Origin of the sequence: Polymorphospora sp. NPDC050346, assembly GCF_040655695.1 — a bacterium.
Classification (GTDB): Bacteria; Actinomycetota; Actinomycetes; order Mycobacteriales; family Micromonosporaceae; genus Polymorphospora; species Polymorphospora lycopeni.
Genome location: NZ_JBFAKM010000005.1, coordinates 114999 through 230341 on the forward strand (window position 1 = coordinate 114999; position 115343 = coordinate 230341).

Sequence of the window (115343 nt, forward strand, 5' to 3'; positions counted from 1 at the left end):
GCGTCGCCGGCGAGTCCGAAGGATTTCGCCACCCTGCCGATCGAGATCCTGCGGGTGGGTTCGCTGGCCACCATCCACCTGCTCGAACGGGCCGTCACCGACGGTGCCAGGTTCATCATGGCGTCGACGTCCGAGGCATACGGCGACCCGCTGGTCCATCCGCAGCCGGAGTCGTACTGGGGCAACGTCAACCCGGTCGGCATCCGCAGCGTCTACGACGAGGCCAAGCGGTTCGCCGAGGCCACGACGATGGCCTACCACCGCTACCGGGGCGCCGACGTCGGCATCGTACGGATCTTCAACACGTACGGTCCCCGGATGCGGCCCGACGACGGCCGGGCCATCCCGACGTTCATCACCCAGGCGCTGCGCGGCGAGCCGATCACGGTGCACGGCACCGGCACCCAGACCCGGTCCATCTGCTACGTCGACGACCTGGTCAAGGGCATCCTGCTGCTGCTCGACTCGTCCGAGACCGGTCCGGTCAACTGCGGCACCGAGCACGAGGTGACGATGCGCGACCTGGCGGAGCTGATCGTGTCACTGACCGGCAGCACGTCGACCGTCACCTACCTCACCCGGACCGCCGACGACCCGGAGATGCGTCGCCCCGACCTGACCCTGGCCCGGGAGCGGCTCGGCTATACCCCGTCGGTGCCGCCCGAGGATGGCCTGCGCCGCACGATCGCCCACTTCAGCGCTCACCTGAACTGATCGGGGGAGGGGCGGTCCCGACTTCGTGCCGCCATCGTCGTGCCTGAACTGCGCTTTTCGCATCTGTCCGTACTCTGAAAAGCATGGCAGCCAGGACGTCTCCCCACGATGGCTCATACCGCCGGTCTTCGATCCCTCAGGCCGGCTCCGGCGGTTCGGGCCGGATTTCCGGCCGTGCCCGGGTCGGCGGTCAAGCCGGCGCACGGCAGCCGGGCCACCCCGCGCCGGGCGGTGGGTCCGGCGGCGGGCCTCGCCCGCCCTACGGCCGGTCCGGCGGAACGGTCCGGTCGGGCCGGCGCGGGCCACGTCCCAGGTGGGGCCGGATCGCCCTGGTGGCCGGGCTCGCGGTGCTGGTGCTCAGCCTGCTGGGCGCTGGCGGCATGTGGGTGTACGCGAGCAGTCTGGAAAGCGACCTGGACCGCACCGACGCGTTCTCGGACATCACCGGTGGACGACCCGAGTCGGTCACCGGGGCGCTCAACATCCTCCTGGTCGGCACCGACTCCCGTGATCCTGATGCTCCGCTGGACCAGCCCGGGGAGTGGCGCGCCGACACGGTGATCATCATGCACATCCCGGCCTCGCACGACGAGGCGTACCTGGTCTCCATCCCGCGCGACCTCTACGTGCCGATTCCGGAGAACGCGGGCGCGCCCTGCGGTTCGGGACAGCGGTCGAAGATCAACGCGGCGTTCGCGTGGGGCGGCCTGCCACTCGCCGTACACACGGTGGAGTGCTTCACCGACATCCGGATGGACCATGTCATGGCCGTCGACTTCGGTGGGTTCAAGGAGGTCACCGACGCTCTCGGCGGGGTGGAACTGCACGTCGAGCAGGACACCACCTCGATCCACAAGCCGTACCGCAAGTTCAGCAAGGGTACGAACCACATGAACGGCACCGAGGCGCTCGACTGGATCCGCCAGCGCAAGCAGTTCCCGGACGGTGACTTCGCCCGGATGCGCCACCAGCAGGAGTTCCTGCGGGCGCTGATGGACAAGGCGGTGAGCACCGGCACGCTGACCAACCCGAAGAAGATGAACGACTTCCTCAAGGCCACGACCGCCGCGGTCACCGTCGACGAGGGGTTCTCGCTGGTCGACATGGCGGTCAAGTTCCGCAACCTGCGGGGCGACAACCTGCGCTTCATGACCAGCCCACACAACGGCAGCGAGACCATCAACGGCGAGTCGGTGGTCGTCTCGGACCGGGAGAAGGCGCTCGCGATGTACAAGGCGATGGCGGCCGACAAGATGGCCGACTGGGTGCGGGCGAACGCCGAACCGTCGCCGTCGACCGACAACGGCGGCTGATCGCCTGGTCAAGCCGGGTACGGCGGGGCGGACCGGGCGGGTGTCCGGCCGCCCCGGCGGCGTCCCGGGGGCTACCGACCAGTATTGGTCACAAAATCGAAACAGGATGAGGGCTCGCAAGAACGGATCGGTGTCCGTACAGTGACGTCGGCCCATCGTCCCGCCCCTGGAGTACCAATGCCCGTCGAGACCCCCAGACGGACCCGATCGGCCCGTTCGGCACCCCCGCCCAGCCGTTCGGCCACCGCACGGAGCCATTCGAAGCCGACGAAACGCACCAAACGCAAGGATCCGCTCTGGTCGCGGCTACTGGTGATCGCGGGCGCGTTCCTGATGATGGTCAGCGGAGGGGCCATCGTCGGCACCAAGGTCCTCATCGACCAGGCGACCAGCAACATCGCGCAGGACGACCTGCTGGGCATCGCCGGCATGAACGACCAGGGCGGCAACGACCTCGACGGGCCGATCAACATGCTGCTGCTCGGTGTCGACCTGAGGAAGGGCTGGGACAAGAACGACACCCGGGCCGACACCATCATCATCCTGCACATCCCGGCCACCCACGACCAGGCATACCTGATCTCCATCCCCCGGGACACGGAGGTGACCGCCCCGGCGTTCCCGAAGAGCGGCTTCCAGGGCGGGGTCGGGAAGATCACCGACATGTTCCACGCGGGCGCCCAGAACGGTGGCGAGTGGTCCGGTGGGGCCCAGTTGGTCGCGCAGACCATCAAGAACTTCAGCGGCATCACCTTCAACGGCGCCGCGATCATCGACTTCAGCGGCTTCAAGGGCATCATCGACGCGCTCGGCAGTGTGCGGATGTGCGTCGACCAGGAGGTCGAGTCGATCCACATGCTGACCCGGGCGCGGGACGGCTACCCGGTCTACATCTCCGACAAGGATCGGCACTCGGGCGAGAAGCTGAACCCGGTGGTCTACAAGAAGGGCTGCCGGGAGATGAAGGGCTGGGAGGCGCTGGACTACTCCCGGCAGCGCTACGGCCTGGACAACGGCGACTACGACCGCCAGAAGAACCAGCAGCAACTGGTCAAGGCGATCGCCAAGAAGGCCGTCGACAGCGGGGCCATGACCAACCCGATGAAGATCAACGAGTTGATGAAGGCGGCCGGTGAGGCGTTCGTCCTGGACACCGCCGGCACGCCGGTCGCCGACTTCGTCTTCACTCTGCGGGGCGTCGCGGCCAACGACATGGTGATGCTGCGCACCAACGGCGGCACCTTCAACGGCAACAACTCCGGCCGCGAGGCGCTCCAGCCGATCAGTCTCGAGATGTTCGAGGCGGTCAAGAACGACCGGCTCGCCGAGTTCGTCATGAACAACCCGACCGTGATGGCGAACAACAAGTCGTAGCACCACCCCGAGGTCGGCAAAACACCATCAACTCAGGCAAGTCCTCCCTACGCTGACGTGAGAAGGGTTCACGTCATGCGTAGGGAGGCGTCACGTCCAGATCCGAACGGGCGGACCCCGACCGGAACCGCCCGACCGGCACCGAGCGGGGCGCCACGCTGGCCGTACGGCCCCGGGACGACGCGGAAGCGCCCCGGCCGCCCGCCCCGCGCTGGACCCGCGCCCTGATCACCCTGGGCCTGGTGCTGCTGGTCGTCGCCGCGGCGGGACTGACCGGGCTGCGCAGCCTCACCGACCGGTACGGCGGCTCGGTGACGACCGACCAACTCCTCGCCCCCGACGCCCGGGGCGACCGGAACGGCGGCGTCACCGGCCCGCTCAACTACCTGCTCATCGGCTCCGACCTGCGCGCCTCCAACCCGGATGCCGGCCAGCGCGCCGACTCGATCCTCATCGTCCACGTCCCGGCCGGGCTGGACCGGGCCTACCTCGTCTCGGTCCCCCGCGACCTGCTCGTCCAGATCCCGGCCGACCCGGCCGCCGGCTACTCCGGCGGCACCGACCGGATCAACGCGGCCTTCCAGTTCGGCAACGCCGGCGCCAGCGGGGCCAAACTGCTCTCGGCCACGGTCACCCTGTTCACCGGCGTCCGGTTCGACGGTGCCGCCATCCTCGACTTCTCCGGGTTCCGCCGGGTCATCGACCTGATCGGCGGGGTCGAGATGTGCGTCGACAGCGAGGTGCGGTCGATCCACACCGGCCACCTGTTCACCACCGGCTGCCAGCAGATGGACGGCGCGCGGTCCCTCGACTACGTACGCCAGCGCTACGACCTGCCGAACGGGGACTACGACCGGCAGCGCCACCAGCAGCAACTGCTGAAGGCGATACTGCAGAAGGTCGACCTGGGCGGCCTGGTCACCCAGCCCGTCAAGCTCGACCAGCTCATCCGGGCGGTCGGCGCCTCGTTCACGGTCGACACCGGCGGGGTACCGGTCGAGGACCTGGCGTTCGCGCTGCGCGGCCTGCGCCCGGAGACGCTGCTCGGGGTGCAGATGCCGGCGCACGCGCAGGACGTGGCCGGATCGTCGTACTCGATGCTCGACCCGGCCGCCGACTCCCTCTTCGGCGCCCTGCGACAGGCCGGGATGCGGGACTGGACGACCCGCAATCCGAACTGGGTGAATCGACTGTAGGACCGGCCGGCGGCACGTCGAAGGGGTACGCCCTAAGCTTGGTAGCCGTGTTCGGACGCCAGATCCCCTCCGTGAGCGTGCCCCAGATCGCCGACGACGCCTACGTGCTCGACGTGCGCGAGCCCGACGAGTGGTCGGCCGGGCACGCGCCCGGGGCCCACCACATCCCGATGATGGAGATCCCGGCCCGGCTCTCCGAGGTGCCCACCGAAGGCGACGTGGTCGTGATCTGCCGTTCCGGCGGGCGATCGGGCCAGGTCGTCGGCTATCTGATGAGCAACGGGTGGGACAACGTACGCAACGTCGCGGGCGGCATGCACGACTGGGCCGCCGCCGGCCGCCCGGTCGTCAGCACGGACGGGCAGCCGGCCCGCGTGCTGTGAACGGACCGCTGGTCTTCGCCCACCGGGGCTCCTCGGCGGTGCTGCCGGAGCACACCCTCGCGGCCTACCTGCGCGCGATCGAAGAGGGGGCCGACGGGGTCGAGTGCGACGTACGGCTCACCCGCGACGGGCACCTCGTCTGCGTGCACGACCGGCGGCTGGACCGCACCAGCAACGGCACCGGCCGGGTCAGTGCCCGTACGCTCGCCGAACTCGACGAGCTGGACTTCGGCTCCTGGCACACCGCCGCGCTCTCCGACGACCGGGTCACGGACATACCCGCCGATCCGTCCCGGACCCGGCTGCTCACCCTCGACCGGCTGCTCGACGCGTTGCGCGACGCCGGACGCCCGGTGCGGCTGCTGATCGAGACGAAACACCCGTCCCGGCGGGGCGCGACCGTCGAACGCACCCTGGTGGCGACGCTGCGGGCCCGGGGACTGCTCGGCCCCGGCCCGAACCATCCGGTCCAGGTCACCGTGATGTCGTTCTCGCCGCTGGCCGTCCGGCGGATGCGCGAACTCGCGCCGGGACTGCCGACGGCGCTGCTGCTGGAGATGCTGCCCCCCGGGTTGCGGGTCGGCCGGCTGCCGTTCGGCGCCCGGATCGCCGGGCCGGGCATCGGCCTGGTCCGGGCCCGGCCACAGCTCGTACCGAAGCTGCGGGCCGCCGGCAACCGGGTCTTCGTGTGGACGGTGAACGAGCCGGACGACCTCGACCTGGTAATCGACCACGGGGTGGACGGGATCATCACCGATCGGCCGGCTCTGGTCCTCCAGCGGCTCGGACGTTGAGTGCCGGGACTGCCCAAAACACGCGGGAGTTGGCAGACTCGGGGCATGCCGGAGCGCCCCGACTACGCCGCTCTGATCGCCGGCCAGACCGTCGTCATCGAGATGACCAACTCCGGCGAGGCAGGGATTCCCGTCCTCACCCACCTGCTCCGGGTCGCCGAGCGGGCCCTCGGTGCGGGCGGCATGGCGTTCGTGGAATACCGGCCGGACAGCGGACGGATCATCGCGGCCACCGGCGGGGTCGGTTGGGCGCTCGGCCGGCCGGTCGACCGCACCGGTCCGGCGGCGGCGCGGCTGATGCGTGGCCCGCGCACCGACGAGGCCCTGATCGGCGAACTCCCCGGTGATTTGGCGCACCAGCTCGCCGGGCACGGGCTGCACCGGGTGATCTCGGCCCGGGCCGAGGTCGGCGGACTGGTGGTCGGCAGCCTCCACGCCTACTACGCCGACCCGCCCGCCGGCCGCACCCGGCACGCGTACGGCGATCCGGCCGACTCCACCGAGCACCACGCCCTGCTCACCTACCTCGCCGCCTGCGCCGCCCACATGTACGGCGACCAGGCCGGCCTGCCGATCCACGGTGACGGCCCGGTGGTGGCGGCGCTCGCCGACGGCCTGGCGATCGTCGACCGGGACGGCTACGTCCGGCTGTGGAACCCGGCGGCCGAGCAGGTGACCGGGCATCCGGCGGCGCAGATCCTCAACCGCCCGGCACCGTTCCCGCTGCCGCCGGCAGGGCAGGTGGTCGACCACAAGCTGCCGGACGGCCGGTGGTTGACGATCACCTCCGGCGACCTGCCCGGCGCGATCTCGTCGCGGGTGGTGACGTTCCGCGACATCACCGACCAGCACCGGCGCGACCACGACCTGTTCGTCGCGGTCACCAGCCACGAGCTGCGAACTCCGGTCACCGTCATCAAGGGGTACGCCGACACGCTGTGCAACCACTGGGACTCGCTGACCGACCCCGACCGCAGGCAGGCGGCCCGGGTCATCGGGCAGCGTGCCGACGAGTTGGCCCGCCTGCTCGACCGGCTCCTGTCGGCGGCCGACGACATCGGCCCGGTCGGCGACGCCCCGCCCGTACCGTTCGACCTGGTCGAGGCGCTGCGGGCGGCGGCCCTGGACCTGCCGGCGGACCTGCGCCGACGGCTGGTCGTCGACCTGCCCGGTGACCTGCCCAAGGCGTTCGGCGACCGGGCCAGCCTGGCCACGGTGCTCACCGAACTGGCGACCAACGCCGACAAGTACTCGCCACCCGACACCCTGATCGAGCTGACCGCCATGGCCGACCGACGGACCGTCGTGTTCCGGGTTAGCGACCGCGGCATCGGGGTACGTCCCGATCACGTGGAGCGCGCGTTCGACCGCTTCTGGCAGGGCGAATCGGGCGACCGGCGGCGTTACCCCGGCGCCGGTCTCGGACTCTTCCTGGTACGGCGGATCGTCGAGCGACAGAACGGCTGGGTCTCCCTGCGTCCGCGCGACGGGGGCGGTACGGTCGCAGAGGTGCGGCTGCCCCGCGGATGAGACGGCGCGGCCCGCCGCCGGAATGTCCGAGGAGGCACGATCGTGTCCATGGCGTTGGCCGAACGATCCTGGTGCGTGGTCGTCCCTCACCACACCGGGGGAGCCCGCATCGCCCGGCACCGGCTCGCGGCGGAACTCTCCGACGTCGTACCGCCGGAGCTGCTCTCCGATGCCGTCGCCGTGGTCGCCGAGCTGGTCGGAAACGCCGTACGGCACGCCGACCCGCTGCCGGGCGGGGTCGTCCGGGTGTCGTGGCGGCTGCGGCCCGGGGTCGACGCCGACATCGTCGAGGTGCGGGTCACCGACGGCGGCGCGCAGGCACCGCCGACACTGCGTACGGTCGGCCCGGAGTCGCTCGACGGCCGTGGCCTGTGCATCGTGGCGGCGCTGTCCGGCCGCTGGGGTGTGGAGCGCGACGGGCTGGGGCAGAGCGTGTGGGCGGAGCTGTCGTAGCGGCGGCCATTTACCCGGTACGCGTCCCACGGGACGCCGCCGGGGCCTAGGCTGTTTCGCCGTGAGTAAGCGTCGAAAGAACCCCCGGTCCGCCGACCAAGCGCCGAAGCGCGAAAAGGTACGTGACATCTTCGTCCCCCGACCGTTCGAGGGCCTCGCCGACGAGGCCGAGTGGATCGCCCTGCGGGAGCTGGTGCCCGCGGCGTCGGCTCCGCTGACGCTCGCCCCCGACCTGGTGGAGCGCTTCGGTGACCGCCCGGTCACGCTGGCCACGGTGCTGCCGATGGCCTGGCCCGCGATGACCAAGCCCGACGGCCGGATCTTCATCGGCCTCCAGCGCCACGTGCAGTCCGGCGACGTCTCCCGGGACCTGGCCGTGGCGATCCTGTGCGCGCTGCAGACCGCTCCCGGTGGCACCGTGTCGGTGCCCGCCCTGCCCGGTGAGGGTCCACGGTTGCAGGACGTCCTCGTCGACGGTCCGCTCGACGTGACGATGCACGACGGTTTCGAGTTCTGGCTCGACGAAGACGCGGCCGACGACTCGAACGTCAAGGCGTCCCTGGAGCGGGCGAACGCCTCGATCTATCCGACCGTACGGCTCGCGGCCGCACCGGCCGCGTACTGGTGCCGGGTGCCGGACAAGGGACATGTCCGTTGGGTGCTGCCGGACCAGGAGGATGCCGCGTTGGCGGCGTTGTCGCGGCTCGCCGCGGCGGGTGAGCTGCTACTCGGCGACGGGACGAAGTTCGCCGGGATGTTCCGGGCACACGGCCTGCTCGTGCCGGTGTGGGACATCCCCGGTGCGCCCGAGGCCGCCGAGTGGGAGGCGCCGCTGGCCGAGTTCGCGAAGCGCTACGCGGAGGCGCTCGCCGACACCGAACCGCTGGACGCGGCGGCGCGACGGGCCCGGCAGGGGCTGCTCGGTCGCCAGCTCACCCTGCGCTGAGCCCGGCCGCCCAGCCGGCGCGAGCCCGGCCGCCCAGCCGGCACGAGCCCGGCCGCTCACCCGGCGGCGACGGCCGGCAGGGCGAGCGGTGAGCGGACGATCGGGCAGGACATGCATCGCGGACCACCCCGGCCGGAGCCCAGCTCCGAGCCGGGGATCCGGATGACCTCGATGCCGGCCCGTTCGAGCTGCGCGTTGGTTTCGATGTTGCGCTCGTACGCCACGCACAGCCGGGCGGCGATCGCCAGGGTGTTGTTGCCGTCGTCCCACTGCTCGCGTTCGGCGGTGACCGGGTCGAGCCCGGTGTCGATCACGCGCAGGGTGTCGATGTCCATGGCGTCGGCGGCGGCCCGTAGGAAGGGTGCCGGGCCGTCGACCTGTGGCTCGCCGTCCGGCCCGGAGATCACCGTGTAGGCGAGCAGGGTGTCGGCGATGTTGGGATACATCAGGACGGCGTCGACGTCGACCATCGTGCAGACCGTGTCGAGGTGCATCGTGGCCCGCTCCTGCGCGATCGGCACGACCAGGATGGTGTGCGCCAGGCCGGCGCCGAAGACCCGGCGGGCCAGCCGTTCGGCGCCGGCGGGCGTGGTCCGCTCGCCGGCGCCGATGGCGATCACGCCGGGACCGAGGAGCAGCAGGTCGCCGCCTTCGAGCGGTTCGAGGTCCGGACCGTACGCGAACCGGGTCCCGCCGAATCGCGGGTGGTGCCGGTAGATGGCGTCGAGCAGGGTGGTCTCCCGGCGCCGGGCCGGCATGGCCAGGCTGGTCACCGCGGCGTGGTCGCGGATCCAGACCGACGAGTCGCGGGTGAACAGCAGGTTGGGGAGCGGGTCGATCACGAAGTCGTGTTCGTCCATCAGGGTGTGGACGAGGCCGCCCGGTCGGTCCCAACTGGTCCGCAGCTCGTGCCGGGCGAGTCCGGCGATGAGGATGTCGGCCAGTCCGGCGGGATCGAGGTATGCGAGATGGTCGGAAACTCTTCGACTCAGGGTATCGCCTAGTCGGCGGTCGGCGAGTACCATGTCGGTCAGCTCAGATCGGGCCGCCGGCACGGCCAGTGTCTCAGCAAGCAAATCTGCGACATAGAGCACTTCCACGCCACGGTCGCGCAGGGCCGCCGCGAAGATGTCGTGCTCCTCTTGGGCGCGACCGACCCACGGGATGGCATCAAACAGCAGGTCATCGTTGTTTCGTGGGGTCAGCCGGGCGAGTTCTCGGCCGGGCCGGTGCAACAGGACGGTGCTCAGCCGTCCGACCTCACTGTCGACGTAATGGGTCACAATGGCAGCGTAGGACCTTGCGTTGGCACCATCTGGCAAAAGAGGCGTGGAGTGAATGAGGCATTCATCCTTACTCACTCCGGTTTTGCACCTTGCCCGACAGGCGGTGTCACCACGTAGGGTAGTGGTATCACAACTCAGAGGACCTTTTGCCGGAGGTCGAGAAGCGATGACTGTCTTTCCTGCGCGTTCGGGTGCACCAGTCCAGCGAGCCGTTCCTCGCCAGCGGGCTCTGCCCACCAATAGCGAGAAGTCGCCACCCTCGTCGCCGGGAGGGCTGGCCGCCGTCCGCCCCACCGCACTCGAATGGGCCCGCCGCCGCCGTGCCGAGCGGGATGCCCGTCGCGTCGAAGCCGCCGGCGCCCGCGCGCTGAACCGGCTGGACCACCTCGGGCCGTCGTGGCACGTGGTGGACTGGCCGCGGACCGACTCCCCCGAGACCCAGATCTTCGACACCGGCCGCGCCGGCGACGACCGGGCGGGCTTCCTCGCGATCGGCCCGAGTGGGCTGTTCGCGGTCACCATCGCCGATCACGGCCGCTCCCGGGTGATGGTCGCGGGCGACGTGGTGCAGATCAACGGCAAGCGACCGACCTACGTCGGTCAGGCCCGCCGGGACGCGAAGCGGGCCAGCAAGGCCTTGTCCGCCGCGACCGGGCACACCATCCCGGTCACCCCGGTGCTGACCTTCGTCGGCTCCGGCGTCATCAGCGTCTACGGCCTGCCGAAGGACTGCCTGGTGGCCACCCACCGCGAACTCGACCGCCTGCTGGTCGCCGGCGGCAGCCGGATCAGCGCGGCGACGGCCGAGAAGCTCTCCGCGGTCGCCCGACACCCATCGACCTGGTTGAACGCGCCCTACCGTTCCGCCGCCGACTACCGGTGGTACGAGGGCGGCCGAACGGCCGCTGACAAGAGCGCGGCGCGCCGGTAACGTCTGCTCCCAACACCACCCGCGCCTATCGACCACCCTCGAAGCGCTGGCCTGCCCGCGGCATCAAGGTGCCCTCCCCCGCCGCGGTCGCTCCGGGCAGGCACGGGTCGGCGGGAGTGTGGCGATCGACTAACGTTGCGGGTCGGTTGACTCCGCGGATCCGCCCGACGGCGGATCCGGCGAGGTGATCCGGCAAGGTGCATGGGAGGCGCGGTGGCACACGTCGAGCTTGAGCTGACCGAGGCGTTGGCGCCATCCAGTCGCACACCGGCGGAACCGGCGGTCGGCGACAGCCTGCAACTCTGGTTGGCGACGGTGTCACACGCGGCGGAGCCCTGCCTGGTCATCGACCGGCAGACCACCATCACCGCCGTCTCCAGTTCGTGCTGTGACCTGCTCGGGCTGGGCACGCCCGCCGAGACGGTCGGGCTCGCGCTGCTCGACGGCAAGCTGCGGCTGGTCGACTTCACCGCGGCCCGGGGCGAACTGACCGAGACCGAGATCGACAAGATTCCCCCGCTGCTCGCGCTGACGTCCGGCCGGCTGGCCCGCGGCCTGCTGCGGGTGCAGTCCGACAGCTCCGCCGAAAACGTCGCCACCGTCGACGCCATCGCCACCCCGTTGTCGGTCGACGGGGCGGTCGCCGGCTCGCTCACCTTCTTCTCGCCGGTCTGACCGGTGCCCACCCCGTGGGTACCGGGCCCGGTGAGTGTGGCGATCAACGCATCGCCACACGGTTGGGAGCGGGCCCGGTGAACCGTAGTGTTCCCATCATGCTGGACCTCGACCTGCTGCCGGACGAATACGCGGTGTGTCGACTGCCGGCCGGCTCCCCGCTGCCCGCCAATCTGGTCGGCGGCCCGGACGGCGGCGTCGTCTCGGTGACCTGGACCGCCGACGAGGTCTCCATCATCTGCCGGGCCGACCTGGTGCCGGCCGAGGCGACCGCCGAGACCCCGTGGCGCTGCTTCCGGGTCGTCGGCCCGCTCGACCTCGCGCTGACCGGCATCCTCGCCTCCCTGGTCACCCCGCTGGCCGACGCCCGGGTCAACATCCTCGCCTTCTCGACGTACGACACCGACTACCTGCTGGTGCCGTCCGTACGGCTCACCGAGGCGCTGGCCACGCTCACCCACACCGGCCACCGGATCACAACCTGATCTTCCCGGCGCGGGCACGCACCGCCTACCATGGGGCTCCACCCTGCCCCCACCACCACATACAATGACGTTCGCCTATGCCAAGAAACCGGTCCGTGCCCCGCGTGCCGCGCCTCGCCGCCGCTTCAGCCTGCGTGCTGGCCGGCGCCGTGCTGCTGGCTGGCTGCGGCACACCGCCGGAGCTGCGGCCCCGGCCGGGCGTACCGGTGCCGTCCGCGAGCGGTTCCAACGGTCCGAGCGGCCGGCCCGGTGCCGACGCAGGCCGACCACCGACCGAGTCGACCACCCGCCCCACTCCCGGCATCACCCCCGTGCCCGGCGGCACCCCGTCGCCGACCTACGGCGGATACGTGGCGGTGAGCTGTGCCGGCAACCCGTCCGGCGCCCAGGTGACCGACCTGCTGCGCCGGTCCCCCGGACTGCTGCGCTCCGACGCCACCGTACGGGTGGTGCGTGAACCCGTGTGCGCCGACACCTGGCAGTACACGGTGGTGGAGGTGAACGTCCCGGGCCGGGGCAGCTCGGCGATGCAGGTCGTCTCCACCGGGCGGGCGGCCAGCCTGATCCTGGTCACGGCCGGCAGCAACGTCTGCAACGCCCGGATCCGGGCGACCGCGCCGGCCGGGATCCGCACCCTGGCCTGCGACGCGTGACTGTCGCCACCGAGGGGTGCGTAGGCTGAGCCCATGCCGGGAACACCACCGACCCGTTTCGTCTACCTGGGCCCGCAGGGCACCTTCGCCGAGCAGGCCCTCCGCACCATCCCGGCCGCCGAGCGCGGTGACCGTACGCCGGCGCGCAGCGTGCCGGAGGCGCTCGACGCCGTACGCGCCGGGGACGCCGACGCGGCGCTCGTGCCGCTGGAGAACTCCATCGGCGGCGCCGTCGGCGTGACGTTCGACGAACTCGCCGGCGGCAGCCCGTTGATGATCACCCGCGAGGTGGTGCTGCCGGTCGAGTTCGTCCTGGCCGCACGGACGGGGGTGCACCTCGACGGGGTACGCACCGTCGCCGCGCACCCGCAGGCGTCGACGCAGTGCCGGGGCTGGCTGCACGACCACCTGCCCGACGCGCAGGTCATCGACGTGCTGTCGAACGGGGCCGCCGCCGCGGGTGCCGCCGACGGCTCCTACGACGCGGCGATCTGCGCGCCGATCGGCGCCGCCGGGCACCGGCTGGCCGTGCTCGCCGACAAGATCGCCGACCACAGCGACGCGGTGACCCGATTCGTGCTCGTCTCCCGGCCCGGCCCGCCACCGCCGCCGACCGGCGACGACGTGACCTCGCTGGCCGTCTACATCGCCCACGACCGGGTGGGCGCGCTGCTCGCGGTGCTGATGGAACTGGCCGTACGCGGGGTCAACCTGACCCGGATCGAATCCCGGCCGACCGGTGAGGCCCTCGGCCGTTACGCGTTCTTCCTCGACTGCACCGGACACGTCGCCGAGGACCGGTTCGGCGAGGCGTTGCAGGGACTGCGCCGGATCTGCGCCGAGGTGCGCTTCCTCGGGTCGTACCCCCGGCACCGCTTCCCGACGACGACGGACGAGCGGCCGGTCCCGGCGCCGGCCGGTCAGTCCGACACCGACTATGCCGACGCCGCGGCCTGGCTCGCCCGACTGCGGTCGGGCGAGCTGACCTGAACCACGGCGGCGGGAGGGGCGCCCGTCAGCCGAAGATGCCGCTGCCGGACTGCTGGCCGGCCCCCCGGACCGGCGCCTCCTCCGACGGCTGCACGATCACGAAGCCCTGACCGGCGAAGCTCATCGTGAACGCCTCACCGGTGGTGCGGCCGATCAGGTTGCCGCCGAGGCCGGTCTGGTCGGCCCGGTGGAAGCCGGTCTGGAGGCTCGCCGACCAGCAGACCGCCGCCTGCGGGTCGACGAACGTGGGCTGGTTGGGGGCGACGTTGAGCACCAGCGGGGTGCCCTTGGTGGTCACCGCGATCCGGCCGTGTCCGGTGAAGACGCAGTTGAACAGCCCGGCGGAGGAGAGCATCCCCATGCCGCTGACCATCTTGATGTCGTACGACAGGGTCGAGTCGAAGGCGAGCACGCTGGAACCGTTGATCGACAAGGCGTCGCCGGGCTCGAGGTCGATCAGGTGGATGTCCGACGCCAGGTCGGCGAGGTAGACCTCGCCACGCCCGGTCAGCTTCATCAGCGGCACACCCTCGCCGGTGAGCTTCTGCTTGAAGAACTTGGCGACGCCACCGGATCCGAGGGCCTTGAACTCGACCTGGCCCTGGTAGGCGACCATCGCGCCGGTGCGGGCCATCACCTCGCCGTTCAGCGACACCTTGAGCATCTTGTGGTTCTGCAGGCTCATGCCGGGCTGGCCCGACGCCTTTTCCAGGTTTTCCGCGGAGAACAGCGCGCTGCGCATGATGGTTCCTCCTGGTCAGGGATTTCTGCGCCGAGCCTAGGCAGCGCTGGCAAGCACCGGCTCGGCGGGGGCGGCTCAGCCCCAGCCGAGTTCGTGCAGCCGATCGTCGTCGATGCCGAAATGGTGGGCGATCTCGTGTACGACGGTCACCGCGACCTCTTCGACGACGTCGTCGTCGTTGTCGCAGATCCGCAGGATGGGGTTGCGGTAGATGGTGATCCGGTCCGGCAGTACGCCGCCGTAGTCCCAGCCGCGGGTGGTCAGCGCGTGGCCCTCGTACAGCCCCAGCAGCTCGGGCTCACCCGGCGGCGTGTCGTCCTCGACGAGGATGACGACGTTGCTCATCAGACCGAGCAGTTCCTCGGGCACTTCGTCGAGGGCTTCGGCAACCAGCTCCTCGAAACGCTCGCGGTTCATCTCGACCGGCACGAACCCATTCTGCCCGGCCGGCCACGACCGTGTGCTCCCGGTGATCAGGTAGCCGCCCCGACCACCGGGAGAGCCGGTCAGGAAAGACGCGCGGACAGGGTGATCTCGGCGCCCGGCGAGAGCAGGCGGGAGATCGGGCAGTTGGCCTTCGCCGCCTCGGCCAGCTTGGCGAACTCGGCCTCGTCGATTCCCGGCACGTCGCCGACCGTCTCCAGGTCGATGCGGGTGACGGTCATCCCGGCCTCGGTCTTGTCGAAGTGGACCTTCGCGGTGGTCTCCACCGAGGTCGGGGTGTGCCCGGCGTCGGCCAGCCCCTTGGAGAAGGCCATCGAGAAGCAGCCGGCGTGCGCGGCGCCGATCAGCTCCTCGGGGTTGGTGCCCTCTCCCTCCTCGAAGCGGGATTTGAAAGAATAGTTCCCTTCGTAGCCGCCCTTACCAGTGCGGATGGTTCCGGAACCCTCGGTGAGATTCCCCTGCCAGCGGGCGGCTGCGGTGCGAATAGGCATGAACACGACGCTAGCCCAAACGACCCGGTGATGCGACGATGCGGACGAAGCACCGCGCCGACGCGGGAAGGCGAACGCATGTCCCAGGATCCTCCGACGCCGCCCGCCGACGTTCACCCCGCAGTCGCGCAGTGGGGAGACGACGAACCGGCCGGCGGTAGCCGGGCCGGCCGACTGCTCGCCGCCGTCGGGCGGGACCGCCGGCTCGCCCCCGTCGTCGGCGGGTTGAGCCTGCTGGCCGTCTTCGCCTCGTTCGCCGGCGAATGGGTGATCGCCACCCTGGACATCGGCGGGATCGGCAGCGAACCCCTGGTCCTCACCGCCGGACTGGTCCGGATGGACGCGATCGGAGCCGGATACCTGCTGGGTGTCTTCGTGGTCGTCGGCTGCACCGCGCTGGCTCTCTTCGGCGACGCCACGGTACGCCACAACGCCCGGGTCGTCGGCCTCGCCGCCGGCGGCACCACCATCGCCGTCCTGGTCGCCGCCACGACAGTGGGCGAGCAGGCCGTGGACCGCTCCTACTTCGCACCGCAGGGCTCCATCGACGTCGACCAGGGGCGCGGGCTGGTGATGGCGTTCGTCGGCACCATCGGGCTGCTGCTCACCCTCTACCTGATCGGGCGGCTGGCACCCGCCGCCGCGCGCTTCGCCCCGGCCGGGCAGGGCCCCGGCACCGGTCGGGCCGCGACCGACCCCACCGATCTGGGCGATCCCGGTCCGGCAGGACCCGGCCCGGCAGAACCTGGCCCGGCAGGACCCGGTCCGGCCAACCCCGGCCCGGCCGGCGACTGGCCCTGGCGCCGGCCGCGGCGGTCGCCCGAGCCGGCCGATCCCGACGGACCCATGATCGACGTAACGGTCACCCCGGCCACGCCGTTCATCCGCCCGGACCGGGGCGACCCCCGCTGACCGGCACCGCCGGCGTCGACCGGCGCGGGCGTACCGGTGCGCGGGCGCCGACGTCCACCCGCGCCACGGACATATCCCCGTGAGTGCGTCGGCGGACACCGGTAGGCTCAGCACCCGTGATTGATCTGCGCCTGCTTCGCGACGACCCCGATGCCGTACGAGCCAGCCAGCGGATTCGCGGCGAGTCCGAGTCGGCGGTCGACGAACTGCTGCGCGCCGACGAGGAGCGTCGGGCCGCCGTGCAGCGGTTCGAGGCGCTACGCGCCGAGCAGAAGCAGCTCGGCAAGCAGATGCCGAAGGCCAGCGGTGACGAGAAGACCGCGCTGTTGGCGCGTACCAAGGAGCTTTCGGCCGAGGTGAAGGCGGCCGAGGCCGCCGCCGGCCAGGCCGAGCAGGAGCTGCGCCGGGCACACCTGGCCATCCCCAACGTCGTGCAGGAGGGTGCGCCGGCGGGCGGCGAGGACGACTTCGTCGTACTGCGTGAGGTCGGCGACCGGCCGCGGTTGGAGAATCCACGCGACCATCTCGAACTGGGCGAGGCGCTGCGCGCCATCGACGTCGAACGCGGCGCCAAGGTGTCGGGCAGCCGGTTCTACTACCTGACCGGGGTCGGTGCGCTGCTCCAGCTCGGCCTGCTCCAGCTCGCGATCGCCCAGTCGGTCGAATACGGCTTCACCCCGGCGATCCCGCCGGTGCTGGTCAAGCCGGAGTCGATGGAGGGGACCGGGTTCCTCGGCGCCCACGCCAGCGAGGTCTACCGGCTGGAGGCCGACGACCTCTTCCTGGTCGGCACCAGCGAGGTGCCGCTGGCCGCCTACCACTCGGGCGAGATCCTGTCGCTCGACGAGCCGGCGCGCTACGCCGGCTGGTCGTCGTGCTTCCGCCGCGAGGCCGGGTCGTACGGCAAGGACGTGCGCGGCATCCTGCGGGTGCACCAGTTCGACAAGGTCGAGATGTTCTCCTACTGCCGGCCGGAGGAGGCCGCCGCCGAACACCTGCGCCTGCTGGCGTGGGAGGAGGAGATGCTGGCCAAGGTCGAGGTGCCCTACCGGGTCATCGACGTCGCGGCGGGCGACCTGGGCAGCAGCGCGGCCCGCAAATACGACTGCGAGGCGTGGGTGCCGTCGCAGGGCCGCTACCGCGAGGTCACCTCGACCTCGAACTGCACCACCTTCCAGGCCCGGCGGCTCAACATCCGCTACCGCGACGAGGACGGCCGCCCACAGATGGCGGCGACGCTCAACGGCACCCTGGCCACCACCCGCTGGCTCATCCCGATCCTGGAGAACCACCAGCAGCCGGACGGCTCGGTGCGGGTCCCCAAGGCGCTCCAGCCGTACCTGGGCGGAAAGGACGTACTGGAACCTCGGTGACGTGCGCAGTTGATCCGTACTTCGCCAGGAAGTCATGGCTGCGTCGCGGAGCGCGAGGTACGGTTGCTGCCCCGCCGTCGCAGGACGGATCCGCCCCGGAGCCACGCCTGCGAAGGGCCGGTCCAGGCCCCCCGGCGGTGAAGGAGGAGCCATGCCGCGACCCGGGCTGCCGAAGCTGATCGCCACCGACCTCGACGGAACGCTCGTCCGCAGCGACGAGACGGTGTCCGCCTACACCCACGAGGTCCTCGACCGGGTACGCGCCGCCGGCATCCCGATCGTCGGGGCGACCGGACGCGGCCCGCGGCTGACCGAACTGACCCGCAACGACATCCGTGCCGCCGACTACCTGGTGATGGCCGGCGGCGGCCGGGTCGTCGACCAGGTCGACCCGACCAGCCCGGTCGTGCTCCGCGACGAGCGGCTGAGCGCCGCCGTGCTCACCGAACTGCTGAACGCCCTGGAAGACGCGGTCGGCCCGCTGACCGTGATGGTCGAGGCGCTCGACGGGCACGAAGAGCCGCTGTGGGGCGACTTCGACCCGTCGTGGCCCTACCCGGAGCGGTTCCAGGCCCGCAGCCGGGCGGAGTGCCTGTCCGTCGACGTGATCAAGGCGTTCGCGCGTACCGCCGACCACGACGTCGACGCCCTGCTCGACGCCGCCCGGCGGATCATCCCGGTGACCCATGCCACGGTGACCCAGGCCGGGCTGGGCTTCATCGAGATCCTGCCGCCCGGGGTCGACAAGGCCAGCGGCCTGTCGGTGGTCGCCGGGGCGCTCGGCGTCGACCCGGCCGAGGTGCTGGTCTTCGGCGACATGCCCAACGACCTGCCGATGTTCGAGTGGGCCGGCTGGGGACGGGTCGCGGTCTCCAACGCCCACCCGACCGTACGGCGGGCCGCCGACGAGATCGCGCTGCGCAACGACGACGACGGGGTGGCGGTCTACCTCGATCGACTACTGTCCCGTTGATGGGAACACTGCCCCGACTGATCGCAACCGACCTCGACGGCACGCTACTGCGCGCGGACCGCACGGTCAGCGCCCGTACCGCCGAGACGCTGGAGCGGATGTCGGCGGCAGGCACCCACGTCGTCGCGGTCACCGGCCGCCCGGTCCGCTGGCTGGCCGGAGTCTTCGAGCAGCTCAAGGCGCCGCTGCCAGCCGTCTGCGCGAACGGCGCGGTGGTCTACGACCCCGTCGGCGACGAGATCCTGCGCGCCGACCCGCTCGCCCCCGACCTGCTGGCCGAGGTGGCCCGGCGGCTGCGGGCCGAGATTCCCGACGTGATGTTCGCGGTCGAGATCGAAGACGGCCGGCGGATGCTCCACGAGGCGGCCTGGCCGACGCTCTGGGAGGACGGCGACCCCTCGATCCGCCTCGTCGACCTGCCCGACGACCTGCTGACCGCGCCCGCGGTCAAGCTGCTCGCCCGGGCCACCGCCCACCAGGACCCGGACGCCTTCGTCAGGCTCGTCGCGGGCGCGCTCGCCGGGGTGGCCGAGGCCACCCACTCGTCGCGGTCGGGGCTGGTCGAGATCTCGGCGGCCGGGGTGACGAAGGCGGCCGGGCTGGCCTGGCTGTGCACCCGGTACGGGGTGACCGCCGACGAGGTGGTCGCCTTCGGCGACATGCCCAACGACGTACCGATGCTCACCTGGGCCGGCACGGCGGTCGCGGTGGCCAACGCCCACCCGGCCGTACGCGAGATCGCCGACCGGGTGACGCTGTCGCACGAAGAGGACGGCGTGGCCGCGTACCTGGAAAAGTTGCTCGCCGACGCGGACCGTAACTGACCGCCGCCGGCGCGGGCCGGCGGCGGTCGAAACGTGCTACAGGTACTGGCCGGTGCTGTGGCCGTTGTCGGCCCCCGGGGCACCGGGCATCCCCGGCATCATCTGCGCTCCGCCCGGGCCGACCGGCAGCGCCGCCCGCCCGCCCTGGCGCATCTGCTCCAGCTGAAGGCGGGCCGCCATCTGCTGGGCCACCAGCGTCGCCTGGATGCCGTGGAAGAGCCCTTCCAACCAGCCGACGAGCTGGGCCTGGGCCACCCGCAACTCACCCTCGCTCGGGGTGGCACCCTGCTCGAACGGCAACGACAGCCGGTCCAGTTCCTCGCGCAGCTCAGGGGCCAGGCCGTCCTTGAGTTCGGCGATCGACCGCTGGTGGATCTCGCGCAGCCGGTGCCGGCTGGCCTCGTCCAGCGGCGCGGCGCGGACCTCCTCCAGCAGCTGCTTGATCATGCTGCCGACCCGCATCACCTTGGCCGGCTGCTCGATCAGACGACCCGGGTCTTCCTCGCCGTCTCCGTCGCCGTCGGCCTCGACTGTGCCGACCGGCCGTCCGTCCGGTCCGACCACGACAACCGTGGAGGGCCGACCGGCGCCCGGCCGGGCCGCCTCGTCGTTTTCCTCAGGGGTACGGGGCTCCTCGGTCATCTGGTTCCCTCGCTTCGCTCGGTCATGCGACACCTCACTTCGCTCGGCGATCGCACGACTGCTGACTGCGCCGGCTGATTTCCTCGCTCCGCTCGGTCATCACCCCATCTTCGCGCAGCGGCGACGGGGGGCGGGGCGCGGGTCGGACTGGTGCATGATCCCGGTGATCAGGGGCTGGCAGACCCGACGCGCCGCCGACACGCGCGACGTAGTCCCTGATCACGGGGACCATGGGGGGATGAGCAGTGATCCACGTTCCGTACTCAGCCGCCCCGCGCCGCCGCCGGACGCGACCGTCCGCTACGGCGGGCACCCGGACCAGATCGCCGACGTACGACTGCCGGGCGGGACGGGTCCGGTCCGGCCGCTCATCGTGGTCGTGCACGGCGGGTTCTGGCGGGCCGAGTACGACCGTACCCACACCGGTCCCCTCGCCGCCGACCTGGCCGGCCGGGGCTATCCGGTCGCGCAGCTGGAGTACCGGCGTACCGGACAGCCCGACGGTGGCTGGCCCACCACCCTCGACGACGTCGCGGCCGGCATCGACGCCCTGCCCCGGCTGGTCGCCGAACTCGGGGTCGCCGACGGCGGGCCACCGATCCTGCTCGGTCACTCGGCCGGCGGGCACCTGGCCCTGTGGTACGCCGCCCGGACCGCCACCGAGCTGCGCGGGGTGGTGGCTCTCGCCCCGGTCGCGGACCTGGCCGAGGCGTACCGGCTCGACCTGGACGGCGGCGCGGTGGCCGACCTGCTCGGCGGCGGGCCGGACGAGGTGCCCGACCGGTATGCGCTGGCGGACCCGTCCGCCCCGGCGCTACCCGTACCCGGATCACCGTGCGTGATCATCCATGGTCTGGCGGACGTGCAGGTGCCGGTCGGGATCAGCCGCCGGTACGTCGACTCGCTGGCCGGGCGCGGCGCCGAGATCACGCTCGTCGAGCTGCCCGATGTAGAACATTTCGGGCTCATTGATCCGGCCTCCGCGGCCTGGCCCGAGGTCACAGCCGGGTTGCTGACCCTGCACTGACGATCAACTTGCATTGACGCAGCGTCGTGAGAGGGGTAGAACGCCGGAGGGGCCGTGAGCAGGCCCACGACCAACGGGAGGCAGTCGCGTGTCGCACCTCGATCGCCGGCAGGCACTCAAACTCCTCACAGCGCTCGGCGCGGGTGGGTTTGTCGCCGCTTGCGGCGCCGACGGCGACCCGGAGACGGGCGATCCGGTGAGCGACGTACCGGTCAAAATCGGTCTGGTGGCCCCGCAGACCGGTGGCTACAAGCCGATCGGCGACGAGATCGTCAACGGCTTCCAGCTCTTCCTCGACCTCAACGGGCGGCGGCTCGGCGGCCACCCGGCCGAACTCCTGATCGTCGACGAGGGGGAGACCCCGGAGGCTGGGCGGACCGCGGTCGAAGGGCTGCTCCAGCAGGACGTGCTCGCCCTGACCGGGGTGGCCAACTCGTCGGTGATGCTCGGCATCAGGGACGTCGTCGAGCAGGCCCGGGTGCCCCTGATCGGCTCCGACGCCTCCCCGTCGACCATGCAGGGCGTCGTCTACATCTGGCGCACCTCGTACGTCAACGACGAACCCGGCCGCGCCCTCGGGCCGTACGTGGCCGACCAGGTGTCCAGCGCCGGCCGGGTGGCGATGATCGCGCCGGACTATCCGGCCGGCCGGGACGCGGTCACCGGATTCCGGGAGGGTTTCGGGGCGTCCGACCCGCGCATCTCGTCCCCGGTCATCTGGACCACGTTCACCACCAGCCCGGGCCGGGACTTCTTCGCGTCCGACATCGCCCAGCTCCGGGCGCTGAACCCGGAGGCGGTCTTCTGCTTCTACGCCGGCAACGCGGCCGTCGAGTTCATCAAGCAGCTTCGGGCCGCGGGCTATCGCAAGGTCGTCTACGCGCCCGGTTTCCTGACCGAGGGCACCGTGCTGGACGAGCTGGGTAGGGACGCGGAGAACATCTTCACCGCGCTGAACTACTCCGCCGACATCAACAACGCCGCCAACCGGCGGTTCGCGTCGAGCTACCGCAAGAGCCACGGGTCGTCGCCGACCACCTACGCCATGGCGTCGTACGACGCGGCGCAGGTGCTCGACAAGGCGATCCGGCTGGTCGGCGACGACCTGAACCCGCAGCAGGTCAACCTGGCGCTGGGCCGGGTCGGCCAGATCGACAGCCCGCGCGGCCCGTGGCAGTTCAACCAGCCGCGCACCCCGCAGCAGATGTGGTATCTGCGCGAGGTGCGCCGCGACGGTCAGGTGCTGTCGAACGTGCTGATCACCGAGCTGGCGACGCTGGGCTGAGCCACCGGACGGGGTGGCGCCGGGAGGTCAGGGACGCAGCTCGGCGACGCAGCACTTGATGCTGCCGCCGCCTTTCTTCAGCTCGGCGAGTTCGACCGGCACCGGCCGGTAGCCGGCGGCGGCCAGCTGTTCGGCCAGACCGGTCGCCTCAGCCGGCAGCACCACGTTGCGCCCGTCGCTGACCAGGTTGAGGCCGAAGGCCAGCGCGTCCGCGTCCGCGGCGACGACCGCGTCCGGGAAGAGCTGACGCAGCACCGCCTGCGAGGCCGACGAGAACGCCGTCGGGAAGTAGGCGATGTTGCTGTCGTCGATCGAGGCCAGCGCCGTGTCGAGGTGGTAGAAGCGCGGGTCGGTCAGATGCAGCGACACCACCGGGCGGGCGAGCACCTCCTGTGCCTCGGCGTGCGCGGCCGGGTCGGTCCGGTAGCCGTAGCCGGCCAGGACGAGTCCGCCGTACGCCTCGGGCAGGTAGGCGAAGTCGCCCTCGCCCTCGTTGGTCTCGCTCGGCGCGACGTATCGCCAGCCGAGCCGATCGTAGAACTCCCGGTGCAGGGCGGCCTCGGCCGTACGCTGCGGATGCTTGAAGCGGGCGCCGTAGACGGTGCCGTCGACGCTGAACGCCCCGTTGGCGGCGAACACCATGTCGCGCAGGCCCGGCTCGGGCGGCAGGACGTGCACCTCGTGCCCGAGGGAGAGCAGCGTCTCGCGCAGGCCGGTCCACTGTTTCAGGGCCAGCTCGGTGTCGACCGGCGTGGCCGTGTCCATCCACGGGTTGATGGCGTATTCCACCGCGAAGTGCTCAGGCGGGCAGATGAGGTATGTCCGCTTCCGAGGCATCCGATGCTGGGTCACGGAAACCAAGGGTAGGTAGGCTGTTACGCCGATAACAGCCGCGATTATTGCTTCCAAGGGGCGAAACATTGCAGATGGACAGCGTCGATCAGCGGATCGTTGCGTCACTTGTGGCTGACGCGCGAGCCTCGTACGCGGAGATCGGTGCCCGCGTCTCCCTCTCCGCACCGGCGGTGAAACGACGGGTCGACCGGCTCCGATCGGCCGGCGTGATCAAGGGATTCACCGCGGTCGTCGACCCGGCAGCGGTCGGGTGGACCACCGAGGCGTTCGTCGAACTCTTCTGCACCGGCCGGACCACCCCCGCCCAGCTCACCGTCGCGACCCGGCGGCACCCCGAGGTGGTCGGCGCGTACACGGTCTCCGGTGAGGCCGACGCGCTCGTTCACCTGCGGGCGGCCGACATCGCCCACCTGGAGCAGGCCCTCGAACGGCTGCGCGCCGAACCGTTCGTCACCTCGACCCGGAGCATGATCGTGCTGTCCCGGCTGGTCGACTCGCCCGCCGTGGTGCCCGGCACATCGGTCTGAAAGTCGCCCCGGATTGGAGGGAACGGCCGGGCCACGGGTTACGTCGTACCCCGCATGAGACCAGAAGGCCGGGTCCGACGGCGGTCCCGGAGCGCCGCCACCGGCGTGCTCGTCGGACTCACCCTCCTGGCCGGATGCACGTCGGCGTCACCGCGACCGGCGCCCGTCGACCCGGGCGTGCCCGGCGGCGGATTCCGGCTCGTCGCGTTCGACTCGTGCGCCGAGGCGCTGGCCGGGCTGCGGACGGCCGCCCGGGCGTACGTCGGCCCCTGGGGTTTCGGCGGCTCGGTCCGGGCCGACATGGCCGGCGGCGGGCGGGAAGCGGTGACCGCCGAGCGGGCCGCTCCCGGTGCCGCGGCGCCGGACCCGCCCGCCTTCTCCGGCACGAACACCCACGAGGCCGGTGTCGACGAGCCCGATCTGGTCAAGACCGACGGCCGGCGCATCGTCACGGTCGGCGGCGGGGTGCTGCACGTCGTCGATCCGGCGACCCGCCGGGTCACCGGCCGGCTCGACCTCGGCACGTCCACCGACGACCCGGCCCGGTGGGCCGACGCCAGCCTGCTGCTGCACGGCGACCGGGCGCTCGTCCTGGTGCCCGAACCGTGGGCCGCCCGCCCGGTCGGCATCGTCCCGGGTCGCCCGGGTCCGACGACCCCGTTGCCGGAGGGTACGCCGACCGGCCCGCGCCTGGTCCTCGTTGACCTCGCCGGACAGCCGAGGGTGGTCAGCGACTTCCGCGTCGACGGCGGACTGGTCGACGCGCGCCAGGTCGGCGCCACCGCCCGGGTCGTGGTGCGCTCGGCACCCCGGCTCGACTTCCCGTCGGTCGACCAGGGTTCCAACGACGAACGGCTCGCCGCCAACCAGGCGGTGATCGACCGGGCGCCGATCGAGGACTGGTTGCCCCGCTGGGCGGTCACCGACGATGGCCGGACCAGCACCGGAAGCGTCGACTGTGGACAGGTGACCCGGCCGGCGACGTACTCCGGCACCTCGATGGTGACCCTGTTCAGCTTCGATCTCGCGGCCACCACGCTCGGCGCCGGGTCGCCGGTCACCGTCGTCGCCGACGGCGACACCGTCTACTCCAACGGCGCCAACCTCTACATCGCCAGCGACCAGCGCTGGCGCCTCCTGCCGACACTCCAGGAACGGGACCGCGACCCGAAGCCCGAGGATCAGCGGACCGAGATCTACCAGTTCGACACCACCGGGCCGGACCGGCCGCGCTACGTCACCGCCACCTCGGTGCCCGGCTGGCTGATCAACCAGTACGCCATGTCGGAGTGGAACGGCCATCTGCGGGTCGCCACCACAAGTGGCCGGGACTGGGGGGCGCGGCCGAAGTCCACCTCCTCGGTGTACGTGCTCCGCGCCGACGGCGGCACCCTGCGGGAGACCGGTCGGGTCACCGGGCTCGGCCCCGGCGAGCGCATCTACGCCGTACGTTTCGTGGCCGGCACCGGATACGTGGTGACGTTCCGGGAGACCGACCCGCTCTACACGGTCGACCTGCGCGACCCCGACCGGCCGAAGGTCCTCGGTGAGCTGAAGATCCCCGGCTACTCCGCCTATCTGCACCCGGTCTCGGACAGCCGGCTGCTCGGGATCGGCCAGGACGCCACCGAGGAGGGCCGGCGGCAGGGCACCCAGGTCTCGTTGTTCGACGTCGGCGACCTGGCCCGGCCGACCCGCCTCGCCCAGCACCACGTACGCAACGGCAACTCGGAGGCCGAGTTCGACCCGCACGCGTTCCTCTACTGGCCCGCGGCACGGCTGGTGGTGGTGCCGTTGACGACGTACGACCCGGGCCGGCGGGGCGCACCGGACGCCGGGGCGCTGGCGCTGCGGGTGTCCGACGACGGATTCAGCCCGGTCGGCACGGTGCGGCATTCGGCGTCCACACCGGACATCCACGGGACCGGCGTGATCCGGCGTTCGCTGGTGGTCGGTGACGTGCTGTGGACCGTCTCCGACAGTGGCCTGCAGGCCAACAATCTATCCACACTGGACACCCTGGGCTGGGTGCCGACGACCTGATTCCCCCTCCCCCGGACGGTGGGGCCCGGTCTCGGGGTTTCCGGGCCCCACCGTCCGTCAAGCGGAGGTCAGAGATACATCCCGGTGCGGTGGCCGCCGGTGTCACGCTGGGCCGGCTTGTCGGCGTCGCCGAAGAACCGCTTGCCGCCGAACTCGCCGTGCAACCGGTCGTCGAGTTCGTCGGCCAGCCCCATCATCACCTGCACCGCGAGCATCAGGTGGGTGGCCTGGAAGTTGCGGCCGAAGACCGGGATCGACGCCCAGACCGTGTCGTTGACGCAGTAGAGGCGACCGATCGGCATCCGGTTGGTCAGCTCGGACAGCTTGACGTAGAGCTGCTCGGTCGGCTCGACCTCGGTCAGCACCGGCGAGAAGACGTCGACGAGCGGCGGATTGTCGCGTACGCGTACGAAGACCATCGCCGAACCGGCGCGGATGCCGATGTCGCCGTCCGCGTCGACCTGCAGCTCCTCCGGCGGGGTCTTGAGCAGGGTGGCGACGACGGTACGGACCCGCTCGGCGAGGTCGAGCTGCTCCTCGCTGGCCGGAACCGTGCTGGGTGCGCCGGCGAGCGCGTTGTCGAGATCGAAGCCGTGGTCCTCGGGGCGCAGCTCGTGCCGGGCGGTGCCCAGCGGGTCGGCCGGGATCGGCTCGTCGTCGGCGTCGTGCACCAGGTAGACGAGGAAGGCGGGATGCGGGGCGTGGTAGACGTCGCGCAGGGTGCGGGAGACGGTGACGGCCAGGCCGCCGGCCTCGGCGCGGGTGGCCTGGATGCCGAACGAGTCGCCGGATCCCTCGACCACTCCGGGCGGCGACCAGCCGAGCGCGACCAGGTCGGCGACGGCCGTCCGGTCCATCCGGTAGCCGGCGGGCAGAGCGGCGTTGCCGACCGCGAGCGCACCGAGCCGGTCCTGCTCGTCGATGCGGATGCTGACCGAGTAGACGGCGTCGCCGGTGCCGGACGCGGTCGGGTCGAGGGTGAGGTCGACCTGCGCACCGGCCGGCAGGGTACGCAACGAGTCGGCGAGCGCCTGCGCGAAGTCCTGCCACGCCTGCGTCACCTTCGCCCGTAGGTCGGAAGTGCTCGGATCGTCGAGCAGGATGTGCTCCGTCATGACATCTCACTCCGCTCGCCCATGATCGCCTCCGGCCGTCGTGCATACCCTACCCAGCGCGAGCGGCCGTCGACATGCCCCGCTTCGGCCGGTGGATCGGCCCTGACGAAGGCTCAGCGGCGGTGCCGGACGAAGAAGTCCCAGATCACCTCGTTGGCGTCGACGGCGACCGGCGGGTAGGCGGGTGATCCGGGCCAGGCGTGCCCCATGTCGGTGACGACGTAGTCGACGATCTCACTGCCGTCGGCGCACTTCGCGGTGGTCCGCCCGATGCCGCGGCCGGGGTCGACGAAGGCCGGGCGGCCCGGCCGGCAGGCGAGGTTGTCCCGCCACCGGCCGATGCCCTCGATCATGCTGGCGTGGGACCGGTCCGACGTGCCGACGAAGGTGATCACGGAAACCGGCCGGGGTGGTTTGTAGCCGCTGTCGTCGTACGCCCGACCGCCGGTGAAGCCGCCGCTGACCGGTGCCACGGCGGCGAAGACGTCGCTGCCCTCCACCGCCAGCTTCCAGGCCATGTTGGCCCCGGCGGAGAAGCCGGTGGCGTAGACCCGGGCCGGGTCGACGCCCCAGGTGGCGACGAGTTCGCCGACCAGGTGGCGGAGGAATCCGACGTCGTCGGCGTCGGTGCAGCAGCCGATGCCGTTCCACGCCCGCTGCGGTGCGTTGGGATAGGCGACCAGGAACCCGTGACGGTCGGCGGTGGCGTCCAGCCGGCTCGTCTCCCGTACGGCGGTGGCGTTGCTGGGCCGGCCGTGCAGCACCACGACGAGCGGCGTTGGGGTGCCGGGCCGGTAGCCGGGTGGGGCGTGCAGGAGGGTGTCCCGGGTCCGGCCCTCCCAGGGCAGGTGCAGGGTGTGGTCGCCGGGAGCCGGTGACGGCGGTGGAGCGGTGGGCGTATCCGATCGGGTCGCCGGCGCGGTGGTGGCCGGCGCGGCGGCCCCCGTTGGGGCGGCGGGTCCGGGGTCCGGACCGCCGCAGCCGGCCGCGCCGGCCGCGAGCACCAACACGTACGCGATGAGCCGCGTGATCCGTCGCATGGCGCCCCTCCTCCTCTATGTCACTTCTGACATGGCACTATGTCAACCCAGACATAGTTACGTCGTCGCCGGGAGGTAACGGTTTGGCCACCGTCAGCACGCTCGGCTACGCGCTGCTGTGCGTGCTCCACCGCGGGCCACTCACCGGCTACGACATCGTGCGGCGGATGCGGCGACCGATCGGCTACTACTGGACCGCACAGCAGAGCCAGATCTATCCCGAACTGGCCCGCCTGTCGGCCGCCGGCCTCATCGAGCACGAGGCGGACAGCGGACCCGGACCACGGCAGCGCAAGACCCACCGGCTCACCACCGCCGGCCGGGAAGCACTCGCCGAGTGGCTGGTGCGACCCGCGGTCGTACGCCCGCCACGCGACGAGACCGTGCTCCGGACGTACGCGCTGGCCATGGCCGACCCGACCGCGATGCGGGAGATGTACCTCGCCGAGGCGGAAACGTACGAACGCCAACTGGCCGACTTCACCGGGCAGCACGCCGAACTCGCCGCCCGCGGCGCCGGCGATCCCACCCATCCGGAATTCGGCGCGTACGCCACCCTGGAGTTCGCCCTGCTGCGGTACCCGTCCCGCATCCAGTGGTGCCGATGGATCGCCGACCGGCTCGCCGAGCTGGCCAGCCGAAACGCCAAGCCGTAGGCCGATCGGCCATCGACCCCGACCGGCAGGCTGTGAGATGGTTCAGGCATGGCGAAGAAGCCGCCGCGCGACGACGCCGGCGACCGTGACCTGCGGATCAGCCCACCGAAGCGGTCGGCCGCCGGGCTCCCCGGCGTCACCCACGCGCTCGCCGACGGGCTCGCCCAGATGGGCGTACGGCGCACCGCGCTGACCCTGCTCAAGATCAACCAGGCCGACGGGTTCGACTGCCCCGGCTGCGCCTGGCCCGAGCCGGCACCCGCCAAGCGGTCCCATGCCGAGTTCTGCGAGAACGGCGCCAAGGCCGTCGCCGAGGAGGCGACGCTGCGCCGGATCGGCCCCGACTTCTTCGCCGCCCACCCGATTTCCGAACTCGCCGGGAAGTCCGACCACTGGCTCGGCCAGCAGGGCCGGCTCACCACACCGATGGTCCGCCGCCCCGGCACCGACCACTACACGCCGATCGCCTGGGACGAGGCGTTCGAACTCACCGCCTCCCACCTGCGGGCCGCCGCGCCGGACGAGGCGCTGTTCTACACCTCCGGCCGTACGTCGAACGAGGCCGCCTTCCTCTACCAGTTGCTCGCCCGCGCCCACGGCACCAACAACATGCCGGACTGCTCCAACATGTGCCACGAGTCGTCCGGCGTGGCCCTGACCGGCACCATCGGCATCGGCAAGGGGTCGGTCACCCTCGACGACATCCACCGGGCCAAACTGATCGTCGTCGTCGGGCAGAACCCCGGCACCAACCACCCCCGGATGCTCTCCGCCCTCGAACACGCCAAGCGGACCAACGGCACGAAGATCATCGCCGTCAACCCGCTGCCCGAGGCCGGCCTCCGCCGCTTCCGCAACCCGCAGCGGCCGGACGGCATCGTCGGGCCGGGCACCGCGCTCGCCGACGAGTTCCTGCAGATCCGGGTCGGCGGCGACCTCGCCCTCTTCCAGGCGATCGGGGCCCTGCTGGTCGAGTGGGACGCCGTCGACCCGGCCTTCGTCGCGGCCCACACCACCGGCCACGACGACTACGTCGACGCGCTGCGCAAACTCGACTGGGACGACGTGATCGCCTCGACCGGCCTGACCCGGGCCGAGATCGAGACCGCGGCCCGGATGTTCGCCGACTCCGAAGCCACGATCGTCTGCTGGGCGATGGGCCTCACCCAGCGCCGCGACTCGGTCGGCGCCATCCGCGAGATCGTCAACGTGCAACTCCTGCGCGGCATGCTCGGCAAGCCCGGCGCCGGCCTCTGCCCGGTCCGCGGCCACTCCAACGTCCAGGGCGACCGGACCATGGGCATCTGGCACGAGACGCCGTCGTGGGCCGGCCGGCTCGGCGAGTTGCTGTCGGTCGACATACCGACCCGGCACGGGTACGACACCGTCGAGGCGATCCGGGCGATGCGCGACGGCCGGGCAAAGGTCTTCGTCGCCCTGGGCGGCAACTTCGCCGCCGCCACCCCGGACACCGACGTGACGCTGGCCGCCCTGCGGTCCACCCCGCTGACCGTCCACGTGTCGACGAAGCTCAACCGCTCGCACGTCGTACCCGGAGAGACGTCGCTGATCCTGCCCTGCCTCGGCCGGACCGAACGGGACGTGCAGGCGTCCGGCGAGCAGTTCGTCACCGTCGAGGACTCGATGTCGGCGGTGCACTCGTCCCGGGGCCGGCTCGCCCCGGCCTCCGAATCGCTGCTGTCGGAGATCTCGATCGTGGCCCGGCTGGCCCGGGCACTCATGCCGGACTCGACCATCCCGTGGGAGACGTACGAGGCCGACTACCGGGCGATCCGCGAGGTCATCGCCGCCGTCGTACCCGGCTTCGAGAACTTCGAGGCCCGGGTGTCGCGACCCGGCGGCTTCACGCTGCCGCACCCGCCCCGCGACCGGCTGGCCTTCGACACTCCGTCCGGCCGGGCCCACTTCACCGTCAACGAACTGTCGGTGATCCGGGTGCCGGAAGGGCGACTGCTGCTCCAGACGATGCGCAGCCACGACCAGTACAACACCACCATCTACGGAATGGACGACCGCTACCGGGGCGTCAAGGCCGGCCGGCGGGTGGTGTTCGTCAACCCCGACGACCTGGCCGCACTGGGGTTCACCGACGGCCAACTCGTCGACATCGTGTCGGAATGGTCCGACGGGGTCGAACGGCGGGCACCGGCGTTCCGGGTGGTCTCCTACCCGTCGGCGCGCGGCTGTGCCGCGACCTACTTCCCCGAGGCGAACGTGCTGGTGCCGCTCGATTCGACCGCGGTCGGCTCGAACACACCGACCTCGAAGCAGATCATCGTTCGGCTGGAGCCTGCTCCAGCGCCAGCGTGCTGAGGCGGGCCGCCGCCCAGGCCGGGTCGGCACCGCGACCGACGGCCAGACCCAGCAGGTAGGCGGTCACCGGGGCGCCCGGCCGGATCACGTGGTGCGCGACGTCGCGGGCCAGGTCCAACACCACCGGTACGTCGACCTCGGCCGGATCGAGTCCCAGTTCGGCGCAGGCGGTCGTGACCCAGTCGTCCAGTGTCGTCATCGCGTCCACTCCTCCGCCCGCCGTACGTCGTCGACAGTGTCGCAGTCGAACCATGGCGGCGGGGCGTTCCCGGGCCCGGTCGGGCTGTTCTCCTCCCGACCGGTCGGGTCGTTCCTCTCCGGACCGGTCGGGTCGGGCCGGCCCGGGCTGCCGGAGCCGGTCCCCCACGTCACCTCGGTGACGTCGAGCCCGTCGAGCAGTGCGCGCATCGACGCGCCGACCAGCGTCCCGCCCCGGGCCTCGGCGAGCCGGGCCGTCGCGGCCAGCAGCGAGTCGATCCGCCACACACCGCACAGCAGTTGCCGGCGGCCGTTCCCGTCGACGAAGAGCGCCCCGTCGCGGGTGCAGTGCCGACGCAGCGACGCCACCGCCTCCGCGGTGAGGAACGGCAGGTCGGCGGCGAGCACCGCGACCAGTTCCGGCCGGGGCGCGGTGTGGGTGAGGTGTGGCGCGGAGGGGGCGACGACCGCCTCGGGCCGGGCAACGGCCACGGCCGGGTGGGCGATCGGCGCGACCGGCCACGGGTGCGAGCCGGGCAGGGCGGTCGGGGTCGGGGTCGGGGTCGGGGTGACCGTGACAGACGGGTCGGCCGTGGACAGGTCGGCGGTGTCTCCGGTGGAAAGGTCGGAGATGTCTGTGCCGGGCCGGGCGGGCGCCGCCATGGCCAGTCGGGCGAGGCCGGCGGCCAGCGCGGCGACCGGTCCGGAGCCCGGTGGGTCCTCCCGGGCGGTCAGCACCCCGGCCGGCAGGCCGTCCGGGGGACCGACGACGATCCGTGGATGTGCGTCGGCGACGGCGGCGAGGACGCGGTCCCGCATCGGTCGGCCACCGACCGGTACGGCCGGCTTGTCGACCCCGGCCATCCGGCGGGCAGCCCCACCGGCGAGCAGCACCGCCGCGTACTGGTCCACCGCCCCACGGTAGCCGCCCCGCACCTCGTCCCGATCGGGGTACGCGGCGGTGTTTCCGGGCTGCATGATCGTCTGCGGGTGAGGCGTTCCGGGTCCGGCGTGTCGACGGTCTGAGCCGCAGACGATCGAGACGCCACGGCCGGGGCAGGGCCGGCACGCCGTCCGGCGAGGCAAGATGGCGGGATGGGACGGGCGACGGATCGGCGTACGGTGCTGCGGATCGACACTGCGGCGCAACCCGCCGCCCGGCGCCGGCCGGACGCGCTCAGCGCCGAGGAACCGCTGGAGATCCGGGTCGGCCGGGCCGGTCCCGACCGGCGGCGCCCGCTCGCCGTGACGATGCGTACGCCGGGCGACGACCTCGACCTGGCGATGGGTTTCCTGCTGACCGAGGGCCTGATCGGGGCCACCGACGACGTGGTGACCGCCCAACTGTGCGCCGGCACCGACACCCCGAACACCTACAACGTCGTCGACGTGGTGCTTGCCGACGGGCTGCCGGAGCCGCAGACCGACCCGTCCCGCAACTTCTACACGACCAGTTCGTGCGGGGTGTGTGGCAAGGCGAGCATCGACGCGATCCGTACCCGATCGCGGTTCGCCGTCGACACCGATCCGCTGACGGTGCCGGCGGACCTGCTGACCGTGCTGCCCGACCGGTTGCGGGCGGCGCAGCGGGCGTTCGACCGCACCGGTGGACTGCACGCCGCCGGCCTGTTCACCGGGGACGGGGACCTCGTCGTGCTGCGCGAGGACGTCGGCCGCCACAACGCGGTCGACAAGGTGGTGGGCTGGGCACTCCGGGAACAGCGCCTGCCGCTGCGGGACCATCTGCTGCTGGTTTCCGGGCGGGCCAGTTTCGAGCTGACCCAGAAGGCGTGGATGGCCGGGATTCCGCTGCTGGCGGCGGTGTCCGCGCCGAGCACGCTCGCCGTCGACCTGGCCGCCGAGGCCGGCATGACACTGGTCGGCTTCCTGCGCGGCACCACGATGAACGTCTACACCCGGCCGGACCGGATCACCACGTAGGGACGGTCAGGTGCCGATCCGGCGGCGGCGGGTCCGGCGGCGTGCGGGTCCGGCGGAACGCCGAGGGGGCATGCGGCCACCGGCCTGTGGCCACTCGGCGAGCATCGAGGGCGGGGTTCCCAGTTGCAGCGCCTCGTCGATCAACAGCGCCATGGAGTAGCCGGGTTCGGCGTGCAACGCCCGGTCGATCGCGACGCTCGCCAGCGCGCCGTTGCCGGCCCGCCAGGCGGCGAACGCGAGCAGGCTCGCGGGGGCGGCGGCGAGTCCGGGCTCCACCCGTCGCACCACGTCCGTCCACATCGTCACCTGCCAGTCGTCGTCGCCGATGCGTTCCCAGGCGTGGTCCCGGACCGGCAGGTGCGGCAGGAGCACGGTCAGCCAGGCCAGCTCGTCGTCGGTGAGCCGCCCCTGCTCCCGGTGCCGGGTCATCGCGGCCCGTACGGCGGCCTCGCCCGCGGTGCGCACCACCCGGTCGGCCGTCGTCGGCGGAGCCGCCCCGTCGACCAGTTCGCGGAGCCGGTTGTCGGCGCGGCGGGTGGCCTGCCGCATCGACTCGCGGGCCGGCCCGACGACCGGGGCGACCTGGTTGGCCAGCGCCGCCCGATCGGGGAGCGCGACCTGGCCGGCGAAGGTGGCGGCGGCCGCCACCTCGGTTGCCGCCGGGTCGTAGGCGGTGCCCTCGGCGGGACAGCAGTCGACGGCGTCGCACAGGTACGACCAGTAGCGGCCCTCGGTCACCCGCAGCGCCTCCAGCACGCGCAGCCGGGCTTCACGCAGCGCCGTCCCGACCAGTTCGACGGTCGAAGTGACCCGGGTCGCGGCACCGTAGCCGACGATCATGGCGCTGTCGGCCTGCTGCCTGGCGACGACCAGGGCGAGATGCCGGGCGGTGGCGTCCCGGGCCGGGGCGGACGCGCCGGGCGCGGGCAGGTCGCCCCGAGCCGCGAAGACGATCTTCGAGCCGCGAAGTGCCACCACCACGACGCTGTCGGCCGGGTGGAACCCGATCAGGTAGGGCACGGCGGCGAGGAGGTCGGCGGGCGAGCGCACGGAGAGCTTCGGCGCCGGCGGCGGCCCGGACCGGGCGTCGGGGCCGGGGCCGGGGCCGGTGGACGGCGGCTGGTCGGGCGGGGACGGGGGATCGGTCAGGGTCATGCCGAGCAGCCTGGCCCGGCCGCCCGTTGATCGGAATGCGCTGCCCCGCACCTGTGGACGACACGCCGGTCATCCACAGTCACGCAGAGTATTGTCGCTGCTCAGGACCGAAACCGCACCCCGTGAAGTGCGACGTCGTCGCGGTCGCCACCGCCACCACCCGGATGCAGGTCGAGGGTCAGCTCGACGGCGGACAGCACGTCGTAGCCGGCCGCGTGCAGGCAGCGCAGCGCCTGCTCGTTGCGGGCCTGCGGGCGTACCGTCAGCTTGTCCAGACCCCGGCGGCGGGCCTCGTCGGCGACCCGGCGGAGCAGCGCGCGACCGACTCCCCGGCTGCGATGGGTCCGGGCCACCACCACCGGTTCGACCTGTCCCGACGACCCGTCCATGATCAGACCGACCAGGCCGACCACGCCGTCGACCGGGTGTTCGGCGACCCACACGCCGGACAGGTCGAGCCTGGTCAGGTATTCCTCGAACGCCGCACCCGGGTCGGCGCCGCCGTGCCCCGGATCGGCGTAGAGCACGCCGTGGTGGGTGGCCAGTTCGGCGCAGAGACTCCGGCCGGCTCCATGGTCGGCGGGCCGGTACGGGCGGATCGCGATCTCGTTCATAACGCCTGCTCACTTCGCTCGCGGTCGCCATGATTCGATCTGAGCTTGCCGATTCCTTCACTACGCTCGCTCATACCTCTTCTCTACCCCCGAATCGGCCGCCGCGATACCACCTGGGGAGCACAGATTTGGCTGGGCAACGGTTAGGTTGCCCGGATGGACCTGGCCTACCTCCGGGCGCACCCGCAGCACCTGCCGACCTTCCTCACCCACCAGCGGATTCGCGAGACGCCGGTGGGTGGCGGGGACATCTGCGCGGCGTCCCGCCTCACCCTCGACGACGGCAGCTCGCTGTTCACCAAGACCTGGCCGCCGGGGTCGACCACGCCCGTACCGGAGGGGTTCTTCGCCGCCGAGGCGGCCGGGCTGACCTGGCTGCGGGCGGCGGACGCGGTGCCCGTACCGGAGGTGGTCGTGGCCCTGCCGGACCTGCTGGCGCTCGAGTGGGTCGAGCCCGGACCGGCCACCGCCCGCGCCGCCGCCCGGTTCGGCCGGGAACTGGCGATGCTGCACCGGGCCGGGGCGCCCGCCTTCGGCGCCGAGTGGCCGGGCTTCATCGGCGCGCTGCCGCAGGACAACACCCCGTCGGCCGGGCCGTGGCCGGCCTGGTTCGCCGAGCGTCGGCTGCTGCCCTACCTGCGGCGGTCGGTCGACAACGGCGCGCTCTCCGCGACCGAGGTCGCCCTGGTGGAGCGGCTGGTCGCCGGGATCGACGGGTACGGCGGCACGGAGCCGCCCGCCCGCCTGCACGGCGACCTGTGGCCGGGCAACGTGCTGTGGGCCGCCGACGGGCGGGCCTGGCTGGTCGACCCGGCGGCGCACGGCGGGCACCGCGAAACCGACCTGGCCCAGCTCGCGCTCTTCGGTGGCGCACCGCACCTCGCGGAGATCATCGACGGGTACGGCGAGGTGTGGTCGCTGGCCGACGGCTGGCGGGAGCGGGTGCCCGTACACCAGTTGCATCTGTTGCTGGTGCACACCGCGCTGTTCGGCGCCGCCTACGCCGGCGCGGTCCGGGCCGCCGCCGAGGCGGCCCTGCGTGCCTGAACACCGGCTACGGCGGGCACCGGCGACGCGCTACCGTCGGACGATGACGACCGTCGGGCAGCCCGAGCGGGCCGGGCTCGCCGACCGCTTCGGTCGGACGGCGACCGACCTGCGGGTCTCGCTGACCGACCGGTGCAACCTGCGCTGCACCTACTGCATGCCGGCCGAGGGGCTGGCCTGGCTGCCACGCGACGAGATGCTCGGCGACGCCGAGGTGATCCGGCTGGTCCGGGTCGCGGTGGAGCGGCTGGGCGTCACCGAGGTCCGGTTCACCGGCGGCGAACCGCTGATCCGTCCCAACCTGGTCGGCATCGTGGCGGCCGTGGCCGGGCTCAGCCCCCGTCCGAGGCTGTCGCTGACCACCAACGGAATCGGGTTGGACCGGCTCGCCGGACCGCTGCGGGACGCCGGACTCGACCGGGTGAACGTGTCGCTGGACACCCTCGACCGGGCCCGCTTCGCCGAACTGACCCGCCGGGACCGGCTGCCCGACGTACTCGCCGGACTGGCCGCCGCGGCGGCCGCCGGCCTGACACCGGTGAAGGTCAACGCCGTGCTGATGCGGGGGATCAACGACGGCGAGGCCGTCGACCTGCTGCGGTTCGCCCTCGCCAACGGTTACGAACTGCGGTTCATCGAGCAGATGCCGCTCGACGCGCAGCACGGCTGGAACCGCGCCGAGATGGTGACCGCCGAGGAGATCCTGGCCGATCTGCGGACCGGGTTCACCCTGCGCCCCGACCCGACCGAACGGGGCGGTGCGCCGGCCGAGACCTGGCTGGTCGACGGCCACTCCGCCCGCGTCGGCGTGATCGGCACGGTGACCCGGCCGTTCTGCGGCGACTGCGACCGCACCCGGCTGACCGCCGACGGGCAGGTACGCGCCTGCCTCTTCGCCGCCGAGGAGACGGACCTGCGCGCGGCGCTGCGTGCCGGTGCCGGCGACGCCGAACTCGCCGACCGGTGGCGGGCCGCGATGTGGGGCAAGAAGGCCGGCCACGGCATCGACGACCCGACGTTCCTGCAACCGGCCCGCCCGATGTCGGCGATCGGCGGCTGAGGGTGGCGGAATCGCAGCTCACCGTGCGTTACTTCGCTGCCGCACGGGCTGCGGCGGGCACCGCCGAGGAGACCCTCGCGGCGGTACGGTCGCTGGACGAACTCGTCGACGTACTCGCGGCCGTGCACGGGGAACGGCTGGCCCACGTACTGGGGATCGCGAGTTTTCTGGTCGACGGAACCGCCTGGCATGATCGTCTAGCACCACTTCCGGCGGGCGTGACCGTCGACGTCCTGCCGCCGTTCGCCGGCGGCTGAGGAGGGCTTGGATTCCATGGCCGTCATCGGCTTCGCGGGGACGATCGCGGTCGTCACCGGCCTGATCCACCTTTATCTGTGGAAACGGCTGGTCCGCGACACCACCCGCCGGGGACGGTGGCGGCAGGTCGGCAGCGTGGCCGCGCTCGCCCTGGCCGTGCTCGTACCGGTCACCCTGGTCACGTCGCGGTCCGGCGTGACGTGGCTGGTCTGGCTGGTCTGGCCGGGCTACCTGTGGCTCGCCGTCATGTTCTATCTGCTCGTCGTGATGTTGGTGCTCGAGATTCCGATGCTCGTCGCCCGGCTGACGCTGCGCCGCCGACCGGCTGCCGCGCCGACCGGACCGGCCGACACCGAACCGGCCACCGAGTCCCTGGTCACCGAACCGGCCCTGGTGGGCGGCGGCCCGGCCGAACCGCCGGCCCCCGCCGCACCGCCCGCTCCGCCCGCGGCCGAGCCGGGCCACGATCCCGCCCGCCGGCTGCTCCTCGCCCGCGGCGCCGCGATCTTCGCCGGCCTCACCGCCACCGGCCTCACCGGGTACGGCGTGTCGACCGCGCTCGGCCCGCCACGTATCGACCGGGTGAGCATCCCGCTCGCCCGGCTCCCCCGGGCCCTGGACGGGTTACGGATCGCCACCGTCTCCGACATCCACATCGGGCCGCTGCTCGGCCGGGCGCACACCCAGCGGATCGTGGATCTGATCAACGGGCTCGACGCCGACCTGGTGGCCGTGGTCGGCGACCTGGTCGACGGGCCGGTCGCGGAGCTCGGGCCGGCGGCGGCCCCGCTGGCGGATCTGCGGGCCCGCCACGGCAGTTTCTTCGTGACCGGCAACCACGAGTACTACGCCGGTGCGGAGGAGTGGGTCACCGAGGTCGACCGGTTGGGTCTGCAGGTGCTGGAGAACGAGCGCCGGGAGATCGTCACGCCGCGCGGGGTGCTCGACGTGGCCGGCGTCAACGACCCGGCGGGCGAGGGTACGGGCGCCACCGGCGGCCCCGACTTCGACCGGGCGCTCGGCGACCGGGATCCGGACCGTCCCGTCGTGCTGCTGGCCCACCAGCCGGTGCTGGCGCAGGAGGCGGCGAAGTACGGGGTCGACCTGCAACTGTCCGGGCACACCCACGGCGGCCAGATCGTGCCGTTCAACCTGCTGGTCGGGCTGGAGCAGCCGGTGGTCTCCGGCCGGGGCAACGTCGACGGCACCGAGGTCTACGTCACCAACGGTGCGGGCTTCTGGGGACCGCCGGTACGGGTCGGCGCCCCGCCCCAGATCAGCCTGATCGAGCTACGCAGTCCTTGATCCCCGAACGGGCGCCGCGCCGCGCCGCGCGGCGCGGCGCGGCGCGGCGCGGCGATCAAGGAGACATCGTGCCCCCTATGCCTCTTTTGTCGGGTGATTTGTCCTTGATCTACCGCACTGACGGGTAACCTGACGGGATAGTGCATGTCACGGTCGCGCGTGGCGCCCACCGCTGCCCGACGCGCGCGTGATTTGATGCGGCGTGCTTCCGTTCAGCGCTGCACCCCCCGGCGGCTCCCCCACGGCCACCGGGCCGTTCGTGGCGGACCTGCACATCCACTCCAAATACTCGCGGGCCTGCAGCCGCGACCTCAACATGTCGAACCTGGCCTGGTGGGCCCGGCGCAAGGGTGTCAGCCTGCTCGGCACCGGCGACTTCACCCACCCCGCCTGGTACGAACACCTCCGGGAAAGCCTCCAGCCGGCCGAGCCCGGGCTCTACCGGCTCAGCCGCGACGCCGAGCGCGAGATCGCCCGTAAGCTCCCGGCCCGGCTGGCCAGCGTCGCCGAAGCCAACCCGGTGCGCTACATGCTCAGCGTCGAGATCTCCACGATCTACAAGCGCGACGACCGCACCCGCAAGGTGCACCACCTCATCTACCTGCCCGATCTCGACGCCGTGGCCCGGTTCAACACCGCGCTCGCCCGGATCGGCAACATCGCCTCCGACGGGCGGCCCATCCTCGGCCTCGACTCGCGCGACCTGTTGGAGATCACGCTCGAGGCCAGCCCGGACGGTTTTCTCGTCCCCGCCCACATCTGGACCCCGTGGTTCTCGGCGCTGGGCTCCAAGTCCGGCTTCGACGCGATCGCCGACTGCTACGCCGACCTGGCCGACCACATCTTCGCCGTCGAGACCGGTCTGTCGTCCGACCCGGCGATGAACTGGCGGGTGTCCAGCCTGGACCGGTACCAGCTGGTGTCCAACTCCGACGCCCACTCGCCGCCGGCGCTGGCCCGCGAGGCGACGGTGTTCGCGACCGACCTCGACTACTACGCCGTACGTGAGGCGATGCGCACCGGCGACGGGCTGCACGGCACGATCGAGTTCTTTCCCGAAGAGGGCAAATACCACGCCGACGGGCACCGCAACTGCGGTGTCAACTGGCAACCCGAGCAGACCCGGGCGGCCGAGGGCCGCTGCCCGCAGTGTGGCAAGCCGCTGACCGTCGGCGTACTCAGCCGGGTCGAGGAGCTGGCCGACCGGCCGGACGGGCACGTGCCCGCCCACGCCCGCCAGGTCACCCACCTGGTCGCGCTGCCCGAGATCGTCGGCGAGATCAACGGGGTCGGCCCGAAGTCGAAGACCGTCGAGGGCCAGCTCAACACCCTCGTCGCCGCGCTCGGCTCCGAACTCGACATCCTGACCACCGTCCCCGTCGACGACATCGGGCAGACCGGCGGTGAACTGCTCGCCGAGGCGATCGGCCGGCTGCGGCGCGGCGAGGTACGCCGTACCCCCGGCTTCGACGGCGAGTACGGCGTCATCCGGCTCTTCGAGCCCGGTGAGCTGGACCGGGCCGGTCAGGCGCAGACGCTGTTCGACGTACCGGTGCCGCAGCAGCGGCCACCGGCGGAGGCGGCGGCCCGGCGGCGGGCGGCGACCGCCCAGGCGAACGCCGCGAAGGCCCCGAACGCCGCCAAGACCGCGAAGACCGCCAAGGCCAAGCCCGAGCCGGCCGCCGCGCCGCCGCTCCCGCCACCGCCGTCACCGCACGAGCCGTTCGAGCCGATGCTGGCCGGCATGGAGGAGGTCGGCACCGGGCTGCTCGACCGGCTCGACGCGATGCAGCGGGTGGCCGCGTCGGCACCGGGCGGGCCGCTGCTCATCGTCGCCGGTCCCGGAACCGGCAAGACGCGTACGCTGACCCACCGCATCGCCTACCTCTGCGCCGAGCTGAACGTCTACCCGGAGCACTGCCTGGCGATCACCTTCACCCGGCGGGCCGCCGAGGAACTCCGGGCCCGCCTCGACGGGCTGCTCGGCCCGGTCGCCGAGGACGTCACCGTCGCCACGTTCCACTCGCTGGGCCTGGCGCTGCTGCGGGAGAACGCCAAGGCCGCGGGGCTGCCGCCCGACTTCCGGATCGCCGACGACACCGACCGGGCCCAGGCCAGGGCCGAGGCCGGCGACGACGAGGCCGCCTACACCGACCTGTTGCGGGCCCAGGATCTGGTCGACCTCGACGAGCTGGTCACCCTGCCGCTGGCCCTGCTGCGCGACGACGCCGAACTGGTCGAGCGTTACCGCGACCGGTGGCGGTGGATCTTCGTGGACGAGTACCAGGACGTCGACGCCGACCAGTACGAGCTGTTGCGCCTGCTCAGCCCACCGGACGGCAACCTGTGCGCGATCGGCGACCCCGACCAGGCGATCTACTCGTTCCGGGGTGCGGACGTCGGCTACTTCCTGCGCTTCTCGGAGGACTTCCGGGAGGCCCGGCTGGTCCGTCTCAACCGCAACTACCGCTCGTCGGCGCCGATCCTGGCCGCGGCGGTCCAGGCCATCGCCCCGTCGTCGCTGGTCCGCGGCCGGCGCCTCGATCCGGCCCGCCTCGATCCGGAGGCGCCGCTGGTCGGCCGCTACGCGGCGGCCGGTGTGGTCGACGAGGCCAACTTCGTCGTACGCACCGTCGACGAGCTGGTCGGCGGGGTGTCCCACCGGTCGCTGGACTCCGGCCGGATCGACGGCCGGGTGTCCAACGTGTCGTTCTCCGACATCGCGGTGCTCTACCGCACCGACGCGCAGGCCGCCCCCGTCGTCGACGCGCTCTCCCGGGCCGGCATACCGGTGCAGAAGCGGTCCCACGACCGGCTCCGCGACCGGGCCGGCGTCGCCGCGATCATCCGCGAGCTGCGGCACGAGAACGGGCTCGGCGGATCGCTGGCCGCCCGGGTACGGCTGGCCGGCCAGGTGCTCGCACAACGGTTCACCGCGCCGACGCTCGACGGATCCGGTACGGCCAGTCCCGAGGACGTCTGGTCGGCGGTCGAGTTGCTGACCCCGCTCGCCCAGCGCTGCGGCGACGACCTGCCGGAGTTCCTGGCCCAGGTCACGACCGGTGCCGAGGTCGACGCCCTCGACCCGAGGGCCGAGGCGGTCACCCTGCTCACCCTGCACGCGGCGAAGGGACTGGAGTTCCCGGTCGTGTTCATGGTCGGCTGCGAGGACGGGTTGCTGCCGATGCGCTGGCCGGGCACCACGCCGTCGGACGACGAGGTGGCCGAGGAACGCCGGCTCTTCTTCGTCGGTCTGACCCGCGCGCAGAACCGCCTCTACGTCAGCCACACCGCTCGGCGGATGCGGCACGGCGGGGAGCGGGAGTGCCGGCCGACGCCGTTCCTCGACGCGATCGACTCGGGCCTCTTCGAACGGCTCGGCGACACCGAGCCGCGCCGGCCGAAGGACCGCCAGCTCCGGTTGCTCTGACGTCGGCCCGGGTGGCTCACGCCGTCAGGGCGACGGCCAGGAGGGCGCCGGTGAGCAGGGCCGGCCCGAACGGCAGCGGGGTGTCCCGGGCGATCCGGCCGGTGAGCAGCAGCGCCAGGGCGACCGGCCCGCCGAGCAGGTACGGCAGGACCACACCGGACAGGACGGTGTCCCAGCCGAGCCAGCCCAGTGGCAGGCCGAGCACGCCACCGAGCTTGACGTCGCCGAAGCCGAGCCGGGAGCCCGGCAGCAGGGCGAGTACGACGTAGCCGGCGAGGCAGGCGGCGCCGGCCCCGGCGGCGCGTACGAGCCCGGCACCGGTGCCGGTCAGGAAGGCCGCGCCGGCCAGGCCGCCGATGGCTACCCCCAGCATGGTGAGCACCAGGGGGTCCGGCAGCCGCAGGCAGGCCAGGTCGACGAAGGCGAGGACCACGCCGACGGCGGCGATGCCGAGGAGCGCCGGCAGGACGGGATCGGCACCGAGGCTCGCGGCGAGCAGTCCGAACGCGACCGCCGTGACGCCCGCGGTCACCGACCGTGCCGGCGGCGGTGCGGTTGAGTAGCGGCGGATCAGGGACGGGAGGCGGGCGCCGAGCGCGGCGCCGGATCCGGTGACCACGAGGGTGAGCAGCACCGCCGGAGGCTAGACCGGGGCACCGCTCGCCCGGGGGTGTGACGTACGCGATCAAGGGCCGTCAGGTTGCCGACAACCCGGGTCGAGCGGCCACGGCACTTCGGGCGAACCGGGCGGACACCGCGGCTTTGGCGCACTTAGGGGAGGTGGGGGTATCGAGGGGTCACGCTACGGTGGCGTCGTACACCGCCGTCCCGTACGGGTGGCCCGTCTCGACCTCTCGTGCCAGGAGGAACGTTCATGTCCAACTACGGACCGCCCGGCGGGCCCAACCCCGGTCAGCCACCGCAGTGGCCGGCCGGCCAGCCCGACGAGCCGCGGTACGGGCAGCCGTCCGACCCGTGGGGTGGGCCGGACGCGCAGGTGTCCACCCCGCCCGTCGCGACCGGTTCTCCGGCCGGCGATCCCGGCTATCACGACTACCGCGAACCGACCCAGCCGGTCGGCGGTACCCAGCGTTTCGACCAGCAGCCCTACCCGCCACCGCCGCAGTTCGGTCCGCAGGGGCAGCCGCAGCCGGTCTGGACGCAGGCCGCTCCCGTCCCGCCGGCCCGCAAGAGCAAGGGCCCGCTGATCGCCCTGGTCGCGGTGCTCGCGGTCCTGGTCCTCGGGGGCGGCGGGGTAGCCGCGTGGACGCTCCTCGGAGGTGACGAGAAGGAGCCCGACGTCGTCGGGACCGGCGCCACGACCCAGCCGGAGGGCGGTTCGGGCGCGGATCCGACCGGCGCCCAGACGAGCCCAAGCCCGAGCGCGGAGCCGGAGCCGGCGCCGTCGAGCGCCGCGCCCGGCTCGGACAACCCGCTGGACCAGGTCCAGAACGGTCAGTGCGTCAAGAACGAGGGCACGAACGAGAAGCCGACTCTGGTCATCGTCGAGTGTGGCCAGGGCACCTACACCGTGCTGAGCCGCATCAACGGCAAGACGAACGGGTCGGCGGACGCGAAGGCCAAGTGCGGCCGTGAGGTCGGGGTCGGCAAGTACTCGGACTGGTACTACTTCGACAGTGAGCTGGACGAGCTCGACTTCGTGTTGTGCCTCCAGAAGCGCTGACTATCCGTGATTGAGCGGTCGGAGGCCGGCAGAGCCTCCGACCCGCCAGCCACCAGTCGTGACGCCCGATTGATCCGTATTGTTGGGACGTCGGGCTTGCACCAATGGCGTAGAAACGAATTCATGCACCGGGCGACCCACCATGGACTGATCACCACGGGTGGGTAGCCGGGGGCGCGCAGGCTACGGTGCGTAGGCAACCCGGGGAATCGCCGGTTGCGGAGCGCCCTTCGATCTTGGGGAGATCATGTCGAGCTACGGTCCACCCGGCCCGGGCCAGCCAGATGACCCGTACAACCAGCAGCCGCCGTACGGGAGCTACCCGCCGCCACCGCCCACCAGCGGTCCGGGTGGGTACCCTCCGCCGCCCTCGTCCTACCCTCCGCCGCCGGGTGACCCGTACGGCCAGCCCGCGGACCCGTACGGCCAGCCGGTGAGCGGCGGGTATCCGCCCCCGCCACCGACCGCCCAGTGGGGGCAGCCCGGCCCGGTCGGATACCAGCCGACGCCGCCCCCGCCGAGGCGGGGCGGTGGCGGCAAGATCGCCCTGATCATCGGCCTGGTGGTGCTCCTGCTGCTCGCGCTGTGCGGTGTCGGCGTCTGGTGGCTGCTGAGCTCGGACGAAGACCCGGACCCGAGCGCAGGGCCGACGCCGACCGTGTCCGCACCGGTCGACCCGACCGGCGAGCCGTCGTCGAGTGCCTCGCCGTCGCCCTCGGCGTCGCCGTCGAGCGACAGCGGCACCTTCGCCAAGGGCGACTGCGTGGTGAACGACGGGAGCGCCGAGGACGCCGAACTGCGCAAGGTGCCGTGCGGCCCGAACACGTACGAGGTGCTGTCCCGGATCCCGTTCACGACCGACGGCGAGAAGTGCCAGACCGACCCGATCTTCGGCGACCCCGACTCGGACGCCAACTACACCCACGACAACCCGATCGACGCGGCCGACTACGTGCTCTGCCTCAAGAAGCGCTGAATTACCAAAGATAGGGCCGTCTAGCGTTGACGCTAGACGGCCCTATCTTTTGCTCGACACGCCGATACCCCGATCTACGCACATCTAGGGTTCGCGCTAGACATGCCGATACCGTGCGATGCATGGACCCGGTCCGAAACCCGTACGCGCCGGGCGCCGGCCAGCGCCCACCCGAACTCGCCGGCCGCGGCCGTGAACTCGAAGTGTTCGACGTGGTGCTCGAACGCGTCGCCCGGAGCCGCCCCGAACGCAGCCTCGTCCTGACCGGCCTGCGCGGCGTCGGCAAGACCGTACTGCTCAACACCCTGCGGTCGCAGGCGATCGGCCGGCTCTGGGGCACCGGCAAGATCGAGGCCCGGCCGGACCAGTCGCTGCGCCGGCCGGTCGCCGCCGCCCTGCACATGGCGATCCGCGAACTCGCCCCGCACCACCGCGCCCCGGACCGGATCGACGAGTTCCTCGGCGTACTGAAGGCGTTCGCGCTCCGGGCCAACCCACCGGCCGGTGGCCGGAGCAGCGCACCCCGGCTACGGGACCGCTGGCAACCCGGGATCGACGTGCCGGCCGCGACCGGGCGGGCCGACTCCGGCGACATCGAGATCGACCTGGTCGAGCTCTTCACCGACGCGGCCAGCGTCGCCACCGACGTCGGCACCGGCGTCGCGCTGTTCATCGACGAGATGCAGGACCTCGGCGCCGCCGACGTGTCGGCGCTCTGCGCCGCCTGCCACGAACTGTCCCAACTCGGCGCGCCACTGATCGTGGTGGGGGCCGGCCTGCCACATCTGCCGGCGGTGCTGTCAGCCGCGAAGTCGTACTCCGAACGCCTCTTCCGCTACCAGCGGATCGACCGGCTGGACCGGATCGCCGCCGACCGGGCGCTGTGCGCGCCGGCCGAGCGGGAAGACGTCGCGTACGAGCCGAAGGCACTGGACCTGCTCTACGAGAAGTCCGGCGGATACCCGTACTTCGTGCAGGCGTACGGGAAGGCGACCTGGGACCATGCGCCCCGATCGCCGATCACGGCCGCCGACGTACGGGTGGCGGCGCCCGAGGCAGAGGCGGAACTGGCCGTCGGCTTCTTCGGCTCCCGGTTCGAACGGGCCACCCCGGCCGAACGCGACTACATGCGGGCGATGGCCGGGCTGGCGCGGGTGGAGGATGCCCAGAGCGACGACCTGGACGCCGCCGTGCCGACCGCCGACGTGGCCCGCTCGCTGGGCCGCAAGCCGGCCAGCCTTTCCCCGGCCCGGGACGCCCTGATCAAGAAGGGGCTGATCTACTCCGGGGAACGGGGCACGGTCGCGTTCACCGTCCCGCACTTCGGCCGCTACCTGCGTACGCAGCCGGGCTAGCGCGGAGACATGCGGCCGCCGGCCCCGCGGGTTGCGGAGTCGGCGGCCAGGTCCGAACAGGACGCTCAGCCGGGCGGCTGGAGCCGTTCGATGACGCTGCGCAGGTCACGCCGTTCGATCGCCGCGGCCATCAGCTCCGGGAACGCGTCCGGTGTGCAGGCGAACGCCGGCACCCCCATCGCGGCCAGCGCGGCGGCGTTCTGGTGGTCGTACGCCGGTGCCCCCTCGTCCGACAGCGCCAGCAGCACGATCACCTGCACCCCGGCGGCCGTCATCGCCGCCACCCGGCGCAGCATCTCGTCGCGTACGCCGCCCTCGTAGAGGTCGCTGATCAGCACGAAGATGCTGTCCTTCGGCCGGCTGATCAGGCCCTGGGAGTAGGCGATCGCCCGGTTGATGTCGGTTCCGCCACCGAGTTGGGTGCCGAAAAGTACCTCGACCGGGTCGGCGAGCTTGTCGGTCAGGTCGACGACGGCGGTGTCGAAGACGACCATCGACGTACGCAACGCGCGCATCGACGCGAGCACCGCGGCGAACACGCTCGAGTAGACCACCGACGCCGCCATCGACCCGGACTGGTCGATGCAGAGCACCACATCACGGTGCACCGCGGTCGACCGCCGGCCGTAGCCGATCAACCGCTGCGGGATGACGGTGCGGTATTCGGGCTGGTAGTGGGCGAGGTTGGCGCGGATCGTCCGGTCCCAGTCGATGTCCCGGTGCTTGGGGCGGTTGATCCGGGTGGCCCGGTTGAGCGCGCCGGTCACCGCGGCCCGGGTCTGCTGCGCGATCCGTCGTTCCAGGTCGGCGACGACCTTCGCGACCACCTGGCGGGCGGTCTCCTTGGTCGACTCCGGCATGACCCGGTTGAGCGACAGCAGCGTGCCGACCAGGTTGATGTCCGGCTCCACCGCTTCGAGCATTTCCGGCTCGAGCAGCAGGCGGGTCAGGTTGAGCCGGTCGACCGCGTCGGCCTGCATCACCTGTACGACGGTCGACGGAAAGTAGGTGCGGATGTCGCCCAGCCAACGGGCCACATTCGGCGCCGAGCCGCCGAGACCACCCTTGCGGGAACCCGAACCACCGGCGCCGGCACCGCCGTAGAGCGCGGCGAGGGCGGCGTCGATGCCCACGTCGTCACCCCTCAGCTTCTGCCCGGTCGCGTCGGAATCACCGCCGAGCACCAGCCGCCACCGGCGCATCCGCTCCTGTTGGGTTTCGGTACTCATCGGACGGTCACCTCCTGGTCGGGAACGGGCGCCCAGCCCAGCAGGGCGGACACGGTCGGCACGACCAGGGCGACCCGGGCCGGGTCGAGGTCGGCCTCGGCCTGCGGTGCGGTGACCGGCGTGCCGCTCTCCAACGCCCGGGCCCGCTCCCCGATCGACCGGCGCTCCGGCGCCTCGAACTGGCTGAACGTACGTCGCAGCAGCGGCAGGATCTCGACGAACACGTCCCCCGGGATCGCCGTCAGCCAGCCGTCGACCAGCGCCAGCAGGCGCGGGTCGTGGACGAGCAGTAGCCCGCCGCCGGCCAGGAAACCCTCGACCCAGGCCGCGGCGGTGGCCGGTGGCACGCCCACGGTCAGGTTCAGCGCCATCCGGTGGCCGACCTCGTCGGCGTCGAGCCGGCCGGCGTCGAACAGCAGCCGGGTCAGTCGACCGGTGAGCAGTCCGGGCAGGTCGTCGCGGTTGGCGGCCCGGTCGAGGGCCCCCAGCCAGCGCTCGCGCAGGTCGCCGCCGTCGGCCGCCCCGCCGGAGCGTCCGCCGTCCGATGTGGCCGGAACGGTCGAGCCGTCCGATGTGGCCGGGCCGTCCGATGTGGCCTGAACCAGGCCGTCCGATGTGGCCGACGGGCCGGGTTGGGCCGCTTCGGCGAGCAGCCCGATGGCGGTGTGCGCCAGGTCGACGTGCTTGCGCATCTCGCGGGCCGCCGCGTCGTCCAGTCCGGCGAGCGCGCCGGGCAGGTTGACGCAGGCCCGGACGACCAGGCCGCCGGTCACCGACCGCAGCGCCCCGAGGTCGGTGCCGCGCACGTCGCCGTAACGAACCGTACGGGCCAGCGGCGGAAGCGCGGCGAGCAGGTGCGCGACGTCGGTGTCGAGGGCGACCCGCGCGTCGAGCGCCACCAGCACGTCGTCCAGCGCCGCCGGCAGGTCGGCGAGCAGGCACTGCTCGACCAGCGCGGTCACCTCGCCGAGACTCGTCGACCGGGCCGCCTTCTCCCGGACCCGGGCACCGGCGGCCTCGGCCACGGTGAGCCCGTATGCGCTGGCCTCGATGAGGTCGACGGCGAAGCCGGGTTCCCAGCCGAGATGCCACGATTCCCAGAACGTGCCGCTGCCGCGCCGGGCCGGTGCCGGCCGTCCCCAGTCGACTCCCAGCAGCCGCAGCCGGTGCAGCAGCCGGCTGCGTTCCCGGTCGATGTCCTTGCGCAGGTCGAGATCGAGGTCGCGGGCCAGCGCCTCGGCCGGCAACCGCAACCGCTTCTGGGTGGCGGCCACGTCCCGCAGCAGCGGTACGGCCGGGGTTTCGTCGGGCACCGCGCCGAGCCGGTCACCGACCACCAACCGCCGGTCGACCAGTTCGACCCGCAGGTCGTCGCCGTCGCAGAGGACGGCCCGCACCGACTCGGTGATCTCGGGCAGGCCGGGCATCGGCCGGCCCCGGACGACGGCGAGCGTCTCGGCCATCCGGACGCCCTCGATCACGTGGGCGCTGGAGACCGGAAGCCCCTCGTCGCGCAGGACGGCGGCGACCTGCACGAACCACCGGGCGACGGTGTGGTCCTCGGTGGTGAAGAGGTGGTGGTACCACCCCGGTGAGGTGACGCCGGCGCCGTAGCCGCGCCAGGAGGCGAGCCGGCCGTGGGTCCACGGCACCCAGGTCAGGCTGACCTTCGCCTTGGGTATGCCGCGCAGGATCCGGGCGTCCTGCGCGGCCGGCGGCAGCGGCGCGGTCAGGGCCGGCACGTGCCACGCACCGCAGACGACGGCGACCCGCTCGAACTCGCGACAGGCGGCCCGCAGCGCGGTACGCATGTGCGCCTCGCGCCGCTCCTCCTCGGCCGCGTGCGATCCGGTCCGCGGATTCGCGGCCGCCCGTACCTCGGCCATCGCCTCGGCGATCGCCTCGAACGGTGCCAGCGCCCGGCTCAACTCGTCGTCACCGGCGAAGGACACGTCGAGGCGCTGCTCGACGACGTCCTCCCACCAGTCTTCCGGGCGCGGGTAGCCGGCGGCCTCGGCCAGTTCGACGATCGGGTTACGCCGGTCGTCGCGTTCCGCGCCGAGGTCACCGCCGACGGTCGCGAACTGCTGGGCGGCCGGCTGGTCGCAGAACCGTACCGGCACGCCGCGACCGACCGCCCAGCGCAGGGCCTGCCACTCCGGCGAGAACTCCGCGAAGGGCCAGAAGGCCGCCCGGGACGCGGGTTCGCCACCCGGCCGGGTGTCGGGGTCGGACGGGTCGGCGTCGTCGGCCGGCCCGCCCGACCCCGGTTGGCCGGAACCGTCGGGTGCGCCGGAGCCGTCCGGGGCTCCGGCGGCCGGTCCGGCCACGGTTGCCACGGCGGTGACCGGTCCGCCGGTGGTGGCGGCGGTCTTCGCCGTACGTGCGCGGGAGGTCAGCTCGGTCGGATAGGCCAGCAGCGCCACCGGTGGCCGCATCTGGTCCTGGCCGGCGAGCGCCACCAGGGCGTCCGCCTCGGGCGGACCCTCGATGAGGACGATGTCGGGCTGGTAGGCGTCCAGCGCCCGGCGCACCGCGCGCGCCGAACCCGGGCCGTGGTGCCGGACACCGAGCAGGATCGGGGAGCCGGTCACCCGGCGTCCCGGGCGGCGCGGTAGAAGTCCCGCCAGCCGTCGCGCTCGCGTACGACGGTCTCCAGGTATTCCAGCCAGATGGCCGGATCGGCGGCGGGGTCCTTGACCACCGCACCGTGGATGCCGGCGGCCACGTCGTCGGCGCGCAGTTCGCCGTCGCCGAAGTGCGTGGCGAGCACCATGCCGTTGGTGACCACGGAGATCGCCTCGGCGGTCGACAACGTGCCGCTGGGCGACTTGAGCTTGGTGCGGCCGTCCTCGGTGAGGCCGCCGCGCAGCTCGCGGAAGATCGTGACGACCCGCCGGATCTCGTCGACGGCGGCCGACATCTCGGGCAGCTCAAGCGACCGGCCGAGCGAGGCGACCCGGCGGGTGACGATCTCGACCTCCTCGTCGGCGGTGGCCGGCACGGGCAGGACGACGGTGTTGAAGCGGCGGCGCAGCGCCGAGGAAAGCTCGTTGACGCCCCGGTCGCGGTCGTTGGCGGTGGCGATGATGTTGAAGCCCTTGGTTGCCTGCACCTCGTCGCTCAACTCGGGGATCGGCAGCGTCTTCTCGGACAGGATCGTGATCAGGGTGTCCTGCACGTCCGACGGCACCCGGGTCAGTTCCTCGACCCGGGCGATCCGGCCGTCGGCCATCGCCCGCATGACCGGGCTCGGCACCAGGGCGGCCCGCGACGGTCCCTCGGCCAGCAGCCGGGCGTAGTTCCAGCCGTACCGGATCGCCTCCTCGGCGGTGCCGGCGGTGCCCTGGACGAGCAGGGTGGAGTCGCCGCTGATCGCGGCGGCGAGGTGCTCGGAGACCCAGGTCTTCGCGGTGCCGGGCACGCCGAGCAGCAGCAGCGCCCGGTCGGTGGCCAGGGTGGCGACGGCCACCTCCATCAGGCGGCGCGGTCCGACGTACTTCGGGGTGATCTCGTCGCCGTCGCCGAGCAGGTAGGTCACCACGGCCTGCGGGGAGAGCTGCCAGCCCCGGGGGCGGGGCCGGTCGTCGGACTTGGCGAGGATGGCCAACTCGTCGGCGAACTGCTGCTCCGCGTGCTGGCGCAACACGGCTGGGGGCAGGGTGGACGTGGTCACGCAAGCTCCTCGATCATTTTCTGGCGGAAGTACAGGACTTCGGCGAGCCGCTCGATGGCCCGCTCGTAGGTGTATTGGGTCTCGTCGTCACGCAGTGCCGCGGCCCGGGCGGCGACCTCGGCGGCGGCGGACGGCGACAGTTTCCTGGTGGCCAGCTGGCAGAGCGCATCCGCCCGGTAGCCCTGCCGCTGGCGGGTGATCAGCACGACGACCCGGTCGAGTACGGCCGTGCCCAGGTCGGCCGGCCACGGCGCGGGGCACATCATGAGCAACTGGTAGACCTGCTGGCTGGCGTTGTCGTCGGTGAGCAGATTGCGGGCGTGCTCACTCAGCTCGGCCGGCGGCAGCAGTTCGTAGAGGCCCTCCGCCGGGCGGACGCCGTAGCTGGGCCGGAGCAGCGCCTTCGCCGATGGCGCGGCGAGCAACTGCCGGGCCCACTCGACGTCGCGTTCGCGGGCCGCCGCCCGGGCCAGGCCGCGCATCAGGTTCTCCGCCCAGCCGTCGGCGTCCGGCCGGCTCAGGAGGAAGGTCGCCGGGTCCGGTGCGTAGTCCCGCCAGGTCGACAGCGGGGTGGCGGCGACGAGCGCTTCCAGCCACCAGGCCCGCTTGCCGTACCCGGCACCGTTCCCGGGATCGGCCGACAGACCGTCCCGGACCATCGCGGGATCGACCTCGGCCGGTGGCTCGATGATCAACCCACCCGAGTCGTCGAGGCGTACGGCGGCCCGGGCCCGCTGTGCCATCCGTTCCTGGTATGCCGAACCGGACAGCCGGGCGAGCAGTCGGACGGCCTGTTGCCGGACCGCCTTGGCCCGGTCGTCGAGGGCCTTCTCCAGGAACTCCTCGTCGCCCGGTCCGAGCCGGACGGCGAGCGTGGCGATGAACCGTTCCCGGTTCGCGGCGGGTTCCTTGGACCAGGCCGCGATCAGGTGCTCGCGGGCCGCATCCGGGTCGCCGCGCCTGGCCCGGGCGAGCAGGGCGGCCCGGGTGCCGGCGTTGCCCTCCTGCCAGCGGGTCTCGTCCCAGGCGACGGCAGCGGCGGACGGCGGGGCGGCCGTCTCCTCGTACGGATAGTCGAACTCCTCGGTGAGGTCGACCTCGTCCGGGTCGTCGGCCTCCTCCAGCAGGTAGCCCCAGCTCGGACGCTGCTCCGCGAGCCAGCGGGCCCGGTTGCCGCCGACCACGGCGACCAGCGAGCGGAGTTCGCGGCTGGCCCGCCCGGCGTCGAGCAGCGCCGGCAGCGACTGCGGCGGGGCGACCAGCCCGCGCCCGGCGGCCAGGCCGAGCCATTCGCGGATCAACTCGCCACGGATGTCGGCGTCGAACACGTTGCCGTCGAGCAGTCTCGTCAGGCGGTTTCCGGCGGCCTTGCCGACCGTCGGCCGGGCCTCGTCGGCCGCGGGTTCGGGGCGGGCGATCTCGCGCTCCGATGTCCGCCCGGCGCGGCGCGAAACCGCGAGCAGGGCGGCCACCTCGAGCAGCCCGGAAGCGGGGTCGGGGGCGGTGGGCGGGACCCAGGTGGGTGGGCCGGTCCGGTCGGTGCCGACCAGGGCGGTCGACATCACCTCGGTCCAGGCGGGGGTTGCCGTGGTCACAGCGCCACCATCTTTCCGTCCAGCCAGGCGGTCATCAGTTGCAGTCCGGTCGGCGTCCACACCGCCGCCACCCGCACCGGGCGGCCACCGGCCACGGCGACCAGCACCCACGGTTCGACCGAGGACTGGAGCGGGAGGGCGTCGCCGGCGGCGTCGATCACGTGCCAACGCCCGTCGGCGACGGCGACCACGACGTCGTCGAGCAGCACCGGCCAGCGGTCGAGCCACGGGTCGGCGGCCAGCGCGGCGGCGTGGTCGTCGAGGGCGGCCGCGACGGTCGAGCCGGACACGTCGCCGGTGCCCGACCCGGCGGTGACCCCGTGCTGCTGGGAGACGAGCGCCCGCAGCGGCGCGCCGCCGGGATAGAAGCAGATGTCGGCGTCGATGACGGTGCCGGGCACCAGGTCGGCGTTCAACGCCTGGCCGGGCGCGGCGAAGGCGAGCACCAGGGCCGGCCGGGCGCTCTGCCGGCCGCGCAGCCACACCCGGCGTACGGTCAGCTTGTCGGCCGCCTCGTCCTGCCGGCCGAGGACCAACCATTTGTCGCGGGTGGCCGGGGTGGCGAGCACCTCTTCGGTGCTGGTCGGGTAGCCGACGTGCTGGCGTACGGTCGCGGCCAGCCCGGGTGGCAGGTCGTCGAGCCGGCGGTGCCCGGCCACCAGCATGCGCAGGAGAGCCAGCTCGGTCAGCAGGGCGTCGGCGGGCTGCCCGACGGCGAACCCGGCGAGCCGCTTGACCGTCGACGCGGCGGTGGAGGCCTGGGCGTCGACGAGCCGGGCGGCCATCGAGTCCCAGTGTTTGTAGCCGTGCTGGCCGGCGCCGGCGAGGCCGGCCCGGACCTGGTCGGCGAGCCAGGTGTCCAGCTCGTCGAGACCGGCGGTGACCCGGTCGGCGCGGCGTTTGGCGGTGCGGGCGGCGGCGGCCGGGTCGGCGGGGCCGGTGTTCGCCTGGCGGGTCTTGGCGCGTTCGACGCGGGCGGCCCGGGAGTCGCGCCACTCCCGCACCCACTCCGGCGGCTCGCCCGCGGCGAGCTTGCCGTCGGCCCAGAGCAGCAGCAGGGCGAGGGCGTGCTTGCACGGGAACTTGCGGCTGGGGCAGGAGCACCGGTAGGCGGGCTCGGCCAGGTCGACGCAGGTCTGGTAGGGCTTGGACCCGCTGCCCTTGCACAGGCCCCAGACGCCCCCGGGCTGCTCACCGCCCCCGTCGTGACCGATGTCATGCCACTTCTGGAGCGTGGCCAGGCCCCGGCCGGCCTTCTGCGACGACGCGTCCGGCGCGAGCGCGAGCACCTGCTCGGTGCTCCACCGGCTGTCGGTTACCACCTCGGACATGGCTCGGGACTGTAGCGGGGTCATGCGACAGTTCGGTGGGTAGCCAACCACCCACCAGGGTATGAAGGTGTCATGACTCCCGTGCGTTCCGCGGCCCGCGCCCTGCTCAGTGGGATCTTCGTCGTGAGTGGCATCCGCAACCTGATCAAGCCCGAGCCGCTCGTCGCGAAGGCGAAGCCGGTCACCGACCGGGTCACGCCGCTGATCGAACAGGTCGATTCCCGGCTGCCCACCGATCCGCGCACCCTGGTCCGGGTCAACGCCGTGGCACAACTCGCCGGCGGGCTGCTGCTGGCCACCGGCCGGTGCACCCGGCCGGCGGCGGCGGTGCTGGCCGCGTCGCTGGTGCCGACCACGATCGCCGGGCATCCATTCTGGAGTGTCGACGATCCGGCCGACCGCCGTAACCAGCAGACCCACTTTCTCAAGAACATCGGCCTGTTCGGCGGTCTGCTGCTGGCGGCGGTCGACACGCAGGGCCGTCCCGGTGTCGGGTGGCGGGCGCGGCGGGCCGTCGACGACGGGCTGCGGTCGGTGGACCGTGGCCGCAGGTCGGTCGGCCGGGCGGTACGCAGTGCCCGGCGGGACGCCCGGATCGCGGTGCGTTCGGCGTCGATCGGCCGCCACCTGCCCGGTTGAGGCCGGTCAGCCACGTGATCAGGTCCGGCCGGGGCCGGGCGTCGGCGTGATCAGGCCGGCCAGTACCCTACTCAAACTGAGCATTAAGGACCAATCTCGCCTCGTACACCCGGCTAGAGTCTGCCAATAGTATGAACAAGCTGTGAATCACCTGAAATAGACTCCTTGCGTTAACGAGGACGAAATGTCGCGAACCAGTGTGGGATCGGACACGGTCCCATAACGCAGGAGGTAGTGCGGTGCCTCGCCGATCTAGGCTCCGTGGTGGACCTGAACGCGAAGCACGACAACGGTACGGGGGTGGCCACGCCATGCCGGCGACCGTCGAGAGACGGACCAGCCGCCCTGCACCAGCTAACCGCCTCGCACGTGGACTCGATCGTCGGACAGTAATTCGCATCGGCATCATCGCCGGCGTCGTCTATGCCGCCTGGCTCGCCGTCGAAGCCTTCGGACGGCCGTACATCTTCTTCGACATGAAGATCTACCACGGCGCTGTGGTGTGGTGGGCAGGCGGAAACGAGCTGTACGACTTCACGGCACCCGAAACCACACTCGGGTTCACGTACCCGCCGTTCGCCGGACTCGCCATGCTGCCGATGGCGGGCCTGTCCGTGGCGGCCGCCGGCTGGATCAACCTGATCGCCAGCCTCGCCGCCCTCACGCTCGTACTCGTCGCGCTGATCGTGCCGATCGCCGACCGGCACGGCTGGTCGCGCTGGTTCGCCGTCGCCCTCGCGGTGCCGCTGGCGGTCGCCATCGAGCCCGTACGGGAGACGTTCGGCTACGGGCAGGTCAACCTGCTGCTGTTCGGGCTGATCATGGCGGATCTCGTCGCGTTGCGGCGCCGCGCCCAGGCCGGGCTGCGGCCACCGGTGGCCGGTGGATTCCTGCGCCGGCTGTGGCACAGCGGCGCGTGGGCCGGTGCCGGAATCGGGCTGGCCAGCGCCATCAAGCTCACTCCGGCCCTGTTCATCGTCTACCTGCTCGTCACCCGCCAGTGGCGGGCGGCGATGACCGCGATCGGCACCGCCGTCGGGGTCACGACGGCCGGCTTCGTCCTCGCCGGCCGGGAGTCGGCCACCTACTTCACCAGCGTGCTCTGGCAGACCGACCGGATCGGCAAGTCCGACATGACGCCGAACCAGTCGCTCGCCGGCCTGCTCGCCCGGCTCTACGACTCGGTCGAGACGCCGACCCTGCTGTGGCTGGCGTTCTCCCTGGTCGTGCTCGCCATCGGACTTTCCCGGGCGTCCTCGGCGCACGCCGACGGCGACGAGCTGGCCGCCTTCGCGCTGGTCGGCCTCACCGCCAACGTGATCAGCCCGATCTCGTGGACGCACCACCTGGTCTTCGTCATCCCGGCGATCATCGTCCTCGCCGACGCCGCGCTGCGCCGCCGGGCCGCGAGCCGGGGGCCGGGACGCACCGGCAGCCCGCTGCCCAACCCGCTGTTCGCGGGCAACGCGCCCGGCCTGCGTACGCCGATCTGGTTCCCGACGCTGACCGGCCTGCGCCATGGCGGCGCCGCGGTCGCCCTCTACCTGCTGATGCTGATCGCCCCGATCTGGGCGTACGAGCACCGGTTGCCGCAGGAGTCGCACTACCAGAGCGGCCTCTTCGGCGCGCTGATGGAGAACTCGCTCGCGCTGGCGTTGATCCTGCTGGTCGCGGCCCTGCCGTGGCGGCCCGGCGCGGAACCCGCGTTCTACACCGACTCGATGCTGCGGCTGCAGCGCCGGCCCCTGGGCACCAGGCCGAACTGACCGCCGGGGCTCAGGCGCAGTTGACCCACTCGTCGGTGCCGTCGGCGAAGACCTGCCGTTTCCACACCGGCAGTCGGGCCTTGACCTCGTCGACCAGCCGGGCACAGGCGGCGAAGGCGGCCGCCCGGTGCGCCGTGCTGACCGCGGCGACGAGGGCCACGTCACCGATGGCCAGCGGTCCGATCCGGTGCGACACGGCCACCGCGTAGACGTCCGGGTCGGCGGCGATCTCCCGCGCCACCTCGGCCAGCACCGCCTCGGCGGTCGGGTGCCCCTCGTACTCCAGCAGCGTGACGGCCCGCCCGTGGTCGTGGTCGCGTACGACACCCTGGAAGGACACCACCGCACCGGCCGCCCGGTCGGACACCGCCCGCTCGTGGGCCGACACGTCGAGCACGGCGGTGGTGACCTCGACGAGCAGGGTCGGCGTGGTGGTCACGGGTGTTCCCCGGCCGGCAACGGCAGCGGCACGAACGGCACCCGGTCGCCCGGCCGACCGCGCGTGCCCGGTTCGATGACGGCGAAGCCGTCGGCCCGGGCCAGCCCGCGCAGCATGGCGGACCCGACGTGGCGGACCGGGTGCGCGGTGCCGCGACGCGGGTCCACCCGGACCAGCGCCAGGTGCGTGTAGTTCCCCCGTCCGGGCACCTCGTCACCGAGGACGACCGTTGGCAGCTCGGGTTCCGGCCGCCCGGTGAGGCCGGCGAGCAGCGGGGCGACCAGGGAGACCAGGGCGACGACGGCCGACTGCGGGTTGCCGGGCAGGCCGGCGACGAACCGGCTGCGCCCGTCCGGCCCGGCGACCCGGGCCACCAGCATCGGAAACCCCGGCCGTACGGCGACGGTGTTGACGACGTACTCGGCGCCGAGTTCGGCCAGCGCGGGGTGGAGGTGGTCGACCGGCCCGTGCATCGTGCCGCCGGTGGTGCAGACCAGGTCGACGTCGGCGAGCGCCTGCCGGATCGCGGCCACGTGGTCGGGCAGCGTGTCGGCGACCGGGGCGACGACCCGGGCCGGGTCGACGACGCAGCCGTACCGCCGCAGCCAGGCGGGCACGGAGGGGCCGAGTGCGTCACGTACCCGGCCGGCACCGGGCGGGCCGGCGGTGAGCAGTTCGTCACCGAAGACGAGCAGCGCGGCGCGCGGCGCGGGCCGTACCCGCAGCGTGTCGTGACCGCACGAGGCGGCGAGGCCGGCGACCGCCGGGGTCACCGGGGTGCCGGCCGGCAGCAACCGTTCGCCGGCCGTGGCTTCCTCGCCCGGCAGCCGCCACTCCGGCTGGACGCGCGGCGTACCGGTGACCCGGCCGTCGGCGTCGCGGGCCGACTCCTCGACGCGCAGCAGCGCGTCGGCACCGATGGGGACCATCGCCCCGGTGGCGATCTCGACGGTGGTGCCGCCGTCGGTCAACGGTGGAGGTGTGCTGCCGGCGAGCACCCGGCCGACGACCCGCCACGGCCCGTCGCCGCGTACCGCCCACCCGTCGATGCTGGAGGTCGGGAAGGCGGGCAGGTCGGTCAGTGTCGTCAGCGGCTCGGCGAGGGTGAGTCCGTCGGCGCCGGCCAGCGGCACGTCCACCGGTTCCGGCGCGGCGACGCGGCCGGCCGCGTGGACCAGCGACCTCGCCACCGGCCAACTGACCGGCGCCGCGGGTGGGCCGGGTACGGTCTGTGCGCTCACCCGGTGAGCCTATCGCCGGGCCGCTCCGCAGCCGGCCGAGGTCAGGCGGCCGGGTGGTCGCCGCCGCGCAACTGGTCGACGGTGTGGGCGAGGACCGGTCCGAGTACGGCGAGGCCGTCGCGCGCGCCGCCGGTCGAGCCGGGCAGGTTGACCACGAGGGTACGGCCGACGACGCCGGCCAGGCCACGGGAGAGGACGGCGGTCGGCACCTTCGCCCGGCTGTGGGCCCGGATCGCCTCGGCGATTCCCGGGATCTCGTAGTCGAGCAGGCGGCGGGTGACGTCGGGGGTCTGGTCGGTCGGGGTGATTCCCGTCCCGCCGCTGGTCAGCACGACGTCGACGCCGTCGGCGACCGCCCGGCGCAACTCGTCGGCCACCGGTTCGCCGTCGGGCACCACGACCGGCGCGTCCACCGCACAGCCGAGTTCACGCAGGCCCTCGACGAGCAGCGGGCCGCTGGTGTCGGTGTAGACGCCGGCCGCCGCCCGGTTGCTCGCGACGACGACGCGGGCCCGGATCACGGCCGGTCCGCCGGCCGGGTCCAGGTGCCGTTGCGGCCACCTTCTTTGCTGATGACCCGGATCGCCTCCACCGACGCCGCCGGGTCGACGGCCTTGACCATGTCGATCAGGGTCAGGCCGGCGGTGGCGACGGCGGTCAGCGCCTCCATTTCCACCCCGGTCCGGTCGGCGGTCTTCGCGGTCGCCACGATCTCGACGGTCGTCTCGTCCAGCCGCAGGTCGACGGTGACGCCGTGCAGTGCGATCGGATGACAGAGCGGGATCAGGTCGGGGGTGCGCTTGGCGCCCATGATGCCGCCGATCCGGGCGACCGCCAGGGCGTCGCCCTTGGGCAGCCCGTCGCGGCGCAACAGTTCGACGACCTGTGCGGTGGTCTGGAGGCGCCCGGCGGCGACGGCGCGCCGGACGGTCTGCTCCTTGGCGGAGACGTCGACCATCCGGGCGGCACCGGCCGGGTCGACGTGGGTGAGGTTTGCGGAGTCGGCCACGGCACGAGCCTATCGAGCGCTCTTATCGTCGGGTGCGTTGATGCCACGGCGGACGCGATCGCGGCCTCTCGTACCCAATTCATTGGACGAGGTTGATCGACAATTGTCGACACTTGCGGAGCGCCGCAGCTTTGCTGATCTTGGTGAACGCCAGACTTCGCCAAAACGGGGTACCCGCCCTGAAAGTTCACCGTTCGGTATTGCGCCCGTCACATCCGACGGCAGATTACCCGGCCCACCCAACGGCGGATGGTTGCTGGCCGGACGGCTGATGGGCCCTCCGTACGCCACGGGCGACGTCATGGGAAGCTGCGTCCGCGGCAAACTCCGCAGGACTCCGATAAGCCCCCGAGAGGCACCGAACAAACGCACTCAGTTTCCTTATGCAAACACCGAGTAACAGAAACGGCTAGGCTTGACTAATGGTGAGCATAGCGACATTTAATGGTCGATAAAACGCGATCCACGTCTTAGGCTCCTGCCCAGCAAAGCGAACGGGAATGGCACAAAAGCCAAACCGACTAAACGTTCGACAGGCATCGGGGAACCAAAGGAGACGGACATGCGTTCGCACGAGTGGGGCTGATGTCACCCTGTCGCCCGAGGGTGACTGGACGTAGTCTTGCGGGACGCACTGGGTAGCTGGTCAGGAGCAGGTGTGACTCGTACGAATCGACGTGATGCTGGGACCGATCGGCGGCTGCTGCTGCTAGTCGGTCCCGTCGTCATTCTCGCGGTCGTCGCGACCGCGGTGTCGATCTACCGCCTGGCAACCGTCGAACCGCGGGTGAGCCTCCCGATCCTGCTCACCCTGACCCTTCTCGCCGCGGTCGGCTTCACCATCAAGGTGACGGTCCGGATCCGCAGCACCAACCACCACATCGCCTGGTCCGAAACCGCCATCCTGGTCGGCCTCGCCCTCGCCCCCGCCGAATGGGTGGTGCTCTGCGTCGGCGTCGGCATCGGCGCCTCGATGATGCTGGCCCCCAACCGGCTCCCCCTGATCAAGGCCGTCTTCGGCATCGCCAAGAACATGAGCCTGGCCGGCGCGGCCGGGCTCGCCCTGCACCTGTCCGGCTGGGACCCCGGCCGGCAGCCGATCGAGATGGTCGTCCCGCTCGCGGTCGCCTACTGCACCGCCGTCGTGCTCGACGAACTGCTGACCCTGCCGGTCATCGCGCACGCCACCGGCAAGAGCGGCCGCGAACTCTTCCGCCAGCACCTCGGCCTGCGGGTGGCCAGCGCCGTCGCCCGGTTCCCGGTGATCGTCGGCACCCTGGCCATCCTCAGGATCGACAACTGGCTGCTGGTCGCCGTACCCCCACTGCTGCTGAGCCTGCACCTGGCCTACTCGGCCCGGGTCCGCAGCCAGGTCGAACGCACCGCCTGGCGACAGCTCGCCCAGGCCACCGACGCGCTCAACGTCGTCGACCTCGACGTCGTGCTCGCCACCGCGGTCCACCAGGCCAGCGAACTGTTCTCCGCCGACGAGGTCGACGTCGAACTGACCGACCGCGGCCGGACCGTACGCGGAAACACCGGAGAGATCGTCTACGACGGGTCGAGCGCCGACGCGCCCCCCGCGCAGGGGTGGGTCGTCCAGGAGAAGCTGGTCGGCCACGACGAAAGCCACGACCTCGGCATCGTCCGGCTCCGGTTCCGGGCCCCGGTGGAACTCAACGAGCGCGAAGAGTACACCCTGAGCACCTTCGCCTCCGCACTGTGCACGGCCGTACGCAACGCGTCGGCGTACCAGGAGCTGACCCGGGTCGCCGACGAGCACGCCGCGGCCGCCTCCCACGACGCCCTCACCGGCCTCGGCAACCGCCGGCAACTGCTCGACCACGGCACCGAACTGCTCGGCCAGCGCCACGCCGACGGGGTCACCGCACTGCTGCTGATCGACCTCAACCACTTCAAAGAGGTCAACGACACCCTGGGCCACGGCGCCGGCGACGAGGTCCTGATCCAGGTGGCCGACCGGCTGCGCAGCGCCGCCCAGGGCGACGACCTCGTCGTACGGCTCGGCGGCGACGAGTTCGCCGTGCTCTTCCAGGGCCTGTCCGCCCCGGCGGTCGCCACCCACCGGGCCGAACGCCTGCTCGCCGCACTGCAGGAGCCGCTCGACATCGACGGCATGCGACTGCGGGTCGAGGCCAGCGGAGGCATCGCGGTCGCCCCGCCCAGCGGCGGAATGCCTGAGTTGCTACGCCGCGCCGACGTCGCCATGTACCAGGCCAAACGCTCCGGAGGGCAGCAGCGGATCGCCACCTACGCGCCAGCCAGTGACACCGCCGACGTCGTACGGCTGTCCCTCGGCGGCGACCTGCCCCGGGCCGTCGCCGAACACGAGTTCTGCGTCGACTTCCAGCCGATCGTCGACCTCGGCACCGGAGCCGTGGTCGCCGCCGAGGCGCTGGCCCGCTGGCACCACCCCGACCGCGGCGACATCGACCCGATCCGGTTCCTGGAGACCATCGAACGATCCGGGCTGCTGGCGACGTTCGCCGACACCGTGCTCGACGAGGCGCTGACCGCCGCCGAAACCTGGCGGGCGGCCGGATTCGACCTGCCGGTGGCGGTCAACGTCGCCCCGCGGAGCCTGCTCGACCCGCAGTTCCCCGACCGGGTCGCCAACCGCCTGCGGGCCCACGACCTCCCCCCGGACCGGCTCTTCCTCGAACTCACCGAGACGCTGACGGTCAGCCAACTGGAGGTCGTCGACCAGGTCCTCGAACGCCTGCGCACCGAAGGCGTACGCCTCGCCCTCGACGACTTCGGCAGCGGCTCGTCCTCGCTGTCGGTGCTGTCCCGCATCGCCGTACACGAGCTGAAGATCGACCGGGCGTTCGTGGTGGCGATGGACACCTCCGCCGAGGCGCTGGCCGTCATCCGGTCCACCGTCGACCTCGGCCGCAGCCTCGGACTCTCGGTGGTCGCCGAAGGGGTCGAGAGCGAGCCGCAACGCCACGCGCTGTGGGAACTGGGCTGTGCCGCCGGGCAGGGGCACCTTTTCGCCCGCCCGATGCCGGCCACCCGGATGCTGGCCACCCTGCGCCGCAGCGCCGGCCAGTTCGCCCCGCCCCTGCACGACGAGGGCGCCGTCGTCCACCTGAAGTCCGGGCGGCGGCCGGGTGGGCGGGGCCGCTCCGACCGTCTGCCACACTTGCCCGCGTGATTCCCACCGAGCCAGGCCACGCCGTACGCCGCCGGTGGTCGTCGATCGACCGGGCCGCCGGCGGACTCGCCGCCGACCTCGGCCTCTACACGCTCTCCGCGATCTTCGCCGCCGTCACCGCGGCCACCTCCACCCTGCTGCCGCACCGGGCCTGGGGTGCGGTGGCGGCCGTCGGCTACGCCGCCGCGGCGCTCGTCGTCGTCGGCCAACTTGTCGCCCGGCGGACCCGGCCCGCAGCGTCGATCGCCGGCACCGCCGCCCGCGCCGCCGTCACGGCCCTGGCCTTCGCCGCGACCGCCCTGCTGCCGATGGTGCTCCAGGCCATCCAGCGGGCCGGCGGCCGGACCGACCGGGCGCAGGAAGAGGTCGTGGTCGTCGAACACGGCGGTGCCCGCCTGCTCGACCACGGCACCCCCTACCTCGGCACCGACGCCATCGCCGCACTGCCACCCGGCGAGCAGCTCCTCGGCTACCTGCCCTACCAGCCGGGGATGGCCCTGTTCGGGCTGCCCCGGGCACTGGCCGGTGACGGCTGGTGGACCGACGCGCGGATCTGGTTCGCGGTCGCGACCGTCGTCGCCCTGGCGCTGGCCGCCGGCACTGTCCGTGGCACCGGCGCCCGGCTGACCGCCGACCGGACCGCCGACCGCGACGCGGCCCTGGTCCGGGCGGTGCAGCTCGCCACCGTACTGCCGGTCTGCGCGCTGACGCTGGCCACCGGCGGCGACGACCTCCCCGTACTCGCGCTCTGCCTGCTGGCCCTCGCCCTGTGCGCGGCCGCCCGGCCCGGGGCGGCCGGCGTCGCGGTCGGACTCGCCGCCGCCCTCAAGCTCTTCGCCTGGCCGGTAGCGCTCGTACTGCTGCTGCACGCGGCGACCCACGGCCGGCGCCGGCTGGGCCGGATGGCCGCCGGCGCGGTCGGCCTGCCGGCGCTGGCCCTGCTACCCGCCGTCCTGGTCGACCCGGCCGCCTTCGTCGACAACGTCATCCGGTTCCCGCTCGGCGACGCCCTGGTGACCAGCCCCGCCCAGTCGCCGTTCCCCGGCTACCTGATCGCGTCGGCGCTGCCCGGTGGCCGCTGGATCGCGGCGGCGCTGCTGGTCGCGGCCGGCCTGGCGATCGCCGTCCACCTCGCCCGCCGCCCGCCGCGCGGCGCCGCGACCACCGCGCTGATCTGCGGATACGGCCTCCTCGCCGCCATCCTGCTGATGCCGTCCACCCGGTTCGGCTACCTGCTCTACCCGGTGGCGTTCCTGGCCTGGGCCCCCGCCCTGCGCCACGCCGAAGCCGAACCCGGCACCGCGGCCCCGGTCGGCACCGGCGACTCCCCGGCCCTGGAGACGGCGGGCTGATGCGGGCCGGCCCGCTGGTGGTGGTCGCGGCCGGCGGCGCGCTCGGGTCGGCCGCCCGCTACGGCCTGGCCGAAGCCTGGCCCGGCCCCGCCACCGGCTTCCCGTGGGCGACCCTGGTCACCAACCTGATCGGCTGCGCCCTGCTCGGCGCGCTGATGCAGGTCGTCACCACCAAGACCGACGCCCACCCGCTCGTCCGGCCGTTCCTCGGCACCGGAGTGCTCGGCGGGTTCACCACGTTCTCGACGTATGCGGTCGAAGCCCGTGACCTGGTCGCCGGCGGATACCTCGGACCGGCCGCCGGCTACGTGCTCGGCACCCTGGCCGGGGCGCTGCTCGCCGTACGCCTCGGGATCTGGGCGGCGGCCCGGTGGGGGCGGCCGTGACCCTGCTGCTCGTCCTGGCCGGCGGTGCCCTCGGCGCCGTCTGCCGGTTCCTCGTCGGACAGGCGGTGACCGGCCGGCTGCCGTGGGGCACCTTCGGGGTCAACGTGGTCGGCTCGGCGCTGCTCGGGCTCGTCGCCGGTGCCGGCAGCGCCCTGCCCGGCTGGATCGGCCCACTGGTCGGCACCGGATTCTGCGGGGCATTGACCACATACTCCGCGTTCGCGTACGAGACGGTCGACCTGGCCAGCGGCCGGCACTCCCGGCTCCGCGCGGTCGGCTACGTCGCCGGCACCCTGCTGGTCGGTCTCGCCGCCACCGCCGTCGGCTGGCTCGCCGGTGATCGGTTCCTCGGCGGCACACCAATCTGAGGCGTTTCCCGGCCGTCCGCGACCGGGCCGCGTAGACCTGAGGAATGGGAAAGGTCTACCGCGACCGGGCGGTGGCGGGTGCGGAACTCGCCGACCACCTGGCAAGTCTCGCCGATCAGCCCGATGTCACCGTCCTTGGCCTCGTACGCGGCGGAGTGCCGGTCGCCGCCGTGGTGGCCGAACGGCTGCACGCCCCGCTGGACGTACTGGTGATCCGCAAGCTGGGCGTACCGTGGGCGCCCGAGTTCGCATTTGGTGCCATCGGCCCCGGCGGCGTACGGGTCGTCGACGAACGCACCGCGAGCGGGCTCGACCCCGCCGACATCGACGAGGTGACCCGCCGGGAATCCGCCGAACTCGAACGCCGCGAGCGGCACTACCGGGGCGGCCGGCCGCCGCTCGACCTCACCGGCCGGACCGCCGTCATCGTCGACGACGGGCTCGCCACCGGCGCCAGCGCCCGCGCGGCGGCCGAGGTCGCCCGCCGGCTCGGCGCCCGGCGGATCGTGCTCGCCGTACCGGTCGGCGCGGTCGACGCGACCGACCGGGTGAAGGCTGTCGTGGACGAACTGGTCTGCCCGGTCTGCACCCCCGAGTTCGGGGCGGTGTCGATGTTCTACGCCGACTTCCACGAGGTTTCCGACGCGGAAGTGACAGCCCTGCTGAACCCGTCCGGGTGACGCCGACCGGTAACGTCGACGTATGCAGATGACCTGTCCGAAGTGCCGGGGCGACATGCGCCAGTACGAGCGCAGCGGCGTCACCATCGACCAGTGCGGCGAGTGTCGCGGCATCTTCCTCGACCGGGGTGAGTTGGAGCGGCTCTTCGAGGCCGAGGCCAACTGGAACCGGCAGCACCCGCCCACGCCGCCCGGCCAGCCGCCGGCGTACGCCCCGCCGCCGCCCGGCGCACCGCCGGGATACGCTCCGCCGCCCCCGCCCGGCGCGCCGCCCGGGTACGCACCGCCCCCGCCGCCCGGTGGTGGATACCAGCCGCCACCACCTCCCGGCTACCGGCAGGCCGCGCACGTGCCACCGCCCCCGCCGGCCGGGCACGGCTACCCGCCGCCCCACGGTGGCGGCCACTACGGCTACCACGGGCACTACCGGCAGAAGCGCCAGAAGAGCTTCCTCAACGAACTGTTCGACTGACACCGCGCCGGACACCCGGCACCGGCCCGGCTCCGCGACGTGCGGCCCGGGTCGGTGCCGGCCGGCAAGCTGACGGCCCGACCCCGGCGCCGGGTGGCCGGCCGGGGTCCGGCGGATGAAGGTTGGCCGATGGAACCGGGTCGCGGGAAGCATTCCGGCGGACCCGCGTGCCAGGCTGGTGCGATGACGGCGGCCTCTCCCCGCGACGCACCCGCGGCCCTCGACGCCGCATACGCCGGCATCACCGACGTGGTCGGCGGGATCGACGACGTCGACCTGCTGCTTCCCACCCGGTGCCGCGGCCTGCTGGTGGCCGACCTGCTGGTGCATCTGCTGGCCGACGCCCGACGGGCCCTGCTCGCGTTCGCCAATCCGGTCGACGGCCCGGCCGACACCGACGCGGTGAGCTACTGGCGCCGGTACACCACGACCAGAACCAACGAAGATCTGGTCTGGGACGTGTGGCGGCACCGGCGGGCGAGCGCCGCCTTCGAACGCCCCGACGACATCGCGGACGCGTGGGTGGAGACCTCGACCGCCGTGGTGGGGGCGGCCCGCGCCGCGCCGTACGGCGCCTTCGTCGCCTCGCAGGGCCGGGTGCTGTCCGTACCCGACTTCGTGGCGACCCTGGTCACCGAGGCTGCCGTGCACCATCTCGATCTGATCGTGGAGCTGCCGTCGGCGCCTCCGCCCGCCCCGGCCGCGTACGGGCCGGCGGTCGCCACCCTCGACGGCCTGCTCGGCGACGACGCGGTGCGGCCCGCCCGGTGGAGCCCGGCCGAATACCTGCTGAAGGCGACCGGCCGGGTCGCCCTCGACGACCGGGACCGCTCCGACCTGGGGCCGGCGGCGATCTGGTTCCCGCTGCTCGGCTGAGCGGCGGTACGTCTCAGTTGATGGCCATGTCGACGAAACGCGACAGGTGCAACTGGGCGGCGACGGTGATCGTGTCGGTGGGACCGTTACGGTGCTTGGCCACGATGAAGTCGGCCTCGCCCGCGCGCGGCGACTCCTTGTCGTAGTAGTCGTCGCGGTGCAGCAGGATGACCACGTCGGCGTCCTGCTCGATGGAGCCTGATTCACGCAGGTCGGACAGTTGTGGGCGCTTGTCGGTGCGCTGCTCCGGCCCACGGTTCAGCTGGCTGACCGCGATGACCGGGCACTCGACCTCCTTGGCGAGCAGCTTCAGACCACGGGACAGCTCGGCGACCTCCTGCTGACGGCTCTCGGTCCGCTTCGGCGAACTCATCAGCTGGAGATAGTCGACGACGATCATCTTGAGGTCGTGCCGCTGCTTGAGCCGCCGGGCCTTGGCCCGGATCTCCATCAGGTTCATGTTCGGGGTGTCGTCGACGAACAGCGGCGCCTCGCTGATCTCGCCCATCCGGCGGGCCAGCTTGCTCCAGTCGTCGTCGGAGAGCTGACCGGAGCGCAGGACGTGCAGCGGCACCCGGGCCTCGGCCGAGAGCAGCCGCATGACGATCTCGACCTTGCTCATTTCCAGGGAGAAGATGGCGCTGGCGCAGTTGTGTCTGACGGCCGCGTTTCGAGCAAAGTCCATGGATGCCGTCGACTTGCCCAGGCCGGGCCGGCCGGCGACGATGATCAACTGGCCGGGGTGCAGGCCGTTGAGCAGTCGGTCGAGGTCGCTGAACCCGGTCGGCACGCCGGTCATCACGCCGCCCTGGGCGCCGACCGCCTCGATCTCGTCGAGGGTGGGCTGGAGCATGTCGGCGAGCACCGCGAAGTCTTCGCTGACCCGCTTTTCGGTGACGTCGTAGATGGCCTGCTGGGCCAGGTCGACGATGTCGTCGACGTCGCGCCCGCCGCCACCACCGGAGCCGTATCCGAGTTGCACGATCCGGGTGCCGGCCTCGACCAGCCGGCGCAGCACCGCGCGCTCGGCGACGATGCGGGCGTAGTAGGAGGAGTTGGCGGCGGTGGGGACGCTCGCGATCAGCGTGTGCAGGTAGGGCGCGCCGCCGATCCGGCCGATGTCGCCGGAGTCGACCAGGGCGGCGGTGACCGTGACCAGGTCGGCCGGCTCGCCCCGGCCGTAGAGGTCGAGGATGGCGTCGAAGATGGTGGCGTGCACCGGGCGGTAGAAGTCGTTCGTCTTGAGGATCTCGACGACGTCGGCGACCGCGTCCTTGGAAAGCAGCATCCCGCCGAGGACGCACTGCTCGGCGGCGATGTCCTGTGGGGGCGTCTTGTCGAACTGGCCGGGTGGCGGCCCGCCCTGCCCGCCTGGTCCGCCCGGCCCGCCCTTGGGGGGTCCCGACGGTCTCGCCTCTGCCGCGCGCACGTCGTCGTCGATCGACATGTCACCCCTCCGTCCGATCGGGCGACCCACCCCAGCAAAGCGCCTGGGTAAGACAGTTTCTGCCGGCCACGTCCCGTCGTGTGACCGGGGTGGAGTCACATCCGCGAGGCAGGGCCGAACGGTCACCATACGAATCCCGGGTTGGTTGGCCAAACCGGCCGGTGGACAAGCCTTGGGACAACCTGTGGACAGAAAGCCTCCAGGCTGTGCGCTTGGCTGTGCACAACCTGTGGATAACTCACGAGTAGGTGGAGTTACCTGGCCTTGACCTGTGGTTACAGAATCCACATGCTGTGGATAACGAAAATCCGCCAGGTTGGCACATCGGTGCCGGGCGATCGCGGGCTCCGACGGTTGTGTCTGGATGGCCGATTGCGCCCCGATCTGAGAGAGGTCAGGCTCCGGCCGTGGACTACCGGGACCGGCGGCACGACGGACGGCCCGACCATGCCTGGGCCGGCCCCGACGACCAGGCGGTCGGCCACCCCGGCGACGACCGCTCCCGGCTGCCCGCGACCGGAACCGACCGCTCACCGCTGCCCGGTCCGGTGCCCCACCAGGGCGGCCGGCACCACCGCGCCGAGGAACGAAACGACACCGACGAGCGTCCGGCCGACCGGCACGACGCCGGCCCGACCTGGCGACAGACCGAGACCACGACCAGTTGGCAACGCGTCACGCAGACCCGGGACTGGCGTGAGACGACCAGCACCTACGACTGGTCGACGACCGCCGACGACGGCTACGGCGGAAACTGGCGGCACGACGAGCCGGTGTCCCGCGGCCGACGACGCCGCGAACGGGGCGACTGGTCCACGTCGACCGAGACCGGTGAGTGGAGCCGTCACGACCACACCGGGCAGTTCGACCGGGTGACCGGCGCCGGCGGCGATCCGGCCGGCCGCAGCGACCGGTGGGGTGGCGGTGGGTACCCCCGCCCGCCCACCCCCGCCCCCGACGACACGTCCGGCTGGTCGATGTCCGCCGGCCGGTCCCGCGGATCGGCGGAGGCCGGGCCGGGCGAGACGCCGTACGGCGACGAGGGCCGACGGCACGGGCCGGAACGTGACCGGCACGGGCAGCCGGCGAACGGGCGGAAACGCACCGCCGAGACCGGGCAGTGGAGCAGCTACACCGACACCGGCCAGTGGGACCGGATGACCGACACCGGCAGCTGGGCGCCGCGGTCCGACGGCGAGCCGCCGTACGGGTCGGGGGCCGGCCGGTCGGAGCCGTCCGACCGTTACGGGTCGGCGCCGGACCGGGCCGACACCGACGGCCGGAACCGCCGCGCCCGGCACCACCGCGACGACGAGTTCTGGGCCGGCACGAGACTGGCCGAAGACGACCCGCGCTGGGTCGAGACGCCGCCCACCGCGCCGCGCTCGCCGGCGGTCAGCTTCCCGGGCCCGGGGCGGTCCGACGAGATTCCGCCCGACGGGTCGCACCCGGCCGCCACCATCCCGCCCCAGCCCCGCACCCGGCGGGCCACCACCGCCGAGGCGCCGGGCCGGGCCACAGCCACCCGTACGGCGCCCACCCGCCCGGCGACCCGCGACGACGGTCTGCTCGACCCCGATCCGGGCGGTGCCGTCGCCTCGGTGCTCTACACGGCGGCGTGGTACGCCGTACCGCTGCTGTTCTTGTTCGTCTGGATGCTGACCCTCGACTCCACCGCGCCGGCCGGGTGTGTGACCGACGCGGCCGGCGGTGGCTGCGGGTCGCCGCGGGCGAACGCGGTCAATTCGATGCTCGACGGCGCTCCCCGGTTCGGGGCGGCCCTGGCGACCAGTCTGGCGGTCGCCGTCCTGTTGCGCTGGGCGAGCGGTACGTGGCGGGCGGTCAGCGTCGGTCTCGCCGCGGCCGTCGTCGGGGGTGGCCTGTCCACGGTGCTGCTGAGCGCCATCACCGGCGAGCCGCTCGGCTGAGCGTCACTGCCGCAACCACCGGCAGGTCTCGGGTTTCGTACGACCCGGTCACAGCGGGGCACGGTCAGATATCGGCTCGGACTCGACCGGAGCCGGCCCCGACATCGGATGGTCTGAATGGCATCAGAAGATCCGGCGGCGCCGGGCGGGAGACGCCGGTGCCGGCGCCCGTCCCGGGCCGGGCCGGATCTCGTCGGCCGAACCTGCCCGTAGGAGGACACCGATGGCCCGTTTCCGTCGCCCGTCGAGAGTCGCCGTGCTGGTCGTCGCGCTGTCGGCGGTGCTCGCCGGCAGCGCCTGCACCGCCGAGCGGTCCGCGTCGGACACCGCCGCCCACCGCAACGCGCCGACCCAGCCGGATCGGCGTACGGAGCCCAGCCCGATCCCGTTCACCGGCGGCGAGACCCGGACCGACGAGGATCCACAGTCGACGTTCGGGGTGGATGTCGACACCGCGTCGTACGGCTACGCCCGGCGACTGATCAACGACGGCCGGCTGCCCGACGGGGCGGATATCCGTCCCGAGGAGTTCGTCAACGCCTTCGACCAGGAGTATCCCGAACCGGCCGGCGACGGGTTCGCGATCCACGTCGACGGGGCCCGGCTGCCCGATCGACATCGGCCCGAGCCGGCCGGCGACGTACGGCTGCTCCGGGTCGGTCTGCAGACCCGGGGCGAGGATCCGGCGACCCGGCCGGACGCGGCGCTGACCTTCGTCGTCGACGTGTCCGGGTCGATGCGCGAGCCGGGCCGGCTGGACCTGGTCCAGGACGCCCTGCACACCCTGGTCGACCAGTTGCGGGACACCGACTCGGTGGCGATCGTGGCGTTCAGCCGGGAGGCGCGGACCATCCGGAAGATGACCCGTGCCGGCGACGCGGACGCGCTGCACGACGCGATCGACTCGCTGAAGACCCAGAACAGCACCAACCTGGAGGCCGGGCTGGAGCTGGGCTACCGGGTGGCCCGGGACGGCTTCCGCGAGGACGCCAGCAACCGGGTGATCCTGCTTTCCGACGGGCTGGCCAACGTCGGCAACGACACCGCGGAACCGATCCTGGCCCGGGTACGCGAGGAGGCCGCCAAGCAGATCGCGCTGCTCGGGGTCGGGGTGGGCAGCGACTACGGGGACAGCCTGATGGAGCAGCTCGCCGACCGGGGCGACGGTTTCGTGGTGTACGTCAGCGAGCCGGAGCAGGCACGAGAGGTCTTCGTCCGGCGGCTGCCGGCCACCCTGGCGGTACGCGCGCTCGACGCCAAGGTGCAGGTGACGTTCGACCCGGCGACGGTCCGGGCGTACCGGCTGATCGGCTACGCCAACCGGGCGATCGCCGACGAGGACTTCCGGGACGATCGGGTCGACGGTGGCGAGGTGGGTCCGGGGCACAGCGTGACCGCGCTGTACGCGGTACGGGTGAACGACCGGGTGCCGGCCGGTGCCCGGGTAGCCACGGTCGACGTACGGTGGCTCAATCCGCAGGACCGGTCGGCGTCGGAGACGTCGTCGGGGGTGACCGCGGGTGCGCTGACCGGCGGGTTCGAGGCGGCGCCCGCGCGACTGCGGGTCTGCTACGCCGCCGGGTACTTCGCGGAGACGCTGCGCGGTGGGTCGGAGGCGACATACGCCGACCTCGCCACGGTGGCCGATCGGGCGGCGGGGGAGACCGAGGATCGGCAGGTGGACGACCTGGCCAAGGTCATCCGGCGCGCGGGCACCCTGGACTGAGCCGCCGCGCCGGTCACGACAGCAAAGAAATGGGGGTCCACCGGCGCCGGTGGACCCCCATTTTCGTGTTGCCTTACTTGGCCCGCACCACGTTCAGGCTGAACTTGGCGGTGACCTCCGGGTGCAGCTTGACGCCGACCGGGTAGGCGCCGACCGACTTGATGCTGCCGGGCAGTTCCAGCCGGCGACGGTCGAGGGTCGGGCCGCCGGCGGCCTTGACCGCGTTGACGATCTCAGCCGCGGTGACCGAGCCGAAGAGGCGGCCGCCGTCGCCCGCGCGGGCGGTGAGGCTGACCTTGAGGCCCTCGAGCTGGCCCTTGACCTCGTTGGCGTGGCCGAGGTCGCGGATCTCACGGGCCGAACGGGCCCGCTGGATCACGGTGACCTGCTTCTCCGCGCCCTTGCTCCACGGGATCGCGAAGCCCTGCGGGAGCAGGTAGTTGCGGCCGTAGCCGCCCTTGACCTCGACGATGTCGCCGGGGGTGCCGAGACCGGACACCTCCTGAGTCAGGATGATCTTCATTTCGGTGCCCCCTCTCAGCGCGCCGTGGTGGTGTACGGCAGGAGCGCCATCTCACGGGCGTTCTTCACCGCACGGGCGATCTGGCGCTGCTGCTGGGAGGTGACCCCGGTGACCCGCCGAGCGCGGATCTTGCCGCGGTCGGAGATGAACTTGCGCAGCAGCGCGGTGTCCTTGTAGTCGATGTAGGTGATCCCGTCCTTGTCGAGCGGGTTCACCTTCTTCTTCGGCTTGCGCAGTGCCGCAGCCTTCGCCATTGCTCTTGCTCCTGGTTTGCGGTCCCGGCCGCTGGGGGCCGGCATCAGAACGGGGGCTCGTCGTCGAAGTTTCCGCCACCGCCCGAACCGGAACCGGAGGAGGCGGGCGCGGCCGTGGCCCACGGGTCGTCGAAGTTGCCTCCGCCGCCACCCTGGCCACCACCGCCGGAGGCACCGAAGCCGCCGCCGCCCCCGCCGGAGCGGGACATCTTCTGCACCTTCGCCGTGGCGTAGCGCAGCGACGGGCCGATCTCGTCGACCTCGAGCTCGATGACGGTGCGCTTCTCACCCTCGCGGGTCTCGTAGGACCGCTGACGCAGCCGTCCCGAGACGATCACGCGGGCGCCCCGCTGCAGCGACTCGGCGACGTGCTCCGCCGCCTGGCGCCACACCGTGCAGGCGAGGAACAACGCCTCGCCGTCCTTCCACTCGCCGGAAGCCTTGTCCATGAACCGGGGCGTCGAAGCGACCCGGAACTTTGCGACCGCCGCACCCGACGGGGTGAAACGCAACTCGGGGTCATCGGTCAGGTTGCCGATGACCGTGATCGTGGTGTCTCCTGCCATGACCATCTCCTCGCGCACTCATCTTCGTCCGCGCACAGGCTCGCAGAGCCGTACGACAGTGATGAGGCTGATCCGGGCGGGCCGGGGTACGCGTCAGCGCGTCTCCGGCCGAATGACCTTGGTGCGCAGCACCGACTCGTTGAGTCGGAGCTGACGGTCCAGCTCGGCAACGGCCGCAGGCGTGGCCTGCAGGTCGATGACGGCGTAGATGCCCTCGGCCTTCTTGTTGATCTCGAACGAGAGGCGCCGGCGGCCCCAGACGTCGAGCTTCTCCACCGAGCCACCCGCAGTGCGGATCACGTTGAGATACGTGTCGAGCGACGGGGCGACGGTGCGCTCCTCGAGACTCGAGTCGAGGATCACCATGATTTCGTAATGACGCAAGACTTACTCACCTCCTATGGGCTGGCGGTCACGGTCCTTCCGTGACAGGAGGTCGTGCGTCGTCGCCGGCCGGACGGTGGGGGAACCCACGAGCGGACGGACAACCCCACGAGAGTACCGGGTGCACCGCGTCGGGACATGGCCACCCCCGGTGACCCGCCGGTACGGCGGGGCCGTTCGGTCGCGGGTACGGCGAGGGCTCCTCCGTTCACCGGAGGAGCCCTCGTCGTTCTCGTGGCCGCGGGGCGCGCTATCCGCATTCTTTGGGTGGGACCTGGGGAGGAACGACCACACCGACGAGGTTGGATAGGAGGCGCCCCGCGGAGCCTTTATGTCGCGCCGTGTCAGGAGCTGCCGGCGCCAGATATGTAGCACTAAGCCGGAGCAGTCCGGCTTGTTCGTTGAGCAATAATAGCCCGAATTGCACCTGCAGATACGCCAACGACGCAAACCGTCGCGACAAGTGCCAGAAGGCCGATCGGACCGGTGTCCCGAATCGGTTCGACCGACGCCATCGGCTCGGCCGCGGCGTCGTCACCGGGATCCGCCGGCGGCAGATCGAGCCCTGCGGCCGGCACCGGGCCGCCGCTGGCCGGCCCCTCCGAGCCCGGCGTGGACGTCGGAGCCGTCGACGGGGTGACCGAGACGCCCGCCGACGGCGTGGCAGCCGCCCGCGGGGCCACGGTCGACCGCGGCGTCTCCTCCACCGGCCGGGTGGGCGACGGACGCCCAGGTGTCGGCGTGGTCGGCTGCGCCGTCGGCCGGCCGGGCGCGGACTGCGGCGGTGGGACCGCCGCCGCGACGTCGACGCGTACGGCCGACTCCTCCGACAGCACGCAGACGGGCTTGAGGGCCAACTTGACCGGACCGCGCCGGAAAAGCACGTCGGCGGTCGCACCGGCCGCGACCTCGCCCTGTGCCGAGCCGTCGAGCAGCAGCCGGGCGCGGCGCCCGGTGTTGTTGACCACCCGCAGGGTGCTCTCCGCCGGCACCGTCACCGAACCGACGTCCGGCTTGGCGCCGCAGGCGACACCGAGGAGCCCGTCACCGCTGAACACCACCGTCTGGCCGCTCTCCTGCACCGGTGCGCCGGGCGTCGGGCCCGGTTCGGCGTACGCCGGACCACCGAACAGCAGCGGCGCGCCGAGAAGCAGGGCGCCGACCGCGACGGCGGCACGACCATGTCGGGACAACAGCGACATCCACCATCTCCCAATGTCGATCTTCGGGTCGGGGTTGGGATCGGCGGCCCCGGCCCGTTGGTCATTGCAGGTAACGACGGGCCGGCACGGCGGGTGACGCGCACGACGCGGGCGATTCCCGAGCCGGCGGCCCACCCCGGCCGGCCCGGCCCGGCGGCAGGTACCCGTCGCACCGGCGACGTAGGCTCGCCTCCATGCGTATCGGAGCCCATGTCGACCCAGGCGACCCGCTCGCCGAAGCGGCCGCCCGCAAGGCCGAGGTCGTGCAGTTCTTCCTCGCCGACCCCAAGGGCTGGAAAGCACCGGAGGCCCGCGCCGACGCCGACGCGTTACGCACCGCGCAGGTCGAGATCTACGTCCACGCCCCGTACGTCGTCAACGTCGCCACGACCAACAACCGGATCCGGATCCCCAGCCGCAAGCTGCTGCTCAGCCATGCCACGGCGGCGGCCACCGTCGGCGCCAAAGGACTGATCGTCCACGGCGGTCATGTCGGCAAGGGCGACGACGTCGCGGTCGGCTTCGACAACTGGCGCAAGACCTTCGCGTTCGCCGCCGAGTCCGGTGGCTTCGCCACCCCGATCCTGATCGAGAACACCGCCGGGGGCGACAACGCGTGTGCCCGCCGGTTCGACGCGCTCGCCCGGCTGTGGGACGTCATCGGGTCGTACGACGTCGGGTTCTGCCTCGACACCTGCCACGCGCACGCGGGCGGCGAGGCGCTGCTCGACGTCGTCGACCGGGTCAAGGCCATCACCGGCCGGATCGACCTGGTGCACGCCAACAACTCCCGGGACGCCTTCGACTCCGGCGCGGATCGACACGACAACCTGGCACAGGGGATGATCGACCCCGAGTTGCTGGTCGCGGTGGTCCGCGCCGCCGGCGCACCGGTCGTCGTCGAGACCCCGGGCGGGGTCGACGGACAGGGCAAGGACATCGCATTCCTGCGCGACCGCGTCACCGCCTAGGGGAATCCGTATGAGCACCGAGCAGCCGAAGGTCTCCGACCGGGGCACGGACACCGGCCCGGCCGGGGCGACGAAAACCGGCGAACCGGCCGCCGAGCCGCCGCCCGTCGCTCCGGAGGCCGCCGCGTCGGAGCCCGCGAAGCCCACGACCGAACCGGCCGTGGACCGGCCGGCGAAGCCCGACACGGCGGCCGGCGCGTCCGGGTCGGCGACCCACGCCCCGGCGAAGGCCGACGACGCGGCTGCCAAGGCCGACAGCGGGACCGCGGCCCCCAAGGACGACCCGGCAAAGGGCGACGGGGACGCGGCGAAGGCAACGGCCAAGGACAACGTGGCCAAGGACAACCCGGCCAAGGACCGTGCGAAGCCCGTCCCCGTGGCCGCGCCCGGCGACCCGTTCAAGCCCAGCGAACGGGCCCGGCTCGCGGCGGAGGCCAAGGAGGCGGCACGGGCGAGGCGCGCCGCGAAGGCGAAGGCGAAGGCCGACGCCAAGGCGGCTGCCAAGGACAAGGTGGGCACGCAGACCAAGCCCGACGCCAAGGGCCAAGCGGGTGCGGAGATCAAACCCGACGCCAACGGCGAAGCGGGTGCGGAGGTCAAGCCCGACGGCAAGGATCCGGCGGCCGCCAAGACGGACCCGAAGGCGGCGGCCCCGGCGGCCACGATGACCGTCGTGAAGAAGGTCAGCCTGGTCAAGCCCGGTGACCGCTGGTCGGCGTTCGCACCGGCACCGCTCACCGTGCCCGGCCGCATCCGGCGGGTCGTCCACGCCATCGGACGCGGGCTGATCCACGAGTGGACGCTCGCCGCCGTCGGCGCGGTCGTGCTGGCCGTGCTGATGACCTGGCCGACGCTGCGCTACCCGCAGCACACGATCCCCCAGGACATCTGGGACCCGACCCTCCAGGCGTGGCAGATGGCCTGGTCCGGGCACATCCTGTTGACCGACCCCAGCCAACTCTGGCACTCCAACTCGTTCTTCCCGGAACGCTGGTCCTTCGCCTTCTCCGACACCCTGCTCGGCTACGCGCCGGCCGGCATGATCGGCGACGGCCCGGTCGCCGCTCTCGTCCGCTACAACATCATCTTCGTGCTGGTCCACGCACTGGCGTTCTTCGGCGCGTACGTGCTGGCCCGGCAGCTCGGAGCCGGCAAGACCGGGTCCGCGGTCGCCGGTGCCGCGTACGCGTACGCGCCGTGGCTGCTCTCCCAGGCCGGCCACCTGCACGTGCTGTCCAACGGTGGCATCCCGCTCGCGCTCGCGATGCTGGCCCGTGGCCACGGCTGGTCGATGAAGCACGGCTACCGCCCGGAGCGGCGGCACGCCGGCTGGGCGCTCGCCGGGTGGTTCGTGGCCGCCTGGCAGATCAGCCTCGGGTTCGGCATCGGCCTGCCGTTCGTGTACGTGCTGGCGCTCATCGTCGTCGTGACAGCCGTGATCTGGCTGGTCCAGCGGTTCCGGTCCACCGGCCCGAAGCGGCCGTTCGGCATCAAGCTGCTGCTCGCGGACCTGTTCGGCGGTGCGGCATTCGCCGCGACCGGGCTGGCACTGTCCATCGCCTACTTCAAGGTCGCCGAACTCCACCCGTCCGCCCGGCGGTCGGTCGGTGACCTGGAGCTCTTCTCGCCGCCGGTCGGCGGCTTCTTCACCGCGCCGCCCGAGTCGCGGATCTGGGGCGAGCTGCACGCCGGTGCCCGCGAGGCGCTGCCGTGGAACGCCGAGATGACGCTGCTGTCCGGCTTCGTGCTCTACGCGCTGGCCGCCGCCGGGCTGGTCTTCTCCATCTGGACGGTGCGTCAGCGGCTATTCCTGCTCGCCGCGGTGCTGGTCAGCGCCATCCTCTCGATGGGCACCCAGTTCTTCGGCGGGACGTTCACCTACGTTGCGTTGTTCGAGACGTTGCCCGGCTGGGACGGTCTGCGGACACCCGGCCGGCTGGCGATCTGGACCACGCTGTTGCTCGCCATCCTGGCCGCCGGATCGGTCAGCGCCCTCGTGGTCCGGGCGAAGGAAACCGCGGCCGAGCGGGTGCCGGCCCGCCCGGGGCCGTGGCTTCGGCTGGCGACCCTGCTGCCTCTGGTACTGGTCCTGGTCGAGGGGCTGAATGTCACCCCGCATCCGATCGTGCCGGCCCAGCCGGCGGCGTTCCGCCAGGTCGACGGGCCGATGCTGGTGCTGCCCAGCAACCAGGGCGTCGACCAGCACGTGATGCTCTGGTCGACCAGCCGGTTCCAGCCGGTCGTCAACGGCGGCAGCGGCTTCACCCCGCGCCGGCTCACCGAGATCCGCGAGGCGACCGCCAGCTTCCCCGACCAGGCGAGCGTCACCTACCTGCGTGACATCGGGGTGCGCACGGTGGTGCTGCTGCGCGACCGGGTGGCCGGTACGCCGTGGCAGACCACCATCGACCTGCCGGTCGACTCGCTCGGCATCCAGCGCGAAGACGTCGGCGAGGTTGTCGTCTTCCGGCTCTGACCAAGCGTGGCGGTCGCCGTCGACCGGCGACCGCCACGGGTGGAACGCGCTACGGGGTGCCGGCCCCCGACGCCGGTACGGGCAGCGGGGCCGGATCACCTCGTCGGCGACGTAGCCACTCGGCGTCGGGTGCGCCGTCGAACACCCCGCCGTCGGGATCGTCGTCGTACGTCCGCCGGACCCGGTCGTCCTCGGGCTTGAGGATCTCGCGGATCACGAGTACGCACAGGACGACGACGGTGATCAGGCGCAGGGACGCGGCGAGGACGAACACGCCCTCCGGAAAGACCTGCTTGCCCCCGGCGCCGAGCAGTTCGCCGTAGAAGGCGACGAAGTAGCCGACCTCCGCGAGCTGCCAGGCGAGGAACGCGCCCCACTTCGGCCGGGCGAGCACGATCAGCGGAAGCAGCCACAGGTTGAACTGCTGCGACCAGACCTTGCTGGTGATCAGGAAGGCGGCGACGACCAGGAAGGCCAGCGCGGCCAGCCGGGGCCGCCGGGGCGCGAGCAGCCCGAGCGCCCCGATCCCCAGGCACGCCAGGAAGAACAGGGCGTACGACACGTTGTTGAGCGTCGGGATGTTGTCGCTCAGCCACTGGAAGGGTCCCTGGTCGCCGGGTGACCCGCTGTTCCACTTCCCGTCGAGGTAACGCCCGATGTACCACAGCGTGCCCCAGTCGATCGGGCGCTCGGTGTTCAGCTCGAAGAACCGGTTCCAGCTCTCCCGGTAGGAAAGCGCCACCGGCAGGTTGAGCAACACGATCGTCACCAGGGTCGATCCGGCGGTGACGAGCACCTGTCTGAACCGGCCGGTACGCAACGCGAGCACGAGTAGCGGGCCGAGGACGAACAGCGGCCACATCTTCGCCGCCGCCGCGACGCCGAGCAGGATTCCGGCGGCCAGGGGTCGCTGTTTCGCCCAGGCGTAAAGGCCGAAGGCGGCGAACCCGATGACCAGGAAGTCCCAGTTGACGGTCGCGGTGACCAGCAGCGCGGGGGACAGGGCGAACAACGCCGCGTCCCAGGGTCTGCGGCGACGCAACGACAGGATCACCGCGACGGTGGCGACGGCGAGGACGCAGAGCACCAGGGCGTTGAGGTTGTAGAACCACATCGCCTGGTTGATCTCGGGACGGTCGCTGCCGAGTTCGTGCACCGGCAGCCCGAGGATCCCCATGAAGTAGCCGGTGACCACCGGGTATTCGACCGGGTGGTCCCGGTAGGGAACCTTGCCCTCGTTGAGGCCCTCGGCGTAGTAGAGCGCGAGCACGTCGGTGTAGCAGAACCGGGTGTACTGGACGTTGTTCTGCCAGGCACCGTCCTGGCAGGGCGACTTCTGCACCCAGTGCAGCGCCAGCGTCAGGCAGACCAGGGCGAGCACGATCCGGCTCGCGGTCCAGAACCCGCCGGACCACCGGCCACCCGGCGCGTCCTGGCGGACGGCGTGCTCGCCGAGCGGACCGCCGATCGCCTGGGACAGCCCCTTGACGAAGCCGTCCGACCTGGACGGATGATCGATCTTCTCCGCCCCGTCGTCCGGTTCGTCGGTACGCGACTCCGACTGCACGGTCATGACGCCGGCCGATTGATTCGCTCGCTCATGACTGGGAATCCTGCCCCACCGGGGGCCTGTTCGTCCCGCCTGTCCCGGGGAAAGTTCCCCGAAAACGGCGCCGGCGGCCGGGCAGAGGCCCGGCCGCCGGCGCGTCGTCCACCGCGGACTGTCGTTACCGCCACCTGGTCGGCGTCGGGGTCGGCCTGATCAGCCCGTCGAACGGGTTGTCGTCACCGCCGCCACCACCGCCCGGGTTGCCGCCGCCACCGGGGTTACCACCACCGCCGGGGTTGCCGCCGCCACCGGGGTTACCGCCGCCACCGGGGTTGCCACCACCGCCGGGGTTGCCGCCACCGGGGTTACCACCGCCCGGGTTGTCACCGCCCGGGGTCGGGCAGGTGATCCGCAGCGGGTCGGTGCATTCGGGGGTCGTTGGCACGACGGGCGGCGGCGACACACCGTTGGCCGCTGGGTGGTTCGGGTCGCCGGTGCTCTTCTTCTCCTTGAACGATTCGTTCTTGAGCTTGAGCGCGGCGTGCGCGTCCTCCATGAACTTGTCCCAGATTGCCGCCGGAGTGCCGGCACCACCCATCGGGTTACCGTTCGCCTCCTTCACCGCCTCACGCTTGCCCTTGGTGCCGACCCACACCGCGGAGGCGATCTGCGGCGTGGCGCCGACCATCCAGGCGTCGCCGTTGTCCCTCGTGTTCTGCCGGAGTTCCCAGGTGCCGGTCTTGCCGGTCGCCGGCCGGCCGCCCTTGAGCCCCTTGCCGATGTTGCCCGGGATCTTCTGCAGTACGGCGTTGAGCGAGTCCATCTGCTCGGGCTGGAAGACCTCCTTGGGCTTCAACTGCTCGCCGCCGACCTGGACCCACTCGCCGGCCGAGTTGCGTTCCTCGACCAGTTCGATGAAGTGGGCCTTGTGGTAGGTGCCCCGGTTGGCCAGGGTCGCCACCCCGTTGGCGTGGTCGAGCACGGTGATGCCGTACTGGCCGTAGCCGATCTGCTTGTCGAACTGCGACGGCGCGACGTCCGCGGGCTTGCTCTCCTGCAGGTTGATCGCCTTGGCGTCGTTGTTCCACATGGTGCGGATGCCGGCGTCGCGGGCCGCCTCCACGATCTTGTCCGGTCCGAGTTCCTTGGCGATCCAGTAGAACGGCGCGTTGTACGACTGGATCGTCATTTCCTCCAGCGAACACCACTTGGCACAGGAGTGCGTACGGCCGGCGTTGGAGATCTCGAAGTCGCCGTCCTTGATCTTCGTCGAGTCCCAGTGCGTGTCCATGGAGATGTTGGCCTTGAGAGCCGCCGCCAACGTATAGACCTTGAAGGTCGAGCCGGGGGCGTGACCACCGGTGGTGCCACCGTCGTTGGCGCCCGCGTAGTCGTAGTCCGTGCCGCTCTCACCGCCGTAGTAGGCGAGCACCCGACCGTTGTTCGGATCCACCGCGACCAGGGCGGCCATGTAGTTCTCGGGCAGCTTCGACATCGGCGACGCCTTGGACGCCCGACGGGACGCCTCCTGCGCCGCCTTCTGCACCCTGGGGTCGATGGTGGTCTTGATCCGGTAGCGACCCTTGCGCCAGTCCGTGATACCCATCGCCTCGAGCTCGTCGCGGACGTAGTTGATCACGTTTCCGGACGGGGTGTTGACGCCACAGTCGGTGGCGCAAGACTTCTTCGGGTCGTACTTCTTGAGGGTCTCCTCGGGGAAGACGGCGGCTGCCCGCTCCTCAGCGGTGATCCACTTCTTGTCCAGCATGTTGTTGAGCGTGTAGTTCCAGCGCTCCTCGGTGGCCGGCCGGTTGACCTGCGGGTCGTAACCCATGTGGCCGGTGACCCGGTCCGGCTCCGGCTGCTTGATCACCGATGCGAGGACGGCCGCCTCCGAGGGGGTGAGCGCCCCCTTCTCGCCGGGCGGGATCAGGACCGACTTCCCGAAGTAGGTCTGGGCGGCGGCCTCGATGCCGTAGCTGCCCCGGCCGAAGTAGATCGCGTTGAGGTAGTAGCCGAGGATCTGCTGCTTGTCGAGTTCCTGTTCGAGCTTCGAGGCGAGCAGCGCCTCGCGGAGCTTACGGCTGTAGCTGATGTCCGTCAGTTCGGCCACGTGCCGGGCGTACTGCTGGGTGATCGTCGAGGCACCCTGGGTCGCACCACCGGTGAAGTTGTTCCACGCGGCGCGGGCGATGCCCTTCATGTCGATGCCGGTGTGGTCGAGGAAGTTCTTGTCCTCGGCCGCCATCACGGCGTTTCCGACGACCGGCGAGATCTTGTCGGCCGGAACGATGGTGCGGTTCTGCTCACCGAGTTTCGCCAGCTGGCTGCCGTCGGCGTACATGATCGTGGTGGTCTCCGGCTCACCGAAGTCGGTCGGCGACTTGACGGTGGTGGAGAACCAGGCCAGGCCGACGACACCCGCCCCGGCCAACATGATCATTACGGCGAACGAGGCGATCAGCAGGTTGATCCGCTTACGCCGCTTGGCCTTCTTGCTCGGCGGGCCGCTGCGCCGGTTCCGGCGTCCACCGGATCCGGAGTCGTCGGGTCCGTCCGGGCCGAAACCACCCGGTCCCTTCGGACCGCGCGGGCCGCCCGGGCCGGAACCGCCCGGTCCGGCCGCCGCGGGTGTCACCGGACGGACGGAGGCCCGTCCGACGGTCGCCCGACCGGCGACCGGGGCGGCGCCGACGGTGGCCCGCCCACCGGGCCGGTCACCGCCGGGGCCGGGTACGACCGCGCGTCCGACCTGCGCCCGACCGGCCGGCGCGCTCCCGGTCCCGTTACCCGGACCGTTCACCGACGCACTACCAACCGACGCACTGCCAACCGAGGCGCTACCGACCGAAGCGCTGCCGCTGGCCGAGCTGCGGGCCGACGCGCCGCCAACCGAGGCACTACCGACCGAGGCACTACCGACCGACGCGCTACCGACCGACGCACTGCCAACCGAGGCGCTGCCCACCGAGGCCCGCCCGCTGGAGGCGCGGCCGGTGGCCGCGGCGCGGGGAGGGCCGGGCTCGCTGTAGCCCGCCGCGGCCCGCGGCACCTCGAAGCCGCCTGCCGGCTGTGCCGGCGAGTCGAATGCGTCCTGGCCAGAACGCCGGTACGGGTTCTCGGCCTCGGATCCGGAGTCGCCGTCGGAGCCGGAGATCCGGGCTCTTCCACGCGCGGAACTGGGGTCGCCGTACGAGTTCATTCCTCACACCCTGCCGGTCGCGGTGGTTCGCGGCTGCGACACCACCGGTTTGCCGTGAGTTGGGACACGCTGCGGCGCCGAACTGCGGCGGCCATATGCAGCTTTATCTGCAATAACCGGACTTATCCGGTTGACGATCTGCCGGGCGTTACGTTTTCGGTCGAGCGCCGTCGGGGCCAGGGGGACAGTGGTCACCGGCCGGCCCCATGCCTTCGTTCCGGTGTGACACCGCCGCCCGATGCCGCCATTGGCTCGGCCGTGGCCTGCTCGGAGTCGAGCAGACCGTCCCGGCCGAGCAGGAACTGCTCGACGAGGTGGTTCCAGTCGCAGGCCCGGCAGACTTCCACCACGTAGACCTGAAACTCACGCAGCGTCATCGCCAGCAGGGACAGCTCGGCCCGGTTCCGGGCCTGGCCGGCCGACTGCTTGAGCTCGTCGCCATAGATGTAGTGCACCAGCGTGAGGTTTTCCTTGCGGCAGATCGGGCAGCGGTCCTCGGTTGGTTCACCGTGGAACCGCGCGGCGTTCTTGAGGTACGGCGAAGCGTCACACACCTCGTAAGTGCCCACCCGGCCGGAAAACACCTCGCGCAGCAGCGACCGCCGCCGAAGCGAGTAGTCGACCGCCTGCCGCTGGGTACGCATGGGCAGAAGGGTACGCGGTCCGGCCGAGCGAGGCGACCACTCGCCGGTCATATACGGCGTCGACAGGACCTTCGCACCCCTACCGCATCACATCGTCAATCACTGTACGTAACATCCGGTGCGCAAAATCGGGGGTTTGCCCGCATCCCATTCGGCGACTAACGTTGCGATGTATCGGGCCGATACATCGGTGCGTCCCACCCCGGGAGTGGGTCGAGCGCCACCGGCGTGGATGAGGAAGGCAGGGCCGTGCTCGAACTCGCCATCCTCGGCCTTTTGCAGGAATCTCCCATGCACGGCTACGAGCTACGGAAGGAACTCACCGCCAAGCTGGGAGCGATCCGGGCGGCGATCAGCTACGGCTCGCTCTATCCGACCCTGCGTCGGCTACAGGCGGCCGGGTGGATCAGCGAGACGGGCGACACGCCGACCGCCACCGAGGAGGTACCTCCCCTGACCTCGCGGCGTGGCCGCGTCGTCTACCGGATCACCGCAGAGGGCAAGGAACGTTTTGCCGAACTGCTCGCGCAGGCCGGACCCGAGACGTACGAGGACACCGGCTTCGGTGTGCACTTCGCATTCTTCGCCCGCACCGACCAGGCCACTCGGCTGCGGATCCTGGAGGGTCGCCGGCGCAAGGTCGAGGAGCGCCGCGAAGGTCTGCGCGACGTCCTGAGCCGTGCCGCCGAGCGACTCGACGCCTACACCCTCGAACTGCAACGCCACGGCCTGGAGGCCTGTGAGCGTGAGGTTCGGTGGCTGGAGGAGCTCATCGCCAACGAGCGCTCCGGCCGGGCCCCCCGAACGGGTGGGCCACGAGAAGAGACAAGCCCGCCTCCGCCTGGGCAGTCCAGGAAAGAGCCGGAGCGGCCGTGATTAAGAAGGAGGCAAACGCGATGGGCTCCGTCCGCGTCGCCATCGTCGGTGTCGGGAACTGTGCTTCATCCCTGGTCCAGGGTGTGGAGTACTACCGCAACGCCGACCCGAACGACCGCGTCCCGGGTCTCATGCACGTCACCTTCGGCGACTACCACGTATCCGACGTGCAGTTCGTCGCGGCGTTCGACGTTGACGCCAAGAAGGTGGGCATGGACCTCGCGGAGGCGATCGTCGCCAGCGAGAACAACACCATCAAGCTGTGCGACGTGCCGCCGACCGGCGTACTCGTGCAGCGTGGCCCGACCCTCGACGGCCTGGGCCAGTACTACCGCGAGATCGTGCAGGAGTCCGACCAGACCGAGGTCGACGTGGCCCAGGCGCTGCGCGACGCGCAGGTCGACGTCGTGGTGTCCTACCTGCCGGTGGGTTCGGAGCAGGCCGACAAGTTCTACGCGCAGGCGGCGATCGACGCGGGTTGCGCGTTCGTCAACGCCCTGCCGGTCTTCATCGCCTCCGACCCGGAGTGGGCGCAGAAGTTCGTCGACGCCGGCCTGCCGATCGTCGGTGACGACATCAAGAGCCAGGTCGGCGCGACCATCGTGCACCGGGCGCTGGCCAAGCTGTTCGAGGACCGCGGGGTCGAGCTGCTGCGCACCTACCAGCTCAACTTCGGCGGCAACATGGACTTCATGAACATGCTGGAGCGCAACCGCCTGGTCTCAAAGAAGATCTCGAAGACCCAGTCGGTGACGTCCCAGGTGCCGCACGAGATGGCCAAGAGCGACGTGCACATCGGCCCGTCGGACCACGTGCCGTGGCTCGACGACCGCAAGTGGGCGTACATCCGCCTGGAGGGTCGCTCGTTCGGTGACACCCCGCTCAACGCGGAGCTGAAGCTCGAGGTGTGGGACTCGCCCAACTCGGCCGGCGTCATCATCGACGCGGTCCGGGCCGCGAAGATCGCGCTGGACCGCAAGATCGCCGGTCCGATCATGTCCGCGTCGAGCTACTTCATGAAGTCGCCGCCGGTGCAGTACGCCGACCACGAGGCCCACCAGGCCGTCGAGGACTTCATCGCCGGCAAGATCGCCAACTGAGCGACCGGAACGCGTCCGGGGCCGGGTCCGTACGGGACCCGGCCCCGCGCCGTCGTCGGCCCCGCGTCGCCGACGGTGGGACCGTTCAGGACCAGGCCCGGCGCAGGGCTACGCCCGCCTCCAGTTCCAGGAGGTGACGTTTGCGCGGCAGCCCGCCGCCGAAGCCGACGAGCTTCCCGCCCGCGCCGACGACCCGGTGGCAGGGCACGATGACCGGGATCGGGTTGCGGTTGCAGGCGGTCCCGACCGCCCGGGCCGCGCCCGGATCGCCCACCGCGCGGGCGATCTCGCCGTACGTCCGCATCTCGCCGTACGGGATCAGCGACAGTTCCGCCCAGACCGCGCGCTCGAAGTCGCTGCCCCGCCGTACCGACAGCACCCCGGTGAAGGTGGTCAGCTCGCCGGCGAAGTAGTCGCGAAGCTCCGCCAGGGCGTGGGCCAGTGGGTCGGCGTCGACCCGCGCCGGGTCGGCCGCCCCCTCGACCGGGCCGAAGTGCACCCCGCAGATCCCGACGTCGTCGACGCCGACGGACAGGTCGCCGATCGGCGAGTCGAGTACGGCCCAACGCATGGACCCATTGTCCCGCACCGGCCGGACGTCCCCGAACGGGCGCGAGCGGGCGGCGACGCACCGTGACCGAGGTACGGCACTGCGGGATCGTTGCAGGTGATCGCTACCCTGCAGGCGTGGACACCGCGACGATCGTCTTCCTGGTCATCGGTGGAATCGGCGTCGCGCTGATGGCGGCGGGCCTGCTCGGCGGTGAACTGCTCCACTTCGGCCATCCCGACGTCGATGGACCGGTGTCGCTGGAGATGATCGCCGGATTCGTCGGCGCGTTCGGATTCGGTGCCGCGATCGCCAATGAACTCCTCGGTGGCGACACCCCGGGGCTGATCGCCGGTGCGGCCGGTGCCGGGCTCGTCGCGGCCGTGCCCACCGCGTGGCTGGCGGTGCGCCTGGCCCGGGCGGCTCGTGACATGCGTACCGACGCCACCCCGACCCGGGACGATCTGGTCGGATCGCTCGGGATCGTGGTCACCCCGATCCCGGCCGGCGGATACGGCGAGGTGCGGGTCCAGCTCGGTGGCCAGCAGGTCAAGTTCAGTGCCCGGGCCACGGCCGCGATCCCACTGGGTGCCTCCGTCTTCGTGGTCGAGGCGCCGACCGACACGAGTGTCTTCGTCGAGGAGACCCAAGTAATCCAATAAGTCCGAGATTCCCTATATATGAGGACGGTCCGATGACCCCACTGCTCATCGCGATCGGCGGCGGCGTGCTGCTGATCTTCATCCTGGTGCTCTTCGTGCTCTCCCGGATCAAGGTGGCCGGGCCGAACGAGGCCTTCATCGTGACCGGCCGCAAGGGCCGTACGACGCAGGGCGCCGACGGATCCCGCTCGACCGACAACTCCGGCCAGAAGGTCGTCATGGGCGCCTCGGTGTTCGTGCTTCCGGTCGTACAGAAGCTGCAGTCCCTCGACCTGTCCAGCCGGCGGATCCACGTCGAGATCCAGGGCGCGGTCAGCAAGCAGGGCATCCGGGCCAAGCTGCAGGGCGTCGCGATCGTCAAGGTCGGCGGCAACGAGGGCGCGATCCGGGCCGCCGCCCAGCGGTTCCTGCACCAGCAGAACGAGATCGAGGAGTTCACCCGCGAGGTACTGGCCGGTGCGCTGCGCTCCATCGTCGGCCGGCTCACCATCGAGGAGATCATCCGGGACCGGGCGGCGTTCGCCAGCGCGGTGGCCGAGGAGGCCGAGCACTCGATGACCAACCAGGGGCTGGTGCTCGACACCTTCCAGCTCCAGGACATCTTCGCCGAGGGCACCTACCTCCAGGACCTGGGCCGCCCGGAGGCCGCCCGGGTGCTCAAGGACGCGGCCATCGCCGAGGCCCGCGCCCGGCAGGCCGCCGAGCAGGAGCGGCTGCTGGCCGAGGAGGCCATCGCCGAGGCCAACCGGAACCTGGACCTGAAGCAGGCCTCGATCCAGGCCGAGATCGACGCGGCCAAGGCGAAGTCGGCGGCGTCCGGCCCGCTCGCCCAGGCCGAACGCGACCAGGCGATCCTCTCCGAACAGCAGAAGGTCGCCGAGCGCAACGCCGAGCTGAAGGAACGCCAGCTCGACACCGAGGTCCGCAAGCCCGCCGACGCGGAGCGGTACAAGGTGGAGCAGGAGGCCGAGGCGGCCCGTAACGCCGCCGTGCTCGGCGCCGACGCGCAGCGGCAGGCGACCATCGCCGCCGCGCAGGCGCAGGCCGAGCAGGCCCGGCTCACCGGTGAGGGCGAGCGGGCCCGGCGGGCGGCGCTCGCCGAGGCCAACGCGATCGAGGGTGCCAAGGAGGGTGAGGCGGAGCAGCGCCGCCGTACCGCGATCGCCGAGGCCATCGAGCGGGAGGGCCAGGCCGAGGCCGCCGCGATCCTGGCGAAGGGCCAGGCCGAGGCCGACGCGATGGCCCGCAAGGCCGAGGCGTTCGCCGCCTACGGCGAGGCGGCCGTCCTCGACCTGCTGGTCAAGATGCTGCCGCAGGTGGTCGAGGCGGCGAGCGCCCCGATGGGTTCGATCGACAAGATGACCGTCATCTCCACCGACGGCGCCTCGTCGCTGACCAAGTCGGTCGCGAACAACGTCGCCCAGGGCCTCCAGCTCGGCACCGACCTGACCGGCATCGACCTCGCCGGCCTGCTGGCGAAGCTCGGCTCGAACGGCACCGGGACCGCGGACGGCGACGGCCGGGTCCTGGACAGCGCCCCGAAGAACTGACCACCGACGACAAAGAGCGCCGCCCCCGGTTCGGGGGCGGCGCTCTCGCGTACGGGGAGCCGGGTCAGCGGACGCGCGAGTACTTGATCTCCATGTTGTAGGAGCTCTGCACGAGCTGGTCGCCGCTGCACGTGTACTTCGACGGGTCGTCGCCGCCGCCGAGCGGTTCGCTGACGGGCTGCCCGCCGCCCACGGTGGCCGTCGTCGTGCCGTCGGGCTTGACGTTCGACAACGAGAGCGTGCCGTTCTCGGCCCGGTAGTCGAAGGTGATCCGACCCGTGAACTTGATGGTCACCGTCTGGCCCTGCACGGAACCCCGGTATTCGGTGCCGTTGCCGTACTCCGTGACGCCCTTGCCGTCGGCGGTGAGCGAGAGCCGCGCCCACGGGCTCCGGCCGTTGAAGGTCACGTTGCCGACACCGTCGATCGGCACCTCTTCCCGGTGCGAGTTGACCACCCACTCGCCGACCACGCACTGGTCGATGCCGGGCACCGCCGGCGCCGACGACTCGGACTGCTGCACAGAGGGCGATGGGTCGGGGGAGTTGGCCAGGACGTTGGGGTCGTCCTCGTCGTTGCCGCGCATCCCGACGATGACCAGGATCGCCACGACGAGTACGGCCAGCGTCGAACCGAGCGCGATGGCCGGTACCAGGAACTTGTTCTTGCTCGGCGGCGGCTGCTGCTGGGAGATCGACGGATAGCTGACCGCGTATCCGCCGCCGCTGGTCGGCTGCGGGTAGGCCGGGCCGCCGCTGCCCGGGTAACCGCCGGGCGGGGAACTGGTCGGGTAGCCGGGGGGCCCGGACTGCTGCGGGTATCCGCCGCCCGACACCGGGGGATAGCCGGCACCGGACACCGGCGGGTAGCCCGGGCCGGACGAGGGCGGATAGCTCGGGCCACCACTCCCCGGCTGGCCGTAGTCGGGCTGGCCGTACGCGCCGCCGGCGGGCTGACCGTAGTCGGGCTGCTGTCCGTAACCGGAACCGGGCTGCTGTCCGTAGCCCTGCTGCCCGTACGGCTGCTGATAGTCCGGCGGCTGCTGCGAGTAGGGGGAGGGCGGCAGCGGATCGAGGCTGCCCCGGTAGGTGCCGCACTGCGTGCAGTTACCCGCCGCGTTGATGGTCACGCCGCCGCAGACAGCACACGGCTGCATGGTCGCCTCCCGGAGTACGTCGTCAGATGCCCACTGTGGCCCGTGTGCGCCAGGTGCACCGCTGCCGTTCTGCGACGGTATCCGAGCCACGCCATGCCCGTAACTGCCGATTCGGGCGACTCGGGGCAGACCGCGCCGACGGGCGCTGTCGACTACCCGACCAAGATCGGGGGCTAGCCGATTCCCTCGGCGCGCGCCCAGCGCAGCAGCTCGGCCTCGGCCTCGTCGCGGTCGAGTGGTCCGCGCTCCAGCCGTACCTCTTTGAGGTGGCGCCAGGCGCGGCCGACGATCGGGCCGGCGGGCACGCCGAGCAGTTCCATGATGGCGTTTCCGTCGAGGTCGGGCCGGACCCGGGCCAGGTCCTCCTCGGCCTGGATCCGGGTGATCCGCGCCTCGAGCGCGTCGTAGTCGGCGGCGAGGGCCGCCGCCTTGCGCCGGTTGCGGGTGGTGCAGTCCGACCTCGTCAGCTTGTGCAGGCGGGGAAGGAGGTCGCCGGCGTCGGTGACGTAGCGGCGTACGGCCGAGTCGGTCCACTCGCCACGGCCGTAGCCGTAGAAGCGCAGGTGCAGCCCGACCAGGTCGACGACAGCGGAGGTGACGTCCTTGGGGAAGCGGAGCGCCTTCATCCGCTGCTTGGTCATCCGGGCCCCGACCACCTCGTGGTGGTGGAAGCTGACCCGGCCGTCGAAACCGACCGCCTTGGTGGCGGGCTTGCCGACGTCGTGCATCAGGGCGGCCATCCGCAGCACGAAGTCCGGCTCACCGCCCTCCAGCGCGATCGCGTTGCTCACCACGGTCAGGGTGTGCTCGTAGACGTCCTTGTGCTGGGCGTGCTCGTCGATCTCGAGCTTGAGCCCGGACAGTTCAGGCAGGAACCGGTCGGCGAGCCCGGTGTCGACCAGCAGGCGCAGACCGGTGATCGGGTCGGCTCCGGACATCAGCTTCACGAACTCGTCCCGGATCCGCTCGGCGGTGATCCGGTCGAGGTCGGTGGCGAGGGCCGCCATCGCCGCCCGTACGCCGGGTTCGACGGCGAACCGCAGCTGGGCGGCGAACCGGGCGGCACGCAGCATCCGCAGCGGGTCGTCGCCGAACGACTCCTGGGGGGTGCCGGGCGTCCGGATCACCCGCGCGGCGAGGTCGTCGAGGCCACGGTGCGGGTCGGTGAACCGGTGGTCGGGCAGGCTGACCGCCATCGCGTTGATGGTGAAGTCCCGCCGGCGCAGGTCGTCGAACAGGCTCTTGCCGTAGCGGACCACCGGGTTGCGGGTCACGCCGTCGTACGCCTCGGCCCGGAACGTGGTGATCTCCAGCCGCAGCCCGCCCCGGGCGGCCCCGATGGTGCCGAACTCCCGTCCGGTCTCCCAGGTCGCCTCCGCCCATCCCTTGATCAGGCGAAGCGTTTCCTCGGGGTGCGCGTCGGTGCAGAAGTCGAGGTCGTCGCCGAGGCGGCCGAGCAGCGCGTCGCGTACCGAACCACCGACCAGGTGCAGTTCGTGGCCGGCTCTGGCGAACCGGCGGCCCAGCTCGTCGGCGACGGGGGAGACCCGCAGCAGCTCGGTGACGGCGTTGCGCTGAGCGGCGGTCAGCTCGCGGCGCTCGGCGGCGCTCGGCGAACCGTTCGCGCCGGGTGAGGATGTGTCGGGCATGGGATCGCCAGCGTAGCGGGCTCCGGTGACCCGACGGTTCCCGGGCGGCCGGAGGTGCCGGTTCCGGCAGGCTCCCATTGACTAAGGTCAGACCTGTGCCGGCGGGGCGTTCACCCGCCGATCCCCTGGGAGGCTGACACATGGCCGGCGGCCTGTACCGAAGCGCGAGTGCCGCGCCCGACGGCGGGCGTCCGCCGGCCGACGGCGCGACCCCGATCTCGGCCGCGGAACCGTGGCGCCCGGCGACCCAGGCCCAGCCGGTGGTGGAGGCGACCGAGCCACCGCCCGAGCCGGCCGGCGGCGGCGCGGCCGGCAACAGCGCCGTCATGGCCGCCGGCAGCCTGGTCAGCCGGGGTACGGGCTTCCTGCGCACGCTGCTGTTGGCGGTCGCGCTGGGCGCCGGCGCGGTCGGCAACGCCTACACCACCGCGCAGATCCTGCCCGGCATGGTCTACGAGTTCCTGCTCGGCGGCATCCTGACCAGCGTCCTCGTGCCGGTCCTGGTCCGCCGCCGCAAGGGCGACCAGGACTCCGGCCAGGCCTACACCCAGCGGCTGCTCAGCCTCGCGGTGCTGGCGCTCGGCGCGGCGACGGTCCTGGCCCTGGCCCTCGCCCAGCCGCTGGCCATGCTCTACGCCAGCGACGGCACGACCCCGGAGTTCCGGTGGCTGGTCACCCGGCTGTCCTGGCTGATGCTGCCGATGATCTTCTTCTCCGGACTGTCGGCGATGCTCAGCGCGGTGCTGAACACCAGGGGCCACTTCGCCGCCCCGATGTGGGCACCCATCCTCAACAACCTGGTCGTGATCGCGACCGTCGGCGTCTACGTGGTGGTCTACGGAGCGACCGAGGTGGGCGCGGGCGAGATGAGCCCCGGCCGGATCCTCCTGCTCGGCGGTGGCACCCTGCTCGGGGTCGCGATCCAGGCGGCCGGCCTGCTGCCGGCGCTGCGCAAGGTCGGCTTCAGATGGCGGTGGCGGTTCGACTTCGGCGGGCTCGGCCTGCGCGAACTGGCCCGGCTCGGTGCCTGGACGTTCTGCTACGTCGCGGTCAGCCAGATCGGCCTGGTGGTCGTGTTCAACCTGGTCAACCGGGCCGGCGACCAGGGCGAGGCCGGCGCGCTGATCTACAACAACGTGTTCCTGCTGCTGATGATGGCGCACGGCATCATCGCCGTGTCGATCATCACCGCCCTGATGCCCCGGATGAGCGCCGCCGCGGCCGACGAGCGGTACTCCGACCTCGCCGCCGACCTGTCCCGGGGCACCCGGACCACGACCGCGATCCTCGCCCCGGTCGCGGTCTGCTACGCGGTGCTGGCGACCCCGATCTCGTTCACCCTCTTCCGCTACGGCGCGTTCGACGAGAACGCCGCCGCCGCGACCGCGCCGGTGCTGCTCGTCGCCGGCCTGGCGCTGATCCCGTTCGCGATCAGCCAGCTCTTCACCTTCGGCTTCTACGCGCTGCCCGACACGAAGACCCCGGCCCTGGTCAACATTCCGGTGGTCGCGCTGCGGATCGCCGTACAGGTCGGCCTGTTCCTGGCCTTCTCGGCGTCGTTCACGGCGTCCGGTCTGATGGTCGGCAACGCGGTGTCCTACATCGCGGCGGCGGTGATCTCGGCCTGGCTGTTGCGCGGACGGGTGGGTCGCATCGGTCTCGGGACCATCGCCGCGACGTGGGCGAAGGTGCTGGTCGCGGCACTCGGCTCGGCCCTGGCCGGGATCGTGGTGATCAAGCTTCTGCCGGGTGACGACCGGCCGGACCGGCTGGCCGCGATCCTCCAGATCGTCCTGGGTGGCACGGCAATCGGGGTGACCTACTTCGGACTCGCGATGGCGCTGCGCATCCGCGAGATCACCGAGGTGGTCGGTATGGTGCGCCGGAAGCTGGGCCGCTGAGAAACCACGGCCAACACGAAATCCGGCGGGTGGGGTGTATCGGACGGGGATCGGGGAAGCCGGCGGACGGACGCCTCGACCAAGGCCGACAAAACACACTATTCATTTCCCTGTAGCATTCCATCTGAAAGATGACGGGACGCTACAAACCATGCTTTGTCCGACCAGGGCATACGCTCGGGGGCGGTGACCGCCGCGAGATGACATGCCAGGGACAAGCGGAACACAGGTAAGGTCACTCTCGGCGGATGCGGGTACCGCCTACGCTAGGGGTGACACACCCCGGCCGGTTCCGCGCTCGGCGGAGCCCACAGAGCCCAGTCGCACGTTGATCAATTGACATCAGCACCGAGGGAGGATCGGGTGACCCAGGTCGGCGAGGGCCAGGAGGCGGACGAAGTCGCGCCGGCCATGACGACCCCCGGTGCTCCCAGCCTCGGTGAAATCCTGGCCGAGCGGTACGAGCTGGCGGAGCACATCAACAACGACGCGGCCGGTCGCCAGGTATGGCGCGGGGTCGACGTGATCCTCCGCCGACCGGTGGCCGTCGTGCTGCGCTACCCGGGCGGCGACCCGGCGATGGAGATGCTCCAGGCCGCGGTCGCGGCCAGCCGGGTGATCCACCCCAACCTGGTCGGCGTCTACGACGCGATCGACGAGGGGGGACGCGCCTACGTCGTACGCGAGTGGGTCGACGGCGACTCGCTGCGGGAGATGGTCGCCGACGGGCCGCTCGACCCGGCTCGCGCCACCAGCATCGCGCACGCCATCGCGGGCGCGGTCGCCGCCGTGCACGCCACCGGCATGGTGCACGGCAACGTGCACCCCGGCACCGTCCTGGCCGGCGACGACGGCCGGATCGTGCTCGCCGACGCGCGTGCCGACGTCGCCGACAGCCAGGAAACCGACGTACGCGCCATCGGCGGCGTCCTCTACTTCGCACTCACCGGCCACTGGCCGCACGCCGAGGCACCGCTGGCCAACGGCTCGCAGCCGACCGGCCGGCCCCCGTTGCCCGACGCCCTGCGGGACGCGAGCGGTGCGATCGCCGCCCCCCGTCAGGTCCGCGCCGGGGTTCCGGCCTACCTCGACGACCTGGCCATGGACCTGCTCGACGGCAATCTCGCCCTGCCGTCGTCCGACGTGCTCGCCGCCGAACTGGGTCGGCTCGACGCCGCCGTCGAAGAGGAATACCTCGACGTCGCCGGGCCGCTGCGCTTCACCTCCGCCCCCGACGGCGTGGGCGACCAGCCCCGGGCCACCCGCCGCAAGATCACCGCCGGGATCGCCGGCCTGCTGGCCATCGCCGCCGCTGGCCTTTTCTTCGGCATCAGCGCGCTGGCCGACAACGGCGATTCGCCCGACCCCGGGACCGACACCCCGGCGACGATCGCCACCCCCGGCACCGGCGAAGACGGTGCCGGTGAGGGCACCCCCACCACCAAGAATCCCGAGAAGGTCACCCTCGAGGCCGGCCAGGTCCGGGTGGTCGACCCGGACGGCACCCGCACCGAGCTCGGCGGCGTCGCGGCGGTCGTCGACGGCGACCCGAACACCGGTTGGGACACCGAGAGCTACGAGGGTCGCGGCGACTTCGGCGGCCTCAAGCGGGGAATGGGAATCCTCATCGACCTGCGGCAAGCCCGCGAGGTCACCTCCGTGCAGGTCGTGCTGTCGAACCCCGGGGCGAGCGCCGAACTGCTCGCCGGCCCCGGCGATCCCGGCTCCAGCGCGGCCGGCGACAACCAGATCATCGAGACCTACAGCACCCGCATCGGTGAGCCCTTCGCCAAGCACGACGGGACCACGATGACGTTCAGCGGGTTCCAGCCGGACCAGCAGCATCAGTTCCTGCTGGTCTGGATCACCGACCTGCCGTCGTCCGGCAACGGCAAGTTCAAGATCGGCGTACAGGAGATTACGGTCGAGGCACGGTGACCGCCACGGTCGACCGGCGCACCGACGTACTCGGCTAAGGTTCTGCCGTGGCTGGTTCAGCTCGACGCAGTGACGGCGCCCCGCGCCCGCGGTCCGAGCCGCCGACCCCCGGCGCCGCAGCCGCCGCCACGACCGGCCGGCACCGGCTGTCCGAACTCGCCGACGCGGAGTTGCTGCGGTCCCACGTCGACGGCGACCCCGACGCGTTCGGGGAGCTCTTCCAGCGCCACCGCGACCGGCTGTGGGCGGTGGCGCTGCGGACGATCGGCGACCGCGAGGAGGCGGCCGACGCCGTACAGGACGCGATGCTCTCCGCCCACCGGGCCGCCGCCCGCTTCCGTGGCGACTCGGCCGTGACGACCTGGTTGCACCGCATCGTGGTCAACGCCTGCCTCGACCGGATCCGCCGCCGCCAGGCCCACCCGACCGTCCCGCTGCCGGACGGCACGTCCCCGTCCGCCCCGGGTCGGACGGTCGGCGGGGTCGAGCCGGCCGCGCCGGCGCCCGACCACGACACCGTGCTGGTCGTCCGGGAGGCGCTCGACCAGTTGCCGGTCGAGCAGCGGGCCGCGTTGATCCTGGTCGACGTACAGGGGTACCCGGTCGCCGAGGTCGCGGTGATGCTCGGCGTCGCGGAGGGCACCATCAAGAGTCGCTGCGCCCGCGGCCGCGCCCGGCTCGCGGGCATGCTCGGCCACCTGCGCGGCGAGCCCGAACCGGCGCCGGCCGGCGCCGACGCCGGCGGCCCGGACACCGGCGGACGACGTACGGGCGTGCCGGCCGTCACTGGCGGGAACCCCGGGGCGGGTACACGCGTCCCATCTGAGCCAGCCAGTTCGGCGACCGACGCGAAGCAGGAGGGCAAGTGACCACGGGCCAGTCCAGGGAGGTCGATCTCGACCTGCTGGCCGACTATGTCGGTGGTGCGCTCGACGGCACCCCCGAGGAGGCGGCGGTCGCCCGGCTGATCGCCGACGACGACCGGTGGTCCGCCGCGCACGAAGCTCTGCTGATCGCGTCCGGAGCGGTCACGGCCGACCTCGCGGACTGGGGTGCGGCAAGCGAACCGATGCCGGCCGACGTGACCGCCCGGATCACCACCGCCCTCGCCGACGCGGCCCGGATTCCGTCGTCCCGGCAGACCACGGAGTCCGGATCCACGACCGGGTCGAACACCTCGGACGCCCCGCCGGACGGCGCCGCCGACGAGCGGACCGGCCGCCGGCTGACCGCCGTACCCGGTGGGCGACCGGAATCCGGCGACCGGGCTGCCGCCCGCCGACGCCGCATGCGGCGCTGGGCGGCTCCGGCCACGGTCGCCGCGGGTGTCGTGGCCTTCGCCGCCTTCGGCGTCACCCAGCTCGTCGGTGACACCGGGTCCAGCCAGGACAGCACCGCGGCCGGCGGTGACGACCGGTCCACGGCCAGCGCGGAGGCGGCCGAGCCGTACGGGTCGACCGAGGCCATGGGCACGCGGCGGCTGGCCAGCGGCACCAACTACGATCCGGCGACGCTTCGGTCGATCGTCGACGCCGCCGACCGGCAGAGCACGCTGAGCACGACTCCCGACACCGTGCTGGAGCCGGACGGGTCGGCGCCGACGCCGACCGGGACGCCGACGGACGCCTCCGGCCTGGAGACGCTGAGCAGCGAGGCGGCGTTGTCGGCCTGCGTCGACGCGGTGAGCCAGGAACACGGCCGGGGGCCGGTCGCCGTCGACCTGGTCGACTACGCGGCTTTCCAGGGGACCCCGGCGCTGGTGGTGCTCTTCACCGACAGCGGTGGGCAGCGATGGGTGTGGGTCGCCGGCCCCGGCTGCGGCCAGGCCGGGTCCGGTGCCGACACCCGTTACCGCACCTCGGTAGGGTGAGCTGACGATGACCGACCGTCGACCGGGGTGACCTGACCCACCGCCACCACGGCCCGGGAATCCTGGTTCGTACGATTGCGTTCTGGTCAGTGGTTGCCGTCGGCAGCTCCGGCCGGTGATCATCCGGCCCGGTGCCGACCGGCGCCGACCGCATAGACATCTCCAGGAGTTGGCAGTGGACGAGGTCCGTAACCTGATCATCATCGGCTCGGGGCCCGCCGGCTACACCGCGGCGGTCTACGCTGCCCGCGCCAATCTCAAGCCGCTCGTCATCGAGGGTGTCCAGTCCGGTGGCGCGCTCATGACCACCACCGAGGTGGAAAACTTCCCCGGCTTCCCCGACGGGATCATGGGGCCGGAGCTGATGGACTCGATGCGCAAGCAGGCCGAGCGGTTCGGCGCCGAGTTCCTCACCGACGACGTGACCCGGGTCGAACTCGTCGACACCGGCGCGGTCGGCTCCGATGCCACGAGCACGGTGTACGTCGGCGAGACCGCCTACCGCGCCAAGGCGGTCATCCTGTCGACGGGTTCCGCGTGGCGCCCGCTGGGCGTGCCGGGGGAGCAGGAATACCTCGGCCACGGCGTCTCGTCGTGTGCCACGTGTGACGGCTTCTTCTTCCGCGGTCAGCAGATCGTCGTCGTCGGCGGCGGCGACTCGGCGATGGAGGAGGCGACGTTCCTGACCCGGTTCGCGGAGTCGGTGACGATCGTGCACCGCCGCGACGAGTTCCGGGCCAGCAAGATCATGGCGGACCGGGCGCTGGGCAACGAGAAGATCCGGGTCGAGTGGAACAGCATCGTCGAGGAGATCCTCGGCGAGGACGGCAAGGTCAGCGGCGTACGCCTGCTCAACACGCACACCGGCGAGCAGAAGACGCTCGACGTCACGGGCGTCTTCGTCGCCATCGGCCACGACCCGCGTAGCGAACTCTTCCGCGGCCAGGTCGAGATGGACGACGAGGGTTACGTGAAGGTGGCCGCGCCGAGCACCCACACGAGCGTGCCGGGCGTGTTCGCCGCCGGTGACCTGGTCGACCACACCTACCGGCAGGCGATCACCGCCGCCGGCACCGGTTGCGCCGCGGCCCTGGACGCCGAGCGCTTCATCGCGACGTTGGAAGTCTGAGATCCGGATACCACCCAGCGCGGGTGCCCTGAGGAGGGTTTAGTGGGAACAACCAAGGCTGTCACCGACGCCAACTTCGTAAGCGACGTGCTCCAGTCCGACAAGCCGGTCCTGGTGGACTTCTGGGCCGAGTGGTGCGCCCCGTGCCGTAAGGTCTCGCCGCTGCTCGAAGAGATCGCGAACGAGATGGGCGACAAGGTCACCATCGTCAAGCTCAACATCGACGAGAACCCGGAGACGGCGCGCGCCTACCGGGTCATGTCGGTGCCGACGCTGACCGTCTTCAAGGGGGGCCAGCCGGTGCAGTCCGTCGCCGGTGCCCGCCCGAAGGGCGACCTGGTCAAGCTGATCGAGTCGGCGCTCTGACGCAACGTCTCCCGACCGCCCCGCGTCTCAGGATGCGGGGCGGTTCTGCGTCAGGGATCCGTTTCGCGGCGTAGGCCACGGCCGCATAACGCCAACCGGGTCCGGCGGCAACCGGGCCCACGGTAGGCTCCGGAAGCGTTCCCGCCCAGGTCAGCGGCCACGTCGGGCGGGCCTCGCGGCTGACCGGTTGAGCTGATCCGTGCTGGTCCACGCGCCCAGCGCGCTCCGAGGGAGGTTGCACGTGCGTCCGATCCGACGTGGGGACCGTGGCCCGGCGGTCCGGGAAATCTGCACGATTCTCGCCGGACTCGACCTGCTCGTGGCCAGACGCGACGACAGCGACGAGTTCGAGGCGGCGACCGAGCACGCCGTACGCACCTTCCAGCAGCTACGCGGGCTCAGCGTCGACGGCCAGGTCGGCGCCGAGACGTGGCGCGCGCTCGACGCCGCCCGCTGGCGGCTCGGGGCCCGTACGCTCTACCAGGCGATTCCCGACCCGCTGGTCGGTGAGGACGTACGCACCCTCCAGGAACGGATGCTGGAGATGGGGTACGACGTCGGACGCGCCGACGGCGTCTACGGTGCCCGCACGGCCCGGTCGGTGGCCCAGTTCCAGCGCGAGGTCGGAGTCACCTCCGACGGCGCCTGCGGACCGCACACCATGAACGCGCTACGCCGGCTCGGCCGCAAGGTCATCGGTGGGCGGCCGCAGTGGCTGCGCGAATCCGACGCGTTCCAGCAGTCCGGGCCCGACCTGGTCGGCAAGATGATCATCATCGACCCGGGACACGGCGGCCCCGACCCCGGCTTCGTCGTACCCGACGGAACGCTGCGCTGGTCCGAGGCCGAGCTGGCGTACGACCTCGCGGCCCGCCTCGAAGGCCGGCTCGCCGCGGCCGGGATGCGGGTCCACCTCACCCGGGGACCGGCACCGACGGCCCAGCTCACCGATCTCGCCCGCGCCCACCTGGCCAACGAACTCGGCGGCGACCTGTTCATCTCCCTGCACATCGACGGGCACGCCAACCCCGAGGCCGACGGCGTCGCCACCTACCACTACGGCACCGACAACGGCGTCACGTCGACGGTGGGGGAGCGGCTGGCCGGCCTGGTCCAGCGGGAGATCGTCATGCGTACCGGGCTGCGCGACTGCCAGACCCATGCCAAGACGTGGGAGCTGCTGCGGCTGACCCGGATGCCGGCCGTACGCGTCGAAGTCGGCTACCTGACCTCGGCCCGGGACCGCGAACGGCTGACCAACCCGCTGTTTCGCGACCAGGTGGTCGAGGCGGTCGTGGCCGCCGTACAGCGGATGTACTACCCGGTCGACCAGGACGTGCCGACCGGTTCGATCGACGTACGCGAGCTGCGGGCGATGGTCGCGGCCGGCGCCCGGGCCTGACGGCCGCGACTCAGCCCGTCGTCGCTTCAGCCCGTCGTCGAACGGGTCGCCGGGCGCACCGGACGCAGCAACGCCTCCGGGCTCATCGACCCGAGCAGCTTCTCCAGCGCGTATTCGACATCCGACTTCCACGACAGCGCCGTACGCAACTCCAGCCGCAGGCGCGGAAACCGGGGATGCGGACGTACGGTCTTGAAGCCGACCGACAGGAAGAAGTCGACCGGGGCCAGACAGCTGTCGCCGGGCTCGCCCGCGTCGCCGAACTTGGCGTCGCCGAACGCCTCGATCGCCTTGACCCCCCGCTTGGTGAGATCGCGCGCCACCCCCTGCACCAGCATCCGGCCCAGGCCGCCGCCGGCGAACGCGGCCACCACGTGCGCGGTCGTCAGCAGCGCGGCGTCAGCCGACACCGGTGAGGTCGGGAACGCCATCGACCGGGGGACGTAGGCCGGTGGGGCGTACATGACGAACCCCGCCGGCATGCCGTCGACGTAGGCGAGCTTGCCGCATGATCCCCACTCGAGCAGCGTCTGGGAAACCCACGCCTCCTTGTCGAGGCCGGGATCACCGTTGGCGCACGCACGCTCGGCCGCCACCGGATCGAGTTCCCAGAAGACGCACTGCCGGCACGAACTGGGCAGATCTTCGAGTGTGTCGAGGGTGAGACTCACCAGACGGCGCGACATTGGCCAATCCTCAATGCGGTCGAGTAGCGAAACCACGCAGCCAGGGAAACCTGGCCACCTCCTGCTCCCAACGACGGATCGTACGCCGGAACCTCGCGCCGGGGGAGACGTCGGGGGGACTCGCCCATATCGGTGTCGCGGCTCCGGCCGCCATCCCACCCGGTGCCGGGGACCGGTCCGGCATCTGGACAGGCCCGGTAAGGCGAGGCCATCTCACCCTTCGCCGGACTACCATCGACGGACCAGCGCCGTATTCGAAGGTTCGGCGGCGCGCGCGAAGCGAAGCGGAGGTAGCCGCGTGACCGAGCGACGCGAGGGAGTCGACCGGCGCATGACCGGCACGACGCTCGACGACTACACCGACCGCTACGCCCGCCGGGTGCGGGGCATGACGGCATCGGAGATCCGGGCGCTGTTCGCCGTGGCCAGCCGTCCGGAGGTCGTGTCGCTCGCCGGCGGCGCCCCGTACATCGCCGCGCTCCCGCTGGACGCCGTCGGCGAGATGCTCGGCCGGCTCGGCTCCGAGCACGGTGTCTCGACCCTCCAGTACGGCATCGGCCAGGGCACCCTCGAACTGCGCGAACGCATCTGCGAGGTGATGGCGCTGTCCGGCATCGACGGCCGGTGCGGCGCCTCGCCCGAGGACGTCGTGGTGACCGTCGGCGGCCAGCAGGCACTCGACCTCGTGGCCCGGCTCTTCCTCGACCCCGGCGACGTGGTGCTCGCCGAAGGCCCCACCTACGTCGGGGCGCTCGGCGTCTTCCAGGCTGCCCAGGCTCAGGTCTGCCACGTGCCCATGGACGCCGACGGGCTGATCCCCGAGGCGCTCGAGGCCGCCATCGCCGAGCAGGCCCGCGCCGGCCGCCGGGCGAAGTTCCTCTACACGATCCCGACCTACCAGAACCCGGCCGGCGTCACCCTCACCGAAGAACGCCGCGAACGGGTGCTCGACATCTGCGAACGGGCCGGCCTGCTGGTGGTCGAGGACGACCCGTACGGGCAGCTCGGTTTCGACGGCGAGGCGCCCGCGCCGCTGCGGGCCCGGCGCCGGGACGGCGTCTTCTACCTGAGCACGTTCTCCAAGACGTTCGCGCCGGGCCTGCGGGTCGGCTGGATCCTGGCCCCGCACGCCGTACGCGACAAGCTCGTCATCGCCAGCGAGGCGCAGATCCTGTGCCCGAGCGCGTTCGCGCAGGCCACCGTCACCACCTACCTGTCGACGATGCCGTGGCGCGAGCAGCTCAAGACCTACCGCGAGGTCTACCGGGAGCGCCGCGACGCGCTGCTGGACGCGCTCACCGACCTGATGCCGGCCGGCACCACCTGGACCCGGCCCGAGGGCGGCCTGTTCGTGTGGGCCAGCCTGCCCGAAGGGCTCGACGCCAAGGCGATGATGCCGCGGGCCATCGCGGCCCGGGTCGCATACGTGCCCGGCACCGGCTTCTACGCCGACGGGTCCGGCGGCGGCAACATGCGGCTCAACTTCTCCTTCCCCCCGCCGGAGCGGATCCGCGAGGGCGTGCGCCGGCTGGCCGGCGTGATGGAGCAGGAGATGGCGATGCGACAGGTCTTCGGCACGGTGAGCGGCAACCCGATCCGCCGCCGTGGGCAGGCCGGGGCGGATACGCCGGGTCCCGACTTGGCATGATCTCCGGCATGGGTACGCACTCTGCCGACGCCGCTCCGGGCAACATCTCCACCACCACGCTCTCCGACCTGCACGTGCTGGTGCTCGCCGGTGGGCTGTCGTACGAGCGGGACGTGTCGCTGAAATCCGGCCGACGGGTGCTCGACGCACTGCGGTCGGTCGGCATCGACGCCGAGCTGCGCGACGCCGACGTGACGCTGCTGCCGGCCCTGCAGGCCGACCCGCCGGACGCCGTGGTGATCGCGCTGCACGGAGCCACCGGCGAGGACGGCTCCCTGCGCGGCGTACTCGACCTGTGCGACGTCCCGTACGTCGGCTGCGACGCCCGCGCCTCCCGCCTCGCCTGGGACAAGCCGTCCGCGAAGGCGGTGCTGCGCGAGGCCGCCATCCCGACCCCGGACTGGGTGGCCCTGCCGCACGACCGGTTCTCCGAACTGGGCGCCGTTGCCGTCCTCGACCGGATCGCCGGCCGGCTCGGGCTGCCGCTGATGGTCAAGCCGGCCCAGGGCGGTTCGGGTCTCGGTGCCGCCGTCGTACGCGAGGCCAGCGCGCTGCCGGCCGCGATGGTCGGCTGTTTCGCGTACGACTCGACGGCGCTGGTCGAGCGGTACGTCGCCGGCATGGACGTCGCGGTCTCGGTCGTCGACCTCGGCGCCGGACCGCAGGCACTGCCCGCCGTGGAGATCGTGCCCCGCAACGGTGTCTACGACTACGCGGCCCGCTACACCGCCGGGCTGACCACCTGGCACGCCCCGGCCCGGCTCGACGACGCGGTCGCCGTACGGGTGGCGGAAACCGCGCTGGCCGCGCACACCGCCCTCGGGCTACGCGACCTGTCCCGCGTCGACATGATCGTCGACGGGGACGGCCAGCCGCACGTACTCGAGGTCAACGTATCGCCGGGGATGACCGAGACCTCGCTCCTGCCGCTGGCCGTGCAGGCGGCCGGACTCGACTTCGGCAAACTGCTGGCGACCCTGGTGTCCCGGGCCGCGGCCCGGCCGGCCTGACATCTCGTACGGCTGCTCCGCTCCCGGCGGTGGCTGCCCCCGGCGGCTCGGTTCTACTCCCGGCGGTGGCTGTCCTTGGCGGCTGGACGCCGCTCCCGGCGGCGGCTGCCGTTGGCGGCTCGACGCCGCTCTCGGCGGTGGTAGCCCCGCCGGGTTCGTCAGCGATTGATCGGCTGGGCGGGTGCGCCCGGGCCGGCGGGCTCGATCGGGTCTTCTCCGTCGTCTCCGGCCTCGCTCAGGCCGGCACGGCTGGCCGTGCCGGCCGAGCCCGTCGTCACCGGTTCCCCGGCCCGGTCTTCGGTTGGCGCCTTCTCGAGTTGCGGCTCGTGACTCGTCGGCTTTTCGGCTGCCGTCTCCGCGGTCGGTGGCTTGATGGACGTCGCGGCCGGCGGGCCAGCCGGGTTGTCGCTTGCGGTGCCGGCGCCCCGTGCTCCGTCGGCCGCGACCCGGTCGGACTCGGCTCGGTCGGCCCCACTCTTGTCGGGCTCGGTCCCGTCGGGCTCGGTGCCGTCAGGCTCGGTCCCGTCGGGCTCGGTGCCGTTGGTCGAGGCTTCGGCGGCCGACGCCTGCTGGGTAAGGCTGGACGGTGCCAGCCACTGGATACGCGGCGGCTCGGCGAGCGGCCGGCCACCGAACTCGGCAAGCCACGCGGCCACCAGGGCCAGGTTCTCCCGCCATTGGCCCTCGGGAATCGGCGGCAGGATGGCGTCCCAGAGGGAGAGGAACGTGCCGCGCAACTGCAGCCGGCCCTGCGGGCGGGCCAGGAACCACAGGTGCAGGTGAGCGGAGCCGTCACCCCATCGGTTGACGTGCACCCGGGCGACACCGTCGAGTGACCGGATCGCCCGCTCCAGGCGGACCGTCATCACACCCAACTCGGCGGCAAGCAGGTTGGGCAGGTCGCCCAGATCCAGGTGTGAACGGGATTCGAGAATGAGCACCATCGGCAGGCCGGTCGGACGATCCATTGCCCGGACTCGCCACCGTTCGCTCACCCAGATGTACGCCTCGTCGGGCGCGTTACAGGCGGTGCATTCTCGCGAGCCCTCGCCCTTTCGCGCCGGCTCGACGTCGACCGGATCGTCGAGGGCCTTGACGCGGAGTTCGCCTTCGAACGGAAAGGAAGGCCACCTGGTGAAGTCTGGAACCGGGGCGGGGGTGTCGGACACGACGCTGACCCTAACCGAGTTGTCGATGACTGTCCTTCCCCGTTTCGGGCGAGCGTCCGGACTTCCGCGAGGCACCGGAGTCGATCCGTACCGACGGTCACGGAGTGGGTTGGCGCCCGTAATCCACAGGCTCATCCACCGGTCTACACGCGGTTTCACGTGAAACAGGCCACCCTGTGGATAACTTCTGTGGATAACTTTCGGGCCGCTGTGAGGCGGGTACGCATCCGTCACCGCCGACCGCCAGAGGCTTCTTCGGCGTGGTTTCCACCGGGGCGGACGGACCGAAAAATGAGGCGGGGAAACGGTGTCAGCCGAGGTTCGGGTTCCCGGTCGCAAGTTGAAGAGAGCTGTCTGGTGGATCGGTCGACGGTTGGTCCGGACGTCTGTCGGGCGGTCGGGCCCGGGCTGCCATCGCCGGAGACGGGGGAGTTATCCACAGGCGGCCGCCCCTGGCGAGCGACGGCCTCGCCTCGCTCCGGGAATCCGCTCTGGCTCGCCGGGTGCGGCTCGGACTTCCTGTTTCACGTGGAACGAGGAGACGTCTGGCGGGACGGACGGTCATCGGTCGGGTCGTTGCCAGAAGGCCCCCTCTAGGCGTCGACCGCTGCGAGGTGCGTCAATCGCTGTCGACACGTCGATCACTACCGGGAGCAAAGCGGAGACGGTTGCCCTGGCTCGTCCGAAAAGCCAAGGTGGGCGAGGGCAACGGCATCGGTTGCCAATGCTGGTCTGTCGATCAAGGAGTCGGCGGGTTCGGATCAATCTCGGTCCCGGCATCACTCGCAGAATCGACCGGTGAGTCGGCCTCAGCGATACCCGGGACGGCGCCTGGTGCGGGGCGCTGAGCGCGGATCGGTTACCACCGCATCGCGCCGTCTGCGCTCCGGTGTGCTCCGGTGTGCTCCGCGCTCGTGCGGCGCGCACGCACGACCCGGGCCTCGACCAGGTCGGTAGCGGGCCGCCCGGCTGGGTTGCCAAGGCGAGCTCGCTGTGACCACGCCTCTGTGCCCGTACCGCCCGAGACCAAGCCGCCAGACCAAGCCGGCAAGACCAAGCCGCCGAGACAAGGCGCCCGAGACAGGGAAGCGCCAGGCAGGTGACCGGAGAAGGGAGCCCGGGGGCATCACGGACGAGCACGGGCACCAGCAGGAGTAGAGCAAGGGGCCCTCGCCTCCACCGGTCAGCCAGCTACGGCCCAACCGAGAATCGGGCGCGGGACCGCACTGGCCCCATACGACCTCTCCGCCAGTGCTCCAGTCACTCCCTGGCCATGGTCGCCGCTTCGAACGTCGAGACGGGCCCCGCCCGGCCCGCAGGGCAGTACGCCTCACCTGACCTTCGAACCAACGCGCTGCGATGGTCATGCCCCGCCCCTGAGCATCACAGCCCTCGTTTCGAGCATCGCCGCCCCCGTTTCACGTGAAACGGAGCGCCAGGCATCAACCCCGAAAACGACAATGGCCGCCACCCAGGCGGGCGGCGGCCATCGCTACGGCGGCGACGTCAGCTCTCCGGCTGCCCCTCGCCGTCCATGCCGATGATGCCCACGATCCGTTCGAGATCGTCGACCGTGGCGAACTCAATCGTGATCTTGCCCTTGCTGCGCCCGATGTCGACCTTTACCCGGGTGTCGAACCGGTCGGAAAGCCGGTCGGCCAGATCGGTCAGGGCCGGCGCGTGCGGCTTAGGTCGCCGGGGAGCAGGAGCCTTCTGCTGGGGCCCCTCAGCAAGAGCAATCTTGACCAGTTCCTCGGTCGCCCGTACCGACAGTTCTTCCGCCACGATCCGCCGGGCCAGGTTGTCCTGGGCGTCGGCGTCATCGAGACCGAGCAGCGCGCGGGCGTGCCCGGCCGACAGCACCCCGGCCGCAACCCGGAGCTGCACCTGGGGCGGCAGGTTCAGCAGCCTGATCGTGTTCGAGATCTGCGGTCGACTGCGCCCGATGCGGCGGGCCAACTCGTCGTGGGTCGCGCCGAACTCTTCGAGCAGTTGCTGATAGGCGGCAGCCTCTTCAAGCGGGTTGAGGTTCGCGCGGTGGATGTTCTCCAGAAGGGCGTCGCGAAGCATCGCGTCGTCCTTGGTTTCCCGGACGATGGCCGGAATCGTCTCGTGCCCGACGGCCTGCGCTGCCCGCCAGCGACGCTCGCCCATGACCAGCTCGTAGCGGTCCGAAGCGAGTTCCCGTACGACGATGGGCTGCAGGAAACCGACTTCCTGGATCGAGGTCGTCAGCTCCTCCAAAGCCTCTTCGTCGAAGATCTGGCGCGGCTGCTTGGGGTTGGGTTCGATCGACCCGACCGGGATTTCGGCGAACCGGGCACCCGGCACCGGCGCAAGCTCCGGGGTCGGGTCGGCAACCGGCGGGGCCGGTGCCGGGGGAGTGGCCGGCGGTTCGGCGCTCTGCGGCGCGGTCGAGGTCGAAGGCGCGGTCGTCTGCTCCGGCTCGGCTACCGGCGGCTCGACGGTGGCCACCGACGCTGTCGGCGGCGGAGCGGTCGGAATCAGGGCTCCAAGCCCTCGCCCCAGCCCGCCTCGCGGACGGTTTTTCATGCCACGCCTCCCACCGAGTTGTCCGGCCAACCAATTTCGGCCGAGGGGTTCGTCGTACCCGGTCTAGGCATTGTGGCCGGCGACCTTGTCGACCCCGCGTTCCGCGATCTCCAGAGCCGCCTCGAAGTAGCTCGTTGCGCCCCGCGATCCGGGATCGTAAGTCATGACCGACTGGCCGTAACTCGGAGCCTCCGACACCCGCACGTTTCGGGGAATGACGGTCTGCAGCACCTTGTCGCCGAAGTGGTTGCGGACATCCTGCTCGACCGCGTCCGCAAGGCGGGTACGGCGGTCATACATGGTCAGGATGATGGTCGACACGTCGAGGTTCGGGTTGAGGTGCTGGCGCACCAGGTTGATGTTGTTGATCAGTTGGTTGAGCCCTTCGAGCGCGTAGTACTCGCACTGGATGGGGATCAGCACCTCCTGCGCCGCGACGAGCGCGTTGACCGTCAGGAGCCCGAGCGAGGGCGGGCAGTCGATGAAGACGTAGTCGAACGGCTCCGGGTGGCCGGCGATAGCTCTCGCGAGCCGCGATTCGCGGGCGACGACCGACACCAGCTCGATCTCCGCACCGGCGAGGTCGATCGTGGCCGGCACGCACCACAGGTTGGGGATGCCCTCGACCTGCTGGGCAACCTCGGCCAGGGGCACGTTGTCGATCAGGCAGTCGTACACGTCGGAGATGCCCGCGTGGTGCGGCACGTTCAGACCCGTCGAGGCGTTGCCCTGCGGATCCAGATCCACCACGAGTACCCGGTTGCCGTGCAGCGCGAGCGCCACGGCCAGGTTTACGGTCGTCGTGGTCTTACCCACGCCACCCTTCTGATTCGCGACGCACATGATCCGTGGCCGGTCCGGGCGGGGCATGGTCACCTCGCCGCTCGGGTTCAGGATCTGCACGGCGCGCAATGCCTCCATAGCCAACGGTGGATCATCCTCTTCGCGTGACTGGGTTTCACGTGAAACGTACGCGTCGGCCACGGGTTCCTCGGTGAATGGTCGGGGCGCGGTCGTCGGCGTGTCGGCCTCAACCGGCGGATTCAACATTTGGGGGGCAGGCGCCGCGCCGGCGGACGAGTGGGGGCGGGGCGTCGGTGCCGGGTGACGAGCCGGCGCGTCCATAACGCCGGCTCGGGCATCCCCGATACGGTCGTCCGCCGGCAAGGCCGGTCCGTCGACCGGATGCGGAACGGCGAAAGGGTCGGCAAGTGCGCCGCCGCGGGGCTGGGGAACGGAGCGCTCCTCGGTCAACGCCTCGCGAATTCCGTCGGAGAACGCCTGAACTGTTGGATGGAGGCGACCGTCACTCGACCAACCGTCGTGGCCTGTTTCACGTGAAACAGTCGGGCCGGCGGAGCCATGACCGCTACGTCTGTGATCGTCGTACCTACCGTTGTCATGCACCGTGTCATCCCTGTCCGGTTCGGATGGGTCGGCACCGCCAGCGCTCTCGTCCGCGCTTTCGGGCGAAGTGTGCGGCCCGGCAAGAAGCGGCGGAGGCGTTGACACGTCGCCCTCCACCGCGCGGTCCGCACTATCGACGCGCGGCCAGCCTACGGCCGAATGGGTAGTCGTGGCCACGGGTGTCCGCCACGTGACGCCGTCCGGCACCCGGTAGTGGGAGGTCAAAAGCCCGGAAATCGCCCACAAACGCCTGGTTTCTTGCCCCAGGGTCAGACCGGTCACACCACACGCCGCAGGTGGCGTCTCAGCCTCGGCGGGCCCGCTTCCGGCCGGCGTTGGCACCCGAACCGGGCCGGGCAGCCGTACGCCGTGCCGACTTGATCTCGCGCTCTCGGACGATCTCCACCACGGTCGTCGGCGGGTCGACGAGACCGACTCCGCAGTGCCGTACGACCGGTGCGCCGCCGCCCAGCCGGTCGACCGCGTCCCGATGCTCAGCCACCTCGTCCGGTGCGGAGCTGCCCTTCAACGCGACCAACCGGCCACCGACGGCTGCCAGGGGCAGACACCAGCCCGCAAGCCGGTCGAGGGGTGCGACCGCTCGTGCGGTGACGACGTCGGCAGGGGAGAAGTCCGCGTCGGCGAGCTCCTCGGCCCGGCCCCGCTGCACCGTCACCGTTCCGTCGAGCCCGAGTCTGTCCACCGCTTCGTCGAGAAAGGCGGTACGTCGGGCGAGCGGCTCGACCAGGACGACGGAGAGGTCTGGTCGGGCCACCGCGAGCACGAGACCGGGCAGGCCGGCACCCGAGCCGACGTCGACCACGCGCGCGCCGGTCGGAATCATCTCCGCGACGGCGGCGCAGTTGAGCAGGTGCCGGTCCCAGATGCGGGGGGCCTCCCGCGGCCCGATCAGGCCACGTACGACCCCCTCGGTCGCCAGCAGTTCCGCGTAGGCGGCGGCGAGGGGAAGCCGATCACCGAAGAGCGTCTTCGCCGCCTCGACGAGATCGTCGGGAAGGGGTACCGGACTGCCCGTGGACGGGCGCGGGGGCCGCCCGGCCGACGGCACCGACTGATACGGCCCGGGCGGCGTGACGCCGCCCGGGCCGGACGCGGCTGGTGCCGCTGGGTCGTTCGTCATATCAGCTTTCAGTCCGCGGGACGGACGATGATCCGGCGGTTGGGCTCGACACCCTCCGACTCGCTCTGCACGCCGGCGAGTGCGTTGACCACGTCGTGGACGCACTTGCGCTCGAAGGCGGACATCGGCTCGAGGCGTACGTCTTCGCCGTACTCCTTGACCTTCTCCACGGCGTTGCGTGCGACCGCGGCCAACTCCTTGCGCCGGCTGGCCCGGTATCCGCCGACGTCGAGCAGCAGGCGACTCGGCGTGCCGGTCTGCCGGAACACCGCGAGACGGGTCAGTTCCTGAAGGGCTTCGACGGTGGCACCGCGCTGACCGACCAGCGGCTGGAGCCGGTCGCCGACCACCTCGACCATCGGCCGCCCGCCGGACACCAGCTCGTCGATGTCGCCGTCGTAGTCGAGGATGTCCAGGAGCCCTTCGACATAGTCCGCGGCGATCTCGCTCTGCCGGAAGAGCTCGGCGTCACTCGTGGCCTTGGACTCCTCGGCACCGGCGTCGCTGGTGCCTTCGGTCTGGGCCACGGCCGACTCGGCCTGCTCTTCTGAAACCTCGGTGCGGGGAGTGCTGGTGTCGGTCACGTGTCATCTCCGTACTCGGTCGGCCGGACCAGTCACGGCCGGCTGGTTTCCGTGACCGGCGAAGATCGCCGACGGTCACGGCACGTCTACGTGGGGGCGTGGTGCTCGGTGCCAGGGGAGCGCCTCGAAGTCGGGTCCCGGCCCGGGACCCTGGGCCGGCAGCGAGGGCTGCCGGCCCGACGTTCGGTCAGCTTCAACCCTGGCGTTTCGCGGGCCGCCCCTTCTTCGGGTTGACCGGCTTGGCACCCGGCTTGGGGGCCAGTGCCTTGGTGTCGACCGCCGGCTTCGCCTCCGGCTGCGTGCCGTTGGCCTTGCCACGGCCGAAAAGGCCGGCGGGCTTCGCGGGCTGGCCGGCCCCGGCCTTGCCGGTGCCCGGCTTGCTCAGGTTGGCCTTGCCGGTGCCCGGCTTGCCCGCACCCGGCTTACCCGTTCCGGCCTTGCCGGTGGCGGTCACCAGCGGCGGGAACTTACGCAGCACCCACTGCTGCTGGCCGAGCGTGAAGAGGTTGTTCGTCACCCAGTAGATGATCACACCGATGGGGAAGATCGCGCCGGAAATCAGCAGCGAAGCGGGGATGCCGTAGAGCATCAGGCGCTGGATCATCCGCTGCTGCGGGTCTTCGGCCCAGCCGGTCTTGAGGATCATCTGCCGGCTGGTCAGGTAGGTGGTGGCGATCATGATGCAGACCAGCACACCGGCCATGATCTTGACCGTGGTGCCGTCGGCACCCATCCGGGCCAGTTCCTCGGCGGTCGAACCGAACTTGCCGGAGATCGGCGCGGTGAACAGCGTCGCACTGGCCGCGCTGTCGAACTGGTCGGCGCTCCAGCCGTACAGCGTCTTGCCCTGGTTGTCCGGGCTGAGCCGGCGGAGCACGTGGAAGAGGCCGAGGAACACCGGGATCTGGAGGAACATCGGAAGGCAGCCCATGAGCGGGTTGGCCTTTTCCTTCCGGTAGAGCTCCATCATCTCCTGCTGGAGCGACTCCCGGTCACCCTTGTGCTTCTCCTGCAGCTCCTTGACCTTGGGCTGGAGCGCCTGCATCGCCCGCTGCGATTTGATCTGCTTGACGAAGACCGGGAAGAGGATCACCCGTACGGTGACCACCAGGAACACGATGGCAAGGATCCAGGACCAGTTCGTGCCCAGGACCATCGTCGCCGGCACCCCGATCGCGTCCCACGCGGAATGCCAAAGCAGCAGGATCCACGAGATCGCCCAGTAGATCCAGTCGAGACTCAATTCGGGGCTCCAGTCACATCAGCACGACGGCGGCTGCCCGGCTCCGGCACCGGGTCATACCCACCGGGGTGGAAGGGGTGGCAGCGCAACAGCCGCCGGACCGCCAGCAGAAATCCCCGTAGCGCACCGTGTCGCTCCACCGCCTGGAGGGCGTAGGCGCTGCACGACGGGTAGAACCGACAGCGGGCCGGCAGCGCCGGGCTTATCCAACGACGGTACGCGATGACGGGTCCTGCCAGCATTCGGGCGCCGAGTGTCATCCGTCGCGGGGCGTCGTGGTCGCCGCTCATCGGCGCGTCCGGGAGGCTCGTCGGGGCGTCCGCGCGGCGGTCAGCGCCGCGTCGAGGTCTGCCGCGAGCCGGCCGTACGGCACCTCGGCCGCGCTCGGCAGCGCCCGCACCACGAGAGTCGACCCGGCCGGCAGGGTGTCGATCCGCTCCCGGACCAGATGGCGGAGCCGGCGCCGGACAAGATTGCGTACGACCGCCCCACCGACCGCCTTGGACACGACGAAGCCGGCACGCGACGGGGGAGATCCGCTCTCCACCCCGGCGTCGCGTGCCGGCTTCGTGACTGCTAGTGGTCCGGGCCTGTCTGTCTCGCGGCCGAGATCGAGGTGAACGACCACCGAGCCGCGGTTGGCCCGCCGCCCGGCGCGCATCGCTGCGGCAAACTCTCTGCTGTGCCGCAGTCGATGCGAGGTCGCCAGCACGACTGCCTACTACATCTTCCGGACCGGGACTGCCAGCCCTCAGGCTGACAGGCGGGCGCGGCCCTTCGAACGGCGGGTGGCGAGGATCGCGCGGCCGGCCCGGGTGCGCATGCGCAGCCGGAAGCCGTGGGTCTTCGCGCGCCGGCGGTTGTTCGGCTGGTAGGTGCGCTTGCTCACGTCAGGCTCTCCGTCTTCGTGCGCGCGGACGGCGACCCGTCCGAGTTCGTGTCATGTCTGGCGTCGGTGCTACCGCTTGCCGGCCGCTGGACTGCCCCGCCCAATCCCTTGATCTCAAAGTTCGGATCGGGGTCCGGGTCTTCCTGCTTCCGTCCGGGTCTTCCTGTTTTGCCGAGCTGTTTCTTCCCCCGAGCCCACCTCGCACACGAGGCCGCTCGAACAAGCAACGTCGCTCAGCAAGCAACGTCGCTTAAGCAAGGAACGTTGCTTAAGCAAGGAACGTCGCTCAACAAGCAACCGCCACCCTATCAGGAGGGCGACGGCACAGCCGCTCCAGCCTACGCACGGCCACAACCACCGTCAAACGTCCACCCCGGCGCCACGCCGGGGTGCGGACGGGCGGACCAGCGGCTCCGCCCCGGGGCGGTTTTCACTGATGGCGCCAACGCCCGGGTGTGGACGGCGGTTGAAGGGTTGTGGACAACGCTGTTAGCGTGCCCGATTGCCGGTCGGCATGCTCGGGGGGCCAGGGATTGCCGCAGATGGGGGCAAAACTGGGCGAGGTGGTCGATCGTTCGGCACGGTGAAGCCGTATCAGCGGTGGATCCGGCACCATCCGGGCCTGACAGGCGCCACCCGGGAAGCCACAATCGGTCGGTACACAGGCTGTGGATAACTTGTGGACAACGGGTCCAACGGTCGAATCACCGCACGACATCGTGCCTGGTGGCCGACCAACACCGGGCGGCCAGGTCCACAGACCAGCGGCAGCCGGTACTCAGATGCGATGGGGGTGGCGCGACGGTGACCGACATGGTCGACCTTGCCGCGGTCTGGACTGCTGCTACCGACGAACTCGCCGACGAGATCGTCTCAGCCCAGCAGCGTGCGTATCTCCGCATGACCCGGCTGCGCGCCATCGTCGAGGACACCGCCCTGCTCGCCGTACCCGACGCCTTCACCCGGGATGTCATCGAGTCGCGTCTGCGGCCCGCCATCACCGAGGCCCTGTCCCGCCGGCTCGGCCGGTCGATCCAGGTTGCCGTCACCGTACGGGCCCCCGAAGACGGTCAACCGCGCACCAACGGGACGGTCTACGGCAGCGCCACGGTGCCGGACAGTGCCTCCTTCCCGGTGCAGCCCGTCCTCGCGCGCTTCCCGACCGAGCAGGTCGACCGGCCGCCACCCCACGTCGAGTTGCCGATGCCGCCGAACGGTTCGGCGCAGCACCCCGGTGCCGGGTCGGGCCACCATCCCGCCGCGTCCGGCCGGCCGGACGCCGACCAGCACGCCAAGCCGCCGACCGGCACCGGCCCCGACCGCGGCGGCACACAGGACGCGCTGTTCGCGGCGCCGTACCCGCAGCCGTACGTGGAGCCCGGGCCGCCGCCCGCGGCTCCACACCTGTCCGGGCCGCCCGCCCCGCACCACGAGCGGCGCGACGCCCGGCCCGACCCGCCGGAGCGCACCTACCGCGGCGAAGCGGCCGGGCTGCGTATCGACGAGCCGACCATCCGCAATCTGGGCATCGGGACCGACAGCGGTCCTGGCCGCGCCCAGAACCGCGACGCCGACCTGCGGCTGCCGGGCCGCGACGACCGCCGCCCGGGCGCCACGCCCGACAGCGGCGGCAACCGGCTCAACCCGAAGTACATGTTCGAGACGTTCGTCATCGGCTCGTCGAACCGGTTCGCGCACGCAGCCTCGGTCGCCGTCTCCGAATCGCCGGCCAAGGCGTACAACCCGCTGTTCATCTACGGCAGTTCGGGGCTGGGCAAGACACACCTGCTCCACGCCATCGGCCACTACGCGCAGACCCTCGGCAACGCCCGGTCGGTGCGGTACGTCTCCACCGAGGAATTCACCAACGACTTCATCAACTCGCTGCGCGACGACAAGACCAGCGCCTTCCAGCGGCGCTACCGCGACGTCGACATCCTCCTGATCGACGACATCCAGTTCCTGGAGAACCGCGAACGGACGCAGGAGGAGTTCTTCCACACCTTCAACACCCTGCACAACGCCAACAAGCAGATCGTGATCACGTCCGACCGGTCGCCGCGGCAGTTGGCGACGCTGGAGGACCGGATGCGTACCCGGTTCGAATGGGGGCTGCTGGCCGACATCCAGCCGCCCGACCTGGAGACCCGTATCGCGATCCTGCAGAAGAAGGCGGCCCAGGAGCGGCTGTACGCCCCACCGGACGTCCTGGAGTTCATCGCCTCCCGGGTGTCGAACTCGATCCGTGAACTCGAGGGCGCGCTGATCCGGGTGACGGCGTTCGCCAGCCTGACCCACACCGCGGTCGAACTGGCCCTGGCCGAAGAGGTGCTGCGCGACTTCATCCCCGACGGTCAGGGTCCGGAGATCACCGCCGACCAGATCATGGCGGCGACCGCCGACTACTTCGGGGTGAGCCTGGAGGACCTGCGTGGGCACTCCCGCTCCCGGGTGCTGGTCAACGCCCGTCAGGTCGCCATGTATCTGTGCCGGGAGCTGACCGAGCTGTCGCTGCCCCGGATCGGCCAGGCGTTCGGCGGCCGCGACCACACCACGGTCATGCACGCCGACCGCAAGATCCGGCAACAGATGGCCGAACGCCGGCTGCTCTACAACCAGATCGCCGAGCTGACCAACCGGATCAAGCAGAACTCCTGACAACAGGTAACCCCTGGTAGTGGATCAGTTACTGATCCAGGTGTGGATAACCGCCGTCGGCGGAGTCCGAGCCCCGAAGCGCCCCGTCCCAGCTGTGGACGGGGCGCTTCTTGTCCACCGGTTGTCCACACTGTCCACAGGTCGTTATCCACGACGGTGGACAACGCGACGACGACCAGCAGCCACTTACCCACAACCTGTGGATAACTCCTGTGGAAACGACTGTGGACGTACACGGAGGGTGAGCAACTTACCCACAGGCCAGGGCGGGCTGTGGGAAACCTGTTGAAGGATCTGGGGAAAACTAATCCCGATCTTCACTCGACGATCCACACCCTTGGGGAAAAACCTTGTGGAAACCCTGTGGATTGCCGGTGAGCAGTTGTGGACAACCGGGCAACAGCCGGGGCCTGTGGATGAAACGGCCAGTTTGAACCCTGGTTATCCCCAGGCAACCCACCGGTGGATAACGGGACTGAGCTGGGGAAACTCTAGTTCTCCACAGAATCCACAACACCGATGAAGACGATGAGAGATTTTTCTAATAGAGATCAAAACCCAATCATCACCGTTGTGGATTCTGTGGACCGGCCGACGGCCGGCCCATCGAGAGACATCCGAACGGACGAAGCACCGGGGGCGGGCGTACGCCGTGTGGGTCGTCGCCTTAAGGTTCGGTGGGGACCCACGTGCGCCGGCCGCACCCCGACAGCACGACCGCCGACACCACCACCGCCGGTGGCCGGACAGCCGCCGACAGCGGAGCCGCTGCGAGCAACCCGTCGTTGCCGATAGCGGGACCGTTGCCGGCAGCAGCCACTGGCGGCAGCAGCTACCTTTGTCCATCAGTCGACCCGGAGGCATGGCATGAAGTTCAGAGTCGAGCGTGACGCGCTCGCCGACGCCGTGGCGTGGACGGCCAAGAGCCTGCCCAGCCGGCCGTCCGTCCCGGTTCTCGCCGGAGTGATGCTGCGGGTGACCGACGGACTCCTTCACGTGTCCGGGTTCGACTACGAGGTGTCGAGCCAGGTGACCGTCGACGTGCAGGGGGACGCCGACGGTGCCGCC

The 115343-nt window shown here is 71.6% G+C and carries 105 protein-coding genes and 1 pseudogene (2 of these 106 cut by a window edge); 62 read left to right on the forward strand and 44 right to left on the reverse strand.

Annotated elements, in window-relative coordinates:
• The 9 genes from AB0I42_RS07270 to AB0I42_RS07310 form a co-directional block, all read left to right on the forward strand.
• A protein-coding gene (locus tag AB0I42_RS07270; RefSeq protein ID WP_357535013.1) for an NAD-dependent epimerase/dehydratase family protein crosses the window boundary here: on the forward strand, positions 1 to 714 show its 3' portion. The gene continues 264 nt to the left of window position 1, outside the view; only the last 714 of its 978 coding nucleotides appear in the window; its start codon lies beyond the left edge, outside the window; it ends in the stop codon at positions 712 to 714.
• Between the two features lie 83 nt (positions 715 to 797).
• Entirely contained in the window at positions 798 to 2027 is a 1230-nt protein-coding gene (locus tag AB0I42_RS07275) for an LCP family protein (protein ID WP_357535014.1), read from the forward strand.
• A 312-nt stretch (positions 2028 to 2339) separates the two neighbouring features.
• On the forward strand, positions 2340 to 3401 hold the full coding sequence (locus AB0I42_RS07280) for an LCP family protein (RefSeq protein WP_357535016.1): 1062 nt from the start codon (positions 2340 to 2342) through the stop codon (positions 3399 to 3401).
• A 242-nt stretch (positions 3402 to 3643) separates the two neighbouring features.
• Positions 3644 to 4597 (forward strand): LCP family protein, encoded by a 954-nt coding sequence (locus AB0I42_RS07285; protein WP_357535017.1) that lies wholly within the window; start codon positions 3644 to 3646, stop codon positions 4595 to 4597.
• 47 nt (positions 4598 to 4644) lie between these two features.
• Complete coding sequence (locus AB0I42_RS07290; protein WP_357535018.1) at positions 4645 to 4980, forward strand: rhodanese-like domain-containing protein; 336 nt, start codon at positions 4645 to 4647, stop codon at positions 4978 to 4980.
• Positions 4977 to 5774, forward strand: coding sequence for a glycerophosphodiester phosphodiesterase family protein (locus tag AB0I42_RS07295; RefSeq protein ID WP_357535020.1), 798 nt, complete (start codon positions 4977 to 4979; stop codon positions 5772 to 5774). Before AB0I42_RS07290 ends, AB0I42_RS07295 begins: the two co-directional genes overlap by 4 nt.
• A gap of 45 nt (positions 5775 to 5819) precedes the next feature.
• On the forward strand, positions 5820 to 7304 hold the full coding sequence (locus tag AB0I42_RS07300) for an ATP-binding protein (RefSeq protein WP_357535022.1): 1485 nt from the start codon (positions 5820 to 5822) through the stop codon (positions 7302 to 7304).
• A gap of 48 nt (positions 7305 to 7352) precedes the next feature.
• The gene (locus AB0I42_RS07305; protein WP_357535249.1) at positions 7353 to 7757 is read left to right on the forward strand and encodes an ATP-binding protein; all 405 of its coding nucleotides are present in this window, start codon (positions 7353 to 7355) and stop codon (positions 7755 to 7757) included.
• Positions 7758 to 7818: 61 nt separating this feature from the next.
• Positions 7819 to 8703 carry a DUF5926 family protein gene (locus AB0I42_RS07310; RefSeq protein WP_357535024.1) on the forward strand — a complete coding sequence of 295 codons (885 nt, stop codon included), beginning with the start codon at positions 7819 to 7821 and terminating at the stop codon, positions 8701 to 8703.
• A gap of 56 nt (positions 8704 to 8759) precedes the next feature.
• Here AB0I42_RS07310 and AB0I42_RS07315 read toward each other — a convergent pair whose 3' ends face one another.
• Positions 8760 to 9986 (reverse strand): arginine deiminase, encoded by a 1227-nt coding sequence (locus AB0I42_RS07315; protein ID WP_357535026.1) that lies wholly within the window; start codon positions 9984 to 9986, stop codon positions 8760 to 8762.
• A gap of 169 nt (positions 9987 to 10155) precedes the next feature.
• Between AB0I42_RS07315 and AB0I42_RS07320 the strand changes: the two genes are divergently transcribed.
• The 5 genes from AB0I42_RS07320 to pheA all read left to right on the forward strand — a co-directional run bounded on the left by AB0I42_RS07320 (position 10156) and on the right by pheA (position 13723).
• Positions 10156 to 10920: a hypothetical protein gene (locus AB0I42_RS07320; protein ID WP_357535028.1), complete on the forward strand. Its 765-nt coding sequence runs from the start codon at positions 10156 to 10158 to the stop codon at positions 10918 to 10920.
• A 213-nt stretch (positions 10921 to 11133) separates the two neighbouring features.
• Positions 11134 to 11595 (forward strand): PAS domain-containing protein, encoded by a 462-nt coding sequence (locus AB0I42_RS07325; protein ID WP_357535030.1) that lies wholly within the window; start codon positions 11134 to 11136, stop codon positions 11593 to 11595.
• A 98-nt stretch (positions 11596 to 11693) separates the two neighbouring features.
• Positions 11694 to 12080, forward strand: coding sequence for an ACT domain-containing protein (locus tag AB0I42_RS07330; RefSeq protein ID WP_357535032.1), 387 nt, complete (start codon positions 11694 to 11696; stop codon positions 12078 to 12080).
• A gap of 95 nt (positions 12081 to 12175) precedes the next feature.
• Positions 12176 to 12733: a hypothetical protein gene (locus AB0I42_RS07335; RefSeq protein WP_357535034.1), complete on the forward strand. Its 558-nt coding sequence runs from the start codon at positions 12176 to 12178 to the stop codon at positions 12731 to 12733.
• A gap of 33 nt (positions 12734 to 12766) precedes the next feature.
• Positions 12767 to 13723 (forward strand): prephenate dehydratase, encoded by a 957-nt coding sequence (gene pheA / locus AB0I42_RS07340; protein WP_357535036.1) that lies wholly within the window; start codon positions 12767 to 12769, stop codon positions 13721 to 13723.
• A gap of 25 nt (positions 13724 to 13748) precedes the next feature.
• Here pheA and AB0I42_RS07345 read toward each other — a convergent pair whose 3' ends face one another.
• The 3 genes from AB0I42_RS07345 to AB0I42_RS07355 all read right to left on the reverse strand — a co-directional run bounded on the left by AB0I42_RS07345 (position 13749) and on the right by AB0I42_RS07355 (position 15400).
• Positions 13749 to 14465 carry an AIM24 family protein gene (locus AB0I42_RS07345; protein WP_357535038.1) on the reverse strand — a complete coding sequence of 239 codons (717 nt, stop codon included), beginning with the start codon at positions 14463 to 14465 and terminating at the stop codon, positions 13749 to 13751.
• 75 nt (positions 14466 to 14540) lie between these two features.
• On the reverse strand, positions 14541 to 14882 hold the full coding sequence (locus AB0I42_RS07350; protein ID WP_357535251.1) for a metallopeptidase family protein: 342 nt from the start codon (positions 14880 to 14882) through the stop codon (positions 14541 to 14543).
• Between the two features lie 89 nt (positions 14883 to 14971).
• Entirely contained in the window at positions 14972 to 15400 is a 429-nt protein-coding gene (locus tag AB0I42_RS07355) for an OsmC family protein (protein ID WP_357535040.1), read from the reverse strand.
• A gap of 78 nt (positions 15401 to 15478) precedes the next feature.
• Here AB0I42_RS07355 and AB0I42_RS07360 point away from each other — a divergent pair, with 78 nt between their 5' ends.
• The 4 genes from AB0I42_RS07360 (at position 15479) to AB0I42_RS07375 (ending at position 19482) form a co-directional block, all read left to right on the forward strand.
• Positions 15479 to 16312 (forward strand): hypothetical protein, encoded by an 834-nt coding sequence (locus tag AB0I42_RS07360; RefSeq protein WP_357535042.1) that lies wholly within the window; start codon positions 15479 to 15481, stop codon positions 16310 to 16312.
• 116 nt (positions 16313 to 16428) lie between these two features.
• Positions 16429 to 17685 carry a serine--tRNA ligase gene (serS, locus tag AB0I42_RS07365; protein WP_357535044.1) on the forward strand — a complete coding sequence of 419 codons (1257 nt, stop codon included), beginning with the start codon at positions 16429 to 16431 and terminating at the stop codon, positions 17683 to 17685.
• Between the two features lie 151 nt (positions 17686 to 17836).
• Positions 17837 to 18658: an HAD family hydrolase gene (locus AB0I42_RS07370; RefSeq protein ID WP_357535046.1), complete on the forward strand. Its 822-nt coding sequence runs from the start codon at positions 17837 to 17839 to the stop codon at positions 18656 to 18658.
• The gene (locus tag AB0I42_RS07375; protein WP_357535048.1) at positions 18658 to 19482 is read left to right on the forward strand and encodes an HAD family hydrolase; all 825 of its coding nucleotides are present in this window, start codon (positions 18658 to 18660) and stop codon (positions 19480 to 19482) included. Before AB0I42_RS07370 ends, AB0I42_RS07375 begins: the two co-directional genes overlap by 1 nt.
• Before the next feature lie 36 nt (positions 19483 to 19518).
• On the opposite strand, the gene AB0I42_RS07380 is transcribed toward AB0I42_RS07375, so the two are convergent.
• Positions 19519 to 20124, reverse strand: a complete 606-nt coding sequence (locus tag AB0I42_RS07380; protein ID WP_357535050.1) for a bacterial proteasome activator family protein — start codon at positions 20122 to 20124, stop codon at positions 19519 to 19521.
• A gap of 238 nt (positions 20125 to 20362) precedes the next feature.
• Between AB0I42_RS07380 and AB0I42_RS07385 the strand changes: the two genes are divergently transcribed.
• Together AB0I42_RS07385 and AB0I42_RS07390 are read left to right on the forward strand one after the other, a co-directional pair.
• The gene (locus AB0I42_RS07385; protein ID WP_357535052.1) at positions 20363 to 21151 is read left to right on the forward strand and encodes an alpha/beta hydrolase; all 789 of its coding nucleotides are present in this window, start codon (positions 20363 to 20365) and stop codon (positions 21149 to 21151) included.
• Between the two features lie 88 nt (positions 21152 to 21239).
• Entirely contained in the window at positions 21240 to 22436 is a 1197-nt protein-coding gene (locus AB0I42_RS07390; protein ID WP_357535053.1) for an ABC transporter substrate-binding protein, read from the forward strand.
• Positions 22437 to 22463: 27 nt separating this feature from the next.
• Here AB0I42_RS07390 and ddaH read toward each other — a convergent pair whose 3' ends face one another.
• The gene (gene ddaH / locus AB0I42_RS07395) at positions 22464 to 23297 is read right to left on the reverse strand and encodes a dimethylargininase (protein WP_357535055.1); all 834 of its coding nucleotides are present in this window, start codon (positions 23295 to 23297) and stop codon (positions 22464 to 22466) included.
• Between the two features lie 59 nt (positions 23298 to 23356).
• Here ddaH and AB0I42_RS07400 point away from each other — a divergent pair, with 59 nt between their 5' ends.
• Complete coding sequence (locus AB0I42_RS07400) at positions 23357 to 23818, forward strand: Lrp/AsnC family transcriptional regulator (RefSeq protein WP_357535056.1); 462 nt, start codon at positions 23357 to 23359, stop codon at positions 23816 to 23818.
• A 54-nt stretch (positions 23819 to 23872) separates the two neighbouring features.
• Positions 23873 to 25861, forward strand: a complete 1989-nt coding sequence (locus AB0I42_RS07405) for a beta-propeller domain-containing protein (RefSeq protein ID WP_357535058.1) — start codon at positions 23873 to 23875, stop codon at positions 25859 to 25861.
• A gap of 68 nt (positions 25862 to 25929) precedes the next feature.
• On the opposite strand, the gene AB0I42_RS07410 is transcribed toward AB0I42_RS07405, so the two are convergent.
• Together AB0I42_RS07410 and AB0I42_RS07415 are read right to left on the reverse strand one after the other, a co-directional pair.
• Positions 25930 to 26976: a hypothetical protein gene (locus tag AB0I42_RS07410; protein WP_357535060.1), complete on the reverse strand. Its 1047-nt coding sequence runs from the start codon at positions 26974 to 26976 to the stop codon at positions 25930 to 25932.
• A gap of 113 nt (positions 26977 to 27089) precedes the next feature.
• On the reverse strand, positions 27090 to 28016 hold the full coding sequence (locus tag AB0I42_RS07415; protein WP_357535061.1) for a PHB depolymerase family esterase: 927 nt from the start codon (positions 28014 to 28016) through the stop codon (positions 27090 to 27092).
• Between the two features lie 83 nt (positions 28017 to 28099).
• Here AB0I42_RS07415 and AB0I42_RS07420 point away from each other — a divergent pair, with 83 nt between their 5' ends.
• Both AB0I42_RS07420 and AB0I42_RS07425 read left to right on the forward strand, forming a co-directional pair.
• Complete coding sequence (locus AB0I42_RS07420) at positions 28100 to 28672, forward strand: PadR family transcriptional regulator (protein ID WP_357535063.1); 573 nt, start codon at positions 28100 to 28102, stop codon at positions 28670 to 28672.
• A gap of 48 nt (positions 28673 to 28720) precedes the next feature.
• Positions 28721 to 31006, forward strand: a complete 2286-nt coding sequence (locus tag AB0I42_RS07425; RefSeq protein WP_357535065.1) for an FdhF/YdeP family oxidoreductase — start codon at positions 28721 to 28723, stop codon at positions 31004 to 31006.
• On the opposite strand, the gene AB0I42_RS07430 is transcribed toward AB0I42_RS07425, so the two are convergent.
• The gene (locus tag AB0I42_RS07430) at positions 30966 to 31205 is read right to left on the reverse strand and encodes a DUF6457 domain-containing protein (protein ID WP_357535066.1); all 240 of its coding nucleotides are present in this window, start codon (positions 31203 to 31205) and stop codon (positions 30966 to 30968) included. The genes AB0I42_RS07425 and AB0I42_RS07430 overlap by 41 nt on opposite strands.
• Positions 31202 to 32182: an NTP transferase domain-containing protein gene (locus AB0I42_RS07435; RefSeq protein WP_357535068.1), complete on the reverse strand. Its 981-nt coding sequence runs from the start codon at positions 32180 to 32182 to the stop codon at positions 31202 to 31204. Before AB0I42_RS07435 ends, AB0I42_RS07430 begins: the two co-directional genes overlap by 4 nt.
• A 117-nt stretch (positions 32183 to 32299) precedes the next feature.
• Here AB0I42_RS07435 and fdhD point away from each other — a divergent pair, with 117 nt between their 5' ends.
• The gene (gene fdhD / locus AB0I42_RS07440; protein WP_357535070.1) at positions 32300 to 33145 is read left to right on the forward strand and encodes a formate dehydrogenase accessory sulfurtransferase FdhD; all 846 of its coding nucleotides are present in this window, start codon (positions 32300 to 32302) and stop codon (positions 33143 to 33145) included.
• 6 nt (positions 33146 to 33151) lie between these two features.
• Here the strand turns inward: fdhD and AB0I42_RS07445 are convergent, their stop codons facing one another.
• Together AB0I42_RS07445 and AB0I42_RS07450 are read right to left on the reverse strand one after the other, a co-directional pair.
• Positions 33152 to 34300 (reverse strand): DUF4192 domain-containing protein, encoded by a 1149-nt coding sequence (locus AB0I42_RS07445; protein ID WP_357535072.1) that lies wholly within the window; start codon positions 34298 to 34300, stop codon positions 33152 to 33154.
• Between the two features lie 101 nt (positions 34301 to 34401).
• Positions 34402 to 34914 (reverse strand): GNAT family N-acetyltransferase, encoded by a 513-nt coding sequence (locus AB0I42_RS07450; RefSeq protein ID WP_357535073.1) that lies wholly within the window; start codon positions 34912 to 34914, stop codon positions 34402 to 34404.
• A gap of 156 nt (positions 34915 to 35070) precedes the next feature.
• Here AB0I42_RS07450 and AB0I42_RS07455 point away from each other — a divergent pair, with 156 nt between their 5' ends.
• From AB0I42_RS07455 to AB0I42_RS07475, 5 genes are all read left to right on the forward strand, one after another.
• Positions 35071 to 35961, forward strand: a complete 891-nt coding sequence (locus AB0I42_RS07455; protein WP_357535075.1) for a fructosamine kinase family protein — start codon at positions 35071 to 35073, stop codon at positions 35959 to 35961.
• A 43-nt stretch (positions 35962 to 36004) separates the two neighbouring features.
• Positions 36005 to 37021, forward strand: a complete 1017-nt coding sequence (gene moaA / locus AB0I42_RS07460) for a GTP 3',8-cyclase MoaA (protein WP_357535076.1) — start codon at positions 36005 to 36007, stop codon at positions 37019 to 37021.
• Positions 37018 to 37278 carry a MoaD/ThiS family protein gene (locus AB0I42_RS07465; protein ID WP_357535253.1) on the forward strand — a complete coding sequence of 87 codons (261 nt, stop codon included), beginning with the start codon at positions 37018 to 37020 and terminating at the stop codon, positions 37276 to 37278. The genes moaA and AB0I42_RS07465 overlap by 4 nt, the downstream gene beginning before the upstream one ends.
• A gap of 16 nt (positions 37279 to 37294) precedes the next feature.
• Positions 37295 to 38584 (forward strand): metallophosphoesterase, encoded by a 1290-nt coding sequence (locus AB0I42_RS07470; RefSeq protein WP_357535078.1) that lies wholly within the window; start codon positions 37295 to 37297, stop codon positions 38582 to 38584.
• A 202-nt stretch (positions 38585 to 38786) separates the two neighbouring features.
• Entirely contained in the window at positions 38787 to 42014 is a 3228-nt protein-coding gene (locus AB0I42_RS07475; RefSeq protein ID WP_357535079.1) for a UvrD-helicase domain-containing protein, read from the forward strand.
• 16 nt (positions 42015 to 42030) lie between these two features.
• Here AB0I42_RS07475 and AB0I42_RS07480 read toward each other — a convergent pair whose 3' ends face one another.
• A complete protein-coding gene (locus tag AB0I42_RS07480) occupies positions 42031 to 42648 on the reverse strand; it encodes a prepilin peptidase (protein WP_357535080.1) in 618 nt (205 codons plus the stop codon).
• Between the two features lie 240 nt (positions 42649 to 42888).
• Between AB0I42_RS07480 and AB0I42_RS07485 the strand changes: the two genes are divergently transcribed.
• The 3 genes from AB0I42_RS07485 (at position 42889) to AB0I42_RS07495 (ending at position 46029) form a co-directional block, all read left to right on the forward strand.
• Positions 42889 to 43698, forward strand: a complete 810-nt coding sequence (locus AB0I42_RS07485; protein WP_357535081.1) for a flagellar basal body protein FliL — start codon at positions 42889 to 42891, stop codon at positions 43696 to 43698.
• Between the two features lie 547 nt (positions 43699 to 44245).
• Complete coding sequence (locus tag AB0I42_RS07490; RefSeq protein ID WP_357535255.1) at positions 44246 to 44674, forward strand: hypothetical protein; 429 nt, start codon at positions 44246 to 44248, stop codon at positions 44672 to 44674.
• A gap of 122 nt (positions 44675 to 44796) precedes the next feature.
• Complete coding sequence (locus AB0I42_RS07495) at positions 44797 to 46029, forward strand: ATP-binding protein (RefSeq protein WP_357535083.1); 1233 nt, start codon at positions 44797 to 44799, stop codon at positions 46027 to 46029.
• Positions 46030 to 46094: 65 nt separating this feature from the next.
• On the opposite strand, the gene AB0I42_RS07500 is transcribed toward AB0I42_RS07495, so the two are convergent.
• The 5 genes from AB0I42_RS07500 to AB0I42_RS07520 are packed head-to-tail and all read right to left on the reverse strand — an operon-like array spanning position 46095 to position 53860.
• Positions 46095 to 47258 (reverse strand): VWA domain-containing protein, encoded by a 1164-nt coding sequence (locus AB0I42_RS07500; RefSeq protein WP_357535084.1) that lies wholly within the window; start codon positions 47256 to 47258, stop codon positions 46095 to 46097.
• The gene (locus AB0I42_RS07505; protein WP_357535085.1) at positions 47255 to 49852 is read right to left on the reverse strand and encodes a DUF5682 family protein; all 2598 of its coding nucleotides are present in this window, start codon (positions 49850 to 49852) and stop codon (positions 47255 to 47257) included. Before AB0I42_RS07505 ends, AB0I42_RS07500 begins: the two co-directional genes overlap by 4 nt.
• Entirely contained in the window at positions 49849 to 50934 is a 1086-nt protein-coding gene (locus tag AB0I42_RS07510) for an AAA family ATPase (RefSeq protein ID WP_357535086.1), read from the reverse strand. Before AB0I42_RS07510 ends, AB0I42_RS07505 begins: the two co-directional genes overlap by 4 nt.
• Positions 50931 to 52529 (reverse strand): DUF5691 domain-containing protein, encoded by a 1599-nt coding sequence (locus AB0I42_RS07515; protein WP_357535088.1) that lies wholly within the window; start codon positions 52527 to 52529, stop codon positions 50931 to 50933. Before AB0I42_RS07515 ends, AB0I42_RS07510 begins: the two co-directional genes overlap by 4 nt.
• Positions 52526 to 53860: an SWIM zinc finger family protein gene (locus tag AB0I42_RS07520; protein WP_357535089.1), complete on the reverse strand. Its 1335-nt coding sequence runs from the start codon at positions 53858 to 53860 to the stop codon at positions 52526 to 52528. Before AB0I42_RS07520 ends, AB0I42_RS07515 begins: the two co-directional genes overlap by 4 nt.
• A gap of 72 nt (positions 53861 to 53932) precedes the next feature.
• Here AB0I42_RS07520 and AB0I42_RS07525 point away from each other — a divergent pair, with 72 nt between their 5' ends.
• Both AB0I42_RS07525 and AB0I42_RS07530 read left to right on the forward strand, forming a co-directional pair.
• Positions 53933 to 54499: a DoxX family protein gene (locus tag AB0I42_RS07525; RefSeq protein ID WP_357535090.1), complete on the forward strand. Its 567-nt coding sequence runs from the start codon at positions 53933 to 53935 to the stop codon at positions 54497 to 54499.
• 311 nt (positions 54500 to 54810) lie between these two features.
• Positions 54811 to 56265 carry a glycosyltransferase 87 family protein gene (locus AB0I42_RS07530; RefSeq protein ID WP_357535091.1) on the forward strand — a complete coding sequence of 485 codons (1455 nt, stop codon included), beginning with the start codon at positions 54811 to 54813 and terminating at the stop codon, positions 56263 to 56265.
• 10 nt (positions 56266 to 56275) lie between these two features.
• On the opposite strand, the gene AB0I42_RS07535 is transcribed toward AB0I42_RS07530, so the two are convergent.
• From AB0I42_RS07535 to moaC, 4 genes are read right to left on the reverse strand one after another with little or no spacing between them, the layout of a single operon-like run.
• On the reverse strand, positions 56276 to 56704 hold the full coding sequence (locus AB0I42_RS07535) for a molybdenum cofactor biosynthesis protein MoaE (RefSeq protein WP_357535093.1): 429 nt from the start codon (positions 56702 to 56704) through the stop codon (positions 56276 to 56278).
• Positions 56701 to 57945 (reverse strand): molybdopterin molybdotransferase MoeA, encoded by a 1245-nt coding sequence (locus tag AB0I42_RS07540; protein ID WP_357535094.1) that lies wholly within the window; start codon positions 57943 to 57945, stop codon positions 56701 to 56703. The genes AB0I42_RS07535 and AB0I42_RS07540 overlap by 4 nt, the downstream gene beginning before the upstream one ends.
• 41 nt (positions 57946 to 57986) lie before the next feature.
• The gene (locus AB0I42_RS07545) at positions 57987 to 58466 is read right to left on the reverse strand and encodes a MogA/MoaB family molybdenum cofactor biosynthesis protein (protein WP_357535095.1); all 480 of its coding nucleotides are present in this window, start codon (positions 58464 to 58466) and stop codon (positions 57987 to 57989) included.
• Positions 58463 to 58954, reverse strand: coding sequence for a cyclic pyranopterin monophosphate synthase MoaC (gene moaC / locus AB0I42_RS07550; RefSeq protein WP_357535096.1), 492 nt, complete (start codon positions 58952 to 58954; stop codon positions 58463 to 58465). The genes AB0I42_RS07545 and moaC overlap by 4 nt, the downstream gene beginning before the upstream one ends.
• A 658-nt stretch (positions 58955 to 59612) precedes the next feature.
• On the opposite strand from moaC, the gene AB0I42_RS07555 reads away from it, so the two are divergent.
• From AB0I42_RS07555 to AB0I42_RS07585, 7 genes are all read left to right on the forward strand, one after another.
• Complete coding sequence (locus AB0I42_RS07555) at positions 59613 to 62132, forward strand: bifunctional diguanylate cyclase/phosphodiesterase (protein WP_357535098.1); 2520 nt, start codon at positions 59613 to 59615, stop codon at positions 62130 to 62132.
• Positions 62132 to 63484, forward strand: coding sequence for a glycosyltransferase 87 family protein (locus tag AB0I42_RS07560; protein ID WP_357535257.1), 1353 nt, complete (start codon positions 62132 to 62134; stop codon positions 63482 to 63484). The genes AB0I42_RS07555 and AB0I42_RS07560 overlap by 1 nt, the downstream gene beginning before the upstream one ends.
• Positions 63484 to 63870 carry a fluoride efflux transporter CrcB gene (crcB, locus tag AB0I42_RS07565; protein ID WP_357535100.1) on the forward strand — a complete coding sequence of 129 codons (387 nt, stop codon included), beginning with the start codon at positions 63484 to 63486 and terminating at the stop codon, positions 63868 to 63870. Before AB0I42_RS07560 ends, crcB begins: the two co-directional genes overlap by 1 nt.
• Entirely contained in the window at positions 63867 to 64238 is a 372-nt protein-coding gene (locus AB0I42_RS07570) for a CrcB family protein (protein ID WP_357535102.1), read from the forward strand. Before crcB ends, AB0I42_RS07570 begins: the two co-directional genes overlap by 4 nt.
• A 44-nt stretch (positions 64239 to 64282) precedes the next feature.
• Positions 64283 to 64918, forward strand: a complete 636-nt coding sequence (locus AB0I42_RS07575; protein WP_357535104.1) for a phosphoribosyltransferase family protein — start codon at positions 64283 to 64285, stop codon at positions 64916 to 64918.
• A 22-nt stretch (positions 64919 to 64940) separates the two neighbouring features.
• Positions 64941 to 65390: a zf-TFIIB domain-containing protein gene (locus tag AB0I42_RS07580; protein ID WP_357535106.1), complete on the forward strand. Its 450-nt coding sequence runs from the start codon at positions 64941 to 64943 to the stop codon at positions 65388 to 65390.
• Between the two features lie 183 nt (positions 65391 to 65573).
• Positions 65574 to 66266, forward strand: a complete 693-nt coding sequence (locus AB0I42_RS07585; RefSeq protein ID WP_357535108.1) for a maleylpyruvate isomerase N-terminal domain-containing protein — start codon at positions 65574 to 65576, stop codon at positions 66264 to 66266.
• A 13-nt stretch (positions 66267 to 66279) separates the two neighbouring features.
• Here the strand turns inward: AB0I42_RS07585 and dnaB are convergent, their stop codons facing one another.
• A complete protein-coding gene (gene dnaB, locus AB0I42_RS07590) occupies positions 66280 to 67713 on the reverse strand; it encodes a replicative DNA helicase (protein ID WP_357535110.1) in 1434 nt (477 codons plus the stop codon).
• A 407-nt stretch (positions 67714 to 68120) separates the two neighbouring features.
• Here dnaB and AB0I42_RS07595 point away from each other — a divergent pair, with 407 nt between their 5' ends.
• Together AB0I42_RS07595 and AB0I42_RS07600 are read left to right on the forward strand one after the other, a co-directional pair.
• Positions 68121 to 69641: a hypothetical protein gene (locus AB0I42_RS07595; protein ID WP_357535112.1), complete on the forward strand. Its 1521-nt coding sequence runs from the start codon at positions 68121 to 68123 to the stop codon at positions 69639 to 69641.
• Positions 69642 to 69864: 223 nt separating this feature from the next.
• Positions 69865 to 71367: a von Willebrand factor type A domain-containing protein gene (locus AB0I42_RS07600; RefSeq protein WP_357535114.1), complete on the forward strand. Its 1503-nt coding sequence runs from the start codon at positions 69865 to 69867 to the stop codon at positions 71365 to 71367.
• 73 nt (positions 71368 to 71440) lie between these two features.
• On the opposite strand, the gene rplI is transcribed toward AB0I42_RS07600, so the two are convergent.
• The 5 genes from rplI to AB0I42_RS07625 all read right to left on the reverse strand — a co-directional run bounded on the left by rplI (position 71441) and on the right by AB0I42_RS07625 (position 74296).
• A complete protein-coding gene (gene rplI / locus AB0I42_RS07605) occupies positions 71441 to 71890 on the reverse strand; it encodes a 50S ribosomal protein L9 (RefSeq protein ID WP_357535116.1) in 450 nt (149 codons plus the stop codon).
• A 14-nt stretch (positions 71891 to 71904) separates the two neighbouring features.
• Positions 71905 to 72144 (reverse strand): 30S ribosomal protein S18, encoded by a 240-nt coding sequence (gene rpsR / locus AB0I42_RS07610; RefSeq protein ID WP_091551811.1) that lies wholly within the window; start codon positions 72142 to 72144, stop codon positions 71905 to 71907.
• 44 nt (positions 72145 to 72188) lie between these two features.
• Positions 72189 to 72728, reverse strand: coding sequence for a single-stranded DNA-binding protein (locus AB0I42_RS07615; RefSeq protein WP_357535118.1), 540 nt, complete (start codon positions 72726 to 72728; stop codon positions 72189 to 72191).
• A gap of 75 nt (positions 72729 to 72803) precedes the next feature.
• On the reverse strand, positions 72804 to 73094 hold the full coding sequence (gene rpsF, locus AB0I42_RS07620; RefSeq protein WP_212825000.1) for a 30S ribosomal protein S6: 291 nt from the start codon (positions 73092 to 73094) through the stop codon (positions 72804 to 72806).
• Between the two features lie 374 nt (positions 73095 to 73468).
• Entirely contained in the window at positions 73469 to 74296 is an 828-nt protein-coding gene (locus AB0I42_RS07625; protein ID WP_357535120.1) for a hypothetical protein, read from the reverse strand.
• A 194-nt stretch (positions 74297 to 74490) separates the two neighbouring features.
• Here AB0I42_RS07625 and AB0I42_RS07630 point away from each other — a divergent pair, with 194 nt between their 5' ends.
• Together AB0I42_RS07630 and AB0I42_RS07635 are read left to right on the forward strand one after the other, a co-directional pair.
• Complete coding sequence (locus tag AB0I42_RS07630; RefSeq protein WP_357535122.1) at positions 74491 to 75267, forward strand: deoxyribonuclease IV; 777 nt, start codon at positions 74491 to 74493, stop codon at positions 75265 to 75267.
• A gap of 10 nt (positions 75268 to 75277) precedes the next feature.
• The gene (locus tag AB0I42_RS07635; protein ID WP_357535124.1) at positions 75278 to 77743 is read left to right on the forward strand and encodes a hypothetical protein; all 2466 of its coding nucleotides are present in this window, start codon (positions 75278 to 75280) and stop codon (positions 77741 to 77743) included.
• Positions 77744 to 77792: 49 nt separating this feature from the next.
• Here AB0I42_RS07635 and AB0I42_RS07640 read toward each other — a convergent pair whose 3' ends face one another.
• Both AB0I42_RS07640 and AB0I42_RS07645 read right to left on the reverse strand, forming a co-directional pair.
• A complete protein-coding gene (locus AB0I42_RS07640; protein ID WP_357535126.1) occupies positions 77793 to 79316 on the reverse strand; it encodes a glycosyltransferase 87 family protein in 1524 nt (507 codons plus the stop codon).
• A gap of 154 nt (positions 79317 to 79470) precedes the next feature.
• Positions 79471 to 81930 (reverse strand): transglycosylase domain-containing protein, encoded by a 2460-nt coding sequence (locus AB0I42_RS07645; RefSeq protein ID WP_357535128.1) that lies wholly within the window; start codon positions 81928 to 81930, stop codon positions 79471 to 79473.
• A gap of 58 nt (positions 81931 to 81988) precedes the next feature.
• Between AB0I42_RS07645 and AB0I42_RS07650 the strand changes: the two genes are divergently transcribed.
• Positions 81989 to 82324: a hypothetical protein gene (locus AB0I42_RS07650; RefSeq protein WP_357535129.1), complete on the forward strand. Its 336-nt coding sequence runs from the start codon at positions 81989 to 81991 to the stop codon at positions 82322 to 82324.
• Between the two features lie 361 nt (positions 82325 to 82685).
• Here the strand turns inward: AB0I42_RS07650 and AB0I42_RS07655 are convergent, their stop codons facing one another.
• The gene (locus AB0I42_RS07655; protein WP_357535131.1) at positions 82686 to 83138 is read right to left on the reverse strand and encodes a DUF5318 domain-containing protein; all 453 of its coding nucleotides are present in this window, start codon (positions 83136 to 83138) and stop codon (positions 82686 to 82688) included.
• 249 nt (positions 83139 to 83387) lie between these two features.
• Here AB0I42_RS07655 and AB0I42_RS07660 point away from each other — a divergent pair, with 249 nt between their 5' ends.
• The gene (locus tag AB0I42_RS07660) at positions 83388 to 84014 is read left to right on the forward strand and encodes a PadR family transcriptional regulator (RefSeq protein ID WP_357535133.1); all 627 of its coding nucleotides are present in this window, start codon (positions 83388 to 83390) and stop codon (positions 84012 to 84014) included.
• Between the two features lie 20 nt (positions 84015 to 84034).
• Positions 84035 to 85114, forward strand: coding sequence for an inositol-3-phosphate synthase (locus tag AB0I42_RS07665; protein ID WP_357535135.1), 1080 nt, complete (start codon positions 84035 to 84037; stop codon positions 85112 to 85114).
• 85 nt (positions 85115 to 85199) lie between these two features.
• Here AB0I42_RS07665 and AB0I42_RS07670 read toward each other — a convergent pair whose 3' ends face one another.
• A complete protein-coding gene (locus AB0I42_RS07670; protein ID WP_357535136.1) occupies positions 85200 to 85685 on the reverse strand; it encodes a methylated-DNA--[protein]-cysteine S-methyltransferase in 486 nt (161 codons plus the stop codon).
• Between the two features lie 170 nt (positions 85686 to 85855).
• Between AB0I42_RS07670 and AB0I42_RS07675 the strand changes: the two genes are divergently transcribed.
• Together AB0I42_RS07675 and AB0I42_RS07680 are read left to right on the forward strand one after the other, a co-directional pair.
• A complete protein-coding gene (locus AB0I42_RS07675) occupies positions 85856 to 86326 on the forward strand; it encodes a hypothetical protein (RefSeq protein ID WP_357535259.1) in 471 nt (156 codons plus the stop codon).
• 32 nt (positions 86327 to 86358) lie between these two features.
• Entirely contained in the window at positions 86359 to 87876 is a 1518-nt protein-coding gene (locus AB0I42_RS07680) for an SPFH domain-containing protein (protein ID WP_357535138.1), read from the forward strand.
• 64 nt (positions 87877 to 87940) lie between these two features.
• Here AB0I42_RS07680 and AB0I42_RS07685 read toward each other — a convergent pair whose 3' ends face one another.
• Positions 87941 to 89032, reverse strand: coding sequence for a hypothetical protein (locus AB0I42_RS07685; protein ID WP_357535139.1), 1092 nt, complete (start codon positions 89030 to 89032; stop codon positions 87941 to 87943).
• Positions 89033 to 89205: 173 nt separating this feature from the next.
• Positions 89206 to 90681 carry a CCA tRNA nucleotidyltransferase gene (locus tag AB0I42_RS07690; protein WP_357535141.1) on the reverse strand — a complete coding sequence of 492 codons (1476 nt, stop codon included), beginning with the start codon at positions 90679 to 90681 and terminating at the stop codon, positions 89206 to 89208.
• Between the two features lie 140 nt (positions 90682 to 90821).
• On the opposite strand from AB0I42_RS07690, the gene murJ reads away from it, so the two are divergent.
• The 7 genes and pseudogenes from murJ (at position 90822) to AB0I42_RS07725 (ending at position 99287) form a co-directional block, all read left to right on the forward strand.
• Complete coding sequence (gene murJ, locus AB0I42_RS07695) at positions 90822 to 92582, forward strand: murein biosynthesis integral membrane protein MurJ (RefSeq protein WP_357535143.1); 1761 nt, start codon at positions 90822 to 90824, stop codon at positions 92580 to 92582.
• Positions 92583 to 92917: 335 nt separating this feature from the next.
• Positions 92918 to 94520: pseudogene (locus AB0I42_RS07700) on the forward strand (protein kinase family protein).
• A gap of 146 nt (positions 94521 to 94666) precedes the next feature.
• The gene (gene sigM / locus AB0I42_RS07705) at positions 94667 to 95389 is read left to right on the forward strand and encodes an RNA polymerase sigma factor SigM (protein ID WP_357535260.1); all 723 of its coding nucleotides are present in this window, start codon (positions 94667 to 94669) and stop codon (positions 95387 to 95389) included.
• On the forward strand, positions 95386 to 96390 hold the full coding sequence (locus AB0I42_RS07710; protein WP_357535144.1) for a hypothetical protein: 1005 nt from the start codon (positions 95386 to 95388) through the stop codon (positions 96388 to 96390). Before sigM ends, AB0I42_RS07710 begins: the two co-directional genes overlap by 4 nt.
• A 175-nt stretch (positions 96391 to 96565) precedes the next feature.
• Positions 96566 to 97519, forward strand: a complete 954-nt coding sequence (gene trxB, locus AB0I42_RS07715) for a thioredoxin-disulfide reductase (RefSeq protein WP_357535145.1) — start codon at positions 96566 to 96568, stop codon at positions 97517 to 97519.
• Positions 97520 to 97561: 42 nt separating this feature from the next.
• Positions 97562 to 97885, forward strand: coding sequence for a thioredoxin (gene trxA / locus AB0I42_RS07720; protein WP_357535146.1), 324 nt, complete (start codon positions 97562 to 97564; stop codon positions 97883 to 97885).
• A gap of 241 nt (positions 97886 to 98126) precedes the next feature.
• Positions 98127 to 99287 carry an N-acetylmuramoyl-L-alanine amidase gene (locus tag AB0I42_RS07725; protein ID WP_357535147.1) on the forward strand — a complete coding sequence of 387 codons (1161 nt, stop codon included), beginning with the start codon at positions 98127 to 98129 and terminating at the stop codon, positions 99285 to 99287.
• Between the two features lie 26 nt (positions 99288 to 99313).
• Here AB0I42_RS07725 and AB0I42_RS07730 read toward each other — a convergent pair whose 3' ends face one another.
• Positions 99314 to 99973, reverse strand: coding sequence for a GNAT family N-acetyltransferase (locus AB0I42_RS07730; protein ID WP_357535148.1), 660 nt, complete (start codon positions 99971 to 99973; stop codon positions 99314 to 99316).
• A gap of 331 nt (positions 99974 to 100304) precedes the next feature.
• On the opposite strand from AB0I42_RS07730, the gene AB0I42_RS07735 reads away from it, so the two are divergent.
• Together AB0I42_RS07735 and AB0I42_RS07740 are read left to right on the forward strand one after the other, a co-directional pair.
• On the forward strand, positions 100305 to 101621 hold the full coding sequence (locus AB0I42_RS07735; protein WP_357535262.1) for a PLP-dependent aminotransferase family protein: 1317 nt from the start codon (positions 100305 to 100307) through the stop codon (positions 101619 to 101621).
• 8 nt (positions 101622 to 101629) lie between these two features.
• Positions 101630 to 102631 carry a D-alanine--D-alanine ligase gene (locus tag AB0I42_RS07740; RefSeq protein WP_357535150.1) on the forward strand — a complete coding sequence of 334 codons (1002 nt, stop codon included), beginning with the start codon at positions 101630 to 101632 and terminating at the stop codon, positions 102629 to 102631.
• A gap of 158 nt (positions 102632 to 102789) precedes the next feature.
• Here AB0I42_RS07740 and AB0I42_RS07745 read toward each other — a convergent pair whose 3' ends face one another.
• The 9 genes from AB0I42_RS07745 to rpmH all read right to left on the reverse strand — a co-directional run bounded on the left by AB0I42_RS07745 (position 102790) and on the right by rpmH (position 111617).
• Entirely contained in the window at positions 102790 to 103800 is a 1011-nt protein-coding gene (locus tag AB0I42_RS07745; protein WP_357535151.1) for a hypothetical protein, read from the reverse strand.
• A gap of 1506 nt (positions 103801 to 105306) precedes the next feature.
• Positions 105307 to 106353: a ParB/RepB/Spo0J family partition protein gene (locus AB0I42_RS07750; protein ID WP_357535152.1), complete on the reverse strand. Its 1047-nt coding sequence runs from the start codon at positions 106351 to 106353 to the stop codon at positions 105307 to 105309.
• A gap of 63 nt (positions 106354 to 106416) precedes the next feature.
• Positions 106417 to 107760, reverse strand: coding sequence for an AAA family ATPase (locus AB0I42_RS07755; RefSeq protein WP_357535264.1), 1344 nt, complete (start codon positions 107758 to 107760; stop codon positions 106417 to 106419).
• Between the two features lie 304 nt (positions 107761 to 108064).
• Positions 108065 to 108901, reverse strand: coding sequence for a 16S rRNA (guanine(527)-N(7))-methyltransferase RsmG (gene rsmG / locus AB0I42_RS07760; protein ID WP_357535153.1), 837 nt, complete (start codon positions 108899 to 108901; stop codon positions 108065 to 108067).
• A gap of 8 nt (positions 108902 to 108909) precedes the next feature.
• Complete coding sequence (locus AB0I42_RS07765) at positions 108910 to 109485, reverse strand: R3H domain-containing nucleic acid-binding protein (protein ID WP_357535155.1); 576 nt, start codon at positions 109483 to 109485, stop codon at positions 108910 to 108912.
• Between the two features lie 193 nt (positions 109486 to 109678).
• Complete coding sequence (gene yidC, locus AB0I42_RS07770) at positions 109679 to 110728, reverse strand: membrane protein insertase YidC (protein WP_357535157.1); 1050 nt, start codon at positions 110726 to 110728, stop codon at positions 109679 to 109681.
• Positions 110725 to 111018 (reverse strand): membrane protein insertion efficiency factor YidD, encoded by a 294-nt coding sequence (yidD, locus tag AB0I42_RS07775; RefSeq protein WP_357535158.1) that lies wholly within the window; start codon positions 111016 to 111018, stop codon positions 110725 to 110727. The genes yidC and yidD overlap by 4 nt, the downstream gene beginning before the upstream one ends.
• On the reverse strand, positions 111015 to 111440 hold the full coding sequence (rnpA, locus tag AB0I42_RS07780) for a ribonuclease P protein component (RefSeq protein ID WP_357535160.1): 426 nt from the start codon (positions 111438 to 111440) through the stop codon (positions 111015 to 111017). The genes yidD and rnpA overlap by 4 nt, the downstream gene beginning before the upstream one ends.
• Before the next feature lie 39 nt (positions 111441 to 111479).
• Complete coding sequence (gene rpmH / locus AB0I42_RS07785) at positions 111480 to 111617, reverse strand: 50S ribosomal protein L34 (protein WP_334529209.1); 138 nt, start codon at positions 111615 to 111617, stop codon at positions 111480 to 111482.
• Positions 111618 to 112430: 813 nt separating this feature from the next.
• On the opposite strand from rpmH, the gene dnaA reads away from it, so the two are divergent.
• On the forward strand, positions 112431 to 114275 hold the full coding sequence (dnaA, locus tag AB0I42_RS07790; protein ID WP_357535265.1) for a chromosomal replication initiator protein DnaA: 1845 nt from the start codon (positions 112431 to 112433) through the stop codon (positions 114273 to 114275).
• Between the two features lie 867 nt (positions 114276 to 115142).
• Positions 115143 to 115343: the 5' end (the start) of a DNA polymerase III subunit beta gene (gene dnaN, locus AB0I42_RS07795; RefSeq protein ID WP_357535162.1), read on the forward strand. The gene runs 933 nt beyond the window's last position; 201 of the gene's 1134 nt are visible here — the first part of the coding sequence; the start codon lies at positions 115143 to 115145; its stop codon lies off the right edge, out of view.

Bases quoted from the DNA above. Each gene is read 5' to 3' on its own strand.
- AB0I42_RS07495 (WP_357535083.1), top strand. From the start codon at position 44,797: ATGGACCCGGTCCGAAACCCGTACGCGCCGGGCGCCGGCCAGCGCCCA.
- AB0I42_RS07360 (WP_357535042.1), top strand. From the start codon at position 15,479: ATGTCCCAGGATCCTCCGACGCCGCCCGCCGACGTTCACCCCGCAGTC.
- AB0I42_RS07675 (WP_357535259.1), top strand. From the start codon at position 85,856: ATGGCGGCGGGCCTGCTCGGCGGTGAACTGCTCCACTTCGGCCATCCC.
- AB0I42_RS07330 (WP_357535032.1), top strand. From the start codon at position 11,694: ATGCTGGACCTCGACCTGCTGCCGGACGAATACGCGGTGTGTCGACTG.
- pheA (WP_357535036.1), top strand. From the start codon at position 12,767: ATGCCGGGAACACCACCGACCCGTTTCGTCTACCTGGGCCCGCAGGGC.
- AB0I42_RS07305 (WP_357535249.1), top strand. From the start codon at position 7,353: ATGGCGTTGGCCGAACGATCCTGGTGCGTGGTCGTCCCTCACCACACC.
- AB0I42_RS07685 (WP_357535139.1), bottom strand. From the start codon at position 89,032: ATGCAGCCGTGTGCTGTCTGCGGCGGCGTGACCATCAACGCGGCGGGT.
- AB0I42_RS07435 (WP_357535068.1), bottom strand. From the start codon at position 32,182: ATGCAGCCCGGAAACACCGCCGCGTACCCCGATCGGGACGAGGTGCGG.
- AB0I42_RS07485 (WP_357535081.1), top strand. From the start codon at position 42,889: ATGTCCAACTACGGACCGCCCGGCGGGCCCAACCCCGGTCAGCCACCG.
- AB0I42_RS07600 (WP_357535114.1), top strand. From the start codon at position 69,865: ATGGCCCGTTTCCGTCGCCCGTCGAGAGTCGCCGTGCTGGTCGTCGCG.
- AB0I42_RS07730 (WP_357535148.1), bottom strand. From the start codon at position 99,973: ATGTCGCGCCGTCTGGTGAGTCTCACCCTCGACACACTCGAAGATCTG.
- AB0I42_RS07665 (WP_357535135.1), top strand. From the start codon at position 84,035: ATGGGCTCCGTCCGCGTCGCCATCGTCGGTGTCGGGAACTGTGCTTCA.
- AB0I42_RS07585 (WP_357535108.1), top strand. From the start codon at position 65,574: ATGACGGCGGCCTCTCCCCGCGACGCACCCGCGGCCCTCGACGCCGCA.
- AB0I42_RS07450 (WP_357535073.1), bottom strand. From the start codon at position 34,914: ATGAACGAGATCGCGATCCGCCCGTACCGGCCCGCCGACCATGGAGCC.
- AB0I42_RS07625 (WP_357535120.1), bottom strand. From the start codon at position 74,296: ATGTCGCTGTTGTCCCGACATGGTCGTGCCGCCGTCGCGGTCGGCGCC.
- AB0I42_RS07415 (WP_357535061.1), bottom strand. From the start codon at position 28,016: ATGCGACGGATCACGCGGCTCATCGCGTACGTGTTGGTGCTCGCGGCC.
- rsmG (WP_357535153.1), bottom strand. From the start codon at position 108,901: ATGACGAACGACCCAGCGGCACCAGCCGCGTCCGGCCCGGGCGGCGTC.
- AB0I42_RS07380 (WP_357535050.1), bottom strand. From the start codon at position 20,124: ATGACCGAGGAGCCCCGTACCCCTGAGGAAAACGACGAGGCGGCCCGG.
- rpsR (WP_091551811.1), bottom strand. From the start codon at position 72,144: ATGGCGAAGGCTGCGGCACTGCGCAAGCCGAAGAAGAAGGTGAACCCG.
- AB0I42_RS07470 (WP_357535078.1), top strand. From the start codon at position 37,295: ATGGCCGTCATCGGCTTCGCGGGGACGATCGCGGTCGTCACCGGCCTG.
- AB0I42_RS07410 (WP_357535060.1), bottom strand. From the start codon at position 26,976: ATGACGGAGCACATCCTGCTCGACGATCCGAGCACTTCCGACCTACGG.
- yidD (WP_357535158.1), bottom strand. From the start codon at position 111,018: ATGAGCGGCGACCACGACGCCCCGCGACGGATGACACTCGGCGCCCGA.
- AB0I42_RS07750 (WP_357535152.1), bottom strand. From the start codon at position 106,353: ATGAAAAACCGTCCGCGAGGCGGGCTGGGGCGAGGGCTTGGAGCCCTG.
- AB0I42_RS07640 (WP_357535126.1), bottom strand. From the start codon at position 79,316: ATGACCGTGCAGTCGGAGTCGCGTACCGACGAACCGGACGACGGGGCG.
- AB0I42_RS07735 (WP_357535262.1), top strand. From the start codon at position 100,305: ATGACCGGCACGACGCTCGACGACTACACCGACCGCTACGCCCGCCGG.
- AB0I42_RS07445 (WP_357535072.1), bottom strand. From the start codon at position 34,300: ATGACCCTGACCGATCCCCCGTCCCCGCCCGACCAGCCGCCGTCCACC.
- AB0I42_RS07740 (WP_357535150.1), top strand. From the start codon at position 101,630: ATGGGTACGCACTCTGCCGACGCCGCTCCGGGCAACATCTCCACCACC.
- AB0I42_RS07630 (WP_357535122.1), top strand. From the start codon at position 74,491: ATGCGTATCGGAGCCCATGTCGACCCAGGCGACCCGCTCGCCGAAGCG.
- AB0I42_RS07385 (WP_357535052.1), top strand. From the start codon at position 20,363: ATGAGCAGTGATCCACGTTCCGTACTCAGCCGCCCCGCGCCGCCGCCG.
- rplI (WP_357535116.1), bottom strand. From the start codon at position 71,890: ATGAAGATCATCCTGACTCAGGAGGTGTCCGGTCTCGGCACCCCCGGC.
- AB0I42_RS07370 (WP_357535046.1), top strand. From the start codon at position 17,837: ATGCCGCGACCCGGGCTGCCGAAGCTGATCGCCACCGACCTCGACGGA.
- AB0I42_RS07275 (WP_357535014.1), top strand. From the start codon at position 798: ATGGCAGCCAGGACGTCTCCCCACGATGGCTCATACCGCCGGTCTTCG.
- dnaB (WP_357535110.1), bottom strand. From the start codon at position 67,713: ATGTCGATCGACGACGACGTGCGCGCGGCAGAGGCGAGACCGTCGGGA.
- AB0I42_RS07520 (WP_357535089.1), bottom strand. From the start codon at position 53,860: ATGTCCGAGGTGGTAACCGACAGCCGGTGGAGCACCGAGCAGGTGCTC.
- AB0I42_RS07350 (WP_357535251.1), bottom strand. From the start codon at position 14,882: ATGAACCGCGAGCGTTTCGAGGAGCTGGTTGCCGAAGCCCTCGACGAA.
- AB0I42_RS07575 (WP_357535104.1), top strand. From the start codon at position 64,283: ATGGGAAAGGTCTACCGCGACCGGGCGGTGGCGGGTGCGGAACTCGCC.
- AB0I42_RS07425 (WP_357535065.1), top strand. From the start codon at position 28,721: ATGGCGAAGAAGCCGCCGCGCGACGACGCCGGCGACCGTGACCTGCGG.
- fdhD (WP_357535070.1), top strand. From the start codon at position 32,300: ATGGGACGGGCGACGGATCGGCGTACGGTGCTGCGGATCGACACTGCG.
- AB0I42_RS07530 (WP_357535091.1), top strand. From the start codon at position 54,811: ATGCCGGCGACCGTCGAGAGACGGACCAGCCGCCCTGCACCAGCTAAC.
- AB0I42_RS07375 (WP_357535048.1), top strand. From the start codon at position 18,658: ATGGGAACACTGCCCCGACTGATCGCAACCGACCTCGACGGCACGCTA.
- AB0I42_RS07525 (WP_357535090.1), top strand. From the start codon at position 53,933: ATGACTCCCGTGCGTTCCGCGGCCCGCGCCCTGCTCAGTGGGATCTTC.
- AB0I42_RS07455 (WP_357535075.1), top strand. From the start codon at position 35,071: ATGGACCTGGCCTACCTCCGGGCGCACCCGCAGCACCTGCCGACCTTC.
- dnaA (WP_357535265.1), top strand. From the start codon at position 112,431: ATGGTCGACCTTGCCGCGGTCTGGACTGCTGCTACCGACGAACTCGCC.
- AB0I42_RS07345 (WP_357535038.1), bottom strand. From the start codon at position 14,465: ATGCGCAGCGCGCTGTTCTCCGCGGAAAACCTGGAAAAGGCGTCGGGC.
- AB0I42_RS07405 (WP_357535058.1), top strand. From the start codon at position 23,873: ATGAGACCAGAAGGCCGGGTCCGACGGCGGTCCCGGAGCGCCGCCACC.
- AB0I42_RS07580 (WP_357535106.1), top strand. From the start codon at position 64,941: ATGCAGATGACCTGTCCGAAGTGCCGGGGCGACATGCGCCAGTACGAG.
- AB0I42_RS07300 (WP_357535022.1), top strand. From the start codon at position 5,820: ATGCCGGAGCGCCCCGACTACGCCGCTCTGATCGCCGGCCAGACCGTC.
- AB0I42_RS07430 (WP_357535066.1), bottom strand. From the start codon at position 31,205: ATGACGACACTGGACGACTGGGTCACGACCGCCTGCGCCGAACTGGGA.
- moaA (WP_357535076.1), top strand. From the start codon at position 36,005: ATGACGACCGTCGGGCAGCCCGAGCGGGCCGGGCTCGCCGACCGCTTC.
- AB0I42_RS07355 (WP_357535040.1), bottom strand. From the start codon at position 15,400: ATGCCTATTCGCACCGCAGCCGCCCGCTGGCAGGGGAATCTCACCGAG.
- AB0I42_RS07690 (WP_357535141.1), bottom strand. From the start codon at position 90,681: ATGCCCGACACATCCTCACCCGGCGCGAACGGTTCGCCGAGCGCCGCC.
- AB0I42_RS07635 (WP_357535124.1), top strand. From the start codon at position 75,278: ATGAGCACCGAGCAGCCGAAGGTCTCCGACCGGGGCACGGACACCGGC.
- AB0I42_RS07500 (WP_357535084.1), bottom strand. From the start codon at position 47,258: ATGAGTACCGAAACCCAACAGGAGCGGATGCGCCGGTGGCGGCTGGTG.
- AB0I42_RS07320 (WP_357535028.1), top strand. From the start codon at position 10,156: ATGACTGTCTTTCCTGCGCGTTCGGGTGCACCAGTCCAGCGAGCCGTT.
- crcB (WP_357535100.1), top strand. From the start codon at position 63,484: ATGCGGGCCGGCCCGCTGGTGGTGGTCGCGGCCGGCGGCGCGCTCGGG.
- AB0I42_RS07680 (WP_357535138.1), top strand. From the start codon at position 86,359: ATGACCCCACTGCTCATCGCGATCGGCGGCGGCGTGCTGCTGATCTTC.
- AB0I42_RS07670 (WP_357535136.1), bottom strand. From the start codon at position 85,685: ATGCGTTGGGCCGTACTCGACTCGCCGATCGGCGACCTGTCCGTCGGC.
- AB0I42_RS07655 (WP_357535131.1), bottom strand. From the start codon at position 83,138: ATGCGTACCCAGCGGCAGGCGGTCGACTACTCGCTTCGGCGGCGGTCG.
- murJ (WP_357535143.1), top strand. From the start codon at position 90,822: ATGGCCGGCGGCCTGTACCGAAGCGCGAGTGCCGCGCCCGACGGCGGG.